111 protein-coding genes and 1 tRNA gene (2 of these 112 only partly in view) are annotated in these 112,992 nt (G+C 62.5%); 78 read left to right on the top strand and 34 right to left on the bottom strand.

Features of this window, described 5'->3' with window-relative positions; all coding sequences use genetic code 11:
• The 4 genes from MU848_RS10305 to MU848_RS10290 all read left to right on the top strand — a co-directional run.
• Positions 1–310 carry the 3' portion of a type III secretion system chaperone family protein gene (locus MU848_RS10305; protein WP_097092726.1) on the top strand. The gene continues 197 nt to the left of window position 1, outside the view, so the window shows 310 of its 507 coding nt (coding positions 198–507); the start codon falls outside the window, past its left edge; it ends in the stop codon at positions 308–310.
• 9 nt (positions 311–319) lie between these two features.
• A complete protein-coding gene (proC, locus tag MU848_RS10300; RefSeq protein ID WP_247231580.1) occupies positions 320–1,132 on the top strand; it encodes a pyrroline-5-carboxylate reductase in 813 nt (270 codons plus the stop codon).
• A 71-nt stretch (positions 1,133–1,203) separates the two neighbouring features.
• Positions 1,204–1,701: an asparaginase domain-containing protein gene (locus MU848_RS10295; RefSeq protein WP_097091259.1), complete on the top strand. Its 498-nt coding sequence runs from the start codon at positions 1,204–1,206 to the stop codon at positions 1,699–1,701.
• 206 nt (positions 1,702–1,907) lie between these two features.
• Positions 1,908–2,138 (top strand): hypothetical protein, encoded by a 231-nt coding sequence (locus MU848_RS10290; RefSeq protein ID WP_097091260.1) that lies wholly within the window; start codon positions 1,908–1,910, stop codon positions 2,136–2,138.
• A gap of 118 nt (positions 2,139–2,256) precedes the next feature.
• Here the strand turns inward: MU848_RS10290 and MU848_RS10285 are convergent, their stop codons facing one another.
• The 4 genes from MU848_RS10285 to MU848_RS10270 form a co-directional block, all read right to left on the bottom strand.
• Entirely contained in the window at positions 2,257–2,784 is a 528-nt protein-coding gene (locus MU848_RS10285) for a CarD family transcriptional regulator (RefSeq protein ID WP_097091261.1), read from the bottom strand.
• A gap of 323 nt (positions 2,785–3,107) precedes the next feature.
• A complete protein-coding gene (gene fdxA, locus MU848_RS10280) occupies positions 3,108–3,446 on the bottom strand; it encodes a ferredoxin FdxA (RefSeq protein WP_097091262.1) in 339 nt (112 codons plus the stop codon).
• Between the two features lie 85 nt (positions 3,447–3,531).
• Positions 3,532–3,828 carry an RNA-binding S4 domain-containing protein gene (locus tag MU848_RS10275; protein WP_247231578.1) on the bottom strand — a complete coding sequence of 99 codons (297 nt, stop codon included), beginning with the start codon at positions 3,826–3,828 and terminating at the stop codon, positions 3,532–3,534.
• Positions 3,821–6,424, bottom strand: coding sequence for a helicase-related protein (locus MU848_RS10270; RefSeq protein ID WP_247231576.1), 2,604 nt, complete (start codon positions 6,422–6,424; stop codon positions 3,821–3,823). The genes MU848_RS10275 and MU848_RS10270 overlap by 8 nt, the downstream gene beginning before the upstream one ends.
• 228 nt (positions 6,425–6,652) lie before the next feature.
• Between MU848_RS10270 and MU848_RS10265 the strand changes: the two genes are divergently transcribed.
• From MU848_RS10265 to lpdA, 10 genes are all read left to right on the top strand, one after another.
• On the top strand, positions 6,653–8,185 hold the full coding sequence (locus tag MU848_RS10265) for a M23 family metallopeptidase (protein ID WP_247231574.1): 1,533 nt from the start codon (positions 6,653–6,655) through the stop codon (positions 8,183–8,185).
• Positions 8,186–8,233: 48 nt separating this feature from the next.
• Entirely contained in the window at positions 8,234–9,016 is a 783-nt protein-coding gene (locus MU848_RS10260; RefSeq protein ID WP_247231572.1) for a nucleotidyltransferase family protein, read from the top strand.
• A gap of 233 nt (positions 9,017–9,249) precedes the next feature.
• Positions 9,250–10,038, top strand: coding sequence for a succinate dehydrogenase iron-sulfur subunit (locus tag MU848_RS10255; RefSeq protein WP_097091267.1), 789 nt, complete (start codon positions 9,250–9,252; stop codon positions 10,036–10,038).
• A gap of 4 nt (positions 10,039–10,042) precedes the next feature.
• A complete protein-coding gene (locus tag MU848_RS10250; protein WP_247231570.1) occupies positions 10,043–10,504 on the top strand; it encodes a PaaI family thioesterase in 462 nt (153 codons plus the stop codon).
• Positions 10,501–11,613, top strand: coding sequence for a cell division protein ZapE (gene zapE, locus MU848_RS10245; protein WP_247231568.1), 1,113 nt, complete (start codon positions 10,501–10,503; stop codon positions 11,611–11,613). The genes MU848_RS10250 and zapE overlap by 4 nt, the downstream gene beginning before the upstream one ends.
• Positions 11,614–11,887: 274 nt before the next feature.
• Positions 11,888–12,850, top strand: coding sequence for a malate dehydrogenase (gene mdh, locus MU848_RS10240; protein WP_247231566.1), 963 nt, complete (start codon positions 11,888–11,890; stop codon positions 12,848–12,850).
• A 99-nt stretch (positions 12,851–12,949) separates the two neighbouring features.
• Positions 12,950–13,834, top strand: coding sequence for a succinate--CoA ligase subunit alpha (gene sucD / locus MU848_RS10235; protein WP_097091271.1), 885 nt, complete (start codon positions 12,950–12,952; stop codon positions 13,832–13,834).
• A gap of 90 nt (positions 13,835–13,924) precedes the next feature.
• Positions 13,925–16,720 (top strand): 2-oxoglutarate dehydrogenase E1 component, encoded by a 2,796-nt coding sequence (locus MU848_RS10230; protein ID WP_201513514.1) that lies wholly within the window; start codon positions 13,925–13,927, stop codon positions 16,718–16,720.
• Between the two features lie 8 nt (positions 16,721–16,728).
• Complete coding sequence (odhB, locus tag MU848_RS10225; protein ID WP_247231564.1) at positions 16,729–17,976, top strand: 2-oxoglutarate dehydrogenase complex dihydrolipoyllysine-residue succinyltransferase; 1,248 nt, start codon at positions 16,729–16,731, stop codon at positions 17,974–17,976.
• A 107-nt stretch (positions 17,977–18,083) separates the two neighbouring features.
• On the top strand, positions 18,084–19,484 hold the full coding sequence (lpdA, locus tag MU848_RS10220; RefSeq protein ID WP_247231562.1) for a dihydrolipoyl dehydrogenase: 1,401 nt from the start codon (positions 18,084–18,086) through the stop codon (positions 19,482–19,484).
• A 57-nt stretch (positions 19,485–19,541) separates the two neighbouring features.
• Here the strand turns inward: lpdA and MU848_RS10215 are convergent, their stop codons facing one another.
• On the bottom strand, positions 19,542–20,714 hold the full coding sequence (locus MU848_RS10215; RefSeq protein ID WP_247231560.1) for a GGDEF domain-containing protein: 1,173 nt from the start codon (positions 20,712–20,714) through the stop codon (positions 19,542–19,544).
• A gap of 136 nt (positions 20,715–20,850) precedes the next feature.
• On the bottom strand, positions 20,851–21,519 hold the full coding sequence (locus tag MU848_RS10210) for an HAD family hydrolase (protein ID WP_247231558.1): 669 nt from the start codon (positions 21,517–21,519) through the stop codon (positions 20,851–20,853).
• A gap of 154 nt (positions 21,520–21,673) precedes the next feature.
• On the opposite strand from MU848_RS10210, the gene glmU reads away from it, so the two are divergent.
• The 3 genes from glmU to glmS all read left to right on the top strand — a co-directional run bounded on the left by glmU (position 21,674) and on the right by glmS (position 25,738).
• Positions 21,674–22,966, top strand: a complete 1,293-nt coding sequence (glmU, locus tag MU848_RS10205) for a bifunctional UDP-N-acetylglucosamine diphosphorylase/glucosamine-1-phosphate N-acetyltransferase GlmU (RefSeq protein WP_281494410.1) — start codon at positions 21,674–21,676, stop codon at positions 22,964–22,966.
• A 26-nt stretch (positions 22,967–22,992) separates the two neighbouring features.
• Entirely contained in the window at positions 22,993–23,820 is an 828-nt protein-coding gene (locus tag MU848_RS10200) for a metallophosphoesterase (RefSeq protein WP_247231761.1), read from the top strand.
• Between the two features lie 94 nt (positions 23,821–23,914).
• Positions 23,915–25,738: a glutamine--fructose-6-phosphate transaminase (isomerizing) gene (gene glmS, locus MU848_RS10195; RefSeq protein WP_201513520.1), complete on the top strand. Its 1,824-nt coding sequence runs from the start codon at positions 23,915–23,917 to the stop codon at positions 25,736–25,738.
• A 21-nt stretch (positions 25,739–25,759) separates the two neighbouring features.
• Here the strand turns inward: glmS and MU848_RS10190 are convergent, their stop codons facing one another.
• From MU848_RS10190 to MU848_RS10175, 4 genes are all read right to left on the bottom strand, one after another.
• Positions 25,760–25,981 carry a KTSC domain-containing protein gene (locus MU848_RS10190; RefSeq protein WP_247231554.1) on the bottom strand — a complete coding sequence of 74 codons (222 nt, stop codon included), beginning with the start codon at positions 25,979–25,981 and terminating at the stop codon, positions 25,760–25,762.
• 160 nt (positions 25,982–26,141) lie between these two features.
• Complete coding sequence (locus MU848_RS10185; RefSeq protein ID WP_247231552.1) at positions 26,142–27,515, bottom strand: alginate export family protein; 1,374 nt, start codon at positions 27,513–27,515, stop codon at positions 26,142–26,144.
• 175 nt (positions 27,516–27,690) lie between these two features.
• Positions 27,691–29,304, bottom strand: coding sequence for a carbon-nitrogen hydrolase family protein (locus MU848_RS10180; RefSeq protein WP_247231550.1), 1,614 nt, complete (start codon positions 29,302–29,304; stop codon positions 27,691–27,693).
• Positions 29,305–29,403: 99 nt separating this feature from the next.
• Positions 29,404–30,624, bottom strand: coding sequence for an NADP-dependent isocitrate dehydrogenase (locus tag MU848_RS10175; protein WP_247231548.1), 1,221 nt, complete (start codon positions 30,622–30,624; stop codon positions 29,404–29,406).
• A gap of 165 nt (positions 30,625–30,789) precedes the next feature.
• Here MU848_RS10175 and MU848_RS10170 point away from each other — a divergent pair, with 165 nt between their 5' ends.
• Together MU848_RS10170 and MU848_RS10165 are read left to right on the top strand one after the other, a co-directional pair.
• Positions 30,790–31,524, top strand: a complete 735-nt coding sequence (locus MU848_RS10170; protein ID WP_247231546.1) for a phosphatidylserine decarboxylase — start codon at positions 30,790–30,792, stop codon at positions 31,522–31,524.
• Positions 31,521–32,297 (top strand): CDP-alcohol phosphatidyltransferase family protein, encoded by a 777-nt coding sequence (locus MU848_RS10165; protein WP_201513525.1) that lies wholly within the window; start codon positions 31,521–31,523, stop codon positions 32,295–32,297. Before MU848_RS10170 ends, MU848_RS10165 begins: the two co-directional genes overlap by 4 nt.
• Positions 32,298–32,302: 5 nt before the next feature.
• On the opposite strand, the gene MU848_RS10160 is transcribed toward MU848_RS10165, so the two are convergent.
• Positions 32,303–32,542, bottom strand: a complete 240-nt coding sequence (locus MU848_RS10160) for a hypothetical protein (RefSeq protein ID WP_380800618.1) — start codon at positions 32,540–32,542, stop codon at positions 32,303–32,305.
• A gap of 235 nt (positions 32,543–32,777) precedes the next feature.
• Here MU848_RS10160 and rpsB point away from each other — a divergent pair, with 235 nt between their 5' ends.
• From rpsB to MU848_RS10095, 13 genes are all read left to right on the top strand, one after another.
• Positions 32,778–33,536 (top strand): 30S ribosomal protein S2, encoded by a 759-nt coding sequence (rpsB, locus tag MU848_RS10155; protein WP_097091282.1) that lies wholly within the window; start codon positions 32,778–32,780, stop codon positions 33,534–33,536.
• Between the two features lie 99 nt (positions 33,537–33,635).
• A complete protein-coding gene (tsf, locus tag MU848_RS10150; RefSeq protein WP_097091283.1) occupies positions 33,636–34,562 on the top strand; it encodes a translation elongation factor Ts in 927 nt (308 codons plus the stop codon).
• Positions 34,563–34,723: 161 nt separating this feature from the next.
• The gene (gene pyrH, locus MU848_RS10145) at positions 34,724–35,449 is read left to right on the top strand and encodes a UMP kinase (protein ID WP_247231544.1); all 726 of its coding nucleotides are present in this window, start codon (positions 34,724–34,726) and stop codon (positions 35,447–35,449) included.
• A 6-nt stretch (positions 35,450–35,455) separates the two neighbouring features.
• Entirely contained in the window at positions 35,456–36,013 is a 558-nt protein-coding gene (gene frr / locus MU848_RS10140) for a ribosome recycling factor (protein WP_097091285.1), read from the top strand.
• 42 nt (positions 36,014–36,055) lie between these two features.
• The gene (gene uppS, locus MU848_RS10135) at positions 36,056–36,799 is read left to right on the top strand and encodes a polyprenyl diphosphate synthase (protein ID WP_247231542.1); all 744 of its coding nucleotides are present in this window, start codon (positions 36,056–36,058) and stop codon (positions 36,797–36,799) included.
• Positions 36,800–36,802: 3 nt separating this feature from the next.
• On the top strand, positions 36,803–37,573 hold the full coding sequence (locus MU848_RS10130) for a phosphatidate cytidylyltransferase (RefSeq protein WP_097091287.1): 771 nt from the start codon (positions 36,803–36,805) through the stop codon (positions 37,571–37,573).
• Positions 37,570–38,730, top strand: a complete 1,161-nt coding sequence (locus tag MU848_RS10125; RefSeq protein WP_247231540.1) for a 1-deoxy-D-xylulose-5-phosphate reductoisomerase — start codon at positions 37,570–37,572, stop codon at positions 38,728–38,730. The genes MU848_RS10130 and MU848_RS10125 overlap by 4 nt, the downstream gene beginning before the upstream one ends.
• Positions 38,727–39,860, top strand: a complete 1,134-nt coding sequence (rseP, locus tag MU848_RS10120; RefSeq protein ID WP_247231538.1) for an RIP metalloprotease RseP — start codon at positions 38,727–38,729, stop codon at positions 39,858–39,860. Before MU848_RS10125 ends, rseP begins: the two co-directional genes overlap by 4 nt.
• Positions 39,861–39,952: 92 nt before the next feature.
• The gene (gene bamA, locus MU848_RS10115; RefSeq protein WP_247231756.1) at positions 39,953–42,604 is read left to right on the top strand and encodes an outer membrane protein assembly factor BamA; all 2,652 of its coding nucleotides are present in this window, start codon (positions 39,953–39,955) and stop codon (positions 42,602–42,604) included.
• Positions 42,604–43,266, top strand: coding sequence for an OmpH family outer membrane protein (locus tag MU848_RS10110; RefSeq protein WP_201513530.1), 663 nt, complete (start codon positions 42,604–42,606; stop codon positions 43,264–43,266). The genes bamA and MU848_RS10110 overlap by 1 nt, the downstream gene beginning before the upstream one ends.
• Before the next feature lie 9 nt (positions 43,267–43,275).
• Positions 43,276–43,758 (top strand): 3-hydroxyacyl-ACP dehydratase FabZ, encoded by a 483-nt coding sequence (fabZ, locus tag MU848_RS10105; RefSeq protein WP_201513531.1) that lies wholly within the window; start codon positions 43,276–43,278, stop codon positions 43,756–43,758.
• Positions 43,759–43,865: 107 nt separating this feature from the next.
• On the top strand, positions 43,866–44,090 hold the full coding sequence (rpmE, locus tag MU848_RS10100) for a 50S ribosomal protein L31 (RefSeq protein WP_097091292.1): 225 nt from the start codon (positions 43,866–43,868) through the stop codon (positions 44,088–44,090).
• A 181-nt stretch (positions 44,091–44,271) separates the two neighbouring features.
• A complete protein-coding gene (locus tag MU848_RS10095; RefSeq protein ID WP_247231536.1) occupies positions 44,272–44,814 on the top strand; it encodes an RES family NAD+ phosphorylase in 543 nt (180 codons plus the stop codon).
• A gap of 100 nt (positions 44,815–44,914) precedes the next feature.
• Here the strand turns inward: MU848_RS10095 and aroB are convergent, their stop codons facing one another.
• Together aroB and MU848_RS10085 are read right to left on the bottom strand one after the other, a co-directional pair.
• Entirely contained in the window at positions 44,915–46,027 is a 1,113-nt protein-coding gene (gene aroB / locus MU848_RS10090; protein WP_247231534.1) for a 3-dehydroquinate synthase, read from the bottom strand.
• On the bottom strand, positions 46,018–46,566 hold the full coding sequence (locus MU848_RS10085; RefSeq protein ID WP_201513534.1) for a shikimate kinase: 549 nt from the start codon (positions 46,564–46,566) through the stop codon (positions 46,018–46,020). The genes aroB and MU848_RS10085 overlap by 10 nt, the downstream gene beginning before the upstream one ends.
• A gap of 82 nt (positions 46,567–46,648) precedes the next feature.
• Between MU848_RS10085 and MU848_RS10080 the strand changes: the two genes are divergently transcribed.
• The 5 genes from MU848_RS10080 (at position 46,649) to MU848_RS10060 (ending at position 52,083) form a co-directional block, all read left to right on the top strand.
• Complete coding sequence (locus MU848_RS10080) at positions 46,649–46,837, top strand: hypothetical protein (RefSeq protein ID WP_097091295.1); 189 nt, start codon at positions 46,649–46,651, stop codon at positions 46,835–46,837.
• Between the two features lie 4 nt (positions 46,838–46,841).
• Positions 46,842–48,653, top strand: coding sequence for a hypothetical protein (locus MU848_RS10075; protein ID WP_247231532.1), 1,812 nt, complete (start codon positions 46,842–46,844; stop codon positions 48,651–48,653).
• Positions 48,654–48,657: 4 nt separating this feature from the next.
• Complete coding sequence (locus tag MU848_RS10070; protein WP_247231530.1) at positions 48,658–49,575, top strand: tyrosine recombinase; 918 nt, start codon at positions 48,658–48,660, stop codon at positions 49,573–49,575.
• Between the two features lie 11 nt (positions 49,576–49,586).
• Positions 49,587–50,531, top strand: a complete 945-nt coding sequence (locus tag MU848_RS10065; RefSeq protein WP_247231528.1) for an acetyl-CoA carboxylase carboxyltransferase subunit alpha — start codon at positions 49,587–49,589, stop codon at positions 50,529–50,531.
• Between the two features lie 76 nt (positions 50,532–50,607).
• Entirely contained in the window at positions 50,608–52,083 is a 1,476-nt protein-coding gene (locus tag MU848_RS10060) for a M48 family metalloprotease (RefSeq protein ID WP_380800610.1), read from the top strand.
• 88 nt (positions 52,084–52,171) lie between these two features.
• On the opposite strand, the gene MU848_RS10055 is transcribed toward MU848_RS10060, so the two are convergent.
• Together MU848_RS10055 and MU848_RS10050 are read right to left on the bottom strand one after the other, a co-directional pair.
• A complete protein-coding gene (locus tag MU848_RS10055; protein WP_201513538.1) occupies positions 52,172–52,336 on the bottom strand; it encodes a Flp family type IVb pilin in 165 nt (54 codons plus the stop codon).
• Between the two features lie 131 nt (positions 52,337–52,467).
• Complete coding sequence (locus tag MU848_RS10050) at positions 52,468–52,653, bottom strand: Flp family type IVb pilin (protein WP_201513539.1); 186 nt, start codon at positions 52,651–52,653, stop codon at positions 52,468–52,470.
• 81 nt (positions 52,654–52,734) lie between these two features.
• On the opposite strand from MU848_RS10050, the gene MU848_RS10045 reads away from it, so the two are divergent.
• Entirely contained in the window at positions 52,735–53,142 is a 408-nt protein-coding gene (locus MU848_RS10045; protein WP_247231526.1) for a (deoxy)nucleoside triphosphate pyrophosphohydrolase, read from the top strand.
• A 40-nt stretch (positions 53,143–53,182) separates the two neighbouring features.
• On the opposite strand, the gene bfr is transcribed toward MU848_RS10045, so the two are convergent.
• The 3 genes from bfr to MU848_RS10030 all read right to left on the bottom strand — a co-directional run bounded on the left by bfr (position 53,183) and on the right by MU848_RS10030 (position 55,293).
• Complete coding sequence (gene bfr / locus MU848_RS10040) at positions 53,183–53,662, bottom strand: bacterioferritin (protein ID WP_097091301.1); 480 nt, start codon at positions 53,660–53,662, stop codon at positions 53,183–53,185.
• A 160-nt stretch (positions 53,663–53,822) separates the two neighbouring features.
• Positions 53,823–53,993, bottom strand: a complete 171-nt coding sequence (locus MU848_RS10035) for a (2Fe-2S)-binding protein (protein ID WP_247231524.1) — start codon at positions 53,991–53,993, stop codon at positions 53,823–53,825.
• Positions 53,994–54,048: 55 nt separating this feature from the next.
• On the bottom strand, positions 54,049–55,293 hold the full coding sequence (locus MU848_RS10030) for a DUF418 domain-containing protein (RefSeq protein WP_247231522.1): 1,245 nt from the start codon (positions 55,291–55,293) through the stop codon (positions 54,049–54,051).
• Positions 55,294–55,352: 59 nt separating this feature from the next.
• Here MU848_RS10030 and MU848_RS10025 point away from each other — a divergent pair, with 59 nt between their 5' ends.
• Positions 55,353–56,120 (top strand): methyltransferase domain-containing protein, encoded by a 768-nt coding sequence (locus MU848_RS10025; protein WP_247231520.1) that lies wholly within the window; start codon positions 55,353–55,355, stop codon positions 56,118–56,120.
• Positions 56,121–56,153: 33 nt separating this feature from the next.
• Here MU848_RS10025 and purL read toward each other — a convergent pair whose 3' ends face one another.
• On the bottom strand, positions 56,154–58,331 hold the full coding sequence (gene purL, locus MU848_RS10020) for a phosphoribosylformylglycinamidine synthase subunit PurL (RefSeq protein ID WP_247231518.1): 2,178 nt from the start codon (positions 58,329–58,331) through the stop codon (positions 56,154–56,156).
• Between the two features lie 103 nt (positions 58,332–58,434).
• Here purL and MU848_RS10015 point away from each other — a divergent pair, with 103 nt between their 5' ends.
• Positions 58,435–58,878 (top strand): DUF805 domain-containing protein, encoded by a 444-nt coding sequence (locus MU848_RS10015; RefSeq protein ID WP_247231516.1) that lies wholly within the window; start codon positions 58,435–58,437, stop codon positions 58,876–58,878.
• A 50-nt stretch (positions 58,879–58,928) separates the two neighbouring features.
• Here the strand turns inward: MU848_RS10015 and MU848_RS10010 are convergent, their stop codons facing one another.
• Positions 58,929–59,312 (bottom strand): hypothetical protein, encoded by a 384-nt coding sequence (locus MU848_RS10010; RefSeq protein WP_097091307.1) that lies wholly within the window; start codon positions 59,310–59,312, stop codon positions 58,929–58,931.
• Positions 59,313–59,482: 170 nt separating this feature from the next.
• On the opposite strand from MU848_RS10010, the gene MU848_RS10005 reads away from it, so the two are divergent.
• The 5 genes from MU848_RS10005 (at position 59,483) to queA (ending at position 63,128) form a co-directional block, all read left to right on the top strand.
• Positions 59,483–59,743, top strand: a complete 261-nt coding sequence (locus MU848_RS10005; protein ID WP_097091308.1) for an exodeoxyribonuclease VII small subunit — start codon at positions 59,483–59,485, stop codon at positions 59,741–59,743.
• Between the two features lie 11 nt (positions 59,744–59,754).
• Complete coding sequence (locus MU848_RS10000; RefSeq protein ID WP_097092734.1) at positions 59,755–60,663, top strand: polyprenyl synthetase family protein; 909 nt, start codon at positions 59,755–59,757, stop codon at positions 60,661–60,663.
• 3 nt (positions 60,664–60,666) lie between these two features.
• Complete coding sequence (gene coaD, locus MU848_RS09995) at positions 60,667–61,179, top strand: pantetheine-phosphate adenylyltransferase (RefSeq protein WP_201513544.1); 513 nt, start codon at positions 60,667–60,669, stop codon at positions 61,177–61,179.
• 93 nt (positions 61,180–61,272) lie between these two features.
• Positions 61,273–62,031, top strand: coding sequence for a peptidylprolyl isomerase (locus MU848_RS09990; protein ID WP_201513545.1), 759 nt, complete (start codon positions 61,273–61,275; stop codon positions 62,029–62,031).
• A 68-nt stretch (positions 62,032–62,099) separates the two neighbouring features.
• Positions 62,100–63,128: a tRNA preQ1(34) S-adenosylmethionine ribosyltransferase-isomerase QueA gene (gene queA / locus MU848_RS09985; protein WP_247231513.1), complete on the top strand. Its 1,029-nt coding sequence runs from the start codon at positions 62,100–62,102 to the stop codon at positions 63,126–63,128.
• 17 nt (positions 63,129–63,145) lie between these two features.
• Here queA and MU848_RS09980 read toward each other — a convergent pair whose 3' ends face one another.
• Together MU848_RS09980 and MU848_RS09975 are read right to left on the bottom strand one after the other, a co-directional pair.
• Positions 63,146–63,484: a DMT family protein gene (locus tag MU848_RS09980; protein ID WP_247231511.1), complete on the bottom strand. Its 339-nt coding sequence runs from the start codon at positions 63,482–63,484 to the stop codon at positions 63,146–63,148.
• A gap of 156 nt (positions 63,485–63,640) precedes the next feature.
• Complete coding sequence (locus MU848_RS09975) at positions 63,641–64,564, bottom strand: DUF2171 domain-containing protein (protein ID WP_097091313.1); 924 nt, start codon at positions 64,562–64,564, stop codon at positions 63,641–63,643.
• A gap of 196 nt (positions 64,565–64,760) precedes the next feature.
• Here MU848_RS09975 and MU848_RS09970 point away from each other — a divergent pair.
• The 4 genes from MU848_RS09970 to MU848_RS09955 all read left to right on the top strand — a co-directional run bounded on the left by MU848_RS09970 (position 64,761) and on the right by MU848_RS09955 (position 66,847).
• A tRNA-Ala gene (locus MU848_RS09970) sits at positions 64,761–64,836 on the top strand.
• A 70-nt stretch (positions 64,837–64,906) separates the two neighbouring features.
• Entirely contained in the window at positions 64,907–65,677 is a 771-nt protein-coding gene (locus MU848_RS09965) for an NUDIX hydrolase (RefSeq protein WP_097092735.1), read from the top strand.
• 3 nt (positions 65,678–65,680) lie between these two features.
• Entirely contained in the window at positions 65,681–66,406 is a 726-nt protein-coding gene (locus MU848_RS09960; protein WP_097091314.1) for an extensin-like domain-containing protein, read from the top strand.
• A 168-nt stretch (positions 66,407–66,574) separates the two neighbouring features.
• Positions 66,575–66,847, top strand: a complete 273-nt coding sequence (locus MU848_RS09955) for a DUF4242 domain-containing protein (protein WP_097092736.1) — start codon at positions 66,575–66,577, stop codon at positions 66,845–66,847.
• On the opposite strand, the gene trpE is transcribed toward MU848_RS09955, so the two are convergent.
• Entirely contained in the window at positions 66,848–68,368 is a 1,521-nt protein-coding gene (gene trpE / locus MU848_RS09950) for an anthranilate synthase component I (protein WP_247231753.1), read from the bottom strand.
• Positions 68,369–68,372: 4 nt separating this feature from the next.
• Positions 68,373–70,325, bottom strand: a complete 1,953-nt coding sequence (locus tag MU848_RS09945) for a peptidylprolyl isomerase (RefSeq protein WP_247231509.1) — start codon at positions 70,323–70,325, stop codon at positions 68,373–68,375.
• A gap of 174 nt (positions 70,326–70,499) precedes the next feature.
• Here MU848_RS09945 and tpiA point away from each other — a divergent pair, with 174 nt between their 5' ends.
• The 3 genes from tpiA (at position 70,500) to MU848_RS09930 (ending at position 73,477) form a co-directional block, all read left to right on the top strand.
• Complete coding sequence (tpiA, locus tag MU848_RS09940; protein ID WP_247231507.1) at positions 70,500–71,243, top strand: triose-phosphate isomerase; 744 nt, start codon at positions 70,500–70,502, stop codon at positions 71,241–71,243.
• A 130-nt stretch (positions 71,244–71,373) separates the two neighbouring features.
• Positions 71,374–71,754 (top strand): preprotein translocase subunit SecG, encoded by a 381-nt coding sequence (secG, locus tag MU848_RS09935; RefSeq protein ID WP_097091317.1) that lies wholly within the window; start codon positions 71,374–71,376, stop codon positions 71,752–71,754.
• Positions 71,755–71,845: 91 nt separating this feature from the next.
• Positions 71,846–73,477 carry a CTP synthase gene (locus MU848_RS09930; protein ID WP_097091318.1) on the top strand — a complete coding sequence of 544 codons (1,632 nt, stop codon included), beginning with the start codon at positions 71,846–71,848 and terminating at the stop codon, positions 73,475–73,477.
• A gap of 138 nt (positions 73,478–73,615) precedes the next feature.
• On the opposite strand, the gene MU848_RS09925 is transcribed toward MU848_RS09930, so the two are convergent.
• Entirely contained in the window at positions 73,616–74,887 is a 1,272-nt protein-coding gene (locus MU848_RS09925; RefSeq protein ID WP_247231505.1) for a serine hydrolase domain-containing protein, read from the bottom strand.
• Between the two features lie 94 nt (positions 74,888–74,981).
• A complete protein-coding gene (locus MU848_RS09920; RefSeq protein WP_247231503.1) occupies positions 74,982–76,118 on the bottom strand; it encodes a PQQ-dependent sugar dehydrogenase in 1,137 nt (378 codons plus the stop codon).
• Between the two features lie 248 nt (positions 76,119–76,366).
• Here MU848_RS09920 and rimP point away from each other — a divergent pair, with 248 nt between their 5' ends.
• The 13 genes from rimP (at position 76,367) to ligA (ending at position 92,611) form a co-directional block, all read left to right on the top strand.
• Positions 76,367–76,891 (top strand): ribosome maturation protein RimP, encoded by a 525-nt coding sequence (gene rimP / locus MU848_RS09915; protein WP_247231501.1) that lies wholly within the window; start codon positions 76,367–76,369, stop codon positions 76,889–76,891.
• A 12-nt stretch (positions 76,892–76,903) separates the two neighbouring features.
• The gene (gene nusA, locus MU848_RS09910) at positions 76,904–78,475 is read left to right on the top strand and encodes a transcription termination factor NusA (RefSeq protein ID WP_097091322.1); all 1,572 of its coding nucleotides are present in this window, start codon (positions 76,904–76,906) and stop codon (positions 78,473–78,475) included.
• A 6-nt stretch (positions 78,476–78,481) separates the two neighbouring features.
• A complete protein-coding gene (locus MU848_RS09905; protein WP_247231499.1) occupies positions 78,482–78,718 on the top strand; it encodes a tautomerase family protein in 237 nt (78 codons plus the stop codon).
• 150 nt (positions 78,719–78,868) lie between these two features.
• Complete coding sequence (locus tag MU848_RS09900; RefSeq protein ID WP_247231497.1) at positions 78,869–79,525, top strand: DUF448 domain-containing protein; 657 nt, start codon at positions 78,869–78,871, stop codon at positions 79,523–79,525.
• A gap of 69 nt (positions 79,526–79,594) precedes the next feature.
• A complete protein-coding gene (gene infB, locus MU848_RS09895) occupies positions 79,595–82,186 on the top strand; it encodes a translation initiation factor IF-2 (RefSeq protein WP_247231495.1) in 2,592 nt (863 codons plus the stop codon).
• A gap of 122 nt (positions 82,187–82,308) precedes the next feature.
• Entirely contained in the window at positions 82,309–82,707 is a 399-nt protein-coding gene (gene rbfA, locus MU848_RS09890) for a 30S ribosome-binding factor RbfA (RefSeq protein ID WP_247231493.1), read from the top strand.
• 17 nt (positions 82,708–82,724) lie between these two features.
• The gene (gene truB, locus MU848_RS09885; protein WP_247231491.1) at positions 82,725–83,747 is read left to right on the top strand and encodes a tRNA pseudouridine(55) synthase TruB; all 1,023 of its coding nucleotides are present in this window, start codon (positions 82,725–82,727) and stop codon (positions 83,745–83,747) included.
• Between the two features lie 19 nt (positions 83,748–83,766).
• Positions 83,767–84,036 carry a 30S ribosomal protein S15 gene (gene rpsO, locus MU848_RS09880; RefSeq protein ID WP_021237747.1) on the top strand — a complete coding sequence of 90 codons (270 nt, stop codon included), beginning with the start codon at positions 83,767–83,769 and terminating at the stop codon, positions 84,034–84,036.
• A gap of 176 nt (positions 84,037–84,212) precedes the next feature.
• Positions 84,213–86,561, top strand: a complete 2,349-nt coding sequence (pnp, locus tag MU848_RS09875; RefSeq protein ID WP_201513561.1) for a polyribonucleotide nucleotidyltransferase — start codon at positions 84,213–84,215, stop codon at positions 86,559–86,561.
• Between the two features lie 206 nt (positions 86,562–86,767).
• On the top strand, positions 86,768–87,784 hold the full coding sequence (locus tag MU848_RS09870; protein ID WP_201513562.1) for a sensor histidine kinase: 1,017 nt from the start codon (positions 86,768–86,770) through the stop codon (positions 87,782–87,784).
• A 68-nt stretch (positions 87,785–87,852) separates the two neighbouring features.
• Positions 87,853–88,638: an outer membrane protein assembly factor BamD gene (locus tag MU848_RS09865; RefSeq protein WP_097092738.1), complete on the top strand. Its 786-nt coding sequence runs from the start codon at positions 87,853–87,855 to the stop codon at positions 88,636–88,638.
• A gap of 110 nt (positions 88,639–88,748) precedes the next feature.
• Entirely contained in the window at positions 88,749–90,410 is a 1,662-nt protein-coding gene (gene recN / locus MU848_RS09860) for a DNA repair protein RecN (protein WP_247231489.1), read from the top strand.
• 56 nt (positions 90,411–90,466) lie between these two features.
• Positions 90,467–92,611, top strand: a complete 2,145-nt coding sequence (gene ligA / locus MU848_RS09855; protein WP_247231487.1) for an NAD-dependent DNA ligase LigA — start codon at positions 90,467–90,469, stop codon at positions 92,609–92,611.
• 116 nt (positions 92,612–92,727) lie between these two features.
• Here the strand turns inward: ligA and yghU are convergent, their stop codons facing one another.
• On the bottom strand, positions 92,728–93,600 hold the full coding sequence (yghU, locus tag MU848_RS09850; protein WP_247231485.1) for a glutathione-dependent disulfide-bond oxidoreductase: 873 nt from the start codon (positions 93,598–93,600) through the stop codon (positions 92,728–92,730).
• Positions 93,601–93,694: 94 nt separating this feature from the next.
• Positions 93,695–94,120, bottom strand: a complete 426-nt coding sequence (locus MU848_RS09845) for a universal stress protein (protein ID WP_097091332.1) — start codon at positions 94,118–94,120, stop codon at positions 93,695–93,697.
• A 391-nt stretch (positions 94,121–94,511) separates the two neighbouring features.
• Here MU848_RS09845 and groES point away from each other — a divergent pair, with 391 nt between their 5' ends.
• From groES to MU848_RS09830, 3 genes are all read left to right on the top strand, one after another.
• Positions 94,512–94,799, top strand: a complete 288-nt coding sequence (gene groES, locus MU848_RS09840; RefSeq protein WP_022681207.1) for a co-chaperone GroES — start codon at positions 94,512–94,514, stop codon at positions 94,797–94,799.
• A gap of 130 nt (positions 94,800–94,929) precedes the next feature.
• Positions 94,930–96,576, top strand: a complete 1,647-nt coding sequence (gene groL / locus MU848_RS09835; RefSeq protein ID WP_097091333.1) for a chaperonin GroEL — start codon at positions 94,930–94,932, stop codon at positions 96,574–96,576.
• Between the two features lie 308 nt (positions 96,577–96,884).
• Positions 96,885–98,876 carry a putative bifunctional diguanylate cyclase/phosphodiesterase gene (locus tag MU848_RS09830; RefSeq protein WP_247231483.1) on the top strand — a complete coding sequence of 664 codons (1,992 nt, stop codon included), beginning with the start codon at positions 96,885–96,887 and terminating at the stop codon, positions 98,874–98,876.
• Positions 98,877–98,880: 4 nt separating this feature from the next.
• Here MU848_RS09830 and MU848_RS09825 read toward each other — a convergent pair whose 3' ends face one another.
• Positions 98,881–99,837 (bottom strand): crotonase/enoyl-CoA hydratase family protein, encoded by a 957-nt coding sequence (locus tag MU848_RS09825; protein WP_247231482.1) that lies wholly within the window; start codon positions 99,835–99,837, stop codon positions 98,881–98,883.
• 237 nt (positions 99,838–100,074) lie between these two features.
• Here MU848_RS09825 and MU848_RS09820 point away from each other — a divergent pair, with 237 nt between their 5' ends.
• Together MU848_RS09820 and tgt are read left to right on the top strand one after the other, a co-directional pair.
• Positions 100,075–100,254, top strand: coding sequence for a hypothetical protein (locus MU848_RS09820; protein ID WP_097091336.1), 180 nt, complete (start codon positions 100,075–100,077; stop codon positions 100,252–100,254).
• 64 nt (positions 100,255–100,318) lie between these two features.
• Entirely contained in the window at positions 100,319–101,449 is a 1,131-nt protein-coding gene (gene tgt / locus MU848_RS09815; protein ID WP_247231480.1) for a tRNA guanosine(34) transglycosylase Tgt, read from the top strand.
• A 3-nt stretch (positions 101,450–101,452) separates the two neighbouring features.
• Here tgt and MU848_RS09810 read toward each other — a convergent pair whose 3' ends face one another.
• Together MU848_RS09810 and MU848_RS09805 are read right to left on the bottom strand one after the other, a co-directional pair.
• A complete protein-coding gene (locus MU848_RS09810) occupies positions 101,453–103,003 on the bottom strand; it encodes a sensor histidine kinase (RefSeq protein WP_247231478.1) in 1,551 nt (516 codons plus the stop codon).
• 195 nt (positions 103,004–103,198) lie between these two features.
• On the bottom strand, positions 103,199–103,423 hold the full coding sequence (locus tag MU848_RS09805) for a NepR family anti-sigma factor (RefSeq protein ID WP_141397809.1): 225 nt from the start codon (positions 103,421–103,423) through the stop codon (positions 103,199–103,201).
• A 24-nt stretch (positions 103,424–103,447) separates the two neighbouring features.
• On the opposite strand from MU848_RS09805, the gene MU848_RS09800 reads away from it, so the two are divergent.
• The 5 genes from MU848_RS09800 to MU848_RS09780 all read left to right on the top strand — a co-directional run bounded on the left by MU848_RS09800 (position 103,448) and on the right by MU848_RS09780 (position 107,420).
• Complete coding sequence (locus tag MU848_RS09800) at positions 103,448–103,621, top strand: hypothetical protein (RefSeq protein WP_236574914.1); 174 nt, start codon at positions 103,448–103,450, stop codon at positions 103,619–103,621.
• Positions 103,622–103,722: 101 nt separating this feature from the next.
• Complete coding sequence (locus tag MU848_RS09795; RefSeq protein WP_097091340.1) at positions 103,723–104,517, top strand: response regulator; 795 nt, start codon at positions 103,723–103,725, stop codon at positions 104,515–104,517.
• A 342-nt stretch (positions 104,518–104,859) separates the two neighbouring features.
• Positions 104,860–105,528 (top strand): sigma-70 family RNA polymerase sigma factor, encoded by a 669-nt coding sequence (locus MU848_RS09790; protein WP_247231476.1) that lies wholly within the window; start codon positions 104,860–104,862, stop codon positions 105,526–105,528.
• A 51-nt stretch (positions 105,529–105,579) separates the two neighbouring features.
• Positions 105,580–105,852: a hypothetical protein gene (locus MU848_RS09785; protein WP_315862453.1), complete on the top strand. Its 273-nt coding sequence runs from the start codon at positions 105,580–105,582 to the stop codon at positions 105,850–105,852.
• A gap of 179 nt (positions 105,853–106,031) precedes the next feature.
• Positions 106,032–107,420 carry a TIGR03013 family XrtA/PEP-CTERM system glycosyltransferase gene (locus MU848_RS09780; RefSeq protein WP_247231474.1) on the top strand — a complete coding sequence of 463 codons (1,389 nt, stop codon included), beginning with the start codon at positions 106,032–106,034 and terminating at the stop codon, positions 107,418–107,420.
• Between the two features lie 31 nt (positions 107,421–107,451).
• Here the strand turns inward: MU848_RS09780 and MU848_RS09775 are convergent, their stop codons facing one another.
• Positions 107,452–107,796, bottom strand: coding sequence for a GntR family transcriptional regulator (locus tag MU848_RS09775; RefSeq protein WP_097091344.1), 345 nt, complete (start codon positions 107,794–107,796; stop codon positions 107,452–107,454).
• A gap of 72 nt (positions 107,797–107,868) precedes the next feature.
• The gene (locus MU848_RS09770) at positions 107,869–108,447 is read right to left on the bottom strand and encodes a nitroreductase family protein (RefSeq protein WP_247231472.1); all 579 of its coding nucleotides are present in this window, start codon (positions 108,445–108,447) and stop codon (positions 107,869–107,871) included.
• Positions 108,448–108,554: 107 nt separating this feature from the next.
• Here MU848_RS09770 and MU848_RS09765 point away from each other — a divergent pair, with 107 nt between their 5' ends.
• Entirely contained in the window at positions 108,555–110,135 is a 1,581-nt protein-coding gene (locus tag MU848_RS09765; protein ID WP_247231470.1) for a peptide MFS transporter, read from the top strand.
• A gap of 4 nt (positions 110,136–110,139) precedes the next feature.
• On the opposite strand, the gene MU848_RS09760 is transcribed toward MU848_RS09765, so the two are convergent.
• A complete protein-coding gene (locus MU848_RS09760; RefSeq protein WP_247231468.1) occupies positions 110,140–110,610 on the bottom strand; it encodes an SH3 domain-containing protein in 471 nt (156 codons plus the stop codon).
• Between the two features lie 125 nt (positions 110,611–110,735).
• Between MU848_RS09760 and MU848_RS09755 the strand changes: the two genes are divergently transcribed.
• Both MU848_RS09755 and MU848_RS09750 read left to right on the top strand, forming a co-directional pair.
• Positions 110,736–111,734, top strand: coding sequence for a 2-hydroxyacid dehydrogenase (locus tag MU848_RS09755; protein WP_247231466.1), 999 nt, complete (start codon positions 110,736–110,738; stop codon positions 111,732–111,734).
• 17 nt (positions 111,735–111,751) lie between these two features.
• Positions 111,752–112,992 carry the 5' portion of a copper resistance system multicopper oxidase gene (locus MU848_RS09750; RefSeq protein WP_247231464.1) on the top strand. 502 nt of this gene lie beyond the right edge of the window, so only the first 1,241 of its 1,743 coding nucleotides appear in the window; the start codon lies at positions 111,752–111,754; its stop codon lies beyond the right edge, outside the window.

Here is a 112,992-nt window from a genome sequence, read left to right as displayed (position 1 = left end):
GGCGCTGCCCGACATCCGGGTAACGGATGAAAAGCGCGCGTCGATCTACGAAACCCTTGGCCTCATCAACGAACAGCTCTGGCTTGGCCATTTCGAGCTTTGGTCGTCGAGCGGCATCATATTGTTCCGCCACGGTGCCTTGCTGGGCGCGGGGGGCGTGCTGACGCTCGACCAGGCGCAGCTGCTGGTCGAAACGGCCATCGACGAATGCGAACGCTTCTATCCCGTGTTCCAGTTCGTCCTGTGGGGCGGCAAGAGCCCGACCGAGGCGATCTCCGCCAGCCTGATCGAGACGCGCGGCGAAGCCTGAGGATTGTCCATGACGCAAGCTTGGCCCGCGCACCTGTTCATGGTCGGCTGCGGCAATATGGCGGGGCAAATGCTGGCCCGGTGGCTGGCATGCGGCCTTGATCCAGCCCGCGCCACCGTGTTGCGCCCCAGCGGCCGTGCGGTCGCGGATGGGGTGCAAGTGGTGACCGATTACCCCGCCTCGCTCCCGGCACAGGCGATGGTCATGCTGGGTATGAAGCCCTATCAGCTGGATGATGTGGCGGTGTCGCTGGCACCGCTCTGCACGGCGGATACGCGCATCGTTTCTATTCTGGCCGGGACGCCGGTTGCCGACCTGAGGCAGCGTTTCCCGGCCGTCCGGGACGTTATCCGGGCAATGCCGAACCTGCCGGTCGCCTTGGGACAGGGCGTCACCGGACTATATGCCGACCGCGATGTTTCGCCATCGGCGCGATCCGCCGTGGACGCGATCATAAAGCCCTTGGGTGCGGCTGAGTGGATCGAAGACGAAGGGCAGTTCAACGCGCTGACCGCCCTGTCGGGCTGTGGCCCTGCCTTCTTGTTCCGTTTCATCGACGCCTTCTCGCGCGCAGGAGAAGCCATCGGACTTTCGCGCGATCAGGCCGCGCGGATGGCGCTCGCCACCGTCCAGGGCTCTGCCAACCTCGCTGCCCAGGCGGACGAAAGCCCAGCGACATTGGCTGACCGCGTTGCGAGCCCTGGCGGCATGACACGCGAGGGGTTGAACATCCTCGACGCAGACAACCGGCTGCTCAACCTTCTCAGTGATACGCTGGCGGCGGCACGGGACCGGGGCGAGGAAATCGCCCGCGCGCGCTGATCCGCGCTCCCGATGCGAGTTTAAGGCGCCCGGCGTGACTGTCCGGGCATCTGTAAATATTGGAGTTTGTCATGCTGCCTGCCGATACGCCGATCCTGCTCCTGACCACCGGCGGGACGATCGACAAAATCTATTTCGATGCCTTGTCGGACTATAAGGTCGGCGAAAGCGTGGTCGCCAAACTGCTGCAGATCGGCGGCGTCAAGCGCCCCTTCCGCATAGAAGAGGTGACGCGCAAGGACAGCCTGGAACTGGACGACGCCGACCGGGCGCAGATCCGCGAACGGATTCTCTCCGCGCCGGAAAGCCACATCGTCATCACCCATGGCACGGATACCATGACGGACACGGCCAGGACGCTTGAGGACATAGCAGGCAAGACGATCGTGCTTGTCGGCGCGCTCGCCCCGGCGCGCTTCGGTGAAAGCGACGCGAGTTTCAACCTGGGCATGGCCTTCGCGACGGCCCAGATTGCCGGGCCCGGCGTCTACATCAGCATGAGCGGATCGGTGTTCCGCGCAGATCAGGTCGTAAAGGACCGGGCAAAAGGCGCCTTCGTCCCGCGATAAGGTGCCCATCCGCGTCAGCGCCATCTCCACATCGACAGGCTCAGCCGAACGGGTTGAATGGTTCCGATCAACACTCTGCCCGAAGATCATTTCTCGCATCTCCGCGTGAAACATCTATCCCGCGACCGTCCCCATATCTGACGCAGGAACCGCCTCCGCCATCGCGCATTATTCGTGCGGGTGGCGTAACGATGAGGAGGAAATTCATGGCCGATTATCAGGAGCGTCCAACGACGACGACTACGGTGATTGAGAAGCGCAGCGGCGGCACGGCGATTGCTGTCCTGCTCCTCGTGGTAGTAGTGGCGATCGCCGCCTTTTTCCTGATCAGCAGCCAGACCCGCAAGGACAGCGCGGTCGAGAGCGCTGCCACGCAAGTCGGTCAAGCCGCGAGTGATGTTGGAAGCGCAGCAAAGGACGCAGCGAACGGCGAATAGGCGGGAACAGCTTGGCCGCGCCGTGCCTAAACTCAGCACCACAAAAAAAAGGGCGCCCCTGTTTGGAGCGCCCTTTCTACATTGCTTCACCTGCCGTCATCGGCTCGGTTAAGGAAATTCAGCCTTCCACCTTGGCATATTTGGGGGCGGCTTCGTTCAGGATGCGCAGGATCTTCTTGAGGGCGCTCGGCTCGTCCGTCTCTTCCATCGCGGCCAATTCGCGCGCGAGGCGGCTGGACGCAGCTTCGAAGATCTGGCGTTCGGAATAGCTCTGCTCGGGCTGATCGTCAGCACGGAACAGGTCGCGCGTCACTTCGGCGATGGAAACCAGATCGCCGGAGTTGATCTTCGCTTCATATTCCTGCGCGCGGCGCGACCACATGGTGCGCTTCACCTTCGGCTTGCCCTTCAGCGTTTCGATCGCTTCTTCCAGGGTCTTGTTCGACGAAAGCTTGCGCATGCCCACGCCTTCGGCCTTGTTCGTCGGCACGCGGAGCGTCATGCGCTCCTTTTCGAACCGGAGCACATACAGCTCCAGCTCCATGCCCGCGATCTGCTCCTTCTGAAGCTCCACCACACGGCCAACGCCATGCTTGGGGTAAACGACATAATCACCAACGTCAAAGGACAGCGCCTTGGCAGCCATTTGAAACCTTTCTAATTCTACCGGAGACGAGCAACCGCCGGGTCACAGAAGCGCGGATGAGGCGCAACCGGGGAATCCACGGCGTCACCGTCAGGACATGAGCAAATACTCCAGGACGGATGCGACCATTTCCGCCTCTTGTCCTTCATTTAGCAGATTCGTAACAAAATTGCCACCCCCAGACGCAAAATCCGGGAGTAGGTGCGAGGGTGAGACGCTAGGGCTAGTAAGTTGCTCTTGCCCAGCCGCCGAATTTTCCGGCCGAAGGGCAGGGCGCTCCCTGCCATGAGCGCGTCGATGATTTTATCGACGCCACCCTATGATCAGCTGCCGGAACCGGGCTCGGGAGAGAAGAACTTCTCCAGCTTGTTTTCAATGCCCTTCATTTCATCAGCGTCGGCGGGCGCGTCGCCCTTGACGGTGATGTTGGGCCATTCAGCGGAGAATTTGGTGTTCAGTTCCAGCCACTTTTCCAGGCCATTTTCCGTGTCGGGCAAAATGGCTTCGGCCGGGCATTCCGGTTCGCACACGCCGCAATCGATGCACTCGTTCGGATTGATGACCAGCATGTTTTCGCCCTCGTAGAAGCAATCGACGGGGCAGACCTCGACGCAATCCATATATTTGCAGCGGATGCAGTTGTCGGTCACGACATAGGTCATGGATCAGCACTCTAAAGGGGTTTCGACAGCGGCGGCCCTGCTATGCCGCGCGCGCGCGAAGGTCAATGAGGATATTGTTGCGGCCCTAATCGCCTAACTTCAGTTCCTCATAGCAGCTTTGCGCTTCGGGGGCAGGGCCACGGCGGCCGGGGAGCTGGACGACGCGCACCACGCGCACGCCATGATGATGGGGAAAGGTGATGAGGTCGCCCGTCCGCACCGGCGCATGGGCCCGCTCGATGCGGCGGCCGTTCAGCCGGATATGCCCATCCTCTGCCATTTTCTGCGCCATCGACCGACTTTTCGCGAGCCGCACGAACCACAGGAATTTGTCGATGCGCAGGCTCGGCCCATGATTGCCGACAGGGGCGCTCTCAGCCATTGCGGCCCAGCAACTCCGCCAGGCCCGCAAAGGCATGGTTGCCATTCGTCGGCGTGGCGCTTGCGGCGGCGGGGCGGGGCGATCCACCGCGGGCAGGCGCGGCGCGGCGATTCGGCCCACGCCCCTGCTGCTGGTCGGGTCGAGCCTTTTGCCGTCCGCGGAACGTCCAGTTCGCGCCGCCTTCAGCCGCTGGTTCGATCGGCCGGAACCCGGCAAGGCGCATCAATTGGAGGAAGGACGCTTCGTTGAGGCCGAGGGACACGATCTGCGGGCTGAGGGCTGTGAAGGCTTCGCCCTTCGCAATCGCTTCATGCGCCGCCCGCGCCATGCGCTCCGCCATGTCGATCCGCAGCATCTGGGCGTCAAAGCCCCTGAAGCCCGCGATACGCGCGCCCATCTGCTCCGCCCTTTCACCTGCCGGGATCAGCGTCAGGCCGGGAAGGGGAAGCGGCAGGCAAGGCTTGGCGATCCGCGCCGCCAGCAATGCCGACCGCCACCGCGCGGCACCCGGCTTCAAGAGCCCGGGATGATAGATGTCGAGCACGCCGATATCGATGCCCGCGCGGCGCAGCAGGTGGCGCTGGTCCTTGTCGAGATGATTGAGGGCGGCGTCCAGATCCGTCCGCGCCATCACCCCGCCAGCGTCCGCCAATTGGGCGAAGACCGCGCGCACCACAGCAGGCACGGCCGGATCGGCGGCACTGGCGGCCATTTTGACGAGGGGCAGCAGATGCTTTTCCTTCTGCGCCTCCACCCAGGCGGCAAGGCGCGCAAGAACCTGCTTCTGCACATCCTGCCCAAGCGCCAGGAGCCCGCGATCCAACCGGATTTCCGGCGCAAGCAGCGAGGACCCAGCAAGCAGCGCTGCGACCGCATTACCCTGCCAGCCGATGCCCGGCGCCTGTCCCGGCTCGTCCATCAGCACGAAATCAGTGTCGGGCGCGCCCAGCAATTCGTCAGCCTTCACTCGCAATATCCTTCCAAGACGGCGTTCCGCCGCCGCCAGCAGCATCTTTCTATCCTGATGCCGCGTAGCCGGATCGACCGAGAAACGAAATCCGTCAAGTCGCCCGATCATCTCGCCATCGACGCAGACCGTCCCGTCCTGCTCCACATCGACCGGAAGATTGCTCGCATCCTGCCCCATGTCGCGCAGCAGGACAGAGGTGCGACGATCCACGAAACGCTGGGTTAACGCTGTATGCAGGGCATCGGAAAGCCGCTCTTCCAGAGCGCGCGTCCGTTCTGCCATCTCGGCGGGATGCGCCAGCCAGTCGGGGCGATGGGCGATGTAGGACCATGTCCGCGCCGCCGCGATCCGCGCCGACAAGGTATCGATATCGCCCTGAACCGAATCGAGTCGCGCCAGTTGCTGGGCGAACCAGTCGCGTGGAATGTGGCCGCTGCCCTCCGACAGAAAGCGCCAGATCCGGTTCACCGTGCGCGCATGATGGTCCGCGCCCAGCTTCTGGAAGTCGGGAAGGCCACAAGCCGCCCATAGCCGTTCGACCGCTTTCTTGCCCTGAACCCTTTCGATGACAAGCGGATCGTCCGACAGCCGCCGCAGCACGGCAAGGTCGACCGCTTCGGGTGCGGCACGCAGTTCATCCCGGTCAGGCCGCGTCTCCAGTTCCATGATCAGCCGGTTGACGCTGTCCATGCGCGGCTTCCCCTCTCGCCAGAACAGCTGTTCGACAGGCGGGAAATGATGATCTTCGATCGCTTCGATCTCTTCGGGCGTGAACGCCGCGTCGCCATCTTCATGGCCCAGGCTGCCGAAAGTGCCATCCTTGTGATGCCGTCCTGCACGCCCCGCGATCTGCGCCATTTCCGCTATGGTGAGCCGCCGCGTCCGCCGCCCGTCGAACTTGCGCAGCGAAGCGAAGGCGACATGGGCGACGTCGAGGTTCAGCCCCATGCCGATCGCATCGGTGGCGACCAGATAATCGACCTCCCCGTTCAGGAACATCTGCACCTGCGCGTTGCGCGTGCGCGGGGAGAGCGCGCCCATCACAACGGCTGCGCCCCCGCGAAAGCGGCGCAGCATTTCCGCGACGGCATAGACTTCCTCTGCCGAGAAGGCGACGACCGCCGACCGCTTGGGCAGGCGCGACAATTTCTTCGCCCCGCCATAGGATAATGTCGAAAAGCGCGGACGGCTGATGATCTCCACGTCCGGCACCAGCGCCTTCACGACGCGGCCGATGCTGGCAGAGCCCAGGATCATGGTCTCTTCCCGCCCGCGCGCGCGCAGCAGCCGGTCGGTGAACACATGCCCGCGCTCCGGGTCCGATCCGAGTTGCGCCTCATCCAGCGCCACGAAAGCGAAATCCCCATCGACCGGCATCGATTCAGCGGTGCACAGATAATAGAGCGCGCCGGGCGGGAGTATCTTCTCCTCCCCGGTGATCAGCGCGACCTGATGCGCGCCCTTGATCGCGACCACCCGGTCATAGACTTCGCGCGCCAGCAAACGGAGCGGAAAGCCCATCATGCCGCTGGAATGACCGCACATGCGCTCGACGGCCAGATGCGTCTTGCCGGTATTGGTGGGACCCAGCACGGCTGTGACGGGCGATCGGGCAAATTGAGCCATGATCCTCTCTATGTCGGGGATGAGCGCTGCAAGGGCAAGGGGAAGGCAATGATTCTCCTCGGAGCGGTGGAGCTTGTGTCACTCAACGGCCGAAGGCCACGTTTCGTCGCGTGAAAAGAGTTAAAAAATCCGTCTTTATTTGACTTTAACCCTATGCGTTCACAACAATGCCCACGAACGCGCGGCGGGGGCCGGGCGAAATTGCAGCCCGTGGGGGGCTTTTCCAAAGTGTTTCACGGCAGTCAATTCAGCCCTCAGCAGGGGGGCGCATCCGCATCCCTCTGGGTGACTGACGCGATCGGCGGGCGTCCCTTCGCGGCTGCCGATAGCCGAGACTGGCGCACCCGCCTGCGCGAATGGGCGGACGATGTCGAGCTGGTTCCCGATCTTGGCCAAAATGTCGGCAGCCGCACCTGGTTCCGCGGCCTTGCCACCTGTTTCGGCCTCTGTGCGTCAGCGCTCTACCTCTCGCCGGGCTTCCAGCCGCTGCCGGGCGCACCGCAACCGCTGCTCGACGCTCCGCAGTTCGAGGAAGTGCGCAGCCAGATGATCACGCCGCTTGCCATGGGCGCGGACAGCGGGCGGCGCATGGGGCCCACCGATGCCGTCCAGCCCCTGCGTGAGACGCCGGAGCGCCCGCAGATCGAATTGCGCGCCCAGATCGGGGGGAGTGACTCGCTCGGCCGCGCCTTGTCGCGCGCTGGCGTCAGCAATGCCGACGCCGCGCAGGTGATGGCTCTTGCCAGCGGCGACATTGCCAAGGGCCTGAAGCCGGGTACGCCGCTCGACATCATTCTTGGCCGCCGCGCCAGCCGCGACATGCCCCGCCCGCTGGATCATCTCGCTTTCCGCGCCCGGCTCGACCTCGCGCTCGAAATCAACCGGGTAGGTGGGATGCTTCAGGTAAAGCGCACGCCTATCCATGTCGACAATACGCCGCTGCGCATCCAGGGTGTGATCGGCGACAGCATCTATCAGTCCGCGCGCGCGGCCGGTGCGCCGCCCAAGGCGATCCAGAGCTTCCTGCGCGTTATTGCGCAGCAGGTCGATCTGAGATCGATCCACAGCGGCGACCGCTACGACATCATCACCGAATATCGCCGTGCGGAAACCGGAGACGTCGAAGTAGGCGACTTGTTGTTCGCGGGCCTGCACCGCGCCAGCGGACGTGGCATCGACATGCTGAAATGGACGAGCGACGGCCGCAGCCAGTGGTTCGAAGCGTCGGGCGTCGGCGAACGTCGCGGCGTGCTGTCCGCGCCGGTGCGAGGGCGCATGTCATCCGGCTTCGGCATGCGCCGCCATCCCATCCTTGGCTACACGCGCATGCATGCGGGCATCGACTTCGCCGCCGCCTATGGCTCGCCCATCTATGCGGCCACCGATGGCGTCGTGTCCTATTCGGGCCGGCATGGCGGCCATGGCAATTATGTCCGGCTGGAACATGGCAATGGCCTCGCCACCGGCTATGCGCATATGAGCCGCATCGCCGCACGCTACGGCCAGCGTGTCCGCCAGGGTCAGGTGATCGGCTATGTCGGCTCCAGCGGCCTTTCGACCGGCCCGCACCTTCATTATGAGCTGTATCGCAGCGGCCGCACGGTGAACCCGCTGTCGGTCAAGTTCACCACCACCGCGCAGCTTGCCGGGCGTGAACTGTCCGCGTTCCGCGAGCGGCTGAGGCAGCTCAAGAGCCTGCGGACGGGATTGCCGGTCACGGTCGCGCAGAACAAGCCGCAGGCTGCTGCGCCTGCCACATAGAGCAATTAGCCGCTTCCCGTCCCCGGACCGCTTCGCTAACCCGCCTCCATGACCAAGATCACCGCCCTGCTGCTCGCCGGATCGCGTCCCGGTTCCGATCCTCTGGCGCAGGCGGCCGGGGTCGCGGTCAAGCCTCTCGTTCCGGTCAGGGGCGAACCTATGATCAACTATCCCGCCCGCGCGCTGCTCGCGCATCCGTCGGTCGGACAGCTAGTCATTCTCACCCAAACGCCGGAGCTTTACCGCGCTGATCCCGCCACCGCCTGGCTGGACGAGGACCCGCGCGTCCGCTTCGAACAGAGCGGCAGCGGCATAGCATCCACATTGCTCGAACTCCTGGACCGGCCCGATCTCCCCTTTCCGCTGCTCGTTACCACGGCCGACCATGTTCTGCTCGACGGCGACATGCTCGACCAGTTCGTTGCGGAGGCGGACGGGGCCGACATCGCGGTGGCGATGGTCGAACGCGCAACGCTGCTTGCCCGCTATCCGTCGTCCCGGCGCACCTGGCTCAAGTTCCGCGACGGCTGGTGGTCCGGCGCCAACCTCTTCTGGTTCGGCAGCGCCAAGGCCCGCGCGATCATCTCCCTCTGGCAGGAGGTGGAGCAGGACCGCAAAAAGGGGTGGAAGATCCTCGCCGCATTCGGCCCGATCGCCTTGCTCGGCGCCGTGCTGCGCGTCTCCACATTGCGCGGGGGCATAGCGCGCGTCGGCCGCCGCTTTGATCTCCTCGCCAGACTGGTGCCCATGCGCAAAGCGGAAGCCTGCATCGATGCCGACAAGGTCGAGGACGTCGCCCTCATCGAACAGATATTGGACGGAAGCGCCTAGAGCTTGGGGCTATTAAATGGCACGCCGCCCGATACCGTTCGCCCTGAGCCTGTCGAAGGGCTCAGCCTGAACGGGCGGGGTGATTCAGATTGATCGCTCCCAAATCCAAACGCCAACAGCCGCTTCAAGCTTTTGCCACTTTGATGGGTAGCAAATGGCTGAACGAGGCGCTAAGGGCCTCATGCGCGCGCCCCCATAATGATTATCGGCGCGGACGGAGGACATCTTAAACCATGGCCGAATTCACCCTGCCCAAGAACAGCAAGATTTCCGGTAAGGGCGTGACCCACAAGGCTCCCGACGGCGCGAGCAACGTCAAGAGCTTCAAGGTCTATCGCTACGATCCCGACTCGGGTCAGAATCCGCGCTATGACACCTTTGAGATCGACCTCGACAATTGCGGTCCGATGGTCCTCGACGCGCTGCTGAAGATCAAGAATGAATATGATCCGACGCTGACGTTCCGCCGTTCCTGCCGCGAAGGCATTTGCGGTTCCTGTTCGATGAATATGAACGGCAAGAATGGACTCGCCTGCACCACCGCGATCGAGGATTGCGCGGGCAAGGAAGTGCGCGTTACGCCGCTGCCGCACATGGACGTGATCAAGGATCTCGTCCCCGATTTCACGCATTTCTATGCGCAATACAGCTCGATCAAGCCGTGGCTGCAAACCGTCACCCCGTCGCCGAGCGGCAAGGAGCGGCTCCAGTCGCCCGCCGACCGTGAAAAGCTCGACGGCCTGTACGAATGCATCCTGTGCGCCTGCTGCTCGACCAGCTGCCCCAGCTATTGGTGGAACTCCGACAAGTTCCTCGGCCCGGCCATTCTGCTCCAGGCCTATCGCTGGCTGGCCGACAGCCGTGACGAGTATACCGGCGAGCGTCTGGACGAACTGGAAGATCCCTTCCGCCTCTATCGCTGCCACACCATCATGAACTGCGCGAATGTCTGCCCGAAGGGTCTCAGCCCCGCCAAGGCGATCGCCGAAACCAAGAAGATGATGGTCGAACGGCAGCTTTGATGCAGTGAGTGACGATACTGGCCCTGTAAGCCTGGTGCTGGAAGGTCCTTGGGCTGACTGGCTGCGCTGGAGCGATCCGGTTTCGGAGACGTTTCTCAGCACATCCGTGGGGCCCAGCTATTCGCAAGGTGCCGGTGATCGCCGCGCCACGGTGATGCTGGAAACCCGCCAGTCGCACGCCAATCGGAACGGCGCGCTGCATGGCGGTTTCCTCGCCGCCTTTGCCGATCATGCCTATTTTGCCGCGCTGGCGGCCATGGGGCGTCCTGAACAGGCCGCTGCCGTCACCGTCGACCTTTCCATGCAATATTGCGGCTCCGGAAAAGTGGGGCATCCGCTGCGCGCGGATGTGGAGGTCTTGCAGGAAACCGGGCGCTTGTTCTTCATGCGTCTGACGCTTCATCAGGAAGACGCGCTGGTCGCGTCCTCCACCGCCACGGTGCGAAAGGTGCCGGTCCCCAAATGAGCAGCGTGATCGAGCGTTATCACGCGCTCGTCGCGGCCGGGGAATTGCGCCCCGATCCAGATCAGCAGGCCGCCGCAGCGCGGCTGAACATCCTTCAGCAGGAACTGGAAGCGGCTCCTCCGCGTGGTTCGACCTTGTGGAAACTGCTGCGGAAAGCGCCCGAACCGCCGCGCGGCCTCTATATGTGGGGCGGCGTCGGCCGGGGCAAGTCGATGTTGATGGACCTGTTCTTCGACACCGTGCAGGTCCGGAACAAGAAACGCGCTCATTTCCACGAATTCATGCTCGACGTCCATGCGCGGCTTGCGGAGGTGCGCAAGGCGGAGAAGGGCGATCCCATCCCGCCGGTCGTGGACTCGCTCGCCGAAGAGGCGCGGCTGCTCTGCTTTGACGAGATGGTCGTGAACAACATGGCCGACGCCGCCATCATGTCGCGCCTGTTCACCGGGCTGCTCGACAAGCGCGTGACGGTCGTCACCACCTCCAACCGCGCGCCCGACGAACTCTACAAGGACGGCCTCAATCGGCAGCTTTTCCTGCCGTTCATCGACCTCATCAAGGATCGGCTGGACGTTCTGACGCTCGACGGCCCGACCGACTACCGGCTGGATCGTCTGGGCGACGCGCAACTCTGGCATTCGCCCAATGGCCCGGAGGCGACCAGGGCGCTCTCCGACGCCTTCTTCCGCCTGACCGACTATCCGGTGGAAAATCGGGCGAAGGTGCCTGCGGAGGATATTGAAGTGCAGGGCGGGCGCACCCTGCATGTGCCAAAAAGCCTGAAGGGCGTGGCGGTCTTCTCCTTCAAACGCCTATGCGCCGAAGCGCGCGGCGCGCCTGATTATCTGGCGATCGCCCGGCGGTTCCACACCGTCATTATTGTCGGCATCCCGGTACTGGGTCCGGAGAACCGCAACGAAGCCGCCCGCTTCGTCACGCTGATCGACGCCTTGTACGAATATAAGGTCAAACTGCTCGCATCGGCTGATGCGGAACCTGCACAGCTTTATCCCCGTGGCGACGGCGCGTTCGAGTTCGAACGCACGGTTTCGCGGCTGATGGAGATGCAGTCGGACGATTATCTCGCGCTCGGACACGGGCCGAAATAACGCTCTTCGGCGCAGCGGCGCCCTCATCCATCGCATTGAAAATGGCCCGGACGCTTCCTTATGAGAGGAAGCGCCCGGCAGGTGGCCGCTGCGGGACAAGTCAGCGCCAGGGTAGGAGCGCGTAACAAACAGGGGCGGAAATGCTCTTAATGAAACTGCGAATGAATTGCAAAGATAAATCTCCCAGAGGCCTTTTAGTTGGTTGAATCATTAATGAGATCGGCCTAAGCGGGCGGGCAATCCCGTGTTTTCCATGCTTGGAGGATGATTGCATATGGCCCGTAAGAAGATCGCGCTCATCGGCGCTGGCAATATCGGCGGTACGCTCGCGCATCTCGCAGCCTTGAAGGGTCTGGGCGACGTCGTCCTCTTCGACGTGGTCGAAGGCGTGCCCCAGGGCAAGGCGCTCGATCTGTCGCAGTGCGGCCCGGTTGAAGGCTTCGATGCCAAGATCACCGGCACCAACGACTATGCCGACATCAAGGACGCCGACGTCATCATCGTCACCGCCGGTGTCGCTCGCAAGCCCGGCATGAGCCGCGACGATCTTCTGGGCATCAACCTCAAGGTCATGAAGGCCGTGGGCGAGGGCATCAAGAACAACGCCCCCAACGCTTTCGTCATCTGCATCACCAACCCGCTCGACGCGATGGTGTGGGCGCTGCGCGAGTTCTCCGGCCTGCCGCACAACAAGGTCGTCGGCATGGCGGGCGTCCTCGACTCTGCGCGCTTCAGCCACTTCCTGGCCGAAGAGTTCCAGGTGTCGGTCAAGGAAGTGAACAGCTTCGTCCTCGGCGGCCATGGCGACACCATGGTGCCGGTCGTGCAATATTCGACCGTCGCCGGTATCCCGATCCCCGACCTCATCAAGCAGGGCCGCTCCACCAAGGAGCGCATCGACGCCATCGTGCAGCGCACCCGTTCGGGCGGCGGCGAGATCGTCGGCCTGCTCAAGACCGGTTCGGCCTTCTATGCGCCCGCCACCAGCGGCATCGCCATGGCTGAAGCCTATCTGTTCGACCAGAAGCGCCTGCTGCCCTGCGCCGCGAACCTGACCGGTCAATATGGCGTCGACAATCTCTATGTCGGCGTGCCCGTGATCATCGGCAAGGACGGCGTTGAGCAGGTCATCGAGATCGAACTGGACGACGAAGCCAAGGCGAACCTTCAGGTATCGGTCGATGCCGTCAAGGAATTGCTCGAAGCCTGCAAGGGCATCGATCCCTCGCTCGCCTGAGCCAAAGAGCTGCACCAGTGCGTCCCAGGTGAGTGAGCAGCCTGGGACATGCTGCCTTCCACCTGAAGTGCCACGTCCACAGAATGCAAAGGGACTGACATGTCCATTCTGGTGAACAAGAACACCAAGGTCATCACGCAGGGTATGACCGGCGCCACCGGCACCTTCCACACCGAACAGGCGCTGGCCTATGGCACGCAGATGGTTGCGGGCGTCACCCCGGGCAAGGGCGGCACGAGCCATATCGGCCTGCCCATGTACGACACGGTTGCCGAAGCCAAGTCGAAGACCGGCGCCGACGCTTCGGTCATCTATGTTCCGCCGCCGTTCGCGGCCGACTCGATCCTGGAAGCTATCGATGCGGAAATCCCGCTGATCGTCTGCATCACCGAAGGTATTCCGGTGCTCGACATGGTGCGCGTCAAGCGCGCCCTGTCCGGCAGCAAGTCGCGCCTGATCGGCCCGAACTGCCCCGGCGTCCTGACGCCTAACGAATGCAAGATCGGCATCATGCCGGGTTCGATCTTCTCCAAGGGTTCGGTCGGCGTCGTCTCGCGCTCCGGCACGCTGACCTATGAAGCGGTGTTCCAGACCACCAATGCTGGCCTGGGCCAGACCACCGCTGTCGGCATCGGCGGTGACCCGGTCAACGGCACCAACTTCATCGACGTGCTGGAATTGTTCCTGGCCGACGACGCAACAGAATCGATCATCATGATCGGTGAAATTGGCGGCGACGCAGAAGAGCAGGCTGCCCAGTTCCTGATCGACGAAGCCAAGCGTGGACGCAAGAAGCCAATGGCTGGCTTCATCGCCGGCCGCACGGCGCCTCCGGGCCGTCGCATGGGCCATGCCGGCGCGATCGTGTCGGGCGGTAAGGGCGACGCGGAAAGCAAGATCGCGGCGATGGAAGCAGCCGGGATCAAGGTCGCGGCCAGCCCGTCCGAACTGGGCTCGACGCTTGTCGAAGTCCTGAAGGGCTAAGGCAGAACGGACAAGGCGGCCGGGCTGCACCTCGGCCGCTTTACATACCCCGCTCCGCGACTGCACGCGGCAGGCATGGGACTTGAAAGCATGGGTTACGAGAACCAGGACTTTGAAACGGAACGCGGGCCGAGCTGGGCGCGTCCCAATTGGCCGCTGACGGACACGGATGACCTGACCGGTGCGCTCGACCCGACGCAGATGCAGGTGGCGGTGAAGGCCGCAGCCAAGTCTGCGGGCAAGCCCGTTTCGGATGCCGACGCGGTCAGCGCCGCTGACGACGCGATCCGGGCGCAGCTGCTGATCCGCACCTATCGCGTGCGCGGTCATCTTGCGGCCAATCTCGACCCGCTGGGTCTCGTCCAACGTGATCTGCCTGCCGACCTGACCCCGGAATATCACGGCCTCACCGATCCTGAGAAGAAGATCTACCTCGGCGGTACGCTGGGCCTGCAATATGCCACGGTGCGCGAGATCGTTGCGATCCTGCGCGCCAATTACTGCGGCAATGTCGGCCTTGAATATATGCACATCGCCGATGTGGAGGAGCGCCGTTTCCTGCAGGACCGCATGGAAGGCAAGGACAAGGAAATCCACTTCACGCCGGAAGGCAAGAAGGCGATCCTGGCCAAGGTGATCCACGCCGAACAATATGAGAAGTTCCTGGGCCGCAAATATGTCGGCACCAAGCGCTTCGGCCTAGACGGCGGCGAGTCCATGATCCCCGCGCTTGAAGCCATCATCAAGCATGGCGGCGCGAGCGGTATCCGCGAAATCGTCTATGGCATGGCCCATCGCGGCCGCCTGAACGTGCTCGCCAATGTGATGGCGAAGGGCTTCCGCGTCATTTTCCACGAATTTTCCGGCGGTACGGCCAACCCGGAAGATGTCGGGGGATCAGGCGACGTCAAATATCATCTTGGCACCTCGACCGACCGTGAGTTCGACGGCGTCAAGGTCCATATGTCGCTGGTGCCCAACCCGTCGCACCTTGAGACAGTCGATCCCGTGGTGCTGGGCAAGGTGCGCGCGCAGCAGACCTTCCGCGACGATCTGGAAAAGCATGAGCAGGTCCTGCCGGTGCTGATCCACGGCGACGCCGCCTTTGCGGGGCAGGGCATCGTGTGGGAATGCTTCGGCTTTTCCGGCGTGTCGGGCTACAATACCGGCGGGTGCATCCACTTCATCGTGAACAACCAGATCGGCTTCACGACCAGCCCGCAATTCTCGCGCGGCTCCCCTTATCCTAGCGACGTCGCCAAGGGCGTTCAGGCGCCCATCCTGCACGTCAATGGCGACGATCCGGAGGCGGTCACCTTCGCCTGCAAGCTGGCGATCGAATATCGTCAGACCTTCCATCGCGACATCGTCATCGACATGTGGTGCTATCGCCGCTTCGGCCATAATGAAGGCGACGAGCCAAGCTTCACCCAGCCGCAGATGTACGCGAAGATCCGCCAGCACGCGCCGGTCAGCGACGTCTATTCGGCACGGCTGAAGGCTGAAGGCGTCGTGGATGATGATTTCGTCAGCAAGGTCACGGGCGACTTCGTCAATCATCTCGAAGAAGAGTTCGAGGCTTCCAAGAGCTACAAGGCCAACAAGGCGGACTGGTTCGCAGGCCGCTGGTCCGGGCTTCACAAGCCCGCCGATGCCGAAACGGCGCGACAGAATGTCGAGAGCGCGATCAGCCAGAAGCTGTTCGACAGCCTTGGCAAGACGCTGACTACCGTCCCTGAAGGGCTCAACGTTCATAAGACCCTGAAGCGAGTGATCGAGGCCAAGGCCGAGATGTTCAAGAACGGTGTGAACTTCGACTGGGCGACCGGCGAAGCACTGGCCTTCGGATCGCTCCTCTCGGAGGGCTATGGCGTCCGCCTGTCGGGTCAGGACTCGGGACGCGGCACGTTCAGCCAGCGTCACGCCGTCTGGGTCGATCAGGATAGCGAGAACAAATATATCCCGCTTTCGACCGTCCCGCACGGCCGGTTTGAAGTGCTGGATTCGCCGCTGTCCGAATATGGCGTTCTCGGCTTCGAATATGGCTATGCGCTGGCGGACCCCAAGAGCCTGGTGCTCTGGGAAGCCCAGTTCGGGGACTTCGCCAACGGCGCGCAGATCGTGTTCGACCAGTATATCGCTTCATCGGAAACGAAGTGGCTGCGTTCCAACGGTCTCGTTTGCCTGCTGCCGCACGGCTATGAAGGGCAGGGACCGGAACATAGCTCGGCGCGCCTAGAACGCTTCCTGCAGCTTTGCGCAGAAGGAAACATCCAGGTCGCGAACATCACGACGCCCGCGAACTATTTCCATGTTCTGCGGCGGCAGATGCTGCGCCCCTTCCGCAAGCCGCTCATCATCATGACGCCCAAGTCGCTGCTGCGGCACAAGCTGGCGGTGAGCAAGGCAGAGGACTTTGTTGGCGAGACGCACTTCAAGCGGATCCTGTCCGACCCCAACGGCGCTGCGGATGCCGAGACGAAGCGGCTCGTCCTATGCTCGGGCAAGGTATTCTACGACCTTATGGAAGCGCGCGACGCAGCCGGGGATACGAACGTGCAGATCCTGCGTATCGAGCAAATCTATCCCTTCGCCACCGAGGCGCTCGCCACGCGCATCAAGCGCATGACGAACCTTGAAGAGGTCGTCTGGTGCCAGGAAGAGCCCCGCAATAATGGCGCCTGGTTCTTCGTGGAGCCTTACGTCGAAGAAGCTTTGGCCCAGGCGGGCAAGGCGCCAATGCGTGCTCGCTATGCCGGGCGCAAAGCGGCCGCGTCGCCTGCCACCGGCCTTGCCAAGCGCCATGTCGCCGAACAGGGCGCGCTCGTCGCCGATGCGCTGGGTCACAGCGTCCGTGAAGAAATCCGCCGCCAGAAGAAAGGCTGACACAGCTCATGGCAACTGAAGTCAAAGTCCCCACGCTGGGCGAATCTGTTACCGAAGCGACCGTTGGCCAGTGGCTGAAAAAGCCTGGCGACGCTGTGAAGGCTGACGAGCCGATCGTCAGCCTGGAAACCGACAAGGTCGCAGTCGATGTGCCTGCGCCGGTCGGCGGCACCTTGGGCGACATCATCGCCAAGGAAGGAGACACGGTGAATGTCGGCGCATTGCTGGCGATGATCAACGAAGGCGCAGCGGCCGCGGCAGCTCCCGCAGCGCCGACCGCTCCTGCGCCCGCCGCGAAGGCAGAGGCTGCTACCCCCGCGCCTGCCGCATCGGCGCCAGCGGATGAGGAAGAGGGCGGCAACCTTACGCTGTCTCCCGCCGTTCGGCGCCTGGTGCTGGAGCATGGGCTTGACCCGAGCAAGATCAAGGGCACTGGCAAGGACGGGCGCCTGACCAAGGACGATGTCATGGCTGCCGTGGCCGCTGGCACTGCGAAGGCGACGGCATCAGCTCCGGCCGCTGCGCCTGCGGTTGATGCCCCTGCGTCAGGCCCCAGCCGCAAGCAGGAACGGGTCAAGATGACGCGTCTGCGTCAGACGGTCGCCAAGCGCCTGAAGGAAGCGCAGAACACCGCCGCGCTGCTCACGACCTATAATGACGTGGACATGACCAACGTCATCGAAGCGCGCGCCAAATATAAGGACCTGTTCGAAAAGAAGCACGGCGTCCGTCTGGGCTTCATGGGCTTCTTCACCAAGGCCGTGTGCATGGCGCTGCGGGATATCCCCGGCGTCAACGCGCAGATCGAAGGCGACGAGATCGTCTATAACGATTTCGCTGACATTTCGGTCGCCGTGTCGGCTCCGAATGGCTTGGTGGTGCCGGTCATTCGCAACGCCGAGTCCTTGAGCGTCGCGGACATCGAGAAGACGATTGGCGGCTTTGGCAAGAAGGCCAAGGAAGGCACGCTGACCATGGACGATATGAAGGGCGGCACCTTCACCATCTCCAATGGCGGCGTTTTCGGTTCGCTGCTGTCCAGTCCGATCATCAACCCGCCGCAGTCGGCGGTGCTTGGCCTGCATCGCATCGAAGACCGTCCGGTCGTTCGCGATGGGCAGATCGTCATTCGTCCGATGATGTATCTGGCGCTGAGCTACGACCATCGTCTGATCGACGGTCGTGAAGCGGTCACCTTCCTCGTTGCGGTGAAGAACGCGATCGAGGATCCGACCCGTCTGCTGATCGACCTGTAACTACACCACTTATCGTCACCCCAGCGCAAGCTGGGGTCTCTCTTGTTCTTCTGAAGGAAAAGAGAGATGCCGGTTTCCGCTGGCATGACGGGAAAAGGGAATATCCCATGTCTGAATTCGATTATGACGTCCTGGTGATCGGCGCTGGTCCGGGCGGCTATGTCGCTGCGATCCGGGCAGCGCAGCTTGGCCTCAAGACCGCTTGTGCCGAGAGCCGGGAGACGCTGGGCGGCACGTGTCTCAACGTCGGCTGCATCCCGTCAAAGGCGCTGCTGCATGCGTCGGAGCTTTACGAAGAAGCCGCTGGCGGGGCGCTCGCGAAGCTGGGCGTCAAGATCGACAAGATGAGCCTCGACCTCGACACCATGCAGGGCCAGCGCAAGGATGCCGTAAAGGGCCTGACCGGTGGGATCGAGTTCCTGTTCAAGAAGAACAAGGTTGACTGGCTGAAGGGCCGGGCGAGCTTTACCGGTGCGAACACGGTCGAGGTTGGTGGTCAGACCGTTACTGCCAGGAACATTGTCATTGCAACAGGATCGTCCGTAACTCCGCTGCCGGGCGTGGAGGTCGACAATGACAAGGGGCTGATCGTCGACTCCACGGGCGCTCTGGAACTGGACAAGGTGCCGGATCATATGGTCGTCATCGGCGGCGGGGTGATTGGGCTGGAGCTTGGCTCGGTGTGGCGCCGTCTGGGTTCCAAGGTGACCGTAGTCGAGTTTCTCGACCAGATCCTCCCCGGCATGGATGGTGAAGTCCGCAAGGAAGCGAACAAGATCTTCAAGAAGCAGGGCTTCGAATATAAGCTCGGCACCAAAGTCACCGGTGCCGAAGCGCACAAGAAGGGCGTTCGCCTGACTGTGGAACCTGCCGCCGGTGGTGCTTCGGAGACGATCGAGGCTGATGTCGTGCTCGTATCCATCGGCCGTCGCCCGAACACTGACGGGCTGGGTCTCGACAAGATCGGACTTGAACTGAACGCGCGCGGGCAGATCGAAGCCGATCATGACTTCGCGACCAAGGTGCCGGGCATATGGGCCATTGGTGACGTGATCCCGGGTCCTATGCTGGCGCATAAGGCCGAGGATGAAGGGATTGCAGTCGCTGAGAATATCGCCGGGCTGACCGGCATCGTGAACCATGCAGTCATACCTTCGGTCGTCTATACAAAGCCCGAGATTGCGGGCGTCGGCCTGACCGAGGAAGCTGCCAAGGAGCGCGGTGCTGTCAAGGTCGGCAAGTTCCCGATGCTGGCGAACAGCCGCGCCAAGACCAATCATGAGCCCGACGGCTTTGTGAAGGTGATCGCCGATGCCGAGACCGATCGCGTCCTTGGCGTGTGGATCATCGCGACCGTGGCCGGAACGATGATCGCGCAGGCTGCGCAGGCGATGGAATTTGGCGCGTCTAGCGAGGATATTGCCTATACCTGCCACGCGCACCCGACGCATAGCGAAGCGATCAAGGAAGCCGCGATGGCGGTCACCGGTAAGCCGATCCATATGTGAGCAGCGCCGCTTCTGAAAAGTTCGGAAAGGGCCGCGACCGCGCGGCCCTTTCTTTGTTCAGGCGCTGACGACGCGGGGCATGGACATCCTCTGCTGCTGGGGCGAGGATAAAGCGCGCCGGACGCAGACACGATTTCGTCCCCGCGCCTTCGCCTCGTAAAGGGCCTCATCGGCGCGAGCGATAGTGTCGTGGATGGATCTGTCACCCGATTGCATAGTCGAGAGCCCGAAACTCGCGGTCAGTTGCCGGTCCTGCCCTAATTGCTGTGCGGCGGATTGGGCGAAAGCTTCGCGCAGCATGTTCGCGATTTCCGCTGCACGCGCCGCATTGGTTTCGGGCAGGAACAGGACGAACTCCTCTCCTCCGAAACGAGCGGCAATCGCGCCCGGAGGTGCTATTTGGGTCAGCAGATTGGCAAGCGCCTTGATCACCTGATCGCCTAGCGCATGTCCATATTCGTCGTTGACGGCCTTGAAGTGATCAATGTCGCAGACAAGGAGGCTGCCTTCCGGCAACCCGTCCGCCCGGCTTCCGGCAATGGCGCTATCGAATCCGCGACGGTTGAACAGGCCCGATAGCGGATCGACCATGGCCTCCCTCTGATAACGGGCCAATATGTCCATGACTTGCGTCGCGAGAGCGGAGAGGGCCAGGAACATGCCGAATATGCAAGCAAGCGCCTGCATCAGGAAAGCATATTCGCTCGTCAGGAAATCGCCATTGTTCGGCAAGGTGAAGGGTACGCTATAGCCCCTAACAAAGTTGTCCAAGGCGACGAGCGCCGCCGCCGCGAACAGCGTCCGATCGGCGGGATTATGAAGATGGCTTCTTGCTGCGACGAGTGGAATGCTGATCAGCAGGAAGCAGCCGAAATCCGAAGCCACCAGTTCAAGCGGCAGATCACCCCGAACGGAAGCCAGGGCGGAAAGCGATATTGAGCCGCCCCATATCGCCAATCGCAGGGGCAGCATCCAGGAAGGGCGCCAGCGCTCCAGCAGCGCTTGGCTGAACAGCAGAAATCCGGTTGCGAACAGGAAATCGGCCAGGATGCTCCACCACGGTCCAGGCATCGCGGCAGCACCGACCGGGACAGAAAATCCCGCAGCGACAGAGAAGAAGGCGGCGCTCCACCACGCAGCAGCGCGCACATGCCAGTTGCAGATGATCAAAAAGGCGATCCCGAAACTCGCCATCATGACCGGAAGGAAGAAAGCGAAATTTTCGCCCATGCTGACTTCCTTTATCTGCTGTTGCCGGGACATGGGCAGGGACAAGGCTGCCGCTCGGGCGGCGTATAAGCCTTTGTTTAACAAATACTTCCAGATCCGATGAAATGTTCATCCAATATGGATTGAACGCTGGTGATCAGCCCGGCCAATTTTGAAGGAGCGGCAGAAGCTCATCGAAATGATCGATGACCGCATCCGCGCCAAGCGTTTCGACGGCTCCATCCAGGAAACCGAAGCTGACCGCAACACTCGGTATGCCGGCGTTGCGAGCGCCCGCAATGTCGTTGATCGTGTCGCCGAGGAAGATCGTCCGACCGCCGCCTGCGCGCTTGACCATTTCGTGAATGGGCGCGGGGTCGGGCTTTGCAACGCCGAGCGTGTCGCCGCCGACGACGCTGGCAAACCTCTCGAACAGGCCAATCTGGTGGAGCAGGGGAATGGTGAAGCGTTCTGCCTTGTTCGTGCAGATCGCCAGTTTTACGCCCGCTTTCTCCAGCCCCTCGATCGCGGCCATGAGTCCTGGATATGGCACGGAATGGATGGCCAAATTCTGTTCGTAGTAATCGAGCAATATCGGCAGCATGCGCGCCAGCAGCGCCTCATCATAACCGCCCGATGCTGACAAAGCCCGTTCCAGCATGACCTTCGCGCCCTTTCCAACGAAGGGCCGGATCGCATCGACGGCAAATGGCGGACGGCCGTCGGTCGCGATCGCGTAATTGACCGCCGCAGCCAGGTCACCACTCGTATCGAGCAAGGTGCCGTCAAGATCGAAGCCCACGATATCGAAAGGAATGCTGGTCATCGGCGGCTCATGCGGCCTCTGCGGTGGCAAAGGCAAGGCAAACGTGGCAGAGAGCGATGAGATTCATACCTTTCCATAAAAGAGGACGCGTTCCGCCGTGACCGCCACCCGCCCACTCGCCGTCATCATCCTCGCCGCTGGGCAGGGTACGCGCATGAAGTCAGCAAAGCACAAGGTGCTGCATCCGGTCGCGGGTCGGCCGATGCTGCTGCATCTGCTGGCAAGCGTTGCTGAGCTCCGGCCGGAGCGGCAAGTCGTGGTTGTCGGCGCTGGGCGCGAACAGGTCGAGGCGGCTGTCGCCGGGACGGGCGCAGTAATCGCGGTGCAGGAACAGCAGCAGGGGACGGGTCACGCCGTCGCTCAAGCGCATGACGCGCTTGCCGGTTTCGCTGGCGACATATTGATCCTCTATGGCGACGTGCCGTTGGTGCGGACGGAAACCATGCGGGCCATGCTCGACCGGTTGAACATGGGTGACGAATTGCGCGCGGTGGTGCTGGGGTTCAGGCCTGAAGACGCCGGTGCCTATGGCCGGATCATCACCAATGGTCAGGGCATCATCGGCAAGATGGTCGAATATAAGGATGCCGATGCCGCTGAGCGCGCGGTGACGCTGTGCAATTCTGGCCTCATGGCTATGCGGTCGACCGATCTTTTCGTCCTGTTGGACCAGATCGGCAATCATAATGCCGCTGGGGAATATTATCTGCCCGATATTGTCATGCTGCCCGGCGCGCAGAGTGCGGTGATCGAAACCGAGGCCTGGGAAGTCGCTGGGGTCAACAGCCGTCAGGAACAGGCGATGATCGAAGCCGCCTGGCAGGACCGGCGCCGCAGCGAGGTTATGCGTGATGGCGTGACGCTGATTGCGCCGGAAACAGTTTTTTTCGCTTATGACACACAGCTGGGGCGCGATGTCTTGGTGGAGCCGAATGTCGTCTTCGGACCTGGCGTGAAGGTGGCCGATAACGCCGTCATCCGCGCCTTCTCCCATCTTGAAGGCACGGATGTCGGGCAAGGCGCCGAGATCGGCCCCTATGCGCGCCTGCGCCCCGGAGCGAACATCGGCGCCGAGGCGAAGGTCGGCAACTTCGTCGAGATCAAGAAGGCCGAACTGAATGAGGGCGCGAAGGTCAATCACCTTTCTTATATCGGCGACGCCACCATCGGAGCAGGCGCGAACATCGGCGCTGGCACGATCACCTGTAACTATGACGGCTTCTTCAAATATCGGACGGAGATCGGCGCAGGCGCCTTCATAGGATCGAACAGCGCGCTGGTCGCGCCGGTGAAGATCGGCGCGGGCGCGATCGTGGGTGCGGGAAGTGTGGTCACCAGGGACGTGGAGGCCGAATCACTTTGCCTCGTTCGTCCCGCGCAGGAGGGCAAGCCGGGCTGGGCAGCGCGGTTCCGCGCAGGGATGCAGGCGCGTAAAGCGGCCAAGTGAAATCCCTGTCGCGCCGTCGAGGGCGTCTGAGGGCGCTCTTGCTGCTTTTCCTGATCGTCGTGGGCGCGTGCCTGTGGTTGTTCGGCAATGCGCGGGCCATGCCGGTCGTGCGCCGGATGGAGATTGCGCTTCCCTTCCCCAAAGATGCGCCTCGAAAGCCGGTGACTATCGCCCTGATGACCGACACGCATCTGTCCGGGCCGGATAATAGTCCGGAAAGAATGGCCCGCATCGTACAGCAAGTGAACAGCCTGAAGCCCGACCTCATTCTTTTGGGTGGCGACTATATCGGGGATGACAAGGGCGGAGCCGTCTACGGACCGCAGGCGAGCATCGCATCCTTTGCGGCGCTGCGCGCGCCGATGGGGGTGCTGGCGGTTCTGGGCAATCATGACTCGCGGCGGCATGCATTGATTGGTCACAAAGAGTGGCGCGCGCTCTTCCGGCGGATTGGCGTCACGCTCCTCACCGATCAGGCTGTGCGGCGGGGTCCGCTGGCGATCGGCGGGCTGCGCGATATCTATACCGACCATCCGGATGTCGGAGGTTTAGCACGGAAAATGGCCGATCTGGGCGGAACTCCGATCATTCTTTCGCATGGGCCGGATGTGTTTCCCGCTTTGCCGGACCGGCCGCTGCTGACGCTGGTGGGGCACACGCATTGCGGCCAGGTGGCGTTGCCCTTTGCCGGGATCGTCTATGTGCCTTCCCGTTTCGGCACCCGCTATGCTTGCGGAGCTTTTCGAGAGGGCGAGAAGTCCATGATCGTGTCGGCAGGGGTGGGGACAAGTGGCCTGCCGATCAGACTGCTCTCCCCGCCGGATGTCTGGCTGATTACAATTCGTCCGGAATGACTCTCTAGCCCTGTCGCCACCTTGCCGATCATGGCATAGGTAAAGGCTAGGCGGGACTAGCCATTTCTTCGCATAGCTTTGGGGCTCAGGATTCATGTGCGGTATCATTGGTATCATCGGTAAGGACGATGTGGCGGAGCGGCTGGTAGAGGGGCTGAGGCGCCTGGAATATCGCGGCTATGACAGCGCCGGTGTGGCGGCCGTTTACGAGGGCGCGATCGAGCGGCGGCGGGCCGAGGGGAAGCTTGCCAATCTGGTGAAGGAATTAGCGAATAATCCGCTGCCGGGAACGACCGGGATCGCGCATACCCGCTGGGCGACGCATGGGGCGCCGACGACGAGCAATGCGCATCCGCATGCCACCAGGGAGGTGGCGCTGGTGCACAATGGGATCATAGAGAATTTCAAGCCGCTTCGGGAGGAACTGACCAGCCGGGGACGTCGTTTCGATAGCGAAACGGACACTGAAGTAGTCGCGCATCTGGTGAGCGAGCTGGTGGAGCAGGGCGCTTCGCCGAAGGACGCGGTGGCCCAAGTGCTGCCCCGCCTGCATGGCGCCTTTGCGCTGGCGATCTTGTTCCGCAGCCATCCCGGCATGCTGATCGGCGCGCGGCTTGGGTCCCCGCTGGTCGTCGGCTATGGCGAAGGTGAGACCTATCTGGGGTCCGACGCATTGGCGCTGGCCCCGCTCACCCAGCGCATTGCCTATCTGGAGGAGGGCGATTGGGTCGTCATCACCGCCGAGGGCGCGGAGATTTTCGACAAGGACAATAATCCCGTCGAGCGGCCGATTACCATTTCCGGCGTGACCGGAGAGCTGATCTCCAAGGGCAATCACCGCCATTATATGCTCAAGGAGATTTACGAACAGCCGGTCGTGGTCGCACAGACGCTGAAGTCCTACCTTCAGCGGATGGAGGACCGGGTTTCCCTTCCTATCCCCGACTTTGACCTCGGCGCGATCCGCCGCGTCACCATCGTCGCGTGCGGCACCAGCTATTATGCCGGGATGGTCGCCAAATATTGGGTGGAGCAATTCGCCCGCGTACCCGTCGACATCGATGTGGCGAGCGAGTTCCGCTACCGCGCGCCGGTGATGGAGGATGGCGGGCTGATGATCGTCATCAGCCAGTCTGGCGAGACCGCCGATACGCTGGCGGCGCTGCGCCATGCGCGGAGCGAAGGGCAGAAGATCGCGGCGGTAGTCAACGTGCCCACCAGCACCATGGCGCGCGAGGCTGACCTGCTGCTGCCGACCCATGCAGGCCCGGAAATCGGCGTCGCTTCAACGAAGGCCTTCACCTGCCAGTTGGCAGTTCTGGCGGCGTTTGCTGCAAATCTGGCGCGGGCAAAAGGGCGACTTGATGAAAAGGCGGAGAAGGAACTCGTCCGCCACCTCGCCGAAGCGCCCGCCGCTCTCAACGGCGCGCTTGCCTATGATGAGTCGATCGAGGGCATGGCGCACCTGATCGCGGGCGCGCGGGATGTACTCTATCTTGGCCGTGGCCCGGATTATCCGCTGGCGCTGGAAGGGGCGCTGAAGCTCAAGGAAATCAGCTATATTCACGCCGAAGGCTATGCCGCTGGCGAGATGAAGCATGGGCCGATCGCGCTGATCGACGACAAGGTGCCGGTGATCGTGCTGGCGCCCAGCGGGCCGCTGTTCGAAAAGACCGTCAGCAACATGCAGGAAGTGCAGGCGCGCGGCGGCAAGGTGGTGCTGGTGTCCGACTATGACGGCGTCGCCGCGGCGGGCGAGGGGTGTATCGCGACGATCACCATGCCCAAGGTGCATCCGCTGATCGCGCCGATGGTCTATGCAGTGCCCGTGCAGCTGCTCGCCTATCATGTGGCTGTTGCGAAGGGCACGGATGTGGACCAGCCGAGGAATTTGGCCAAGTCCGTGACGGTGGAGTGAAGGCTGCGCTCCGTTGGAGAGCTAGTTCAGTTTCGTAAAGCGATAGCGGTCGCGGATCTGGCGATTGAAGAAGCTGCCCTTTGACGTTGCATTCCGCATGCCGAGAGCCAGCTTTTCCGGCACATCATGATAGCTGTAGCGCTTGCCGCTGACGAATTGCACGTCGAGCCGATGCTTGGCCGCGTCATATTCGAAGTGACGGATGACCGTGGAGGGCATGGCTGGATAATGATCGGCCGCCATGTTGTTTCCCGGCGACCGATTTACACGTGGCTTTGCTCAGCTTGAACCGGCGTCGATCTAGAGCGCGCTGCGTTCAATCGGACGCAGGTCGCGCGCTCTAGTTTTTTGTTATCGCATCGTTTTAGGCGCAAAACCGGTTCCCACTTTTGCGCACGATGCTCTAGAAAGTCGCCGTCAGCGCCGTCGCGAGATAGTGCGTATTGCCTGTCGCAGGAGCATTGGGCGTCCTTTCGAGGAATCGCCCCTTGGCCAGCCACAGAGCGTTCACCTCGCCGCGCAGGAATTTGGGAATCAGCCAATAGCGTACCCGCGCCTCGATCTGATGCCCGGCGAAACTGCCGCTTCTGCCCGCGGCATCCCTGACGCCCGTGGTGGAGAAGGCGTCTGTACGGCTGGCAAGCCACATCGCCCGGTAAACGGCAAAGGCGTCAAACTTCTTGCCCGGTGCGATTTCAACCCGCAGGCCCGGCGTGCGAATGTTGGCGCGACCGATCGCATTGTAGATGCCCGCAGGCGCAAGGTCGGCCCTGCGCATGCCGAACAGCGTGTCGAAGCGGGTGAATTTGCGTGCCGGGCCATCCCCGCTCGCCTGATCATATTCCAACGAGAGCCGCAGCTTCGCAGGGCCTGGAAAGCTGTAGCCCGTGTCGATGTGGAAGAACCAGGCGCCGACGGGCAGTTGCGCCGCCGATGGCGCAACGCTCGCCCGGATATTTCCGAACTGGTAGAAGCCCTCCGCCTCAAAATCCCAGCGGCCTGGTTGGGGATCGCGGATAAGGCGGCCGCCGACCGTGTGCAGATTGCGGTTACGGGTAGGGCGATCCGGGCTGTCACGCTCCTGAAGCCTGAAATAGCTGAGTTCCGCCGTTGCGCCCGCAATCATATCGGGCCGCGCCATCAGCCCGCCCCACAGTTTCAGGTCGAAGCTTTCGCGATCCCAGCGCACTTTCTCCCGCTGGATCGAAGGAAGATCGTCGGGCAGCCTGATCTGGGGCAATGTGTAGATCAGCGTTGCCGATCCCCCCTTAAGCTTGATGTCGGCGCGCACGCCTGTGTAGCCGTTGGTGGTGTTGCGGTAATCATCCGCCGCCACCAGCCGCCTTGACCCCAGGTTGAGCATCATGCGCCCGAGTTGCAGCCCTAGCGCGCTATTCGGCCCGAACGGGTTTTTCCAGTCCGCGGCGACGTAGGCCTGCACTAGTTCGAAGGTGTTGACCTCGTTCGCGCTGATGGCGCTGCCCGGCCTGTCCAGATAGGCGCGGCTGTCGAACAGCTCTCCTCCGATCCGGAACGCTCCCGTCCGATATTCGGCGGCCAAGGTGCTGCGGAGAGCAAGCTGCTCATCCTCGCTTCTGAGGCCAACCCTGGGCTGGCCATCCAGCAATTCATGGCGCACCCGCACGCTGCCAGCGAGCTTGAAATCGGACGGATTGCCAATGGCGGCCTGAAGCGTTGGAACGTCGGCCATCGCTTGGCGTGGCAGGAGGAAGGAGGCGGTAGCGGTGAAAAGCGTAGCGCCCAGACGCCAAACCATAAGACATGCTCCTTCGATCGGCGAAGGCCGATAGAGAAGCAACGCTTGAGCACGCGCTGTGCTTGACCGGGAGGTTGCACTGCCCCGGTGCGGTGCCGATATCATCGGGAAACCTGTTTGCCAAGTTCGGCAATGAGTTGGCGATGTTAGTTACTCGGAGAGGCTGCGTGCCAGGCTAGCCGCCGCCGGGCGCATTATGGCCACCCGCAGGCACCGGACCACCGCTGGGCGCATGGGCATGGTCGGGGCTGCTGTCCCAATCGATATGGTAGAGGTCGAACCGGCGGTCGCGCAGGTTGCGCACCGTGCCCTCGGCGCGGGCCCAACTGAGGTCGGCGAGGTTGACGTCCGCCATGGTCAGCGTTTCGACATTTTCCGTGGACTCCGCCGCTATGCCGTCGCGGGCAAAGGGCAGGTCGCAGGGCGTCAGGATGGCGCTCTGCGCATATTGGATGTCCATATTGTCGACATTGGGCAGATTGCCGACATTGCCGGACATGACCACATAGCATTGGTTTTCGATCGCCCGGGCCTGCGCACAATAGCGCACGCGCATATAGCCAAGGCGCGAGTCGGTGCAGAAGGGCACGAAGATGATACGCGCGCCCTGATCCACCAGGCGGCGGGCGAGTTCGGGAAATTCGCTGTCATAACAGATAAGGACGCCGATCGGGCCGCAGTCAGTCTGAATCACATCGAGCGAATCGCCGCCCTTGATGTTCCACCAGAAGGCTTCGTTGGGCGTTGGGTGAATCTTTTCCTGCGTATGCACCGATCCGTCGCGGAGGGCGACATAGGCGATATTCTGGATGTCGCCATCATCCGCGCGCGTGGGATGGGAGCCGCCGATGATGTTGATATTATATTCCAGCGCCATCCGCGTCAGTTCCTTTGTCAGGCGCGGGGTGTAGGCGGTCAGCTTGTCTATCGCTTCGAGCGGCGAGAGCTTCTTCGTTTCGAAGGACAGCAGCGGCAGCGTGAACAGTTCCGGGAAGATGATGAAGTCGGACCGATAATCCGCTGCAACATCAACGAAATATTCGATGTTGCGGATAAATTCATCGAAGTCCGCGACCGCGCGCGCCTGAAGCTGGCAGGTGGCGAGGCGGACGCTTTCGACGCCGCGCGGCACCCGCATTTCGGGTGCCTCGTCGGGATCGACATAGGGGTTACGCCAGACGAGATGGGCGGCGTGGCCGTCCGACTGCTTGTCCTCGGGCAGATAATTTTCAAGGACGCCGAGTGGTTCGAACTGGTTCTTGAGCTGGAAGCTGATGACCTGGTCACGCAACCTGCCTTGGACGACCTTGTCGAGATAATCCGCAGGGCCATCGACCCGGCGTTTCGCGCGCATGTAACCTGGCATGCGGCCCGCGATGACGATGCCGTGCAGGTCCAGCTGTTCGGCCAGTTCCTTGCGCTCGTCGTAGAGGCGCTGGCCGATGCGCAGGCCGCGCAGCTTGGGATCGACCGCCATCTCATAGCCGTAGAGCCATTCGCCGGCCGCGCTGTGCCGGGTGCCGAAACCGTTGGCGGTGATTTCCTCCCAATCGTGGAAGGAGAATGCCATCGACCGGCTGACCCGCATCGTCGCGCAATAGCCGACGACCTTGTTGTCGTAGAGCGCGACGAAGCAGCCATCGGGGAAATTGTTGATCTGGCCGCGAAGGGTGGCGAGCGAGTAATTGGCCATGCCGGGATAGACGCGCGCGATCAGCCGCTGAATGCCGCGCACGTCGGAAGGAACCGCGGTGCGGACCTCCAATCGCTTGCGTGTTGCTGTCGTCATCGCCGATCTCCCGCCATGGAAAAGGCGGCGCCGTGGTGCGGCACCGCCTTATTCCGTTTCCGTACTGAATGCCTGGAAGACTGGATCAGTTCCGAGAAATCAGTTCCACTTGCCCATGGCGGTTTCGAGGTTCGCGCGGATCGCCTCGAAGAACTGCTCGGTGGTCATCCATGCCTGATCCGGACCGATCAGCAGTGCAAGATCCTTGGTCATCGCGCCGCTTTCGACGGTTTCAATGCAGACCTTTTCCAGCGTCTCGGCGAACTTGGTGACGTCCGGCGTGTCGTCGAATTTGCCGCGATAGGCCAGGCCCTGCGTCCAGGCGAAGATCGACGCGATCGGGTTGGTCGACGTCTGCTTGCCTTGCTGGTGCTGGCGATAGTGGCGGGTGACGGTGCCGTGCGCGGCTTCCGCCTCGACCGTCTTGCCATCGGGCGAGAGCAGGACGGAGGTCATGAGGCCGAGCGAGCCGAAGCCCTGCGCCACGGTGTCGGACTGCACGTCGCCGTCATAATTCTTGCACGCCCAGACGAAGTTGCCGTTCCACTTGAGAGCGGAGGCGACCATGTCGTCGATCAGGCGGTGTTCGTAGACGATGCCGGCAGCCTTGAACTTGTCGGCGAATTCGGCCTCGAACACTTCCTGGAACAGATCCTTGAAGCGGCCGTCATAGGCCTTGAGGATCGTGTTCTTGGTGGACAGATACACAGGCCAGCCACGCAGCAGGCCATAGTTGAAGCTGGCCTTGGCGAAGTCGCGGATCGATTCGTCGAGATTGTACATGCCCATGGCGACGCCCGCGTCGGGGAATTCGAACACATCGAATTCCAGCTGGTCGCCATTGGTGCCGACCCACTTCATGGTCAGCTTGCCCGGGCCGGGAACGCGGAAGTCGGTGGCGCGGTACTGGTCACCGAAGGCGTGACGGCCGATGACGATCGGGTCGGTCCAGCCGGGGACCAGGCGGGGCACGTTCTGGATCACGATCGGCTCGCGGAAGACGACGCCGCCCAGGATGTTGCGGATCGTGCCGTTGGGCGACTTCCACATCTTCTTGAGCTTGAATTCCTCGACGCGGGCTTCGTCCGGCGTGATGGTGGCGCACTTCACGCCGACGCCATATTGCTTGATCGCATTGGCGCAATCGACGGTGACCTGATCTTCCGTCGCGTCGCGATTCTCGACCGACAGATCATAATATTTGAGGTCGATGTCGAGATAGGGGAGGATGAGGCGCTCACGGATCCACTGCCAGATGATCCGCGTCATTTCGTCGCCGTCGATCTCCACGACAGGGTTTTTGACCTTGATCTTCGCCATGCGCCTCTTCGCCTTCTTCGTTTGGATGGAATTGCGACACGCCCTAGGGAAAGCGGCGGCAATGTTCAACAGCGCAATGGCGGCTGATGGGGCATCGCACTTGCCATGCCCCGGTGCAGGATCGGGCGTTGTCACTGCAAGTGACTGTCCCTAAAGACAGGTGCCATGGAAAATGACGAAATCACCGTCGCCTTGGGCGGCAATGTGAAGTGGCGCTTCCCTACGGTCCATCCGGAGGGGATGAAATTCGGCCTGATCGCCGCCGCGATCACGGCAGTGCTGTTCCTGGTGGGGTGGACGATACCCGGCTGGCTGATGGTGATGGTGACGATCTGGGTGTTCGCCTTCTTCCGCGATCCGGTGCGCGCCGTGCCGCAGGATGAAAGAGCGATCGTCGCACCCGCCGATGGCCTGGTGACGCTGATCCAGCGCGTGCCGCCCCCGCGCGAGATGGCCGGAGCCGACGGCCTTGGCGACCAGCCGATGATCCGCGTGTCGATCTTCATGAGCGTGTTCGACGTCCACATCAATCGCACCCCTATAGGCGGGACGGTGAAGTCGGTGGTCTATATCTCGGGCAAGTTCCTGAACGCAGACCTCGACAAGGCGAGCGAGGATAATGAGCGCCAGCACATATTGGTGGAACGCCATGACGGCTTGCGCGTCGGCTTCACCCAGATTGCGGGGCTCGTGGCCCGGCGGATCGTGCCGTTCGTGAAGCCCGGCGACATGATCGCGGCGGGGCAGCGCATCGGGCTCATTCGCTTCGGCAGCCGCGTCGACGTCTATCTGCCAGCCGGAACGGCGCCGCGCGTCGCGCTGGGGCAAAGGACCGTTGCAGGCGAGACCATCCTCGGCCAGATTGGCGACATGCGGGTCATTTCGGGTATCCAGCAATGAGGCAGCGGCGCGCTATCCCCCGTGGGCTTCGCCGGGGCATCACGCTGCGGATGGTCGCGCCCAATGCCGTCACGGCGATGGCGCTATGCTTCGGCCTGACCGGGGTACGCTATGGCATTTCCGGCGAGTGGGAGAGGGCGGTCCTCTCCATCCTGATTGCAGGCGTGCTGGACGGGCTCGATGGCCGCATCGCCCGGCTGCTGCGTGGAGAAAGCCGATTCGGCGCTGAACTCGACTCCTTGTCGGACTCCATTGCCTTCGGTGTCGCGCCAGCATTGATCCTGTACCTCTGGTCGCTGCAAGCGATGCCGAAATTCGGCTGGATCTTCGCGCTGGCGCATGCACTGTCCTGCGCGCTCCGCCTGGCGCGCTTCAACGCCAATATCGACGCGGACATACAGCCGCATAAGTCGGCGGGTTTCCTGACCGGGGTCCCCGCGCCTGCGGGCGCAGGGCTGGCGTTCGTGCCGCTCTATCTGTGGCTGGTGACGGGCGAAGAACTATTCAGGGCCTGGTATGTGGTGGCGCCCTGGACAGCCTTTACCGCTTTCCTGATGATTTCGAGCATTGCCACCTACAGCTGGTCGGCGCTGCGGCTGCGCAAGCGGATCAGGCTGGAGGCTATTGCGGTCGCCGGACTGCTGGCGGCGCTGCTGCTCACCGATCCCTGGCTCACCTTGCTGGCGATATGTGCGGTTTATCTGGCGACCATCCCGTTCGGGATCATGTCCTATGCTCGCGTCCGGCGGCAGAGGCTGGCAGCCGCGTCCTGACCAGATCAGGTGGCGAAGACGCCCGACGGTGCCACTGCAGGAACAGTGCGCCGGTCCGGGTTCACGCGGCGGCGGCTGATCCGCAGATGATAGACTGGCGGCTGTTGGGTAATGGGTTCGAACAGCAGGGCGGCCGCCATCTTCTCATGATAGAGCGCGAACATGCCGACGATGACGCCTGCGGCCAGAAGGAAGGCCGCGAAAAATACCGTAGCTGCAACAATGGTGAACATGAGACCGCTCACTCTTCCTGTCCTAAGAACCATGGGTTCTGATTGAAGGAGCAAACCGGCCAAGGCTTCGTTTTGTTCCCATGTTCACTATATGTTCTAGTTTCCGGTGCCCGTCAAGTCTTGCGTTGCTGCTCGCCACCCGTTAAGGGCCGCGCCATTCCACATGGGAATCGCACATATCCGGTGCTGATGGCGTGATGCTGCCAGTTCCTGGTTCCCAGAGGTCAAACCGGAAGGAGATAAGATTATGGCGGCACCTGTCGTCACCATGCACCAATTGATCGAGGCTGGCGCCCACTTCGGCCACCAGACCCACCGCTGGAATCCGCGCATGAAGCCGTACATCTTCGGCGAGCGCAACGGCATCCACATCCTCGACCTGTCGCAGACCGTGCCGCTGTTCGGCCGTGCGCTCGACTTCGTGTCGGCGACTGTCGCTGCTGGCGGCAAGGTGCTGTTCGTCGGCACCAAGCGCCAGGCGCAGGACCCGATCGCTGAAGCTGCCCGCAAGTCGGGCCAGCACTTCGTCAACCACCGCTGGCTGGGCGGCATGCTCACCAACTGGAAGACGATTTCGGGTTCGATCAAGCGTCTGAAGACCCTTGAAGAGAAGCTGTCGGGTGACACCCACGGCTTCACCAAGAAGGAAGTCCTTCAGATGACCCGCGAGCGCGAGAAGCTCGAACTGTCGCTGGGCGGCATCCGTGACATGAATGGCATCCCCGATGTCATGTTCGTGATCGACGCCAACAAGGAAGAACTGGCGATCAAGGAAGCCAACACGCTCGGCATCCCGGTCGTCGCGATCCTCGATTCGAACGTCTCGCCCGACGGCATCGCTTTCCCGGTTCCGGCGAATGACGACGCCAGCCGCGCGATCCGCCTCTATTGCGACGCCATCGCCGCCGCCGCCACCAAGGGCAACCGTGGTGCGCAGCAGGCTTCGGGCGTTGACATCGGCGCGCTGGACGAGCCGGAAGCCGAAGAGGTCGCCGTCCAGGCCTGATCCCGCGGTCTTTGAACTGCAAGATTGACAGGCTAGGGCGCGCTCCACCGGACCGCGCCCTAGTCCATATTTGAACCATTAAACTTTAGGAGCCGAAACATGGCCGAGATTACCGCCGCCGCCGTCAAGGAACTGCGCGACCGTTCGGGCGCGGGCATGATGGACTGCAAGAAGGCGCTCGCCGAAGCCAATGGCGACATGGAAGCCGCCGTCGACTGGCTGCGCGCCAAGGGTCTTGCCGCTGCGCAGAAGAAGTCGAGCCGCACCGCTGCTGAAGGTCTGGTCGGCGTTGCCGTCGCGGGCACCAAGGGCGTTGCCGTCGAAGTGAACAGCGAAACCGACTTCGTCGCCAAGAACGACCAGTTCCAGGATTTCGTCCGCACCGTGGCCCAAGTTGCTCTGCAGAGCGGCGCGACCGATGCCGAGACGCTCTCGTCGCAGGCTCACCCGGCCGGTGGCACGATTTCCGAAAAGCTGGTGTCGAACATCGCCACCATCGGTGAGAACCAGACCCTGCGCCGCGTCGGTCAGCTGGAAGTGAGCCAGGGCGTCGTTGTGCCCTACGTTCACAACGCAGCTGCTCCTGGCCTCGGCAAGATCGGCGTGCTGGTCGCGCTGGAAGGCGATGCGCCTGCCGACGTTCTGGAGCCGCTGGGCAAGCAGATCGCGATGCACATCGCGGCTGCCTTCCCGCTGGCCCTGTCGGCTGCCGACATCGATCCGGCCCTGCTGGAGCGTGAGCGCGCGATTGCCGCTGAGAAGGCTGCCGAATCGGGCAAGCCTGCCGAGATTGTCGCCAAGATGGTCGACGGTTCGGTCGCGAAGTACGCCAAGGAAAATGCGCTGCTCAGCCAGCTGTTCGTGATGGACAACAAGACGCCGATCGCCGACGTCGTTGCCAAGGCAGCGAAGGACGCAGGCAAGTCGATCACGCTGAAGAATTATGTCCGCTTCCAGCTCGGTGAAGGCATCGAGAAGGAAACGAGCGACTTCGCGGCTGAAGTTGCTGCGGCTGCGGGCGTCTGATCCCGGCCTGACCTGACAGAGCGTTCGGTTCGGGCGGCGCGTGGGAAGCAACGCTTCTCGACAAGCGGCTCGAACACGCTAAGGACTTCACAGAATGGCGCGCGCTGCCTAAGGTGCGCGCCATTCCTTTGTCTGCTCGAATAGATGGAATTTTACCCCGCATGACTCGTCCGCCGTTCAAGCGCATATTGCTGAAACTCTCGGGCGAAGTGCTGATGGGGCAGGGGCAGTTCGGCATCGAGCCGGAGACGGTGAACCGCGTCGCGACGGAGATCGCGGCGGCCAAGGACGCAGGCTTTGAAATTTGCGTCGTGGTTGGCGGGGGTAATATCTTCCGGGGCCTGGCAGGCGCAGCCAAGGGCTTCGACCGCACCAGCGCCGATTATATGGGCATGCTCGCGACCGTGATGAACGCATTGGCGGTGCAGAACGCCCTGGAAAAGATCGGCTATGACACGCGTGTGCAGTCGGCGATCCCGATGGCGTCGGTGTGCGAGCCCTATATCCGGCGCAAGGCCGTGCGGCACATGGAAAAGGGCCGGATCGTCATCTTCGCGGCGGGTACGGGCAGCCCCTTCTTCACCACGGATACCACGGCGGCGCTGCGGGCGGCCGAGATGAACTGCGACGCGCTGTTCAAGGGCACCAGCGTCGATGGCATCTATGATGCGGACCCAAAACAGGTTCCGGACGCGGCGCGCTATGATCAGATCAGCTTCGACAAGGTGCTGAACGACAATCTCAAGGTGATGGATGCGAGCGCCATTGCCCTGTGCCGCGAAAACAATATCCCCATCGTCGTTTTCAACATCCGCGAAACCGGCAATCTTGCAAAGGTGCTGGCCGGTGACGGGGTTGCGACGATCGTACAAAATCAGGAGCGCTGAAAGACCATGGCTCAATATGACAAGGCCGACCTCGAACGCCGCATGCACGGCGCTGTCGAATCGCTGAAGGGCGATCTCTCCGGCCTGCGCACCGGCCGGGCCAATATCCAGCTGCTCGATCCTGTGACGGTCGAGGTCTATGGCGCCCACATGCCGCTCAACCAGGTGGCGACCGTCTCTGCGCCTGAACCGCGCATGCTGTCGGTGCAGGTCTGGGACAAGAGCAATGTCGGTCCCTGCGACAAGGCGATCCGCTCGGCGGGGCTTGGCCTCAATCCGATCGTCGACGGGCAGACGCTGCGCCTGCCGATCCCGGACCTCACCGAGGAACGGCGCAAGGAACTGGCCAAGCTTGCCAGCAAATATGCTGAAGGCGCGCGCGTCGCCGTGCGCAACGTGCGCCGCGACGGTATGGACAGCCTGAAGACGGACGAGAAGAAGGGCGAGATCAGCGAAGACGAGCGCAAGCGACTGGAAACCGAGGTGCAGAAGCTGACCGATAGCACCATCGCCGACATCGACGCTGCGGCGGCGGCCAAGGAGAAGGAAATTCTCGGTCACTGAGCCGGGGTCCTTGTCCGTGTCCACCACGCTCCGACACTTCTGATGGCCACCCAAGCCAAATCCGACTTCGCTCATGACGGTGCGCCCGGCCATGGTGCGCGGCACGTCGCCATCATCATGGACGGCAATGGCCGCTGGGCAAAGAAACGGTTCATGCCGCGTATCGCCGGTCACAGGGCGGGGGTGGAGGCCGTGCGCAAGGTAGCGCGGGCGGCGCGTGAGCTTGGGCTGGAGTGCCTGACGCTCTACGCCTTCTCGTCGGAAAACTGGAAGCGCCCCGCGGGCGAGGTTGCGGACCTGATGAGCCTGCTGCGGCGCTTCATTGAATCCGACCTCGACGAATTTCATGCCAATGGCGTGCGCTTGCGGGTGATCGGCAACTACCGAGCGCTTGACGCTTCATTGGTCGACATGATCGACGGGGCGGTTGCGCGGACGGCGGGGAACAGCGGCCCGATCGTGGCGATTGCCCTCAACTATGGCGCCCAGGACGAACTTGTCCGGGCGGCACAGGCTATTGCGCTGCGGGTGCGCGCAGGCGAGATCGATCCGGCCGCGATCAGCTTGGAAGATGTGGCGGCAGGGCTCGACACGGCCGATCTGCCACCCCTGGACTTGCTGATCCGCACTTCGGGTGAGCAGCGGCTGAGCAATTTCATGTTGTGGCAGGCCGCCTATGCCGAGCTTTATTTCACCGATACGCTCTGGCCCGATTTCGACGCGCGGGCACTTGCCAAGGCGCTGGATGCCTTTCGCCTGAGGGACCGCCGTTTCGGCGGGCTTTGACCCATGTCGAATGAGCTTCGCATCCGCGCGGTCGTTGGCCTGCTGCTTATCCTTCTTGCCTCCGCCGCGCTCTATTTCGGGGGCTTCTTCTTCTGGCTGTTGCTCGTTGTGGCTGGCGTGCTGATGCAGGGCGAGTGGGGCGATTTGGCCCGTGCATCGCCCGAGCATCGTCGGCTTTCGATGTTCGCGGTCTCCGTGCCGCTGGCGCTACTTTGCCCCTTGGCGGCGGGGCTGTCGTGGACGGCCTTCACCCTTGCGGTGGCGGCCTTTTTCTTCGTTATCCTCGTCACGCGATCAGGCAGGCTGGCGCTCGGCGTGCTTTACGTCTTCGTGCCGGTCGCGGCGCTGATTTTCCTTCGTGAGCAGCAGCCGGGCGGCTTGCTGCTTGCCTTCTGGGCATTATCGCTGGTGTGGGCGACGGACATCGGCGCCTATTTCGCGGGGCGCGCGATCGGCGGACCCAAGCTCGCGCCTCGGGTCAGCCCCTCCAAGACTTGGGCAGGGCTCGGCGGCGGTGTGTTGGCTGCTCTGGTCCTCGGTTTCGTCCTCCACCGCTTCGCCGGATTGCCGATCCAGCTTGCCGCCGCGAGCGGGCTGCTGGCGGTCGCCGCGCAGCTTGGCGATCTGCTGGAAAGCGCGATGAAACGCCGGGCGGGCGTCAAGGACAGCGGCAATCTGCTGCCCGGCCATGGCGGCGTGATGGACCGGCTGGACGGCGTAGTGGCCGCCGCGCCGATTGCCGCTCTCTTCTATCTTTTTCTGGTGTTTCCATGACGCGCAAAGTTTCCATCTTCGGCGCGACGGGCTCCGTCGGCATGTCGACGCTCGACCTCATCCAGCGCGATGCGCAAGCCTTTCAGGTGGTTGCCCTCACCGCCCATAGCGATGTCGATGGTCTCGCCAAGCTGGCACGCGCATGCAGTGCCCAGATGGCGGTGATCGGCGACCCGGCGCGCTATGATGCGTTGAAGTCCGCCTTGGCGGGATCCGGCGTCGAGGCTGCCGCGGGCGAGGCCGCTCTGGTCGAGGCAGCGCAAGCAGGCGCGGACTGGAGCATGGCCGCGATCGTTGGATGCGCAGGGTTGCGGCCGACAATGGCTGCGTTGCAGGCAGGCGGAACGGTCGCGCTCGCCAACAAGGAATCGCTTGTCTCGGCGGGCGCTCTGATGATGGACGCGGCGGTCCAGTCGGGGGCAACCCTGCTGCCCGTCGACAGCGAGCATAATGCCATTTTCCAGTGCCTTGCCGGTAGCCGCCTGCATGACGTGGCAAGGATCATCCTGACCGCGAGCGGCGGCCCCTTCCGCACGCGCAGTCGGGAGGAAATGCGCGACATCACGCCAGCCCAGGCCGTGGCGCATCCCAATTGGTCGATGGGCGCGAAGATCAGCGTCGACAGCGCGACGATGATGAACAAGGGCCTGGAACTGATCGAGGCCGCGCATTTATTCCCGGTTGGTCTGGATCGCATCGAGATATTGGTCCATCCCCAATCGATCATCCACTCTATGGTCGAATATCGCGATCGTTCGACTCTGGCGCAGCTGGGATCGCCGGACATGCGCATTCCGATCGCCAGCGCCCTTGCCTGGCCCGGCCGGATGGAGACACCCTGCCGACCGCTCAACCTCGCGCAGGCAGGGCGCCTCGATTTCGAGGCTCCGGACGAAGTTCGCTTTCCCGCGCTCCGCTTGGCGCGGCAGGCGGCGGAGCAGGGCGGGCTCGCGCCTGCGATCCTGAATGCGGCCAATGAAGTGGCGGTGGCGGCCTTTCTTAAAGAGGCCATCGGCTTCCTTGATATCGCCATGATTGTGGAGGACGTTCTGAACCGCTATAGCGCCCCAGAGCCAAGCGGTATCGACGATGTGCTGGAAGCGGATGCACAGGCGCGACGCATGGCGGGCCAAGTGATGGAAAGATTGACTGCTTGATCCAAAATCCCGGGTTCCTGCTGACGGTCCTCGCCTTTGTAGCGGTCATCGGGCCGCTGGTGTTCGTGCACGAACTCGGCCATTACCTTGTCGGCCGCTGGTTCGGCGTCAAGGCGGAGGCTTTTTCGATCGGCTTCGGCCCGGAACTGGCGGCATGGGTTGATAAGCGCGGCACACGCTGGCGCATCGGTGCACTTCCCCTTGGTGGCTATGTCCGCTTCAAGGGCGACATGAACGCCGCTAGCCAGACGGACCCCGCCTGGCTTCAGCTACCGCCAAGCGAGCGCGCCGAAAGCTTCCCGGCCAAGCCCTTGTGGCAGAAGGCGGCGATCGTCGCGGCGGGGCCGTTCATCAATTTCCTCTTCGCCATTCTCATCCTGTCCACATTCGCGTTCGTTTACGGTGAGAGCCGGACACCCGCCGTCGCGGGGAAGGTGCAGGCCGGTAGCGCGGCCGCTGCGGCGGGCATACAGGCTGGCGATCGCATCCTGTCGCTGAACGGCCGGGAGATGACGACCTTCGACGACCTTCGCCTTTATGCGCAGATCCGTCCGGCAGAGCCGGTGACGATCCTTGTCGAACGATCGGGACGGACGGTCGAAAAGCAGGGCCGGGTCGGTGCAGTTCAGGAGCAGGATGGCTTTGGCAACAGGTTCAAGGTCGGGCGGCTCGGCATTGCTCCCGCGCAGCCGGTGATCGAGCCGGTCGAACTTTGGCGCGCGCCTGCCGTTGCGCTCAAGCAGACCGGGCAGATCATTCGCACGATGGTCGAAACGCTAGGGCAGATATTGGGCGGCGGCCGGTCGGTGAAGGAACTGGGCGGCCCGCTCAAGATCGCAGAGGTTTCGGGCCAGGCGGCAACATTGGGGGTGGAGAGCTTCGTGTTCTTCATGGCTCTCATCTCGATTAACTTGGGGTTCATCAACCTGTTGCCAATCCCCATGCTGGATGGCGGACATCTGCTGTTTTACGGGGTGGAGGCGATACAGCGCAGGCCCGTCAGTGCGCGGGTGCAGGAATGGGCGTACCGATCGGGTCTGGCGGTCCTTTTGGCCATGATGATGCTGGTGACTTTCAACGATTTATCTTCTTTCGGGCTCTGGGAACGCCTGTCCGGCTTGATCGGCTAAGCTGTATCGGGCAGGGAGGCGCGATTTAGCGCCGTGTTTCCCGGCGTGAACGAACATATGCTTTTTGTAAAAGGGTAGAGCGGGTGACAGCGATGATGAGCAGCAAGAGACAGCGCCCGGTTGTCGCGGCCCTTCTGGCAACGACGATGATGGGCGGCCTGTCCGCGGTTCCCGCTCTGGCACAGGACGCGGCGCAGCCTGCCGCTCCCGTTCCGGCCGTCGCGCCCGCAGCCGGCACGATCCGCAGCATCAATGTGGTGGGTCAGCAGCGCCTTGAGCCCGATACGGTGCTATCCTACACCAAGCTTCGCATCGGGCAGCCCTTTACCCAGGAATCGCTCGATCAGGCGCTGCGCGATCTTTACGAAACCGAACTGTTCGCAGACGTTCAGATCCGCAACGACAATGGCGCGCTCACCATTGAAGTGAAGGAAAATCCGGTCATCAACCGCATCGTGCTGGAAGGCAACAAGCGGTTGAAGGAAGACAAGATCCGTCCGGAGATCAAGCTCGCCCCGCGCCAGATCTATACCCGGTCCAAGGTCCGCGCCGATGTCGCCCGCATTATCGAACTTTACCGCCGCCAGGGCCGCTTCGCCGCGACCGTCGAGCCCAAGATGGTGCAGCTCGACCAGAACCGCGTCGATATCGTCTTCGAAATTTCGGAGGGGCCCAAGTCCAAGGTCCGCCAGATCAACATCATCGGCAATGACAAATTCAACGATGGTGAACTGCGCAGCCAGATGGTGACGAAGCAGTCCCGCTGGTTCCGCGTCTTCTCCTCCGGCACCAGCTACGATCCCGATCGCCTGGCCTATGACCAGCAGAAGCTGCGGCAATTCTACCTGACCGAAGGCTATGCGGATTTCCGCGTGATTTCGGCCGTCGCCGAGCTGACGCCCGATAAGCAGGACTTCATCATCACCTATGTGGTTGAAGAAGGTCAGCGCTACAAGTTCGGCGACGTTAAGGTCGAATCCGACATTCGTGACCTGTCGGGCGCGTCGCTCACCAAGACGCTGCCGATGAAGAAGGGCGATTGGTACAACGCCAAGCAGGTCGAGGACACAGTCGATACGCTCAGCCAGACGGCGGGCCTGTTCGGCTATGCCTTTGCCGACGTGCAGCCGGACTTTAACCGCGACAAGGACAGCCTGACGATGGGGATCAATTTCCGCATCGCCAACGCGCCGCGCGTCTATGTCGAACGGGTTGACATCAACGGCAACACGCTGACCCAAGACAAGGTGGTCCGCCGCGAATTCCGACTGGCGGAAGGCGACGCGTTCAACAGCTTCCTCGTCAAGCGCTCGAAGGACCGCATCAACTCGCTTGGCTTCTTCCAGGAAAAGCTGGACATCGAACAGAAGCCGGGCTCGGCGCCCGACCGCATCGTGCTGGAAACCAACGTCCAGGAAAAATCGACCGGCGAGCTGTCGCTGTCGGCAGGCTTCTCCTCGCTGGAGCGCTTCATCGTCGCGGCGTCGATCACGCAGCGCAACTTCCGCGGCAAGGGCCAGGAACTGCGCACCAGCGTCAATTATTCGAGCTATTCCAAGTCGGTCGAAGTGGGCTTTACCGAGCCCTATTTCATGGACAAGAATATCGCGCTGGGCGGCGATATCTATCGGCGTGATTTGAACAGCTTCCGTTATCTCAACAACAATGATCGCGACACAACATACAAGCAGACCACGACCGGGTTCCAGATCCGCGCTGGTGTGCCGATCACCGAATATATGTCGCTGGCGCTGCGCTACAGCCTCAACCTGGATGATGTGAGCCTTGATGAGGACACATATTACACCAACGGGGCTTGCGATCCGATCCTGGCGGGCCGCTATCTCTGCGACGCGATCGGCAAGCGGACGACGTCATCGCTTGGCTATTCGCTGATCTACGACAATCGCGACAACCGCATTCGTCCTACGCGCGGCCATAATGTTGTATTGAGCCAGGATTTCGCGGGCCTGGGCGGCAGCGTCAAATATATCCGCTCGCGTTTCAATGGGTCGAAGTTCTGGCCATTGGGCGGCGGGTTTATCTTCTCGCTTTCGGCTGAGGGTGGATATATTCATTCGCTTGAAGGGGAGCGCCGCGATGCTTCCGGAGCGTTGGTCGACAAGGTGCGCCTGACCGACCGCTTCTTCCTTGGTAATCCGCAAATTCGCGGGTTCGACATTCGTGGGATCGGGCCGCGCATCAAGCGTTACTCTCTGATCCAAGACCCGGATAATCCGGGTGCGTTTATCCGCAACAACGACAATAACAATACCCGGGACGACGCACTCGGCGGCAAGATCTACTATCTTGCGCGTGCGGAAGTGGAAATTCCGCTTGGTTCTGGCGCGCGCGAAATGGGGCTTCGTCCCTCAATTTTCGTGGACGCAGGTGCTGTTGCTGGATTGCGTGATCCTCAAGAGACTAGATTCGGCGGGTTCTGTTCACTCACGCCTCTGCCAAATACCAACAATCCAGCTTTGGCTCCTGTGCGTACGACGAATAATGAACTCGGTAATTGTACCGGGGTTGCCCCTTCGGGATACCAGGCGGCCTATCTCGACGGCACCGGATTTGAAGAAGTTTATCTCGGCGACACGCTCAAGCCGCGCGTGTCCGTGGGCTTTGGCGTCAACTGGAACTCGCCGTTTGGGCCGTTCCGCATCGACATCGCCAAGGCCCTGCTCAAGGAACCAGGGGACGATACTCAGCTCATCAGCTTCAACGTAGGGACTCAATTCTAATGAATAAGATGCTCAAGGCCGCGGCGCTTGCTCTTGCGCCCATGACTGCCATCGCGCTTTCCAGCGTGCCTGCCGCAGCTCAGTCTAAGACCGGGATCGCCGTTGCAGACCTGCAGCGGGCAGTCGCCACCAGCTCGGCTTATACCACCGCGCGCTCGCAGATTCAGACGACCTACAAGGCGCAGATCGACAGCTTCACAGCGCGCAAGAATGCGATCGACGCTGATTTGAAGTCGAAGGGCAGTGCGCTCGAAGCGGCCATGAAGGCTGCGGGCAACAAGCCAACGCCCGCCATCCAGACCCAGTATGAGGCCTATCAGAAGGCGGGTCAGAACGGCCAGGCCGAACTGCAGCGCCTGGGCCAGCCTATCGCGCTCGCCAACGCTTATGTCGAAGAGCAGATTTCGGCCAAGCTGTCGGATGCGCTGAAGTCCGCGATGACGAAGGCGAAGGTGGACCTGATCCTCGCGCCCGACGCGACCGTCTCCTATCAGCCGAGCGTGGATATCACGCAGCAGGTGGTGACGGAGCTCAACGCGCTGGTGCCGAGCGTGGGCATCACGCCGCCTGCGGGCTGGCAGCCCGGCGGCGCGCGCGGTCAGGCGCCGACGCCTGCCGCCGCGGCTCCCGCCAACCCGTCGCAGCAGCCGACCTCGCGCTGATATCGGCCGATGACGGGGGAAGTTGAAGCGGCACCAGCCGCCGTGGGCGCCATCGATATTCGTGGCATCATGGCAGCGCTGCCGCACCGCTATCCGATGCTGCTCGTCGACCGCGTGGCCAATCTCGTGCGCAACGAGAAGATCCACGCGGTCAAGGCCGTCTCGATCAACGAATCATTCTTCCAGGGACATTTTCCTGGCCGCCCGATCATGCCGGGCGTGTTGATCGTCGAAGCGATGGCGCAGGCAGCAGGCGTGCTGACGGTCGAAACGCTTGATCTGCGCGGCTCGGGCAAGCTGGTCTATTTCATGAGCATCGACGGAGCCAAGTTCCGCAACCCGGTGGAGCCGGGCTGCTTGCTCGACCTGCATGTCGAACTGCTCCAGATCCGGGGCCGGGTCTGCAAATTCGTCGGCAAGGCATCGGTGGACGGCAAGCTGTGCGCCGAGGCGAACTTTGTCGCGATGATCGCCGACCCGCCGGAAGACTAAAGGCCGCGCGGGGCTTGCGTTCGTGGGAAATCCCATGTAACCGCGCGCCTTCGCAAGATTTCGCATCCATGGCCGGTCGGAAACCGGCCCATTGACGGAGCAGACCCATGAAGGCCGATACCCACCCCGATTACCACTTCATCACCGTCCAGATGACTGACGGCAGCACCTTCCGCACCCGTTCGACCTGGGGCAAGGAAGGGGACACGATGGCGCTCGACATCGATCCCAAGTCGCACCCGGCTTGGACCGGCGGCCAGCGCCAGCTGGAGCAGGGCGGCCAGGTGGCGCGCTTCAACAAGCGCTTTGGCGGCCTGACGCTGAAGAAGTAATCGCTCGGTCACATGAGCAAATGAAAAGGGCGCCCGACGAGGCGCCCTTTTTTGTGTCTGTAACGAAGACGGCTGCCGGGAAGCTTGATCGCTTTCGACCGCGATCGCCATAGTGCTCAGCCAGTCATCTACCCCAAAGCCGGTCGTTGTTTCCCCGTCGACCGACAAGTAGGCTGGCCCAATGACAAACGATATCAGCCCAAGCTTGCGAATGGTCAGCGGCAGATTTTTCCGGTCTGTTCTCGCAGATCGGGTAGATGACGTCCTTAAGTCACCTAGTCCGGATAGTGCGGGTCGCCATCATCGTCCGGGCCAAGCCGTGCTCTACATGAGTCCGCAACTGGAATGGGCCATGATAGCAGTTTCGGGCTACATCCGAGAAGATGGCCGGCCCCGCGTCGTAGTTCCACTGATCGTAGGCGAAGCACATGTACTTGATCAACGCGATGAACATGCCTGCAGCCTTCTCGGCATCGACCGCGATTTGTCTAATGCGCAGTGGCGACAAGCCTTAATGGCCGGACGGGAGCCTCCATCCTGGCGCAACGCGGATGTGGCGCGTTCGGCGGGCGCGGATGGAATCATCGATCGTTCGCGCATGATTCCAGGCGGATGGCACGTAAATCTATTTCGGTGGAATGAGCTTGGCGGCCCATCTGTATTAGTTGCTGGAAAACCGGTTTTAATTCAGCTTTCAAGCGACGGCCCAAAGTGGGGCTTGTAGTCATCGCTGGACATAACTGTTCTTGGGACTTGGTCTCCCATAAATCACCATCGCGCACATCACCCGTCATCCCATAGGTGATGATGTCGGCATACCGTCCTTAAGCGTGAGCCGCGCGGTCCTCGTCCAGAAACGCTGCCACATCATCCAACACGACGTCCTTCGACAGGAACGTCTTCCCGATGCCTCGCGCCAGCAGGAAGGGTAGAGTGCCTGCCGCCATCTTCTTGTCGTGCAGCATATGGGCCACCAAAGCAGCGCCGTCCGCTTTCACATGGGCGCTGGCAAGATCATGCGGCAGGCCCACCGACTTCAGATGCGCCGTCACCCGATCCGCATCCTCAGGCGCGCACAGCCCCAGCCGCGCGGAATAGCGGAAGGCGAGCGCCATGCCCGCCGCCACGCCCTCGCCATGCAGCAGCAGATCGGAAAAGCCCGTATCCGCCTCCAGCGCATGTCCGAACGTATGGCCAAGGTTCAGCAGCGCGCGACGGCCGGATGTTTCGCGCTCATCATCGGCGACGATAGTCGCCTTCGCACGGACGCTGCGTTCAATCGCGAACTCGCGGGCGTCGCGATCGCCCGTCAGCAGCCGATGCCCCTCAGCCTCACACCATGCGAAAAACTCGGGATCGTCGATCAGGCCATATTTCACGACCTCGGCATAGCCCGCACGCGTTTCACGATGCGGCAGGCTGTCGAGGGTCGACGGATCGATGAGGACGAGGCTCGGCTGATAGAAGCTGCCGATCAGATTCTTGCCCGCGCTCGCGTTGATCGCGGTCTTTCCGCCAACCGAACTGTCGACCTGGGCCAGCAGCGTCGTCGGGACCTGGATGAAGTGGCAACCGCGCTTCAGGATGGACGCGGCAAAGCCCACGAGATCGCCGATCACGCCGCCGCCCAGCGCCACGACATGATCGCCCCGCTCTACTTCCAAATCCAATAGCTGATCGAGCAATTGCTCAAGGTGGCGCCAGCTCTTCGTCTGCTCGCCAGCAGGCAGGATGATGGGCTGAACCGTGACACCAGTGCTGCGCAGGCTGTTTTCCAGCCGGGGCAACTGTGCCTTCGCGACATTGGCGTCGGCCACGACCACCATCCTGCCGCCCCTGGCATAGGAGCCAAGATGACCGGCCGCGCGATCCAGCGCGCCTTGTTCGATCACGATGTCATAGCTGCGCGCATCCAGCGCGACGCGGACTATTGCCATGCCGCCAATTTCTCCAAAATGCTCTCGACCGCCACTTCATGCGGCGCGGCAATGCTCTTCACGTGGATGGGGGCCAACGAGTAGACCGGGTTCCGAACTGCCGCCAATTCGGTCAGCACGACGCGGGGGTCCTTACCTTTCAACAAGGGGCGGCCTTCCCGCCGCGATACCCGATCGACCAGCGTGTCGATGTCGGCGTCCAGCCATATCGCGGTCGCCTGGTCAAGGATCAGGGCGCGCGTATCTTCCTGCATGAATGCGCCGCCGCCGGTGGCGATCACCTTGGGCTCATCGTCCAGCAACCGGGCGATCACCCGTCGTTCGCCATCACGGAAATAGCCCTCGCCATAGCGTTCGAACATTTCCGTGATGGTCATGCCCGCGGCCTTTTCGATCTCTTCGTCAGCATCCACGAAGGCAAGGCCGAGGCGCGCTGCCAGCCTGCGTCCGACCGTCGATTTGCCGACGCCCATCATCCCTATCAGGACGATGGAACCGCGCTTTGACTGCGGAGGCACGGATTTGCTGTTTCGCTGCATTGCGGAGGGGGCTATACATCCCCCCGTCGCGGAGGCAAATCGCAACTTTCCTCAACTAGACGGCTAGGCCGCACAAGGATCCATGAGAAGCAATCGTTCCTTCAGCACCTTCGAAAGCAGCTCACGCCGTCGCGGTACGCGCCTGCCACTCATTCCCATTGTTCTGATCGTCCTGCTTGCGGGTCTCGTTGCGCTGCTTTGGTCGCGTGGCGGCGAACAGCCGCAGCAGCGGGTGGAAAAGACCATTCCCGCCGAAAAGCTGGGCAAATAAGTTCATGCGTCAAAGCCGGGTGAATGCGAAATGGGCGCTGGGGACGCTGGCGTTCGCTCTCGCGCTGCCGGTGATTGCGCAGGAGTCGCCGGAATCTCTCCTGCCCCCGGGCTTCGGAGAGGCGCCTCCGGCACCGCCGGCTTCCGCGCCTCAGCCCGCGCGTCCGGCAACCCCCGGCGCGCCTGTGCCGATGGTTCAGCCTTTGCCGCCCAGCAGCGAAGTACCGTCTGCGGACAACGCCTTGGCGGGCGAGGCAGTGGATGAGCTGTCCGAGGAAGAGCTGGCGGCGCAGAAGCAGAAATATGATCTGCCCCCCGGCGCGCAGCGGTCGCTGGACCGTGTCGGGCCGCTCACGCCCGCGCGGCTCGGCCTGGAACCCGATGCATTTGGCGGCCAATCCGGCCTGTTTCTCGCGACATTGATGAAGGAAACGCGCGCGCCGGTCACGTCGCGCTGGGCGTCCATCCTGCTGCGCCGCGCGCTGCTTTCGGCAACGGACACGCCGCGCGATATCAATGGCGCAGACTGGGTTGCCGAACGGGCGTGGCTGCTGCTGCGGATGGGCGAAGCGGACAGCGCGCGGCTGCTGGTGCAGAGCGTCGATTCCGACAAGTTCACACCGCGCCTCTATGCCGTGGCGATGCAGACCTACTTGGCGGCCGCGGACCCGGCCGGTTTATGTCCGCTTTCGACCGGTGCGCTGCGCTATAGCAAGGAACCCGGATGGGACATGACGCGGGCGATCTGCCCGGCGCTGTCGGGGGATCAGGGGTCTGCCAGTGCGGCGCTCAACCAGGCGCAGCGCCGGGGCGTCGTGCGCGGCGTCGATTATCGCCTGGCAGAGAAGGTCGTCGGCACCGGCTTTAATGCGCGCCGGTCGGTGAAGATCGAATGGGACGGCGTAGATGGGCTGACGGCGTGGCGTTTCGGCCTTGCCACCGCCCTCAATGTTGAAATCCCCGACGCGCTTTACGCCACGGCGGGGCGCCATGTGCGGGCATGGGAAGCGCGCGCGCCTGCATTGAGCGCAGTTCGCCGCCTGCCCGGTTCGGAAGCAGCCGCGCGACTGGGCGTTTTCTCCAGTCAGGCGCTGGTCGGCTTCTATAGCCAGTTGGCCGCCGATGGCGATGCGACCCCCGAAATTGCCGACAAGGTCGATGCGCTGCGCAACGCCTATCGCGCAGGCTCGCCAGGAGAGCGCGTTCAGGGGATGCGGACGCTGTGGCGCGACAATGGCAAGCCTGACTATGTCGGCCTGATCGCGACGGCGAAGGCGGCGGCCGCCTTGCCCGTCACCACGATCGACGCGCGGGAGGCCGCCAATCTGGTCGCGTCCATGCTGACGGCAGGCTATGACCGTAGCGCCGCGCGCTGGAGCGGCATCGCACGGCAGGCGGAGGGCGACGGCGCGGGCGACCTTTGGGCTTTGCTAGCGGTGGGAGCGCCGAGCGCGGTGGTCGACATCAGCGAAGGGCGTGTATCCTCCTTCGCCGATGAGGCTGGCGCGGCAAAAGGCCAGATGTTGATTGCGGCTCTGGCGGGACTTGCCCGGCTGGGTCCGCAGGACAGTGCCTCCCTGGCGCAGGATAATGGCCTGAACCTTGCGGTGAACAGCCGTTGGGCGCGGGCGATCCACCAAGCCGCAGGGCGGGGAGAGAAAGCGACTGTCGCGTTGCTCGCCGCCGTGGGCATGCAGGCGGCGGAGTGGAATCGCCTGCCTGCCGCTCACCTCTATCACATCGTTGCGGCTCTGCATCAGGTCGGGCTCGACCCCGAAGCGCGGATGATCGCGGCGGAGGCGATAACGCGGATTTGAGTCCATGGGAGAGGATGGGGCGCTGATCGGCCGTTTTCTGGAGATGATGGCAGCGGAACGCGGTGCCTCGCGCAATACCTTGCTCGCCTATCGCGCTGATCTGGAAGGTGCGGCCAGGATTTTGGGTGGCCTTTCCGCCGCAAGCAAGGACGCCATTGCGGGGCTTGCCGCCGCCTGGGCGGAACTTTCCGCTTCTTCGGTGGCGCGAAAGGCTTCGGCACTGCGCGCTTTTTACGGCTTTCTGGAAGAAGAAGGGCTGCGCGGCGACAATCCCTCCGCTGCATTGCCGCGTCCGGTCACCCGGCGCCCCCTGCCCAAGATTTTGTCGGCGCAGGAGGTGGAATCTCTCTTCGACCTCATAGAGGAAAAGCTCGCCGTCGCGCATCCGTCGCCGCTCGATCTTCGTCTCTCGGCGTTGATCGAATTGCTTTACGGCTCGGGCCTGCGCGCGACCGAGCTGGTCTCCTTGCCGCGCAGGGCGCTGGCCACCGACCGGCCGTTCCTGATCCTGAAGGGCAAGGGCGCGCGGGAGCGGCTGGTGCCGATATCGGACCGGGCGCGGGCAGCCGTCTCCGCTTGGCTGCCGCATGTGCCCGGGGGCAGCCCTTGGCTCTTTCCCTCAGGCAAGAGCCATTTAAGCCGCATCCGTCTCTATCAACTGGTGAAGCAGCTTGCCGCAGCCGCGGGCATCGCGCCGCAACGGGTGAGCCCCCATGTGTTGCGCCATGCCTTCGCCACGCATCTGCTGGAAGGCGGGGCGGACCTGCGTGCGCTCCAGTCGATGCTTGGCCATGCCGACATCGGCACGACCCAAATCTATACGCATGTCGATAGCCGCCGGCTGGTCGAATTGGTGAACAGCCGCCATCCACTGGCGACGATGCGCCATCGTTTCGTTGACGAAGAAGCGTCTGCGCCCTAACGCCGTCGGCCATGGTTAGCTTTCTGGAATTTGAAAAGCCTATCGCCGAGCTTGAAGCGCGCGTCATTGAGTTGCGAGCGACTGCAAGCGCTGGTGATATCGACATCAGCGGCGAGATCGAGAAGCTGGAGCAGCGCGCCGCCAAGATGCTGGTGGACACCTATGCCAAGCTGACGCCCTGGCAGAAGACACAGGTTGCCCGGCATCCCGATCGCCCGCACTTCAAGGATTATGTCGCGGGCATGTTCGACAATTTCATGCCGCTCGCCGGGGACCGGGCCTTTTCGGATGATCAGGCGATCATCGGCGGCCTGGCGATGCTGGGCGATCGCCGGGTGATGGTGATCGGTCATGAAAAGGGTGACGACACCGCCAGCCGCGTCCGCCACAATTTCGGCATGGCGAAGCCGGAAGGCTATCGCAAGGCGATCCGCCTGATGCAGTTGGCTGACCGGTTCGGCCTGCCGGTCGTGACGCTGGTCGATACGTCGGGCGCTTTCCCAGGCGTTCAGGCGGAGGAGCGCGGCCAGGCTGAGGCTATCGCCCGTTCGACGGAGCAGTGCCTGGCGCTGGGCGTTCCTATGATCGCTGCGGTGGTGGGTGAGGGCGGCTCTGGCGGCGCGGTGGCGCTGGCCGCTGCCAACCGGGTGCTGATGTTCGAACATGCGGTCTATTCGGTCATCTCGCCCGAAGGTTGCGCCTCCATTCTGTGGCGGACCGCGGAAAAGGCGAGCGATGCCGCTACGGCCATGCAGGTGACGGCGCAGCATCTCAAGGGTTTGGGCGTAATTGACCGCATCGTTACGGAGCCGATCGGCGGCGCGCACCGCGAACCTGTGCAGGCGATCGCCAGCCTTGGCGCAGCTATTGGCGAAGAACTGGACTCGCTCGCAGGCCTCGGGCCCCAGGAACTTCGCACCGACCGCGCGGACAAATTTCTAGCCATCGGCGCTTGATCTCGCTCTTCCTGAAGGAACATGCATCCCGGAACCTCGTTTCGTCCGGGTAACAGGTTCAGCATGTGGAGGAGCCGTGAAAAAGGCATTGGCATGGACAAGCGGGGCGATTGCTATCGCGGCCGCCATCGCAGCACCGTCAGTTCTGGGGCAGCAACGCGCGATCCGCACAGTGACGTCGATCAGCCCGCAGGAAAAAGCAAGCGGCGCGAAGCAGCACCCGCAGCTGCTTAATGAATTTGGCGGCGCCTATACTGGCCCTCAGGCGAAATATGCGGAGACGGTGGGCCGTCGCATCGCCGTTCAATCCGGATTGTCCAACGCTCAAGGCGATTTCACCGTAACGCTGCTGAATTCGCCGGTTAACAACGCTTTCGCCATTCCCGGCGGCTATGTCTATGTGACCCGTCAGTTGATGGCGCTGGCCAATGACGAAGCAGAGCTTGCAGGCGTACTCGGCCATGAAATCGGGCATGTCGCGGCTCAGCATGGCCAGCGGCGTCAGCAGGCGGCGCAGCGCAATGCCATCGGCGGAACATTGCTGCAGGTGCTGACGGGGGCTCTGCTAGGCGATTCTGCCTTTGCCGGGTTGCTGCAGAAAGGCATCGGCACCGGCAGCCAGTTGCTGACGCTCAAATTCTCACGCACTCAGGAATATGAGGCGGACGACCTCGGCATCCGTTACCTTGCTTCGGCGGGCTATGATCCTCGGGCGCTATCGTCCATGCTGGCATCCTTGGGTGCTCAGAGCAGCCTGGATGCGCGCGTGATGGGCAATGCCCGGTCTGTTCCCGAATGGGCAAGCACGCACCCCGATCCCGCCTCCCGTGTCGGGCGCGCGGCGCGCAACGCCTCGGCGCAGAAAGCGTCTGCTGGGGCACGCAATCAAGATCAGTTCTTGAAAGCCTTGGACGGCGTTCTTTACGGTGACGATCCGCGGCAGGGTGTGATCGAAGGCAGCCGTTTCCGGCATCCAGACCTGCGCCTGGCGTTCACCGCACCTTCCGGCTTTGGCATGGAAAATAGCGCGAGCGCGGTCTCGATTTCCGGCTCCGGCGGGCAGGCGCAATTTGGTGGCGGCGCTTATTCAGGCGATCTTGGCGCTTATATCGACTCGGTCTTCGCGAAGTTGGGCGGCAGTAGTAGCCGCGTGCCGGAAGGAGATGTGCGCCGCACCACGGTGAATGGCATTCCCGCTGCGTGGCGCAGCATTCGGGCAAATGCCAACTCTACCCAAGTGGATGCTACTGTATTCGCCTATGATTTTGGCGGCGGCAAAGCATATCATTTCCTGCTCCTGACGCCTGCCGGGCAGGGGATAGGGCCATTCGCTCCCCTGGTGCAGTCGGTTACGCGACTCACGTCTCAGGAAGCAGCAGCCATAAAGCCGCGCCGCGTGAATGTGGTTACGGTAAAGGCAGGAGATACCGTGCAGTCGCTCAGCCGGCGAATGGCTTATCCGGATTATCAACTGGAAAGATTTCTCACGATCAATGCGCTCAAGGCTCAGGCAGTGCTTCGTCCTGGTCAGCGGGTGAAGATCATTATTTGAGATCTGGGCCGATCGTGCTGAGCGTGCGAGACAAAAAAAGGCGGCGGGATCGCTCCTGCCGCCCTTTTCTAAAAGATCAGGTCGAAACTTACGTTCCCATGTTGCCCGAAACTTTGTTGAACGTGTTGGTCAGTTTGCCACCGAGGCTGGTCATCGCGCCGATAGCGGCGACAGCGATCAGCGCAGCGATCAGGCCGTATTCGATGGCCGTAGCACCCTTTTCATTCTTCAGCATCTTGCGAACGAACTTCATGTGAAGTCTCCTTGACTTGAATTCCCGTTTAACTACCCAGCCGCCCCGCTAGAAATAGGTCAGCAATGGACGGTTTATGAGGGTTAGGTTGACAAAGCTTTAATATCGTCGAGCAGGTCTGAGATTAATGGTTAATGCGCGAGAACTTCAGTTGCGACGTTGTTCCACATGCCCACGGTCTTGTTTGCGACGTTCGATACTGCAGCGATCATCGCGAGAAAAACGAGGGCCAAGATTAACCCATACTCAACAGCTGTTGCCCCCCGCTGACACTGCAACAATCCCGATCGGGACAGGCGTTTGATCACCCCACGCATTGTACCACCCGTTTATTGCAGACAGTCCCGCTTACCCCTGTAAAAGGGCGACAGTTAACAAACCCCTTTTGCTGGACCGATATGACGACAAATTTCCCGCTTCTGGTCGTTGCTGCAGCGTTGGTCGACGCGGACGGCCGGGTGCTGCTTCAGCAACGGCCCCCAGGCAAAGCGATGGCGGGCCTGTGGGAATTTCCTGGCGGAAAGGTGGAAATGGGGGAGACGCCAGAAGCAGCCTTGATTCGCGAACTGGAGGAAGAATTGGGCATCCGCACCCATGCAAGCTGTCTCGCGCCAGCCGCTTTCGCCAGCGAGGCGCTTGGCGACAGGCACCTGCTGCTCCTGCTCTATGTTTGCCGAAAATGGGAAGGCTTGCCCGAAGCGCGGCACGCTACCGATCTGAAATGGGTGAGGCCCAATCAAATGTATGCGTTGGAAATGCCTCCAGCCGACTTGCCGCTGATCGGCTTGCTCGATTCGCTGATTTGAGAAAGGGGGCAGGCGAACAAGCGCCCACCCACCTTATGAATCAATCTTCCGCAGCTTTGCTCTGAAGCTGGATATAATTCTGGATACCCATGCGTTCGATCATTTCGAACTGGGTTTCCAATGTGTCGACATGCTCTTCCTCGCTTTCGAGGATCGACTGGAACAGGTCGCGGCTGACATAATCGCGTACGGTCTCACAATAGGCGATCGCGTCCTTCAGGACGGGAAGCGCTTCATATTCCAGTGCGAGGTCGGCCTTCAGTACCTCTTCGACCGTTTCGCCAATCTTCAAACGGCCGAGCAGCTGGAAATTGGGCAGCCCGTCGAGAAACAGGATGCGTTCCGCGACCTTGTCCGCATGCTTCATCTCATCGATCGACTCTTCATATTCGAACTTGGCGAGCTTCTCGATGCCCCAATGATCAAGCATCCGGTAATGCAGGAAATATTGATTGATCGCGGTCAACTCGTTCTTGAGGACCTCGTTGAGATAGTCGATGACCTTGGAGTCACCCTTCATGGCGCTGTCCTCCGGCTATTGGAATGAAAGCGTAACTATAGGGTGCGTGATCCGGTTTGTTAACCCGAAAGCCCAGGAAAACAGCCATTTTTCTCTAGCGCTATTGCGTCGAGTTCTCGGCGATGGAAGCGGGTTAACTGCGGATGATTTGCAATGCTGATCAGGCGCTGGCACGCTCGGCAGCGATCAGCGTGCGGGCGAAGGGGACGCACTGCCCGCATTTGGGACGGCGGCCAAGACGGGCATAAGCGCTAGAGGGGGTATCCGCGCCACTGCGCACGGCTTCCTTAAGATCCTTTTCGCGAATAGCATTGCAGACACAGACGACCATGAGGCTCTCCCTGAATCGGGAAATATCTCAGATGATAATGGGTCGCAATAGAATATTAGATGCTGTTGCGAATCTTTTGCGTTTTTCCTCGCGCGAGGGTGCGCCAAAGCCATTCCGAAGGTCCGATGGCGAATCGGGCAAGCCATGCCGTCGACCACACCAGCATGAAAAGCCAGGCGCAAAGCACCAGCAGCGGCAGTTGCGAAGGCCGCAGCAGGGCAAATAGCCCGAGACCCCATCCATAAAATAGGGCGCACATGAAAAAGCTGCTGCCCAGATAGTTGCTGAGCGCCAACCGACCCGTGCGCGCAACCGCCATCACGATTCGTCGCTCACCATGGCCGACGAACACCCATAGGATCAGCGCTGCCCAGCCCACCGCGAGCGGGATGCGGAAGGGAAAGGACCAGGCAAGCGACGTGGCCAGGGATGGCAAGGCAGGGAAATCCCGCAGGATCAGCCAGGCCGCGAGGCCCGCCATCGGAGGCAGCCCGATCAGGAAACAATGCCTTGCCGTGCGCCAATATTGCTCCGCTTGCCACCGTCCGGTCAGAAACCCGCCCTTCAGCATGGCCATGCCCATCAGCATGAAACCGAGCGTGTCGAACGCGCTCAGGAAAAAGGACCACCACCAATTGCTGACATAGAGCTCCAGATGATGCGCCACTATGGTTGCAAAGCCGCTCCGGTAGGTGGCGATTTCTTCCCGGACCGCGGGATCGTCCGGATTGCTCAATGCGCCGATATAGCGGGCAAAGCTGTCCTTTAGGGTTGTGGCGGCGTCGGGCGCGGCGGCCGCCTCCGCCCATCCATGGAGGCTAAGGACAAATGCCGTGCAGATCAGGAAATGAGCGAGGAAGAACAGGAACGCCCATTTGAGGAGCGACAGCGGCTCCTTACCGATGAACATCATAGCGACGAGCCCGATCAGGGCGTAGTTCATCAATATGTCGCCGGACCATAGCAGCATATAATGCGCGAGGCCGAAGACGAAGAGCCAGGCTGCCCGGATGATCTGCGCGCGCTGCCCGTAGCGCCCCGCCATTTCCTCGCGATCGATCAAAAGCAGCATCGACGCGCCGAATAGCATGGAGAAGAGGGCCCGCATCTTGCCGTCGAACAGCAGGAAGCTGGTCAACCAGAACAGCTTATCGCCAACCGAAAGCGGCCCCGCGACGCTCGGATTGAAATAAGCGGTCTGCGGCAGGGCGAAGCTGCTGATGTTCATCCACAATATGCCCATCACCGCGCAGCCGCGCAGCACGTCCATGGCGGCGATCCGGGATGATGGGGCGATCATGTGGCAAGGTTCCTTAAAGACGCTGGCAAAGGCGGCGTTGCTCTGCCATGCGACTAGCCATGAACAGCGGCCGCAAGCAACGGATAAGCGAGGCGTTCGGCGCGGCGGCGGATCATTATGAGGATCATGCCGGTCCGCAGCGCGCGGCAGCGGCCTTGGTCGCCGACCTTGCTCAACGGCAGAAATCTTCAGGGGTGGAGCGCATTCTGGAAATCGGCTGCGGAACGGGGCTGTTGACCCGTGACATCCAGCAGCGATGGCCCGCGGCCGAACTGTTCGTTACCGACCTCTCGCCAGAAATGCTCGCGCGCACCGCGACCGGAGCCTTCGTCGCGGGCACTTTCATCGCAATGGATGGAGAAGCGCCTGCGTTCGAAGGCGAGTGGTTCGACCTGATCCTTTCCAGCTTGGCCTTCCAATGGTTCGACGATCTGGAAGAAGCGATCGCTCGCTTGGTCAGCCTGTTGAAGCCGGGCGGAAGCATCATTTTTTCGACGATGGGGCGGGGGAGCTTTGCGAAATGGCGGGCAGCTCATGAAGCCTGCGGCCTGATACCCGGCGTCCCTGACTACCCGTCGACTCGCGAACTATCTTCCATGCTGGCGCGGTATGACGACGCGTTCGTTTTCGAGGAAGACTATGCTCTCCACTGCGGCGGCGCGCGGGGCTTGCTCTCGCATCTGAAAGGGATCGGCGCGGTGGTGTCCAGCGAGGGGCGCCAACCCCTTTCCCCCAAGGACCTCAGAAAGGTGATGGCCGTATTCGATGCGGAGGGGGGCGAGGATGTCTATCAACTGCTGTTCGGGCGGGTGACGAGGTCTGCCTGACCCAGCCCGCCCATCAGCTCGCCAAATCCGCCCTTACAGTTCGGCGTCCATCAAATTGGGGAAGAAGCCCTCATGTGCTGAGCGGAGATCGGCAAGGCTGACGCCCGCAACCTGATCGCCGCCAACGGTCCCGATCTTCACCGCGCCCGGAATGTCCACGCCCGCCGCTGCTGTCACGACATAGCGGCCCTGATCCTCGCCAAAGGCTGCTGCGGTGGTCAATTCGGCGCTGAGCTCTGCGCCCTTGCCGCTCGCGAGCGCCATTTCAGCGACGGCGACGAGCAGGCCGCCATCAGAAATATCATGAACCGCGCTGACCTTTCCGTCGGCGATGAGCGCGCGGACCGTTTCCGCATGAGCGCGCTCGGCGGCGAGGTCGACCTTCGGCGCTTCCCCGGCTTCGCGGCCTGCGATTTCACGCAGCCAGATCGACTGGCCAAGATGCGTGCCTTGGCCACCGATCAGCCAGATGGCGTCGCCCTCATTCTTGAAGGCAACGGTCGCCATCACATCGATATCCTTGAGCAGGCCGATGCCGCCGATCGCAGGCGTGGGCAGGATGGCCGAACCGCCACCCGTCGCCTTCGACTCATTGTAAAGCGACACATTGCCCGACACGATCGGGAAGTCGAACGCGCGGCAGGCGTCACCCATGCCGTCGAGGCAGCCGGTCAGCTGCGCCATGATCTCAGGCCGCTGCGGATTGGCGAAGTTCAGGCAGTTGGTGACGGCCAGCGGCGTCGCGCCGACTGCGCTGATGTTGCGATAGCATTCCGCAATGGCCTGCTTGCCGCCTTCATAGGGGTCGGCATAGCAGTAGCGCGGGGTGCAGTCGGTGCTGATCGCGATGCCCTTTTGCGTGCCATGGACGCGGACCACCGCGGCATCGCCGCCAGGACGCTGCACCGTGTCGGCGCCGACCATATGGTCATATTGTTCCCAGATCCAACGGCGGCTGGCGATGTCGGGCGAACCCATGAGCTTTACGAGATCTGCGCCAATGTCGCTGCTTTCCGCGATCTCGCCCAGCGGCTCGACCTTGGTCCAGGCCTTATACTCATCCTTCGGCATCGATGGGCGGTCATAGAGCGGCGCATCATCGGCCAACGGAGCAAGCGGAATGTCGCAGACGGTCTCGCCCTTGTGCACCAGCACCATGCGGCCGGTGTCCGTCACATGGCCGATAACCGCGAAGTCCAGTTCCCACTTGCGGAAGATCGCTTCGGCGAAAGCTTCCTTCCCCGGCTGGAGCACCATCAGCATGCGCTCCTGGCTTTCCGACAGCATCATTTCATAAGCCGTCATGCCGGTTTCGCGCTGCGGCACGTTATCCATGTTGAGCTGAATACCGACGCCGCCCTTCGAAGCCATTTCGACGGAGGAGGAGGTAAGGCCGGCCGCGCCCATGTCCTGAATCGCGACGATCGCATCGGACGCCATCAGCTCGAGACAAGCCTCGATCAGCAGCTTTTCGGTAAAGGGGTCACCAACCTGAACCGTTGGGCGCTTGGCGTCCGCGTCGTCGCCGAAATCGGCGGAGGCCATGGTGGCGCCATGGATACCGTCGCGGCCCGTCTTGGAGCCAACATAGACGATCGGATTGCCAATACCCGAGGCGGCCGAATAGAAGATCTTGTCCGTCTCCGCGACGCCCACCGTCATCGCGTTGACCAGGATGTTGCCGTCATAGGCCGGGTGGAAATTCACTTCGCCGCCCACCGTCGGCACGCCCACGCAGTTGCCGTAGCCACCGATGCCATGCACCACGCCGCTGATGAGATGCTTCATCTTCGGATGATCGGGGCGGCCGAAGCGCAGCGCGTTCATGTTCGCGACCGGCCGGGCGCCCATGGTGAACACGTCGCGCAGGATGCCGCCCACGCCCGTCGCCGCGCCTTGATAGGGTTCGATGTAGGACGGGTGGTTGTGGCTCTCCATCTTGAAGATCGCCGCCTGGCCATCGCCGATATCGACGACGCCCGCATTCTCGCCAGGGCCGCAAATGACCTGCGGGCCTTCGGTCGGCAGCTTCTTCAGGTGGATGCGGCTCGACTTGTAGGAGCAATGCTCCGACCACATGACCGAGAATATGCCCAATTCGGTAAGGTTGGGCTCGCGTCCGAGGGCGTTCAATACGCGGTCATATTCTTCCGGCGAAAGGCCATGTTCGGCGACGATTTCCGGGGTGATCTGAGTGGCTGCGGTCGACATGAGCGCGCCTTTAGCCGGGGAGGGGCGGATAGACAATCCTTGGCCAGCCCAACTCGGGAAAACATGCTATTAATATGCGTTGGATCATGGTGGGAGGACGGAAATGGAATGGATGTTGTTGCCGCTGCGTCGCTACGCCCGTTTTTCCGGGCGGGCGCGGCCGAAGGAATATTGGATGTTCATCCTCTTCCTCCTGATCTGCTTCATCGCGATCAGCCTCATAGAGGGGCTGCTGGGGCTCAGCACGACGGAGCATTGGGTGCGGCGTGGGCCATGGTGGTTCGACACCGGTTATCAAACCCGTGGCGGCCCACTCACGGGCCTGTTCGGCCTCGCCATGCTGATCCCATGGCTGGCGGTAGCCGTGCGCCGTTTGCATGACACCGACCGGAGCGGCTTCTGGCTGTTGATCATCTTCTTTCCGTTGATCGGCAGCCTTATTCTGTTGGTGTTCTTCATCATGAGCGGGACGCGCGGGGCCAACCGCTTCGGTCCCGATCCCATTGAAGTGGGCGAGCCTGAACTGGTGTCCCCGTCGCGCAAATGAAAAAGGCCGGGCGGTGAGGCCCGGCCTGTGAAAGACATGGGAGGCGGTGATCAGGCCTTGCAGCTGATGCCGCTCTTGCCCGGAAGAGTTGCGATGATCTGCTTGCCGCTGCCTTCGACCGAATAGCCGCCTTCTGCCGTAAAGGGCTTGCCCGGCTCTGCCGCGACGAGCTTCGTCGGCGCGCCAGTCTTTTCGGTGCGGAGGTTCGCGGTCTTATCATCGCTCAGGAAGTCGACGAAGATCAGGCTGTTGTCCTTGCAACGATACTGATGGCTCACCTTCACGGAAGGGGGGAGTTCGACAGGCGCTGCATTGGCGAGTTGCGCAGCCATCGGATCGGCGGGGCCGCCGACGACTTCGGGTTCATCATTTTTGTTGCAAGCGGAAAGGAGGCTGAGAGCAACGACGGAAATTAGGGGGAGATAATATTTCATAGCGGTCCTTCTATGTGCACTTGCTGACGCAAGCGTCAACGCAAAACTGCCAAAATCCCGCCATTCTTGTGGCTTCTTTCATGACGCTTTCGTGACGAAGTGGTCGGGAATCAGGGCTCCGGCACGGTGCGGACTTGACCGCGCCTCCAGCGCCCGCCAATGCAGAGATCATGGCCGAAGACAGCAAGACAGAGCCGGGCGACTTGTCCCAATTGTCGTTTGAAGATGCGCTGCGCGCACTCGAGTCCATTGTCCGGCGGCTGGAGAGCGGCGATGTGCCGCTTGATGAGTCGATCTCGCTCTACGCCCAGGGTGAAGAGCTGCGCAAACGCTGTCTGGAGCGTTTGCAGGCCGCCGAAGCCCGTATCCAGAAACTGACCCTCGACCAAAGCGGCGCCGTCACGGGTGCCCAGCCGTTCGGCGCGGATTGAGCGCCGCGATGATGGAGGGAAGGGCCTCCGGATCAGCATTGTTGGCGGATCGGGCATCTGCCGTCGCTGCCGCCATAGATCGCGCGTTCGATCTGTTGCTCGCCGTCCCGCAAGACCCGCGCGCGCGGCTTTATGAAGCGATGCGGCACGCCGCCATCGGCGGGGGCAAGCGATTGCGGCCACTGCTGGTGCAGGCCGCTGGCGAGTTGTTCAACATCTCGGCGGAATCGCTGCTGCGCGTCGGCCTCGCGATCGAGTGCATCCATGTCTATTCGCTGGTGCATGACGATTTGCCCGCGATGGATGACGACGACATGCGCCGGGGCAAGCCGACGATCCACAAGGCCTTTGATGAAGCGACCGCGATCCTTGCGGGTGACTGCCTCCACGACCTTGCTTTTGAAGTGCTGGCGGATGAGGAAACCCATCCTGATCCGTTCGTTCGGGTGGAGCTGGTAAAGGCGCTCGCGCTGTCCAGCGGACCGGCTGGCATGGCGGGCGGGCAGATGATGGATCTGGAGGCGGACGGCACCAGCTTCGACCTCGCCACCGTCACGCGGCTGCAACAGTTGAAGACCGGCGCGCTCATCGGCTTTTGCGTGGATGCGGCCGCCATCATGGCGCGGATTCCGGCGGAGTCCCGGACCAGCCTGCACGGCTATGCGCGCGACATCGGCCTTGCCTTTCAGATCGCCGACGATCTGCTGGACGTCGAAGGGGACGCCGACCTTGCGGGCAAGGCCGTGGGGAAGGATGCGGCGGCTGGCAAGGAAACCTTCGTCTCCCTGCTCGGGATAGAGCGTGCGCGGGAACAGGCGCGTCTGCTGGTCGATCAGGCCAAGGCGCATCTGCACGGCTTCGGGGCAGAAGCGGACCTGCTGCGCGCGATCGCGGATTATATCGTGGAAAGGGACCGGTAAGGCATGAGCAGTCAGCGGGTAGGGGTCTATCCCGGCACGTTCGACCCGATCACTTTGGGTCACATGGATATCATCCGCCGGGGCGCCAAGCTGGTCGACAAGCTGGTCATCGGCGTCACCACCAATATCGCAAAATCGCCCATGTTCACGGATGAAGAACGGCTGGAGATGGTGCAGCGCGAATGCGCCGGTATCGACGCGGAGATCGTCGTTACCGGCTTCAATTCGCTGCTGATGGATTTCGCCGAATCGCAGGGCGCCAGCGTCATCATCCGCGGCATTCGGGGCGTCACCGATTTCGAATATGAATATCAGCTCACCGGCATGAACCGCCAGATCAACCACCGGATCGAAACCGCGTTCCTGATGGCCGATGTATCGCTCCAGCCGATCGCTTCGCGCCTGGTGAAGGAAATCGCGCTGTATGGCGGGCCGATCGACAAGTTTGTCAGCGCCCGCGTGCGGGATGATGTAGTCGCTCGGGTGGCGATGCTCGGGCAGAAGGGCGGCCAATAACAGGCTGCTCAGCCTTCGTTCAGTTGCCAATCGCGAAGAGCGCGCTATCAGGGCAGCTTCGCCTTCAAGGTCCAAATCAGGGAAAGCTTATCCATGCGGTTCAGTTCGGCGTTCAAGACCGTGGCGATCACTGTCGCTCTCTATGCGTCGGGCGGCGTGGCGCTGGCCCAGGGTGGCGCTCCTGGCGGCAATGGCGAAGAGATGAAGCGGGCGGAAGCCGCCGCGCGCGCTGAACAGAACGCGAAGTCAATGGGTCAGGACGCAGAAGTGAAGCTGCCGCCCGCGACCGTGCCGGTGGACCCGGAAAATGTGTGGGATCTCGACCTGTCGAGCGGCGGGCGAGTGCGCATCCAGCTGCGCCCTGACATCGCCCCGCAGCATGTCGAACGCATCAAGCAGTTGACGCGTCAGGGCTTCTACAATGGCCTGAAATTCCACCGCGTCATCCCCGGTTTCATGGCGCAGGGCGGCGATCCCAAGGGTGACGGCACCGGCGGTTCCTCGCTCCCTGACCTTCAGGCAGAATTCAACCCGATGCCCCACTTGCGCGGCACCGTGTCGATGGCGCGCGCAGCGGATGAGAATAGCGCCAACAGCCAGTTCTTCATCCTCTTCCTGCCGCGCATGCAGCTCGACAAGAAATATACCGTCTTCGGCCGCGTGATCGAAGGCATGCAATATGTCGATGCCATCGCTCCGGGCGAGCCGCCCGCTAATCCGTCGACCATTCTCCAGGCGTCGATCGAAAGCGATGGAAAGGCGCCGGTAGCAGCGCTGCCCACACCTCCAGCGCCCTCCATTGTCGCGCCCGCACCGGCCGCGGCAAAGAAGGCTGCACCAAAGAAGCGCTAAGGCTGAAGAAAGGCGGATCATGCCGGGGCACTCCGGCATGATGATCCTGCTTAGAGGATAGCGCCCGCATGCGCGTAGATCTGTTCGACTTCGAATTGCCTGCTGAGAGCATTGCTCTCCGGCCAGCATCACCGCGCGACGCTGCCCGCCTGCTGCTGGTTGATGGCGACAGGCCGTTTGAGGATCGCATCGTGCGCGACCTGCCGAGCCTTTTGCGGCCCGGTGACGTGCTGGTCTTCAACGATACGAAGGTCATCCCCGCCCAACTGGAAGGGCTTCGTGGCCAGGCCCGGATCGGGGCAACGCTCCACAAGCGGCTCGGCCTCCGCCAATGGCAGGCTTTCCTCCGCAACGCCAAGCGGGTTCGCGATGGTGACCAGATCGATTTCGGCGCGGGCGTCACGGCTCTTGCCGGGCCGCGCGACGACGATGGCGGCGTCACCCTGACGTTCGAAGGCGATGAGCCCGTGGAGGTTCTGCTGGAGCGGGCAGGGCGCATGCCGTTGCCGCCCTACATCGCCAGCAAGCGGCCAACCGACGCGCGCGACCGCAGCGACTATCAGACGATGTTCGCGCGCGAGGATGGGGCGGTCGCAGCCCCCACGGCGGCGCTGCACTTTACCCCAGATCTGATGGCAGCGCTGGCGAATGCGGGCGTACTGTCGGAAACGCTGACGCTGCACGTGGGCGCTGGCACATTCCTGCCCGTGAAGGCTGAGGATACCGACGACCACCGCATGCATGCGGAATGGGGCCGGATCGAACAGGCCACCGCCGATCGGCTGAACGCCGCCCGCCAGGCGGGCGGCCGCCTCATCGCCGTCGGCACGACCAGCCTGCGCCTGCTCGAAAGCGCCTGTGGCGAGGATGGCATCATCCGCCCCTTCGCCGACGAGACGCGCATCTTCATCACGCCCGGCTATCGCTTCCGCGCGATCGATGGCCTGATGACCAACTTCCATCTGCCACGATCGACATTGTTCATGCTGGTAAGTGCGCTCATGGGGCGAGAGCGCATGCAGGCGGCCTATGCCCATGCGATCGAGAGCGGATACCGCTTCTACAGCTATGGGGACTCGTCGCTGCTGTTGCCGTAAGCCGTGGCCCAGCCGGGCTAGGACCGGCCCACGAACGGAAAACCCACCGCCGCCATGATGCACAGAAATGCCGCCGCGTGCCGCCAGTGCAGCGGTTCGCCCAGAACCGTCACCATGAACCCGCCGAACACGATCAGCGCTATCGCTTCCTGAGCGATCTTGAGCTGCCCCGCGCTCCACCCGCTGGCGAAGCCGACGCGGTTCGCAGGCACGGCAAAGCAATATTCGATCAGCGCGATGCCCCAGCTGATCAGGATGACGATCAGGATCGGCTTTTCCATCCCGCCTTTCAGATGCCAATACCAGGCGACTGTCATGAAGATGTTTGAAACGACCAGCAGCAGGATGGTTGGCATGAACGGCCTCGACAGATGAGGGATCGGCCTGTGCCATCGCCGGTAGGCAGAGCGCAAGAGGGATGGCGGGCCTTATCGGCCGACGTCGGATAGCCTCTTCGGCGCACAAGAAAAAGGGCCCGGCATCGCCGGGCCCCTTCCGTCGCTCATTGGCAATCAGCGATACCGGTACGTGTCGCGCGAACTGCTCGAACCACTGCTGCTCCAGCTATTCTGGTCGCGTCCTTCCCCGAACATCGCATTCTGCTCCCGTTCGGTGCGCCAGGCCTTGTGCGCTTCATCGGCGGTCTTTTCCAGCGTCACCCGCTGTTCGTCCACCGATCTGATCCAGGACGACGGGACGGAATGGTGGACGCCGCCTGCATCCTGATCGGTCTTGGTCAGGATGATGCGATCGCCGCTCAGCTTGTCGACGGTGCCGATATGTTCGCCGTCGCTGCCCACGACTTCCATATGTTCGCGAACCTGCTGCACCGCCTGCCGCTGTTCCGTGCGGCGCGTGCGCCAACTGCCGAACTCATTGTTGAAGCGGTCGCGATGCTCGCGTTGATATTCCGCATAGTCGCGATCCAGTTCGTCGATCCGTTGCTGGCGCCAGGCATGATAGTTGGCGTCGTGATGCTCGCCATAATCATGCGTCGGTCCATAGGAGCGCACGCGGTTGCCATGGTCTTCACTGCCGAACCCGCTGCGTTCGCCAGTGAAGGGCGCGTAGCCCCGGTTCGGCAGATATTGGCTGCTGCGCGATGCTGACGCGAAGCCGATGCGGCTGCTTTCGTCGCGCGGGTCGCCATAGGGGCGATTATAATATTCGTCATATTCGCGACGGCGTTCGGCTTCTTCATCGCCGAACCAGCTGCGAATCTCGTCACCTGCCCGATCGAAGAAGCCGCGCTCTTCAGGATCATACTGCTCCGGTGCCCGTCGGCTATCAGGACCGCTGAACTGGCCACGCGTCCCATAACGATAGCTGCGGTCATCACGCCAGTCGCGCTGGCCTCGATAGCGGTCCGAGCCGCGATCCCAATCGCCGCGAGTCCTGTCATCGCCTCCATAGCGGCGTCCGCCTTGATAGCCCATGATACTTCTCCTTGGCTACTGTTGCTACGGCCTGAAGCCGTTGTTTCACCAATGAGTGGAAAGGCGCATCGTTCCGGCCGTTACGTGGAGGTAACATCCGCCTTTGGAACCGAGCGGTCGGTCGGGCTGGCACGGGCAGATATGAGAAAAAGCCCGTTGCAAGGCAAAAGCGGCTCGCTTATAGGCAGCGCTCCTTGGGGCCGTAGCTCAGCTGGGAGAGCGCGTCGTTCGCAATGACGAGGTCAGGGGTTCGATCCCCCTCGGCTCCACCATCCTTTCGGAAAGAAGGGGTGCTCCTGAAGGACTTTACCGCCAGCCTGATGCGCGCCTATGGCGGATTTCATGACATCATCCAGCATTGAAGGCCGCTCGGCTGCGACTGCGATCATCGTCCGTGACATGCCCGATGGTCCTCCGCACATCCTGATGATGGAGCGGGCAGGGACGATGGCTTTTGCGGCGGGAGCATTGGTATTTCCCGGCGGCGCTGTGGACGACGCAGACCGCGAACTCGCGCGCGCCTTGGGAGGCTCGGCGGATGTGGAAGAGACCGCTGCGCGCCTTGCCGCGATCCGGGAGACGCTGGAGGAAAGCGGCTTGGGCATCGGTTTTGCGGCCTCGGCGGGCCCGGTGCAATTGGCCGAGATGCGTCGAGCTTTGGCAGGAGGCGCGACCCTTTCCGCCATCCTCCAGACGCATCGGCTTGAGCTCGCGCTGGATCATTTGACGCCGTTCAGCCGCTGGCACCCGGCGGACGCTGAAATGGCCGCGCGGATTTATGATACGCGCTTCTATCTGGCGCGCGCGCCGGAGGGCCAGGTTGCGACGGCTGACACCACTGAAAATGTCCGGCTGTTCTGGATGAGCGCAGGCGACACAATCGCCCTGTGCGACGCTGGTGGTGGCCGCATCATCTTCCCCACGCGCCGCAATCTTGAGCGGCTGGCGCTGTTCGGCAGTTTTGCCGAGATGGCCGCCCATGCCGCGTCCTTCCCCGTGGAAAAGGTCAGCCCGTGGCTGGAGGAAAGGGACGGCGTGCGCCACCTCTGCATCCCCGATCATCTCGGTTATCCCGTCACTTCGGAACCGATGGAGCAGGTGCAGCGTGGTTAGCGCATGCGCCAGCTTCACATCATCCTGCGCAGGCTTCTGCTGCTTGGCGCACTCTGCGCCCTGGCGCTGATCGGCTATGCCTATCTGCGTCATCGGCCGCAGGACCTGCCCTGGACCGACCTGGACCTCGCCCAGCCTGTCGGGATGTTCACGGGCCGCAAGCTCGCCGCTCTGACCGGCGACGCCAACGGATGCCGCGCGCTGCTCGACCGGGCTGGCGTCAGCTATGTCGCGATGAAGCCTAAGGGAAGCGGGCAGTGCCGCCACAGCGATGCTGTCCGCTTGCGGCAGGAAGATGGCGTGGTGAGCCTGTCCCCGGCCTCTGTCGCTCCATCCTGCCCGGTCGCCGCCGCGCTCAAGCTTTGGGAATGGCAGGTGGTGCAACCCGCCGCAGAGCAGATTCTGGGGAAGCCGGTGGAGACGATCCAGCATCTCGGATCCTACAGCTGCCGCCGCATCTACGGCCGCGCTCAAGGCAGTTTCAGCGAGCACGCCACTGCCGACGCGATCGACATCAGCGGCTTTATCCTGGAAGGCGGAAAACGCATCAGCGTTGCGCGCGATTGGCGGGGTGAGGGGAAGGAAGCCATCTTCCTGCGCGCTGTCCGGGACGGTGCTTGCCGGCTTTTCTCGACCACTCTGTCGCCCGACTATAACGCCGCGCATCATGACCATCTGCACCTGGATCAGGCTGAGCGGGGCAAGCTCGGCGGACGCCTGTGCCGTTAGAGCATCGTGCGCAAAAGTGGGAACCGGTTCTGCGCTTGAAACGATGCGACAACAAAAAAACCAGAGCGCGCGATCTGCGTCCGAATAAGCGCTGCGCGCTCCAGCCTTTCTGTGGACTTGCGCAACCTGGAGGCATAGATTCGTCCCTCTTCACGTATGGAGGTGGTCATGCCGCAGTTCGTGATAGAAAGGGAAATGCCCGGCGCAGGAAGGCTTCGGGGCGATGAACTCAGAAGCGCATCGCAAGGGTCATGCAATGTGCTGCGCGAGCTTGGACCCGACATACAATGGGTCCACAGCTATGTGACGGACGACAAGATCTATTGTCTCTATCGCGCGCCCAGTGAAGAGCTGATCCGGCAGCATGCCGAGCTTGCGGGGCTTCCGGCCAACAGCATCGCGAGGGTTCGATCGACGATCGATCCCACGACCGCGGAATAGCTACTGGCCGAAGCCCGCCTGCCGGGCGAGATCGACGGCCTCCCGCGCTGCCGCGAGGAGCGCGCCGCTCTTCGCTTCGCACTCGCGCTGCTCATATTCCGGCGTCGAGTCGGCCACGATGCCCGCCCCCGCCTGAACATGCATGACGCCATCCTTGAGCACGGCGGTGCGCAGGACGATGCAGCTGTCCATGTTACCGTCTGGCCCGAAATAGCCGACACCGCCGGCATAGGCGCCTCGCGTCTCGGGCTCCAGCTCCGCGATGATCTCGCAAGCGCGGACCTTGGGTGCGCCTGACACGGTGCCTGCCGGAAACCCGGCGAAGAGCGCGTCCAGTGCGTCCTTCTCCGGTGAAAGGCGGCCGACCACGTTCGACACGATATGCATGACGTGGCTGTAGAATTCGACCGTGTAGCTGTCGGTCACCGTCACCGACCCGGCAGTGGCGACCCGGCCGACATCATTGCGCCCGAGGTCGAGCAGCATCAGATGTTCGGCCCGCTCCTTGGGATCGGCGAGGAGGCTTTCCCGGTTGGCGGCATCCTCGACAGCATTTTTGCCGCGAGGCCGGGTTCCGGCGATCGGCCGGATCGTGACTTCGCCATCGCGCGCCCGCACCAGGATTTCAGGGCTGGACCCGATCAGCGCAAATCCGGGCAGATCGAGATAATAGAGGAAGGGCGACGGGTTGATCCGCCGCAAAGCCCGATAAAGCGAGATCGGCGGCAAGGTGAACGGACTGGTGAATCGCTGGGCGAGCACCACCTGGAATATGTCTCCCGCGACGATATAGTCCTTCGCGCGCTCGACCATCGCCTTGTAGCGGCCCGGCTCCAGAGCGGGCGTCACCTCGACATCGGCAATGTCCTGCGGGGCCGGGGTCTGCGGCAGGGGCGCGGCAAGACGCGCCGCCGTCGCATCTATCCGCTCCAGAGCTTGCGCAATCGCCGCGTCGGCATCGCTGAAACTGCCCTTCCACACAGGCGCGACGAAATACAGCGCATCGGCCAGCCGGTCGAAGACAAGGATGATGGTCGGCCGCACGAACAGCATGTCGGGCAGCTCAAGCGGATTGGGCGCTGGCCGGGGCAGCTTTTCGACGAGGCCAACCGTCTCATAGCCGAAATAGCCGACCAGGCAGGCGAGGGCTGGGGGCAGCGCCGGGTCAAGCTCCGCACGGCATTCCGCCACCAGCGCCCGCAAAGCATCCAGCGCGCCCGCAGTCTCCGGAACGAAGGCTTGGCGGTCGGCCGCCCACTGGCGATTGATCTCCGCCGTCCGGCCCTCCGCGCGGAAGACAAGATCAGGGGCGAGGCCGATCAGGCTGTAGCGGCCCCGCACTGCGCCGCCTTCGACGGATTCCAGCAGAAAGTCACCGCGATCGGGCTCGAACAGCTTGAGCGCGGCGGAAATCGGCGTGTCCGTGTCCGCGATCTGCCGACGCCACACCAGCGCCGAATTACCAGCCGCCAGCGCGGCGCGAGCAGCCGCTATCCCGTCATTGCCTGCGCTGCTTGGCATCATCTTATTGAGCGCCGCCATTGGTGCTGGCGAGCGCCCGCTGCACGGTGGCGACAGCGGACGGGTTCCGGGTCACGCCAAGCTGTTTCTCGACCGCCCGTTCGAACTGCTGGCCATATTCCTGGCCCGCCACGTCGCTCAACTGGCTGCGGACCTGGTTGAGCAGGGCGGTCTGGCCGCCCGCGTCACCGGGCTTGATGCCGTTCAGCTGCACGACGAAATATCCGCGATCCTGACCCACCGGCAGCGTCTTCACGCTGTTCGTCGCCATGGAAAAGAGGATCGCGACTTCGGCGGGCGGACGCTGGCCTTCCCGCATGATGTCGGCGCGGCGGCCCCCCACCGTCTGGGGCGCGGGAAGGCGTACGCCAGCCTGCGCCACGGCATCGGCGAGCTTCATGCCCTTGGCGACCTTCGCCCGGATCTGCTCGGCCACAGCCTTCGCCTTGGCGTTGCCCTGCGCGAGCTTATATTGCGCCAGAACCAGCGGCTTCACCTTTGCAAGCGGCGGCGGCGCGGCGGCGCGAATCTCGGCAGGCGCGGCAAGGGCATAGCGCTGGTCAGGCGTGATCGGCACGAGTTGCGCATCATCGTCCTGGCTCATCTGGAATACGGGCGCCAGCAGCGGCTGGACATCGGCCGAAACCTGATAGGCCTGATCCTCGACCTGCTTGCCATTGGCAACCAGGAAGGGCGTCGTTTCCAGCTTCAGGCCGTTATCCTTGACCACTTCCTCGAAGCTGCCACCATCGGCGATCTGATCTTCGACCTTGCCGGTGAACTCGCTCAGCAGGCGCTTCTGCTTCTGCGAGCGAAGCGTCGCCGCTATCTCGTCGCGCACGGCTGACAAGGGGCGGGCGGCAACGGTCTTGACGTTCGACACGCGCAGCAGAACCCAGCCGAGCGATCCACGAAGCGGGCCGACCAGCTCGCCCTGCTTGGCCGCAAAGGCCGCGTTGGCGACGGTGGCGGAGGAAGAAGCGGTAAGGCTTTCGCGGCTCTGATCGGTAAGCGTCGATGCCTCCAGTCCAGCGGCCTGCGCGGCTGCGGCGAGCGACTTGCCCCCCTTCACCTGCGCTGCGATCGTCTTGGCGGCGGCTTCGCCCGGCACGATCAGCTGTTCGAAGCTGCGGCTTTCCTTGGCGGCATAGCTCGCCTTGTTCTGATTATAGGCTGCGGCGATTTCGGCGTCAGTCGGCTGCGCGGCCTGGGCGAAGCGCTCCCCATCGATCACGGCGTAGCGAATGCGCCGCTGTTCGGGAATCGTGAAGCGCGCGGCATTCTGCTGATAATAGGTCGCGAGTTGCGCATCGCTTGGGTCCTTGATGTCGGCGAAGGCGGCGGCGGGAACAGCGGCGATGGTGCCCTGGCGCGCCTCCAGCAGCAGCGAGGCATAGGGCAGGATGACGCTGTCGGGCAGCTTCACGCCCAGGCCGAGAGGCGCGAGCATCTGCCGTTCCAATATCTCGCGGGTGATGTCTTCGCGCAGCGCCTGCTCCGTGATCCGTTCGCGCACCAGCAGCTGGCGGAAATTATCCTGGCTGAAATTGCCTGCCGCGTCCTGAAACGCCGGAATCTGGGCAATCTGCGCATCGACAAGGCGCTTGGAGATATGGACGCCCTGATCCTTCGCATATTCCTTCAGAGTCATCGCGGCGACGAGCTGGTCGTAAATCTGAGCGACGGCGCCCTGCGCCAGGAAATCGCCGATCTGGAGACCCGGAGTCGCCCGTCGCGCATTCTCGAAGACCCGCTGGACCCGCTCCTGCACTTCCGTAACGCTCAGCCGCGTCCCGCCAGCCTTCGCCGCCGTCTCGCCACGGCCGCCCAGAGACGAGCCGAACTGGCCGCTGGACAAATCGCCCAAGATGAAGGCCGCCGCGATGATGCCGAGGAAAAGAAGCGCGAACAGGGCGCCGAATTTCGAATGGATGAAGCGCCGAAAGACTGAAAGCATGGAGAGAAGTCCAACAAGGAAAGACTTTTACAGGCGGCCCGCTTTAGGGGCGGATCGTCGCGGCGGCAAGTGCGGCTTGGCTGGACAAATGCCGTCCCTTTGTCCATCGGCCTGCGGAAGGGCTGGTCTGTCAGGCTGGCGAATGGACGGATGACTTGAAAGGGGTACGGATCGATGGGCAGGCGCAAGCTGGTGGTCGGCAACTGGAAGATGAATGGCCTTCGCGCACAGCTGCCGGAAGTGGAAGCGATCGGGGCGCTCGCGGCCGAACGTCCGGTGGTCGAGGTGGGGCTTTGCCTGCCCGCGACACTGATCATGGCGGCCAGCCAAGTGAAGGGCGGCGCCTTCGTCGGCGCGCAGGACTGCCACATGAAGGACAATGGCGCGCACACCGGCTGCCTGTCGGCGGCAATGCTGGCGGAAGCAGGCGCGAGCTGGACGATCGTCGGCCATAGCGAGCGGCGTCAGGATCAAGGCGAAACGGACGCCGATATCGCGGCCAAGGCGCTCGCGGCCAGGGCGGCGGGCCTCAAGGTGATCCTGTGCGTTGGCGAAAGCCTGGACGTGCGCGACGCCGGCGGTGCCGAGGACGTCGTGTCGGCGCAGCTGCTTGCCTCCTTGCCCGAAGGCGCGGCGGCCGATTGGCTGGCGATCGCCTATGAACCCATCTGGGCGATCGGCACCGGTCGCATCCCGACCATGGAAGCGGTCGAAGCCATGCACAAGGCGCTGCGTGCGGCGCTCGCCAGCCGGATCGGCGCGGGTGAGGCGAACGCCATGCGCATCCTCTATGGTGGCTCGATGAATGGCGAGAATGCCGCTGAACTGATGGCAATCGAAGATGTCGACGGCGGCCTCGTTGGCGGCGCAAGCCTCACGGCAACGAAATTCGCGCCGGTGATCGCTGCCGCTGGTTGAGGCGGGAGGGGGCGGCCTTTCCGCTCTGCCCGGGATCTGATCAGCACGAGGAAGCCCAGCGCCGGTTGCCCCCGCCGCCTATCGCCGCTATGGGCTCTCCAACGCACCCCATTCGGACAGATATTCTCGCATGTTCACCTTCATCCTCGTCGTGCAGGCCATCGTTGCGGCTTTGCTGGTCACCGTCATCCTGATGCAGAAGTCGGAAGGCGGCGGCCTGGGTGTGGGTGGCAGCCCGGCAGGGTTGATGTCCGCGCGGGGTGCGGCGGACTTCCTGACGCGCTCGACGACCGTCCTTGCGTCGATCTTCGTGCTGCTGTCGATCGTCCTTGCGGTGATCGCGTCGGTTCAGCACGCGCCAAGCGATATCGATACGTCGCTGGTGAAGCAGGCTCCCTCTGCCCCTGCGGGTCAGGCTCCGGCGACCGGCAATGCCGATCCGCTGGCCGGTGCGGCGGGCGCCGCGAGCAACGGCCAGGCGGCGAATGGCGCGGTTCCGCTCGCCAACTGATCCTTTCGATCTCATTTCCGATCTTTTTTTGCTCGCGCGTGGATTCGCGCGCTTGCCCAACTTGTTTGTAAAAGGCTAAGCCTCCACTCCCATGGCGCGGTATATTTTCATCACCGGCGGCGTGGTCTCCTCGCTTGGTAAAGGCCTTATGGCCGCATCGCTCGCAGCGCTGCTGCAGGCGCGAGGTTTCCGTGTGCGTATCCGGAAGTTCGACCCTTATCTCAATGTCGATCCGGGCACGATGAGCCCGTATCAGCATGGCGAAGTCTATGTGACCGATGACGGGGCGGAAACCGACCTCGACCTTGGCCATTATGAGCGCTTCACCGGCGTTTCGGCGCGCCAGTCGGACAATGTGACGCAGGGCCGCGTCTACCAGACGATCATTCAGCGCGAACGGCGCGGCGATTATCTCGGCGCGACGGTGCAGGTGATCCCGCACGTCACCGACGAGATCAAGGCGTTCGCCACTGCCGACACCGATGACCTCGACTTCGTGCTGTGCGAAATCGGCGGCACGGTAGGCGACATCGAATCGCTTCCTTTCATGGAAGCGATCCGCCAGCTGCATAACGACCTGGATCGCGGCCAGTCGATTTTCGTCCATGTGACGCTGGTGCCCTACATCGCGGCGGCCGGCGAGCTGAAGACCAAGCCGACCCAGCACAGCGTCCGCGAACTGACCTCGCTCGGCATTCAGCCGGACATCCTGCTTTGCCGCTGCGAACATCCGCTGCCGGAAAGCGAGCGCAAGAAGATCGCGCTATTCTGCAACGTGCGTCCCGAGGCCGTCATCCCCGCGCTCGACGCCAGCAGCATCTACGCCGTCCCCGCGCAATATCATGCGGAAGGGCTGGACGAGGAAGTGCTGCGCGCATTCGGCATTCAAGGCGCGCCCAAGCCGTCGCTCGACCGCTGGCTCGACATCATGGATCGCCAGCAGAACCCGGAAGGCGAAGTGACGATCGGCGTCGTGGGCAAATATGTCGGCCTGCCCGACGCCTACAAGTCGCTCTACGAAGCGCTGACCCATGGTGGTTTCGCCAACCGGGTGAAGGTCAACATCAAGTGGATCGACGCGGAACTCTTCGAAAAGGGCGATGACGTCGCCGCCAGCCTTGAACCGATGCACGGCATTCTCGTCCCCGGCGGCTTCGGCGTGCGCGGTTCCGAAGGCAAGATCGCCTCGGTCAAGTTCGCCCGTGAACGCAATGTGCCCTTTTTCGGCATCTGCCTCGGCATGCAGATGGCCTGCATCGAAGGGGCGCGGAACACGGCCGGAATCCCGGACGCTTCGACCACCGAATTTGGCGAGACTTCAGAGCCGGTCGTCGGCCTCATCACCGAATGGATGAGCAGTGAAGGCCTGCAAAAGCGCACCGCCGAAACCGATCTTGGCGGCACGATGCGCCTGGGAGCCTATCCCGCCAAGCTCACCGGCAACAGCGTCGTTGCGGGCATCTACGGCACCGGCGACATCAGCGAACGGCACCGCCACCGCTACGAAGTCAACGCCGGCTATCGCGACAGCCTCGAAAAGGGCGGCCTGATCTTTTCAGGCATGTCCCCCGACGGCACGCTCCCGGAAATCGTCGAGCGTCCCGATCACCCCTGGTTCGTGGGGGTGCAATTCCACCCGGAACTCAAGTCCAAGCCTTTCGACCCGCATCCGCTGTTCGCCAGCTTCATCGAAGCGGCGGTGAAGCAGAGCCGGCTGGTTTGATCGCCTGACTTTCCAAGAGAGGCGGCGGTATAAGCTGGCTCCGCCGCCTTCACCCCCGGACTTCTATCCGGGGTGCCGCTTCGATCCGCCGAACTGGGGGAGGGGCGGCTGGCATCAGGCCGCTCCCCGCGCCGAGATTCATGATGTCCGGGCTGAACCCAGATCGTCATGAACCGCTTTCGGCAAGTTCATTGCGAAATCGAAGACAGACATATTGTTGATCAAGCCGGTCACCCGAAGCCGCTGTGCGGGCACAATAAAGCCGATCGTCCCCGCGGCGCCCAGCCAGCCGAACAGGCCTTTGAACCCGCCATGATCGGCAATGCAGCCGCCCGCGCCAAAGCCCACCACTCCCGGAATGCCGAGATAATCGCGCATGCTCACGCCTTGCGGCAGGAGGTTCGCGGTTCCAGCGGCCACGGCGTCCGGCGGCATGACCTCCGTCCGGCCCAGGCGTCCGTTATTCGCCAGCATGGCCAGGAAGCGATCATAATCATGGGCCGTTGAGATGAGCCCGCCGCCGCCCGAAGGAAATGCGGGCTTGTTGAGGAATATCGAAGCCGGGCCCGCATCGACCTCCGTCAGCTTGGCGCTCCTGCCTGTATAGCTGGTGACGAGACGCGCCTTCTTGCTCTCTGGCACAGAGAAGAAGGTGTTGCTCATGCCCAAAGGCGCGAAGAACCGCCGCTCCAGAAACTGCTCGAACGGCATGCCTGCCACGATCTCGATAATATGGCCGAGCAAATCCAGCCCCACCGAATAGCTCCACGCCGTTCCCGGGTCTGAAAGCAGGGGAGCCGCCGCCAGCCGATCGGCGAAATCCTTCAGGCTCGAAGGCGGGGCTTGCTCCAGCCGTTCCGCATGGCTGATCAGGTTCTGCCTCAGCCCCAGCTTTTCATATATCCCCTTGAGCGGCCCTTTGACCGCAGGCCCGCCACCAAGACCGGCGGTGTGAGTCAACAGGTGGCGGATCGTCATTGCGGAAGTGGCAGGACGAGTTTCGACGCCTCGGCCAGGATTGGCCAGCACGCGCATTTTGGCAAATCCGGGGATGAAATCGGCTACCGGCTGATCGATCTTCATCCGGCCTTCTGCGATCAGCAGCATTGCCGCCATGCCGGTGATCGGTTTCGTCATCGAATAGACGCGAAACAGAGTGTGCTCATCCACTTGGACCGCGCTATCAAGCGCGATCGTGCCGCTGCTGATATAATCTGGCCGGTTTGCTCTTTCGCCGATCGCGACGATAGCGCCCGGAACAGCCTTTTCCCCAATGACACCAGCCACCATCGCGCGGACGGCAGGAAAGCGTTTTGCGCCTGCGCGCGCATATCCGGGTGCAGCGCCCATCATCCCCAGGCAAATTGCGCCCTTCAGCAGATCGCGTCGCACGAATTCCGCATGTGGCATGGCCGTCCTCCCCCTCATTATCGATCACTATCGTGTCGATTGTCATGATGCGGGTCAACGGCTGATACGGTACGTTCCTGTCAGCAGGATCGTCCTAATTAGCAGGCGTCAGCTTCAATAACCGCCCCTGCGAGCCCTGGCCGCCATCCTCCAGCAACCACAGCGCCCCGTCCGGACCTTGCTCGACCTCGCGGATGCGAGCGCCCATGTCCCACTGATCCGCTTTCGCCGCATTCTCCCCATCCAGCTTCACGCGCACCAGCGCCTTGCTCGACAGCCCGCCGATAAAGAGGGAATTCTTCCACTGCGGGAACAGATCGCCCGAATAATAGAGCAGCCCCGCAGGAGAGATTACCGGGTTCCACCAGACCTTCGGCGCTTCATAGCCATCATGCGCGCTATGGTCGGGGATCGGCTTTCCGTCATAATGGTCGCCATTGGACACCTTGGGATAGCCATAATTGAGCGCTGGCTTGATGAGGTTCACCTCATCCCCGCCTTTGGGGCCCATCTCCTGCTCCCACAGCCGCCCATCCTTGTCGAACGCGATGCCGAGCAGGTTGCGGTGGCCATAGGACCAGACGGCAGGGTGGAAACCTTTCGCCGCCAGCGGATTGCCAGCAGCCGGCGTGCCGTCCAGGTTCAGCCGCAGTACCTTGCCCAGCGTTGCCTTCGGGTCCTGCGCCGGATCGAACTTCTGCCGCTCGCCATTAGTGAAGAACAGATATTTGCCATCAGGCGAGAAGGCGATCCGGCCGGAATAATGCCCATTACCCTCGATATAGGGCGTCGCGCGGAAGATCGTCTTGACGCCGTCCAGCTTCGTTGTCCCGTCGCTCGCCTGGTTGAAGATGCCCGTCGCCAGCGCCACGCCCTTGCCGCCGGGGCCGCTTTCCGAAAAGCTGAAATAAACCTTCCGATCCTGCCCGAACGTCGGCGAGAGGACGATATCCATCAACGCGCCCTGGCCCGCACTATCAACCTTGGGCATGCCGGCGACCGGTATCTTCGTCCCGTTCTTCGGATCGAACAGGATCATCTCGCCCGCCTTTTCCGTGATCAGCGCCCGCCCGTCCGGAAGGAACGTCATCGCCCAGGGCGAATCAAAGTCAGCAATCACCGACGTCTTGAACGGCTTTTCCGCAGCCGCGGCGCTGTTCTGACCCGTCGCATTCTCGGAAGAACAGGCGAGGAGGACAAGGGGCAGGGCGGTGATCAAAACCCGATTCATATCAACCTCCGTTCGCCCCGAGCCTGTCAAAGGGCTTCTCTTTTCATGAGAGAATGGAGGGGCTTCGACAAGCTCGGCCCGAACGGATCGGTCGCCCCCTGCCTGTAAAAGTCCCGTGCACGAATAATGTTGCAGCATTATCGCATCGCGCCTATATCGCCCTTGCTTCCTAACATCGTCAAACATGTCGGGGTCGCAAGCGGAAGGGCTTGCGGCGGCGGGAACGCACATATTCTGTTGGAGACTGCATGGCGGACATCGCCGAACTGACCGCGCTGATCGAACCGGAGGTGAAGGCCTTGGGCTTTGACCTCGTGCGCGTGAAGCTGTTCGGGTCGGGTGACGAATATACGCTGCAGATCATGGCGGAAAATCCCGCGACCAAGCAACTCGTGATCGAAGATTGCGCCACCATCTCGCGCCGCCTGTCCGATGTGCTGGACGAAGCTGATCCGATCGAGGAAGCCTATCGGCTGGAAGTCAGCTCACCTGGCATCGATCGCCCGCTTACCCGCCTCCACGATTTTCTGGAATGGGCAGGGCATGAGGCGAAGATCGCCACGGCCGAAACTGTGGCGGGGCGCAAGAGCTTTCGCGGCATCCTGAAGGGTGTCGAGGGCGAGGAAATCCAGTTCCAGGATAACAAGGCCGGGGATGTCGCCATCCCCTTCGCGCTGGTCGGCGATGCCAAGCTGATACTGACCGACGCGCTTATTTCTGCTAGCATGCCGCTCTCCTCCGATGGGGCGGACGAGTTCGAAACCGAAGAGTAAGGGTTCACGACCATGGCCAACGCCATTTCCGCCAACAAGGCCGAGTTGCTCGCCATCGCGAACAGCGTCGCCAGCGAGAAGATGATCGACAAGGCGATCGTCATCGAGGCGATGGAAGACGCGATCCAGCGCGCCGCCCGCGCGCGCTATGGTGCCGAAAACGACATCCGTGCCAAGCTTGATCCGGACAGCGGCGACCTGCGCCTGTGGCGCGTCGTCGAAGTGGTCGAGGCGGTTGACGACTATTTCAAGCAGGTTGACCTCAAGCAGGCGCAGAAGCTGAAGAAGGATGCCGTAATCGGCGACTTCATCGTCGATCCGCTGCCCCCGATCGACCTCGGCCGTATCGATGCCCAGTCCGCCAAGCAGGTGATCTTCCAGAAGGTCCGCGACGCCGAGCGTGAGCGCCAGCACGAAGAATTCAAGGACCGCGTGGGTGAGATCATCACCGGCGTCGTCAAGTCGGTCGAGTTCGGCCATGTCGTGGTGAACCTGGGTCGCGCCGAGGGCGTCATCCGCCGTGATCAGCAGATCCCCCGCGAAGTCGTCCGCGTCGGCGACCGCATCCGCTCGGTGATCCTGAACGTGCGCCGCGAAAATCGCGGGCCCCAGATCTTCCTCAGCCGCGCGCATCCTGAGTTCATGAAGAAGCTGTTCGCGCAGGAAGTGCCCGAAATCTATGACGGCGTGATCGAGATTAAGGCCGCTGCCCGCGATCCGGGCTCGCGCGCCAAGATCGGTGTCATCAGCCGCGATTCGAGCATCGACCCGGTCGGCGCCTGCGTCGGCATGAAGGGCAGCCGCGTGCAGGCCGTCGTGCAGGAAATGCAGGGCGAAAAGATCGACATCATTCCCTGGTCGGAAGATACCGCGACCTTCGTCGTCAACGCGCTCCAGCCCGCTCAGGTCGCCCGCGTGGTCATTGACGAAGAAGAAGAGCGCATCGAAGTCGTCGTGCCTGACGATCAGCTGTCGCTCGCCATTGGCCGCCGTGGCCAGAACGTCCGCCTCGCCAGCCAGCTGACCGGCAAGGCGATCGACATCATGACCGAGGCTGACGCGTCCGAGAAGCGTCAGAAGGAATTCGTCGCGCGTTCCGAATTGTTCCAGAACGAGCTCGACGTGGACGAAACCCTTTCCCAGCTGCTGGTGGCCGAAGGCTTTGGCGAGCTGGAAGAAGTCGCCTATGTGGGCGTCGAGGAACTGGCCGCGATCGAAGGCTTCGACGAAGACCTCGCTGCCGAGCTTCAGAGCCGCGCGCAGGAAGCATTAGAGCGTCGCGAAGCAGCCGCCCGTGAGGAACGTCAGGCGCTTGGCGTCGAGGATGCGCTGGCCGACATTCCGCACCTTACCGAAGCGATGCTGGTGACGCTGGGCAAGGCGGGCGTGAAGACGCTCGATGACCTCGCCGACCTTGCGACCGACGAACTGATCGCGAAGAAGCGTGTCGATCAGCGCCGCCGCCGCAACGAAGGTGCCGAGGACAAGGGCGGCATCCTTGCCGAATATGGCCTCAGTGAAGAGCAGGGCAATGAGATCATCATGGCCGCCCGCGCGCACTGGTTCGAGGGCGAGGAAGCCTAAGCCCCGATGCCTTTCGTAGACATCCGTCTGGCCGGAAACGCCACCCGTGAGCAGAAAGCGGCTATCGTCGCCGACGTCACCCAGTCGCTTGTCGAGCGGCTGGGGAAGGCGCCCTCTGCCGTGCAGGTGGTGATTTCGGAAATCGCGACGGAAAATTACGGGTCGGGCGGCATGTTGATTGCCGACCGCGCCGCCGAGCCCAAGCCAGGGGAGGACGCAAATGCTGCGGTCACTTCCCGATGAGAGGCTAAGGCTCCACTATTGTGAAAATCCTCCCCGGGAAGGGGAGGGGGACCGGCGAAGCCGGTGGAGGGGTGGTGCGCTGACGATAGGGGAAAACCCCTCCGTCAGCCCTTCGGGCTGCCACCTCCCCTTGAAGGGGAGGATTTCGGTATGACCGAACGCAAATGCATCCTCTCGGGCGATCGCGCCGATCCCGAAACGCTGATCCGCCTCGCCATCGGCCCGGAAGGTCAGGTCCTGCCCGACATCCGCGCCAAGGCGCCGGGGCGAGGCGCGTGGATCGGCGTCCCCCGCGCGGAACTGGAACAGGCCCTCGCCAAGGGCAAGCTCAAGGGCGCGCTCTCCCGCTCGTTCAAGACCGGCGATCTGCAAATCCCGGACACTCTGCCGGACCTGATCGAGGACGGGCTGCGCAAGGCACTGCTCGACCGCCTCGGCCTGGAAGCACGCGCGTCGATGGTCCTCACCGGATCGGAAAAGATCGACGTCGCCTGCCGCCAGGGCAAGGTCCAGCTGCTGCTCCACGCCAGCGATGCGGCGGCTGACGGCAACCGCAAGCTCGATCAGGCGCTGCGCGTCGGACAGGAAGCAGAAGGCACGGAATTGGCAGGCATCGTCTTGCCTGTGGACCGGAACGCCCTATCTATGGCAATGGGGCGTGATAACGTCGTCCATATCGCAGTGACCGACTCGCGCGCCGCGTCGCGTCTGCGTGCGGCTATTGGCCGCTTGGAAAGCTATCTGGGTTGCGCTACCGGGGCGCCCGTGCATGGGGAGCATGACTCCGCCGATGCGCAGGGCGTCTAGGCTGCATGGAATGAAGGCGCCGACGGGCCTTGCCGGTCGGATGGTAAGTGAAGGGTACAGTTCAGTCGTATGAGTGACAGCAAGGAAGACAAGCCGGTTCTGGGCCGCAAGCCGCTGGGCATCAAGCGGACCGTTGAATCCGGCCAGGTGCAGCAGCAGTTCAGCCATGGCCGCAAGAATACGGTCGTGGTCGAGGTGAAGCGGCGCCGCATCCTGGGCAAGCCCGGCGAAGCCGGTGCGCCTGCGGCTGCGCCCCAGGCTGATCCGACCCCGGCACCTGCCGCCGCTGCGCCTCCGCCGCAGCAGCCGCAGGCGCGCGCGCCGCAGCCCGCTGCCCCCGCGCGCCCTGCGCCGCCGCAGAGCCTGATGTCGCGTCAGGAATTGCAGGCCAAGCTGCTGCGCGAGGCTGAAGAAGCCCGCATGAACGCGCTGGAAGAGGCGCGCCGCCGTGAGGATGCGCAACGCCTCGCCGCGACCGAGGACGAAAAGCGCCGCGTCGAGGAAAACCGCCAGGCGGCTGAAGCTGCCGAGGCCGAAGCCGCGCGCCGTGCCGAGGAAGAGGCGAAGGCCGCTGCTGCGCCGCCTGTTGCCGAGCCTGCGCCCGCTCCGGTCGAGGAGCAGCCTGCCCAGCAAGCGCCCGAACAGCGCTCTGCCGCAGCCCCTGCGGCCGCCGCGCCGCCGCCGCGCCGCTTCACGCCCGTCACGCCGATCAAGCGTCCCGAACCGGCCAAGCCTGACCGCACCAAGCGTGCGGGCGAGGATAATCGCCGCCAATCGGGCAAGCTGACCGTCACACGCGCGCTTGCCGACGACGACAGCGCCCGCGCCCGTTCGCTCGCCGCCTTGAAGCGCGCGCGCGAAAAGGAGCGCCGCGCCCATTATGCCGGTGGCGCGCAACAGCGTGAAAAGCAGGTCCGCGATGTCGTGGTGCCTGAAAGCATCACCGTGCAGGAACTCGCCAACCGCATGGCCGAAAAGGGCGCGGACTTGGTGAAGGCCCTGTTCAAGATGGGCACCGCCGTCACGCTCAACCAGCCGATCGATCAGGATACCGCGGAATTGCTGGTCGAGGAATTCGGCCACCGGATCCAGCGCGTTTCTGAAGCTGACGTCGAAATCGGGATGGAAGGCGAAGTGGATGCGCCCGAAACCCTGAAGCCGCGCGCCCCGGTCGTGACCATCATGGGCCATGTCGATCACGGCAAGACCTCGCTGCTCGACGCCTTGCGGGGAACAGATGTGGTCGCTGGCGAAAGCGGCGGCATCACCCAGCATATCGGTGCCTATCAGGTGACGACGAAGAAGGGCGATGTCATCACCTTCCTTGATACGCCGGGCCACGAGGCATTTTCAGAAATGCGCGCTCGCGGGGCCAACGTCACCGACATCGTCATCCTGGTGGTGGCGGCCGATGACGGCCTGATGCCGCAAACCATCGAAGCCATCAACCACACCAAGGCTGCTGGCGTCCCGATGATCGTCGCGATCAACAAGTGCGACAAGCCCGAAGCCAATCCGCAGAAGGTGCGCGAGCGCCTGCTGAGCGAGGAGATCGTGGTCGAGGATATGGGCGGTGACGTCCAGGACGTAGAGGTTTCCGCGCTGAAGAAGACGGGTCTGGACGAGCTGATCGACAAGATCCTGCTCCAGGCCGAAGTCATGGAACTGACCGCCAACCCCGACCGCCAGGCCGAAGGCAATGTCATCGAAGCGCAGCTCGACAAGGGCCGCGGCGCGGTCGCGACCGTGCTGGTGCGCAAGGGGACGCTGAAGGTCGGCGACACCTTCGTCATCGGTGCCGAAAGCGGCAAGGTGAGGGCGCTCGTCAATGACAAGGGCCAGAATGTGAAGGTCGCAGGGCCATCGACCCCGGTCGAGGTGCTTGGGCTCTCCGGTGTGCCTCTGGCAGGTGATCAGCTGACTGTCGTCGAGAATGAAGCCCGCGCCCGCGAAGTCGCCGCCTACCGTCAGGAACAGGCGACGAAGAAGCGGACCACGACGGCACCGACCAGCTTCGAGCACATGTTCTCGGCGCTCAACACCAAGGTCATCGAATATCCGGTGGTCGTGAAGGGCGACGTGCAGGGCTCGGTGGAAGCGATCGTATCGTCCTTGAACCGCATCTCGACCGACGAGATCAAGGTCCGCATCCTGCATTCGGGCGTCGGCGCGATCACCGAAAGCGACGTCACGCTGGCCGCTGCCAGCCGCGCGCCGCTGATCGGCTTCAACGTCCGTCCCAATGCCAAGGCGCGTCAGCTGGCGGAACGCGAGAAGATCTCGCTGCGCTATTATGACGTGATCTACGATCTGCTCGAGGAAGTACGCGGCGAAATGGCGGGCCAGCTGGCTCCCGAGCGCATCGAAACCATCGTCGGCCGGGCCGAGGTGCTTCAGGTGTTCCCGGCGGGCAAGAAGGACAAGGCGGCCGGTCTGCTCGTCCTGGACGGCATCATCCGCAAGGGCCTCAACGCGCGCCTTACCCGCGACGATGTCATCGTGTCGCGCACCAACATCGCGTCGCTGCGCCGCTTCAAGGACGATGTCGCCGAAGTCCGCGCGGGCATGGAATGCGGTGCCGTGCTTCAGGACACGAACGACATCAAGCCTGGCGATACGCTGGAGCTGTTCGAGGTCGAAGAGCGCGCCCGGACGCTGTGATCCATGTTCCCCCTCCCGCAGGCGGGAGGGGGTTAGGGGGTGGGCTCGCCCTCTCCTGAATTGCATTGGCCGTTGGGGAGAGCCCACCCCCGGCCCCTCCTGTTCACGGGAGGGGAGGATCTATGTCCAATCAACCCGAAGGCCCCTCCGTCCGCCTCCTCCGCGTGGGCGAGCAGGTGCGTCACGTCCTGTCCGACATCCTCCAGCGCGGCGACGTGCATGACGATGTGCTGGCGAAACATGTCGTCAGCGTTACCGAAGTGCGCATGTCCCCCGACCTGCGCCACGCCACTGTCTTCGTGAAGTCGCTGCTTGGTCAGGACGAGGAAGCGGTGCTGAAGGCGCTGCGCACCAACACCGCCTATCTCCAGCGCGAGGTCGCGCACCGCATCCGCCTCAAATATGCGGCGAAGCTCAAATTCCTTGCGGACGAGAGCTTTGACGAAGGCAGCCACATCGACAAGCTTCTGAGGGACCCAAAGGTTGCACGCGATCTTGATCAGGCGGACGATCAGGACTGACGCCCCTGTTCACCCCGATGCACGGCTGGATCATCCTCGACAAACCCCACGGGGTCGGCTCCACCCAGGCGGTCAGCGCCGTCAAGCGCGCCCTTCGCCAAAGCGGGGCTGGCAAGTGGAAAGTCGGCCATGGCGGCACGCTCGATCCGCTGGCGACTGGCGTGCTGCCGATCGCGATAGGGGAGGCGACGAAGCTCGCCGGGCGCATGCTCGACAGCGACAAGATTTACGACTTCACCGTCACGTTTGGCACCCAGACCGACACGCTGGACCTCGAAGGGAAGGTTATTGCGGAAAGCGATCACCGCCCGACGCTCGGCGAGGTAGAAGCGATATTGCCTCGCTTCACAGGCCCGATCGAACAAGCGCCGCCTGCTTATTCTGCCATCCTGATAGACGGCCAGCGGGCTTATGACCTTGCCCGGGCTGGGCAGGATGTCGAGATGAAGCTGCGCAGCGTGATGATTTACGAACTGCAGATTTCCTCTCTCCCGAAAGGGGGAGAGGATAGCGTAGCTTGTCCGCATGGCGGGCTAGCGGAGCTTGGAGAGGGGCAGGGCGCGTCATCCCCCTCTCCAACTCCGGCTAGGCAGCAAGCTGCCAAGCCTCCTTATCCTCTCCCCGCGAGCGGAGAGAGGATTCAGCAAATCACCCTCCGCGCCCATGTTTCCAAGGGCACCTATATCCGATCCCTCGCCCGCGACATCGCGATCGCCCTCGGCACCGTTGGCCATGTCACCATGCTCCGCCGCGTGAAGGCAGGCCCGTTCACCCTGGAATCTGCTATTTCACTGGACAAATTGGACGAAGCTGCTAGGGGGCACGGCATCGCGCAGCTCATGCTGCCGTTGACCGCAGGGCTGGACGACATCCCGGCTCTTGCAGTCTCTCCCCACGACGCGCTGGCTCTCCGACAGGGGAAGGTGCTTGTGGGGAAACCGCATACCGGTCTCATGCTGGCGATGGAGGGCGATACGCCCGTCGCGCTGGTCGAGGCCAGTGGCCCTGAGATCAGGGTGGTGCGCGGCTTCAATCTCTAGATGTTATGAAAGGAAGCCGATGTCGATTACTGCTGAGCGCAAGGAAGCGCTGATCAAGGAACATGCCCGCGCCGAAGGCGACACCGGTTCGCCGGAAGTTCAGGTCGCGATCCTCTCGGAGCGCATTTCGAACCTGACCGAGCATTTCAAGGGTCACCACAAGGATAACCACAGCCGTCGCGGCCTGCTCATGCTGGTCAACAAGCGTCGTTCGCTGCTGGACTATCTGAAGAAAAAGGATGCGGGTCGCTATAACGACCTCATCGCAAAGCTGGGCCTGCGCAAGTAAGCCTGCTATAGAAGGGACGGCCCCCCAGCGGGGCCGTTTCCGATTCCGGGACTCCTGCAATTCGGCAGGATGTTCCGACCAAGGGGCCAGACGATGCTCCGAAACCGCAGCGGGCCGGCTAGCCCGCAACACAGGCCCCGCCCGGCAATAGGGCCAGGCGGGCGAAGGAAAACATTATGTTCGATGTAAAGAAGGTATCAATCGAGCTGGGCGGAAAGACCCTCACGCTCGAAACCGGCCGTATTGCGCGTCAGGCTGACGCCGCCGTGCTGGCGACCTATGGCGAAACCGTGGTGCTGTGCGCCGTGACCGCCGCCAAGTCGGTGAAGGAAGGACAGGACTTCTTCCCGCTGACCGTCCATTATCAGGAAAAATACTCCGCAGCCGGTCGTATTCCCGGCGGCTTCTTCAAGCGTGAGCGCGGCGCGACCGAAAAGGAAACGCTGACCAGCCGCCTGATCGACCGCCCGATCCGCCCGCTGTTCCCCGAAGGCTTCTACAACGAAATCAACGTCATCGCCCAGGTGCTGTCGTTCGATGGCGAGAGCGAGCCCGATATCGTCGCGATGATCGCCGCTTCGGCTGCGCTGACCCTGTCGGGCGTGCCCTTCATGGGCCCGATCGGCGCTGCCCGCGTCGGTTACAAGGATGGCGAATATCAGCTGAACCCGTCGATGGACGAGGTGAAGACCGGCGAACTCGACCTGGTCGTCGCCGCCACCCAGAACGCGGTGATGATGGTCGAATCCGAAGCCAAGGAGCTTTCGGAAGACGTCATGCTCGGCGCCGTCCTGTTCGCTCATGAAGCGAGCAAGAAGGTCGTGGACGCGATCATCCAGCTTGCTGAAAAGGCCGCCAAGGACCCGTGGGAAGTCGCCAAGGGCGACGACTTGGATGACCTGAAGAAGAAGCTGAAGAAGCTGATCGGTAAGGACATCACCGCCGCCTACAAGCTGACCAACAAGTCGGCTCGCTCGGACGCGATCAACGCCGCCCGCGACAAGGCGAAGGCTTTCTTCGCTGAGGAAGGCCTCGACGCCCAGACCGTCATGGCTGGCATCAAGCTGACCAAGAAGCTGGAATCGGAAATCGTGCGCGGCGCCATCATCAAGGATGGCAAGCGCATCGACGGCCGCACCACCACGCAGATCCGCCCGATCGAGGCGATGGTCGGCTTCCTGCCGCGCACCCATGGTTCGGCGCTGTTCACCCGCGGTGAAACGCAGGCAATCTGCACCACCACGCTCGGCACCAAGGATGCTGAGCAGATGATCGACGGCCTGACCGGCGTTCATTATGAAAACTTCATGCTGCACTATAACTTCCCGCCCTATTCGGTCGGCGAAGTCGGCCGCTTCGGCGCGCCGGGCCGTCGCGAAGTCGGCCATGGCAAGCTGGCATGGCGTGCGCTGCACCCCGTGCTGCCCAGCAAGGAAGACTTCCCCTACACCATCCGCGTTCTGTCCGACATCACCGAGTCCAACGGCTCGTCCTCGATGGCGACGGTCTGCGGCGGTTCGCTGTCCATGATGGACGCGGGCGTTCCGCTGAAGCGGCCGGTGTCGGGCATCGCCATGGGCCTGATCCTCGACGGCAAGGATTTCGCTGTTCTCAGCGACATTCTCGGCGACGAAGATCATCTTGGCGACATGGACTTCAAGGTGGCGGGCACGGAAGCGGGCATCACCACCATGCAGATGGACATCAAGGTTGCCGGAATCACGCAGGAAATCTTCGAAGTCGCTCTGCGCCAGGCGAAGGAAGGCCGCGCCCACATCCTGGGTGAAATGAACAAGGCCCTGTCCTCGACCCGCACAGAACTGTCGGCGCATGCCCCGCGCATCGAAACGATCCAGATCGACAAGTCGAAGATCCGCGACGTCATCGGCACCGGCGGCAAGGTCATCCGCGAAATCGTCGCGGAGACCGGCGCGAAGGTCGACATCGACGACGAAGGCATCATCAAGATCAGCTCGTCCGACATCGACCAGATCGAAGCCGCCAAGAAGTGGATCCTCGGCATCGTCGAGGAAGCGGAAGTCGGCAAGATCTACACCGGCAAAGTCGTCAACATCGTCGATTTCGGTGCGTTCGTGAACTTCATGGGTGGCAAGGACGGTCTCGTCCACGTGTCCGAAATGAAGAATGAGCGCGTCGAAAAGCCGACCGACGTCGTGTCGGAAGGCCAGGAAGTAAAGGTCAAGGTCCTCGAGATCGATCCGCGCGGCAAGGTTCGCCTGTCGATGCGCGTCGTTGACCAGGAAACCGGCGAAGAGCTGGAAGACACCCGTCCTGCCCGCGAACCGCGCGGCGACCGTGAAGGCGGCCGTGGTGGCGACCGTGGCCGTGGTCCCCGTCGTGACGGCGGCGACCGTGGCGGTCGTGGTGGTGACCGGGGCGGTGATCGCGGCCCGCGCCGTGATCGCGGGGATCGTGGCCCGCGCGGTGAAGGCCGTGGCGGCAACGGCGGCGGGGACGATGACGGCTCCAACGCCGGTCTGCCCGATTTCCTGACTCAGGACTGATGCTGGCCGGTTATCCGGCTATGCTGAGCATCGTGCGCAAAAGTGGGAACCGGTTTTGCGCTTAAAACGATGCGACAACAAAAAACGACATGAGAAGGGCGCTCCTGACCGGGCGCCCTTTTTCATTGGGCTAGGCATTCTTGATTTCGATCAATTGGAGATGCAAAAACTTCTGTTACTGTGCCCTGCGATTTCGGGGGGATAAGATGCAGCGTGCCAATGAGAGGTTCGTCGAGCGCCTTCCTCTCGTCCTCAAACGCCCTGTTTACGCCTACGCCATTTCGGCGGCGTTTTGCGGCATCGCTCTGATCCTCAGGCTAGCTGCGCAGAGCTTCCTCCCCATCGGCTACCCGTTCGTATCCTTTTTCCCGGCGGTCATCCTTTCGACTTTCCTGTTCGGGCTGCGTCCCGGGATATTCACCGGGATATTGTGCGGTTTCCTATCCTGGTATTTCTTCATTCCCTCAGGACCGGGCGGCAGCTTTGGCGGGGGTGTGATCCTCGCCCTCATTTTCTACACGGCCGTGATCGGGATCGACATAGCGCTCATCCACTGGATGCAGCGGGCCAATTTCAATCTTGCCGTCGAACGGGAACGCAGCCGGGCGCTGGCGGAAAATCGCGAACTGCTGTTCCACGAATTGCAGCACCGCGTTTCCAACAATCTGCAAGTTGTCGCCGCGATGCTGTCGTTGCAAAGGCGGCACATCGATGATCAGGTGGCGGCACGAGCGATGGACGATGCCGCCAGCCGTCTTGCCCTGATCGGCAGGATCAGCCGGGCGCTTTACGATCCAGCGGAAGAGGGACAAGACCTGCATGCCTTCCTGACGCGGCTGACCGCAGACGTCCTTGAAGCGAGCGGGCGGAGGGATATTCAAGTCACCGTCAGCGCCCCGCCGGGCCTGACGCTCGACTCCCACGTTGCCGTGCCGCTCGCGCTTATCGTGGCGGAGGCGGTGAGCAACGCCATCGAACATGGATTGCCCCATCGCGGCGGAACCATCGAGGTGTCGCTGGAGGATTCGAGCGGGGCCTTGTCCCTCAGGATCGCCGACGATGGCGATGGCCTTGCCCCCGATTTTCGGATCGAGAAGGGCAATTCCCTCGGGCTGCGCATCGCAAGCGCGCTGGCGAGCCAGCTTAGCGCCCAGTTCGGCCTGCATCCCCGGCCGGAAGGCGGCGCGATCGTGCGGCTGGACCTCCCTGCGCAGGCGCGTTGATGGGCGGCAAGCGTTCACCCGCTATTCTGCCGCTTGGCGAGTGCCATTCGCTCCGCTATGACCCGGCCATGCTGACGAAAACCATGACGCGCATCGGCGCGGCTACCGCTCCGCTTCTGCTTGCCGCTCTGCTCGCCGGCTGCGCCACGTCGAAGAACAAGGCCGACACCCAATATGTCGCCCGTGACGTGTCCACGCTCTACAATGCGGGCAAATACCGGCTCGATCGCGGCCAGTATAAGATGGCCGCCGCTCTGTTTGACGAGGTGGAACGCCAGCATCCCTATTCGCCATGGGCGCGCCGGGCGCAGCTCATGTCCGCGTTCAGCTATTATATGAACAAGGACTATAGTGAATCGATCGCCGCGTCTCAGCGCTTCCTGGCGATCCACACCGGCAACAAGGACGCGCCCTACGCCTATTATCTGATCGCGCTCTGCTATTATGAGCAGATCGCGGACGTCACCCGTGACCAGAAGATCACGCAGCAGTCGCTGGATTCGCTGGGCGAACTCATCCGCCGCTATCCCGACACCCGCTACGCCGCCGATGCCCGGCTGAAGCTCGATCTGGTCAATGATCACCTTGCGGGCAAGGAGATGGAAGTAGGCCGTTTCTACCAGCGCCGTGGGCAGTGGCTGGCGGCAACGCTGCGGTTCCGCACTGTCATTGACAAATATCAGACGACCACCCACACGCCCGAAGCGCTGGAGCGCCTGGTCGAAAGCTATCTGTCGCTCGGCATCCCCGCAGAAGCGCAAAAGGCTGCGGCGGTCCTGGGCCGCAACTATCCCGGCTCCAAATGGTATGAGCGCAGCTACAAGCTCATGCGGGAACATGGCGGCAAGGCGTAACTGCCGATTTACCGTCACCCCAGCGAAAGCTGGGGTCTCAGGCCATTGGGCACGGCCCGGCGGCACGAGATCCCAGCGTCCGCTGGGATGACGTTTGGAGATCGGCCGCATTGCTGACCAATCTTTCCATCCGCAACGTCGTCCTGATCGAGGCACTGGACCTGGAGTTCGGCACGGGCCTTGGCGTGCTGACTGGCGAAACCGGCGCGGGCAAGTCCATCCTCCTCGATTCGCTAGGGCTTGCGCTCGGCGCAAGGGCGGACAGCGGCCTCGTCCGCAGCGGAGAGGCGCAGGCGAGCGTCACCGCCACCTTCGACATTCCGCGTGCCGACCACAGGGCTGCCGAGCTGCTCGCCAGCAACGGCATCGAACTGGACGCAGGCGAACCGCTCATCATCCGCCGCACGCTTAAGGCTGACGGGGGCAGCCGCGCCTTCGTCAATGATCAGGCCTGCTCAGCCGCCTTGCTCCGCGACCTTGGCGGCACGCTCGTCGAAATCCACGGGCAGCATGATGATCGCGGGCTGCTCAACCCGCGCGGGCATCGCCAGCTGCTGGACGCCTATGGCCGCTGCGACAGCGCGTCAGTCGCCAGGACATACGCCGCCTGGCGCGAGGCAGCCGACCGGCTCGCTGAAAGCCGCGCGGCGGTAGAGGTGGCGGCGCGCGACCGCGACTATCTGACGCACGCGGTTGAAGAGTTGTCGCGTTTCGGCCCTGAACCCGGCGAAGAAGCGGCGCTGGCCGAGGAACGCGCCACCATGCAGAAGGGCGCGCGTCTCGCCGATGATCTGTCGGCCGTGACCGAATGCCTCACCGGCTCCGACGGCGGGCTGGCGCAACTGCGGCAGGCGGCGCGGCGGCTCGATCGGATGGTCAGCGAATATGAGCCTCTCGCCGAAGTGCTCGCCGCCCTCGACCGCGCCGTGATCGAAGCGGGCGAGGCGGAGGATCGGCTGGCGAGCGCCGCCGATGCGCTCAGCTTCGATCCCGCGCGCCTCGACGCCATCGAAACGCGCCTGTTCGACCTGCGCGGGCTGGCGCGCAAGCATCAGGTCGCCGCCGATGACCTCGCCGCCCTGCGCGACGACATGGGGGCAAAGCTGGCCGCCATCGAGGGTGGGGAGGAGCATATAGCCGCGCTGGAAGCCGATGTCGCCGCCACCGCCGCTGCCTATCGCGACGCCGCCCAGACGCTCTCCGCTCAGCGCAAGGACGCCGCCGCGCGGCTCGACGCGGCTGTGGCAGCGGAACTTGCGCCCCTCAAGCTCGACGCCGCACGCTTCCGCACCACCGTCGCCACGCTCGATGAAGGGCAATGGAGCGCGCAGGGCATGGACCGGGTGGAGTTCGAGATTTCCACCAATCCCGGCGCGCCCTTCGCGCCCCTTGTGAAGATCGCTAGCGGAGGCGAATTGTCGCGCTTCATCCTTGCGCTGAAGGTCGCGCTGGCGGAGCGGGGCGGGGCGGACACGCTGATCTTCGACGAGATCGACCGGGGCGTCGGCGGCGCGGTGGCATCGGCCATCGGCGACCGTCTCGCGCGCTTGGCGCAGAGCAACCAGATCCTCGTCGTTACCCACAGTCCGCAAGTGGCGGCGCGCGGCGCTGGCCATATGCTGATCGCCAAGGCCAGCGACGGCACGGTCACCCGCACCGGCGTCCATGCGCTCAGCGATGGCGAACGGCGTGAAGAGATTGCCCGCATGCTCTCCGGCGCGGAGATCACCGCAGAGGCAAGGGCGCAGGCGGATCGGCTGCTCGAAGTCTGACGCTGCCATCGAGCAAGCGTCTCGACAAGCCCGCCCTGAACGGGGATGGAGCAGTTATGAGTGACTCGATCGACCCGACCCAGATGACCGAAGCGGAAGCCGCCAATCGCCTGATGCGGCTCGCCAGGGAAATTGCCCGGCACAATCGGCTCTACCATGATCAGGACCAGCCCGAGATCACTGACGCCGCCTATGACGCGCTGATCCGCGAAAATAACGCGCTGGAGGCTGGGTTTCCGCAGCTTGTCAGGGCGGATTCCCCCAATGCTCAGGTCGGCGCAGCACCCACTTCGGGATTGAAGAAGGTCCAGCATGCGGTCCGCATGATGAGCCTCGACAACGGCTTTTCGGACGAGGACATTGCCGAGTTCATTGCCCGCGTCCGCCGCTTTCTCGCGCTGCCGGACGGGGAGCCCGTCGCCCTGACCGCCGAACCGAAGATCGACGGCCTGTCCTGTTCGCTCCGCTACGAAAAGGGGGAACTGCGCCTCGCCGCGACCCGTGGCGACGGCACGACCGGGGAGGATGTCACCGCCAATGTCCGCACCATCAGCGACATTCCCGATCGCCTGACCGGGGGAAATCTGCCCGACCTGTTCGAGATACGGGGCGAAGTCTACATGGCGAAGGCCGACTTCGTCGCGCTCAACCAGCGGCTGCTCGCAGAGGCGGACGACCCCGAAAAGGCGCGGCAGTTCGCCAATCCGCGCAACGCCGCTGCCGGATCGCTGCGGCAAAAGGACCCATCCGTCACCGCCAGCCGCCCGCTGCGCTTCCTTGCCCATGGCTGGGGCGAAGCGAGCAGCCTTCCGGCAGAGACGCAGCTTGGCGTCATGCAGGCGATCGCCAACTGGGGCCTGCCGGTCTCTGACATGCTCACCTGCGTCGACACGCTCGACGCATTGATCGCTCATTATCGCGGGATAGAGGCGGCGCGCGCCGACCTTCCATTCGACATAGACGGCGTCGTCTACAAGGTCGATCGGCTCGACTGGCAGCAACGCCTTGGTTTCGTGGCTAAGGCGCCGCGTTGGGCGATCGCGCACAAATTCCCTGCCGAACGCGCGCAAACCACCCTCGAAGCAATCGATATCCAGGTCGGCCGCACGGGCAAGCTGACCCCCGTCGGACGGCTGACCCCCGTCACGGTGGGCGGCGTCGTCGTCTCCAACGTGACGCTGCACAATGCCGACGAGATCGAGCGCCTGGGCGTCCGTCCGGGCGACCGCATCGTGGTGCAGCGCGCGGGCGACGTCATCCCGCAGGTGGTCGACAACCTCACCCGCAACGAAGAGCGCGCGCCCTTCATCTTCCCCAATCATTGCCCCGTCTGCGGATCGGAAGCCGTGCGCGAAGAAGGCGAGGTCGATATCCGCTGCACCGGTGGCCTCATCTGCGGCGCACAGCGCTTCGAACGGCTCCGCCATTTCGTCAGCCGTGGCGCTCTCGATATCGAAGGGCTGGGCGAGAAGACGATCCAGGAATTTCTCGACCTTGGCTGGATCACCGAACCGGCCGACATCTTCCGTCTCAAACAGCATCGCGCCGCGCTGCTGGGAAAAGAGGGATGGAAGGAAAAGTCCATCGACAACCTGCTCACCGCGATCGAGGCGAAGCGCCAGCCGGACGCCGCGCGCCTTCTCTTTGGCTTAGGCATCCGCCATATCGGCGCCGTCACCGCCCGCGACCTGCTGAGACGCTATACCAGCCTGCCCGGCATCAGGGCGCTGGCGCAGGACATCATAGCCCTGCGCGATAGCAGCACCGCCGCTGAAGGCGAGGAGGAAACACGCTTCCGCAACCGGCTGGACAAGGCGATCGCGGAGATGATCGGCGTTGAAAATGTGGGCTCCGCCGTTGGTCATGCGCTCGCCGATTTCTTCCACGAACCCCATAATCGAGAGGTTTGGGACGACCTGCTGTCCGAAGTGTCGCCCCCCGATTATGTGGTCGAAACCACCGCCAGCGAAGTGACCGGCAAGACGGTCGTCTTCACCGGCAAGCTCGAAACGATGAGCCGCGATGAGGCGAAAGCGCAGGCGGAGCGGCTGGGCGCGAAGGCGGCAGGATCGGTCAGCGCCAAGACGGATCTTGTGGTGGCCGGTCCCGGCGCGGGATCGAAGCTGAAACAGGCTGCGGCCCTGGGAATCCCGGTGATCGATGAAGCGGCCTGGGCGGAAATCGTGAAGGCAGCGGGGTAGGGGGCGACGTTGACCAGATCCGTCATCCCAGCGAATGCTGGGATCTCAGGAGGGTAGGGCGCAGGACGAAGGAGACCCCAGCTTTCGCTGGGGTGACAGAATGGATGCTGTCGGAGTCAACCCGCCGCCTGAACCTTGTCCTGCGTCTTGGTATCGAAATCGCTCGCATCATGCCGCTCATGCAGCTGCTCTTCCAGCGGCCCATTCGCGCGATTGACGATCCGGCCACGCTTCACCGCAGGCCGGGCATCCACCTGCTTCGCCCAGCGCTGAACATTGGCATAGCTCTGCACGTCCAGAAATTCGCCAGCGCCAACATAGGTGCGGTCCAGCGCCACCCCACCGTACCATGGCCAAATCGCCATATCGGCGATCGTGAACTCATCCCCGGCGACATATTCATTCTTGCCAAGCTGCCGGTCCAGCACGTCGAACTGCCGCTTCACCTCCATCGTGTAGCGGTTGATGGCATATTCGATCTTTTCAGGCGCATAGGCGAAGAAATGGCCAAAGCCGCCGCCCAGCAACGGCGCACTGCCCATCTGCCAGAACAGCCATGACAAGGTCGCGGTGCGCTTGGCCGGTTCGGTAGGCAGGAACGCCCCGAACTTCTCGGCCAGATAGACCAGGATCGCGCCCGACTCGAACACCCGCTGGGGCGGCGAAACGCTGTGGTCCATCAGCGCCGGGATCTTGCTGTTCGGATTGACGGAGACAAAGCCGCTGCCGAACTGGTCGCCTTCGCCGATGTTGATCAGCCAGGCGTCATATTCCGCGCCATGATGACCCGCCGCCAGCAGCTCCTCCAGCATGATCGTCACTTTCTGCCCGTTGGGCGTGCCCAGCGAGTAGAGCTGCAATGGATGCTTGCCGACCGGCAACGCCTTGTCGTGGGTAGCGCCTGCGACCGGCCGATTGATGTTGGCGAAGGCGCCACCATTATCCTTGTCCCATGTCCAGACCCGGGGCGGAGTATAGCTGTCGGTCATTAGGCGATTTCTCCCACGGTGCGATGTCGCCTCGCAGGTAGGAAGTTGAACGGCGTGCCGCAACCGCTCGTCCTGGCCGTTTTACCGATCCGGTCTATGCCCGCACGACCAGCACGCTGACAGGCGACTGGTGGACGATGGCCGACGCGTTCGATCCCAGCAGCTTTGAGGATAGCGATGGTTGATGCGATCCGATGACGATCAGGTCGGCGCCTTGCCGTTCGGCCTCTGCCAGCACTTCGTCGCGAACACGGCCCCGCCGCGTCGCTATTTCCACCTGATCATCGCCGATGCCAAGATCGCCGCACCATTGTCGCATGGCCGCCAAAGCGTCCTCCTGTTCCCGCGCGTCAAAATCGCCGGCCAAAAGGTCTGAATAGCGGGAGGGCAGGTGATAGCGGACATAGAGCAGCCGCAGCCGTCCCTGCGGTCCTGCAATCGCGCTGGCCCGCGCCAACGCCGCCCGGCCATTGTCGGGATCGCTGACGTCTATCGCAACGATGATCGTGGAAAACTGCATCCTTCGCTCCTGTTTTTGCGGTCTGCTAGCCAAGGCAACGCTGGCAGGTGGGTGGGGATGCGGCCGACATGAAAGAACGCGCACCGGCAACGGCAAGGCGATAGTCGCAACAATCCCGCAAGCTGGCGCTCCGCGCGTGACAAAGCCGTCGATCAGGCGCAACAACGCCGCCGGGCTCTGAAGGGGCCTTTCAGCCCTAAAAAAATATGCCTCCTTGTCTTGACGGTTATTTTCACCGCTCCATATTCCGCAGCGCTGGCACTCTCTAACCAGGAGTGCTAACAGCAACTGGTTCATACGGGAGAAGGAACGGCATCAGGCAGATTCGCTGGGGGGATTTTCCCGCGATCGCCCGCCCGACCAATCCCAAAAAGAGGGAAAGGTACTCAACATGGCATTTCGTCCGTTGCATGACCGCGTTCTCGTCCGTCGCGTAGAGGCGGAAGAGAAGACGGCCGGTGGCATCATCATCCCCGACACCGCCAAGGAAAAGCCGCAGGAAGGCGAAATCGTCGCTGTCGGCACCGGCTCGAAGGCTGAAGATGGCAAGGTGACGCCGCTGGACGTCAAGGCTGGTGACCGCATCCTGTTCGGCAAGTGGTCGGGCACGGAAGTGAAGGTCGACGGCGAAGACCTGCTGATCATGAAGGAATCGGACATCCTGGGCGTTGTCGCCTAAAGGCGACGGGCTCGGGTTCGTTGCGTAAAGCTGCGAACCGGACCGCTATTCCAATTTCCCGCGGATTTCAGCCACTCAGAACGGTGTGAACTTCGCAAGATTTGCAATTCTCAAAGAGAGGTAAAAGATCATGGCAGCGAAGGACGTAAAGTTTTCGCGTGACGCTCGTGAGCGCATCCTGCGCGGCGTCGACATCCTGGCCGACGCGGTCAAGGTGACCCTGGGTCCCAAGGGCCGCAACGTCGTCATCGACAAGAGCTTCGGCGCGCCCCGCATCACCAAGGACGGCGTCAGCGTCGCCAAGGAAATCGAACTGAAGGACAAGTTCGAGAATATGGGCGCCCAGATGGTCCGCGAAGTCGCTTCGAAGACCAACGACATCGCCGGTGACGGCACCACCACCGCGACCGTTCTGGCTCAGGCCATCGTTCGCGAAGGCATGAAGTCGGTTGCTGCCGGCATCAACCCGATGGACCTGAAGCGCGGCATCGACCTCGCCGTCTCCAAGGTGATCGAGGACGTCAAGGCCCGTTCGAAGCCGGTCGCCGGTTCGAACGAAGTCGCTCAGGTCGGCATCATCTCGGCCAATGGCGACGTCGAAGTCGGCCAGAAGATTGCCGAAGCCATGGACCGCGTCGGCAAGGAAGGCGTGATCACCGTGGAAGAAGCCAAGGGTCTCGACTTCGAACTGGACGTTGTGGAAGGCATGCAGTTCGACCGTGGTTACCTGTCGCCCTACTTCGTCACCAACCCGGAAAAGATGCAGGTCGAACTCGCTGACCCCTACATCCTGATCCACGAAAAGAAGCTGTCGAACCTGCAGTCGATCCTGCCGATCCTCGAAGCAGTTGTGCAGTCGGGCCGTCCGCTCCTCATCATCGCGGAAGACATCGAAGGCGAAGCGCTGGCGACCCTGGTCGTCAACAAGCTGCGCGGTGGCCTGAAGGTCGCTGCGGTCAAGGCGCCTGGCTTCGGCGACCGCCGCAAGGCCATGCTGGAAGACATCGCCGTCCTCACCAAGGGCGAAGTCATCTCCGAAGACCTCGGCATCAAGCTTGAGAACGTCACGCTCGGCATGCTCGGCACCGCCAAGCGCGTCACCATCGACAAGGACAACACCACCATCGTCGATGGCGCCGGTGATGCCGAATCGATCAAGGGCCGCACCGAGCAGATCCGCGCTCAGATCGAGACGACCACGTCCGACTACGACCGCGAAAAGCTGCAGGAGCGTCTGGCCAAGCTGGCTGGCGGCGTTGCCGTCATCAAGGTTGGTGGTGCTTCGGAAGTCGAAGTCAAGGAGCGCAAGGACCGCGTCGATGACGCGCTGCACGCAACCCGCGCAGCCGTTGAAGAAGGCATCGTCCCCGGTGGTGGTACGGCTCTCCTCTACGCGACCAAGGCTCTGGAAGGCCTGAAGGGCGCCAACGACGACCAGACCCGTGGTATCGACATCATCCGCAAGGCAATCGAAGCGCCGCTGCGCCAGATCGCCCAGAATGCGGGCGTTGATGGCGCCGTTGTCGCTGGCAACCTGCTGCGCGAAAATGACGAGACCAAGGGCTTCAACGCCGCGACCGACACCTATGAGAACCTTGTCGCCGCTGGCGTCATCGATCCCACCAAGGTCGTTCGCGCTGCTCTGCAGGACGCGGCTTCGGTCGCTGGCCTGCTGATCACCACCGAAGCGACGATCGCTGAACTGCCCGCCGACGACAAGGCGCCGATGGGCATGCCCGGCGGTGGCATGGGTGGCATGGGCGGCATGGACTTCTAAAGCGATCGTAGCAGTCGGGCTTCGGCCCGGCTGTGGTTCGATCGCGATGGCGAAGTCCACGCTCAAGCGGACAGGGAAGGGCCGGGGAGCAATCCACCGGCCCTTTCATTGTCGGCTGGAGAAATTTTCAGCCTCTGATCGCTCGCCGCCTCTGTCATGCCAGCGGAAGTCGGCATCTCAAGCGCAAAGCTCAGCCCAAACCTGAACTATCGCCCCCATCGGGCGGCCACCCGATAGCTCCATTTTGGGCATCTTCCCCTTCCAAATTTACCAAATGGAAATCATGTTTAGCCAAAGGTGGCGGAGACGTGTCGTGCCTCTTCCATCATTGGAGCGCAAAACTGCGCGCGCATCTTGCGCCCGATACTCAGCAAAGCGCTGAGGTGCAGGACAGCCTTGTCAAATCGCTCTACGCGTCACCTGCATCGCTGATGATCGGCGCCTTGGCTGGCGGAGCGCTCAGCTTCGTCGTCGCCTACCATGCTGGCCGCGCCGAAATCACAACGATCGCGACCTTGATTTTCCTGGTCGCGGTCAGCCGATCCATCTCTGCCGTCTACTTTCTGCGGCAACTGGCTCATCATGAGGGGCCAACGCAGCAAGCCTGGGGACTGGCCTATGAACTGGGTGCGTGGGGCTATGCCGCATTGCTCGGTCTGCTCGCTTTCTCGACGCTCATCTTAACCGGAGACGCGTCGCTGCATATTTTAAGCGTCTGCCTTGTCGCGGCCTATTCAGGCGGCATCGCCGGACGCAATGCGGGGCGCGTGCATATCGCGGTTGGCCAGACCTGCTTTGCGCTGCTTCCGACCTCGCTCGGCCTCTGCATCGCGGGTGGGTTGGGCTATTGGGTGCTGGCGACGATGTTGTTCCTGATGATTTTCGCCATGGCGGAAATCACCCGCACGACCCACCGGATCGTCGTCGAAGCGTTGCAGGGCAATTACGAAAAATCGCAGCTGGCCACCAAGTTCGAGAGGCTGGCGCGGTTCGACAGTTTGACCGGCGTGGAAAATCGCATGGCGATGCAGATGCGGTTGCGCGAACTGTTCGACAAACGCCGGTCCGATCAGGATTCGATGGCCGTCTTCTGGATGGATCTTGATCGCTTCAAGGAAATAAATGATTCGCTGGGGCACATCATCGGCGATCAACTGCTCTGCACCGTTGCAGCGCGTCTTTCGCACGCGCTGGACGGTCGCGGCCATGTCGCTCGCTTCGGCGGAGATGAGTTCATCCTGATATGCCCCGGCGCCGATCGCGCCGTGGCCGGGGAGATTGCGCACGATGTGATGGCTGAGTTCGGCCATGACTTCGATGTCAGCGGCTATCATCTGACGGTCACGGCATCGATGGGCATCGCTGTCGCGCCCGAGGATGGGTGCGACAGCGAAGAGTTGCTGCAACATGCCGATATGGCGCTGTATCAGGCAAAGCGTGCGGGACGGAACCGCCATGCCCATTTCGACTGGGCCATGAAAGAGCGGCAAAATCGTACCTATGAGTTGGAGATGGGCCTTCGCAGCGCCATGGCAAATGGCGAGCTTTTGCTGCACTACCAGCCGATATTCGACACGGTCACTGGCAAGATCGCCATCTGCGAAGCGCTGATGCGGTGGGATCATCCCACCATGGGCCGCATTTCGCCGGCGGAGTTCATTCCGGTGGCGGAAAGCTGCTCTCTCATCGAACCGATAACCGCCTGGGCGCTGGAACAAGCGTGCCGGGACGCAATGCAGTGGGAGGAACATGTCCGCGTCGCCGTCAATATCTCGCCCGCGCTCATCAAGAGCGACGGGCTTCCGCGCGCGGTCATCGCTGCGCTCATGGGATCGGGCTTGAAAGCCAAGCGGCTTGAACTTGAAGTGACCGAATCAATCTTCCTGGAAGATAGCGGCCGCACCAGCCTGATCCTGTCAGAGCTGCAGCGCATTGGACTACGCCTTGCCCTCGACGATTTCGGAACAGGCTATTCCTCGCTCGGCTATCTGCGTGATTATGCGTTCGATACGCTCAAGGTCGATCAAAGCTTCATGCGAAGCGTCGGCGAAGAAGGGCGCGACCGCGCCATCGCCCAATCCGTCGCATATCTGGCGCACTCACTTGACGTGGAAACGGTGGCGGAGGGCATCGAGACGGAAGAACAGCTACGCTATGCGCGCGAGCTGGGCTTCAGCAATGTGCAAGGCTTTGTTCTGAGCCGCCCCATGCCTGCCGAAGATCTGCTCACGATGATGGCCGACATGAAACGTGAGAAAAGCAACGTCGTCACGTTGATGCAGAACCGCCGCCGCGCCTGACCGCTTACTTGGTCAGCCGTGTCTGCGCCGAGGCAAGGCGCCGCATCATCCGCAAATCCTTCGGATCGAGCTTGAGCGCCGTCGCTGCCCAATTTTCAACGATGTCCTTCAGCTCGGCATAATCGAGCGGATCGACGCGGCGTCCGGCTTCGAAGACGCCGACATGGCCGGCATGGTGGGGACGGTTGCCGGTGATATAGTCACGCACGGCCTGCTCGCCTTCGCCATCCTCGGCAAGGATGGTGACGACGCCCATGTCGTACATTTCTTCGGCCGTATAGACCTTGCCGGACAGGATCATGCGCTCTGCCATCCGGCGTCCAAGCTTCCGCGCCAGGATGGAATAGGCCCCCATTCCCGGGAAGAGGCCGAAGAGCATTTCGGGAAGGCCGAAACGAGCGCTTCGCTCCGCTACGACGACATCGAAACAAAGAAGAGCCTCAAACCCGCCCCCCAGCGCATCGCCCTGCGCCAAGGCGATGGAAATGAGCGGCATGTCGGCATTGCGCCATGCGCGATGAACCACATCGATGCACGCATGACCATATTTAACCAGGCCGGGCAGGTCGCCGCGCTCGATGCACGCCGCGAATAGCTCGAGGTCTCCACCCAGGTTGAAGACGCCGGGAAAGCGGGAACCAAGCACCATATATTTGAGCGGCAATATACCCTCGTCGAACAGCCGCTTGGCCTCTGTCTGCCAAAGCCGGATGTCGCGCAGCATCGGCAGATTATAGTTCGGCCGATTCGCCGGGGTCATGAAAGCCCAAAGGGTGTCGATCGGTTCATCGAAAGCGACATCGACCTGTCCCAGGTCGAACAGCATCGAATGTCCGCTTTCGCGTGCCTGGAGCGCTGCTTCCGTAGCGGCAACGGCATGAATGTTTTCGACAGGCAGGTGCATTGGCGAAGCGTCCTCCACCTCATCGCGTGCCGGATTAAACCGTCCGGAATCAATCATCTGTGCCCCCGCATTTCGATCCATGCTGAGGAAAACAACATTGTTCCTTCGATGCAACCGTCAGTGGATCAATCGGCGCCTCGTTAACCCTTTTTATTGCGTACTGTTGCTGCTAAGTCGCCAAAAAGACGCGCCTATCATGGTTAACGTTGCATTAATGCAACAAAGGCCTTAAGTAAGTTTCAGGTGATTTTGTTGTCAGGTCTTTGTTAACCTTTATTAATTATGACATGGTGCATGGACAGACATCGCACCGATCCCCAGATTGTGACGCTCCTGCTTCATGATGAAGAGGGGAAAAGCTGGCGCCTCAACATCGCTGCCGATTGCCTTTGCTTCATCGGCAATTACCGCCGGGTGAAGGGCTTTGACATCGACGCGGTGGTTGCCTTCGACGGTTTGCGCAAGGCGGGCTGATCCGGGCGCCGGATCGATAAAAAGCGGTTCCCTCTTGTCCGCGCGATGTTCTAGAGCGCGCAACGTGACTCAATCCCGCTTTTCCTTCACGATCGCCGCAACCGACGGCAAGGCCCGCACGGGCGCGATTCAGATGCGCCGCGGCGAAATCCGGACGCCCGCGTTCATGCCGGTTGGCACCGCCGCCACGGTCAAGGCCATGCGCCCGGCCGAGGTCCGCGCCACTGGCGCTGATATCATCCTCGGCAACACCTATCATCTGATGCTTCGTCCGGGCGCGGAGCGGGTCGCTCGGCTGGGAGGCTTGCACGGATTCATGGGTTGGGACCGGCCGATCCTGACCGACAGCGGCGGCTATCAGGTCATGAGCCTGTCCGCGCTCACCAGAATGAGCGAGGATGGCGTCGCCTTCGCCAGCCATATCGACGGTTCCCGTCACATGCTGACGCCCGAACGTTCGATGGAGATCCAGCGTCTGCTCGACAGCGACATTGTCATGGCCTTCGACGAGTGCACGAAAAACGGCTGCACCCATGATGAGGCGGCGCACAGCATGGAGCGATCCATGCGCTGGGCAAAGCGATCCCGTGACGGATTCGATGCCGGTAGTGAACATGCCGAACGAGCGGCGCTTTTCGGCATTCAGCAGGGATCGCTCGACGAAAATCTGAGGCGCATCTCTGCGCAGAAGCTGACCGAGATCGGTTTTGACGGATATGCCGTAGGCGGGTTGGCGGTAGGGGAGGGGCAGGAGGCCATGTTCGCATGCCTCGATTACGCACCCGGCATGCTGCCGAGCGAAAAGCCGCGTTATCTGATGGGCGTGGGCAAGCCCGACGATATCGTCGGGGCTGTCGAACGCGGCATCGACATGTTCGATTGTGTCCTGCCGACCCGCAGCGGCCGCAATGGTCAGGCCTTCACCTGGGCAGGCCCGCTCAACATCCGCAACGCGCGTTTTGCCGAGGACCTTTCGCCGCTCGATCCCCGCTGCACCTGTCCGGTCTGCGGGACGTGGAGCCGCGCCTATCTGCATCATCTGGTGAAATCCGGCGAAATGCTCGGCGCCATGTTGATGACGCAGCACAATATCCACTTCTATCAGGCGCTGATGCAGACGATACGGGACAGCATCGCGCAAGCCCGGTTCGCAGCCTTCGCATCGGACTTCCGCCGCGATTATCAGCGGGTCTGAGGATCAGGGAATGACATTGATCGCGATCGCATAATCGCCAGCGACCGGATCATGGTTGAGCGGCGCGCGCAGCTGACGGGAAAGGCCCGTCAGTACGCGCCCATATCGTTCTTCGATCCGCGCGCTCATCAGCTCCGATCCGCGCAACGCGGGGGAACTCAGATGCAGCACGGCCCGGTCGTCACGTCCCGGTTCCAGCTGCACGGATATGCGCATGCCCGTCCGGGGATCGGACAGCATCGCCAACTCCACCAATTCCGTCAGCAGGAATGCGATCGGCACGGCCACATCCTGGCTGATATGAAGATTGTCACTGTCGATCTGAATCCCGAAGCGCCGTGCTTCCGCGGGAGCCGTGCCCCGCAGACTGGCGGAAAGTTCACTGACGAGGGAACGCACGCCGACACCGCGATGCTCCTCCAGCTCCGCATAATGATTGCGGTGCACGACTGAGAGGGCATCGACGCGGCGCTGGATTGATGCATAGGCCTCGACCGCTTCGGGTTCATGTGCCGCACGGGCATGCAGGCTGATCAGGCTGGCGATGATCTGGAGGTTGTTCTTGACGCGGTGATGAACTTCGCGCGTCAGTTTGCGCTGAGTATCCAGCCCCTCCGCCATCTCGGCCTCATGGGTCGCCACATCCTCGCTGATTTCGCGGAAGGTTTCGCCGAGTGCCACGATCTCCTGCGCCGGGGTGCGAATGCGGCGCATGGGTTCCAGCACTTCGCCCGGATGATAGGCGGCCACGGTACGCCTCAGCACGACGAGCGGGCGGATCAGCAGCCGGTTGACCACAAACCATCCGATCGCCGCCGCTGCGAACCACATGACGAGAGGCAGGAATAGCGAAAGCATGCGCGCGAGCGTCACCGGCGGGTCACGTAGCGTCATGGTGAGCAGGATATCCGGCGGATCGAGCCGGGCCGATAGACTGGTGCTTTTGCCGTGCAAGTCGTTGGACGGCTGGCTGACCACCAAGATGTGATCGCCCTGCTGAAGGCTCAGCTGCCGGTTTTGCAGGGCTGTCGTCGGGCTGGCTATCGTTTCCAGATACGTACGCGAATAATAGGCAAGCGCAACGACTTGCCTGTTGTCACTGATCACGCGGCTGACAAGATAGCCGGATGCCGGAAGCAGCATCGCTGGCGCGCCATGGAATCGAGCGGTTTTCGTGAGTCCTCGCGGTTCAGGCTGAGAAGACCCGCAAATACGCTCGCCTTCGCGATTGTAGATGTAGTAGCGGCCGCCTTCCCGATCGTGGGAGGTCAGGAAAATGGAAAGCCGCTGACACATTTCCGGCCCTTCGCTGCCGGTCGACAGCGCGTTGGCGGTCAGCATCAAAGCGGTTCGATCGGAAGCCAGATCTTCGGTTAGCTTGCGTGCGCTCTGTGTCACAGACACACGAAGCAGCGCTTCCTTCTCCAGATCGGAAGTGCGGATCGCCTGAAGCGAAGCTACAAGCGCAATAAGGCCCAGAGGTAAAAGGGCCAGCGTCAGGATGAGGAACATCTTGACGCCCGTGGACTGGATCAGGCTGTTTAAGTTGCGCATGAGCAATCAACTGGTTGGGACGCAGCCGCCCCGTTCATGCGATGATCAGATGTGCGTTGATCCGTTCGGGATCAGGAATTTCAGCGATCTCAGTCAAAGCCAAATCGCCTTGCTCCGCACCTGTGCCAGTATCGAAAAGCACCAATCTGCCCTCCGCCCGGGACACGCCAATTCGGCGACCCTCAAGGCCGATGCTTAATCCAGCTTTCTAAGAAGGTCGAGCATCTCGGCAGGAATGTCTTCGTCCACGGCGCGCTGGTATACAGAGCGCAGCACATTGGCGACGTTCCCATCCCCCTTGGCAGGGGCAGAGCGCCGCTTGCGGGAGGCGTTGCCAGTCACGCCCGAATCCGGGGTGTTGGCGCCGACATCTTTCCTGTCCCCTCCCTTCACATCCCGTTCCGTCGTTGAAGCAACCAAAATACGCCCCTCTGCAACGCTACCATGTCAACCGGCTTTTCTTTTGCGGCTTTCCCGCGTGACGTCAATCGACCGCCAGCGGAGCTTTACATCAAAATCCAGATTTCAGTTAAAAAACCGAACGGCAGTGAAACAAATCTTTTTCTCGTTGGTTCCACTCCCCGAAGCATTTTTTGCCACCGTCCGCAGGGCGGCTGAAAAGGGGGCGGGGGCTTGCCACATCGGCATTGGCAATCCATCCTTCCGCGCAGCGAATGTTTAGTAGCAATGCGCCCTATGGGCTGGGAGAAGATTTACAGATGTCGCTTGGACAGCAACTGCACCCCCATCTTCCTTTCTTGCGCCGCTATGCCCGCGCCCTGACGGGCAGCCAGGGGCATGGCGACGCCTATGTGCGGGCGACGCTGGAAGCGATCGTGGCCGCGCCTGAAGAATTCCCGTCTGACGTCGATCCTCGCCTTGGTCTTTACAAGACGTTCCATGCGATATGGTCGTCTTCCCATCTGGAAGATGGTCCGGTTCTGACGGGCAGCGATGGGCAGGAAGCGGTAGCGCAGGCGCGGCTTGCGCGATTGACGCCGCTGCCTCGCCAAGCCTTGTTGCTCACGGCATTGGAAGGTTTCACGGTCGACGACGTCGCCTACCTGATCGGTCTTGACGCCGCCGATGTCGAGGCGCTTGTGGAAGAGGCGCTCAGCGAGATCGAGGCTCAGACGCGGGCGAAGGTCTTGATCATCGAGGATGAACCCATCATCGCGATGGACATCGAAACCATCGTCCGTGACCTTGGTCATGAAGTGACTGCAATCGCCGTGACGCGCGAGGATGCGGTTCGTGAAGCGATGGCGGAGCGTCCCGGCCTGGTACTCGCCGACATTCAACTCGCGGACGATTCCAGCGGCATCGATGCGGTGAAGGATATTCTCGCGGAATTTTCCGTGCCCGTGATCTTCATCACCGCATTCCCAGAACGTCTGCTGACCGGTGAGCGTCCTGAACCGACCTTCCTCATCACGAAGCCCTTCCAACGTTCGACCGTCAAGGCGGCTATTTCGCAGGCCTTGTTCTTTGACGAAGCTACGGCTCCGGCCTGACGATCTGCACGGGTCCGCCGCAAAAGACTGAAGGAGCGGCGGAACCCGAGTCATGCCTCCGCGTTATTGATGCGTAACGATCGGGAGGTATTAAATGGCGGAACAGGAAAAGCACGTTGCTACCGAAGACGCCCGGTCAGGATCGACACCACATATAGTCCGGTATGTTCTAGGCATATCGCTGCCTCTGGTCATCATTGGCATGCTGATCGTGCTGTGGAGCTATTACGGGTAAACATCATTGGTTCCGTTGAACAATGAGTATAGGATGCGGACGCAAATATGGCTTTGACGGCTTCGGTTCATGAGGCGAGGGCGACAGCCAGTAAGAGGGTTGTTCCCATGAGCGAAGGGCTTGGCCAAGAGGCGGAGCACCAGGAAGTAGAGCGGCAGTCGCTCTCCGATTCGGATTTCAAGCGTGAGCTGGCTGCGGTGATCCCGCATCTGCGCGCTTTCGGCCGATCGCTTTCCGGTAATCGCGATGTGGCGGACGATCTCGTCCAGGAAACGCTGTTGAAGGCATGGGCGGCGCGCGGCCGTTTCCAGGCCGGGACCAACATGCGTGCGTGGACTTTCATCATTCTGCGCAACCATTATCTTTCGCAGATGCGGCGCTCCCGCTTCCGTGGCGATTGGGATGATCTGACCGCGGATCGCCTGCTCGCGGCTCCGGCAGGGCAGGACAAGCATGTCGAACTTTCCGACATGCAGCGCGCCCTGCTGCAATTGCCTCAGCCTCAGCGTGAAGCGCTGATCCTCGTCGGTGCTGGCGGTTTCGCTTATGAAGAGGCGGCGGAGATTTGCGGCGTAGCGGTCGGCACCATCAAGAGCCGCGTCGCGCGCGGCCGCGCGGCGCTGGAGCAGATACTTGACAGCGGCGACCTTCCGTCACGGCGGACGCAGGAAACGACTGACACGGCTGTGCTGGACGAGATCATGGATGATGTCGACCGCCTCAGCCGGGGCCGCGAGACCAGGCAGGAATCCGATATGGATGCCAATGATGTTTAAGACCGGTTCCTGCGAACCTTCCCAGATGGGGAGGGCGATGGGAGAGGGAGGATGGTTGAGGTTGGAGGGAGAGGCGACCCTCCTCAGGACGAGGAGCGGCCGGACGATATGATCCAGGCGGAAAAATCACGCGGCAGCGGCGTGATTTTCGCGCTGGTAGCTATCGCCCTGATCTTGGCCATCGGTTTCTTCTACCTCACCAAGGAGCGCGAGGACAAGGAAAGCCGCGTCATAACGGAAGCCGCTGAATCGGCGGACAGCGCCGCGCGGGTCATCGAAAACGCCGCGCAGGATGCGGCGAGCAGCTTGCGGCGGCAAAATTGAAACTCGTAGTCCCGCTCTCCTGACGGCGCTTTTGCTTTTGCGCCGAGCCATCTTCAGAGAATCTTTGGGAATTTCCTTCACAGTCCGTGCACGATCGGGTTCTTCGCAGCCGCGGTGAGCTGATCCGACGCCACCAAAGGTTACCAATTCAAGGGTAGCAGCGAGAATACGCGCGACTGATGATCAGGCTCTTCAAACATTATGTGCCGCACGCCGTGCTGCTGCTGGGCCTGCTTGATCTCGTCCTGCTTTTAGGTGCGGCCGAAGCAGGATGGATATTGAGAGCGCGCCAGATCGGCATGGATGTCGATGAGATCACGACCCGCGCTGCCCCGCTGCTAAGCTTCGCGCTGGCGATTCAAACGGCGATGATCGCGGTGGGCGTCTATGGCACTGAGGCGCTTCAGTCGATCCGCTTTGCCTTGGCACGCCTGCTCGTCGCCATTTCGCTGGGCGTCATATTCCTTTCCGTCATGCATTTTGTGCTGCCGGACCTCACGCTTTGGCGGTCCAATTCCCTTTATGCGATGGGCCTGGCGGTGACGTTGCTGCTTGCGGTCAGGCTGCTGCTGGGTTCGATGCTGGGTGGGGAAGCGTTCAAGCGGCGCCTCGTCGTCCTGGGCGCAGGCAATCGCGCTAACCGCATCAGAGAAATCGAGCAGCGCAAGGGGTCCGGCTTTCTCGTGGTCGGCTACATCGCGATGAATGATGGCGCGCAGGTGATCCCTGAGGCGATCAACCGCAGCGCCATCTATAATCTCGCCGATTTCGTGGTCCGGTTGGGTGCGAGCGAGGTCGTTCTGGCGCTTGAGGAAAGGCGCAACGCATTGCCCTTGTCCGACCTGCTGCGCATCAAGACGACCGGCGTGCATGTGAACGAAATTTCGACGTTCCTCGAACGCGAAACGGGACGCGTTGACCTTGATAGCGTGAACCCAAGCTGGCTGATCTTCTCCGATGGTTTTTCCGCTGGCCGCCGTCTGTCCAGCATTGCCAAGCGCTTGTTCGACATCATCGCCAGTTCGATCCTGCTGCTGCTGACCGGCCCCATCATCCTGATCGCTGCGATCCTGGTGAAGCTCGACAGCAAAGGTCCGGCCTTCTACCGCCAACAACGCGTGGGCCTTTTCGGCGAGGAATTCTGGATCGTGAAGCTGCGCACGATGCGGCAGGATGCTGAAATCAGCGGGCAGGCGGTTTGGGCGGAAAAGGACGACCCGCGCATCACGCGCCTGGGCTACTGGCTCCGCAAGCTGCGCATCGACGAACTGCCGCAGACATGGACTGTGCTGAAGGGCGAGATGAGCTTCGTCGGCCCTCGCCCCGAACGGCGCCAGTTCGTCGAGGATCTTGAGCAGCACCTGCGCTACTATGCCGAACGCCATATGGTGAAGCCCGGCATCACGGGTTGGGCTCAGATCAACTATCCCTATGGCGCGTCTATCGAGGACAGCCGCAACAAATTGGAATATGATCTTTATTATGCGAAGAACTATACGCCCTTCCTGGACCTGCTGATCCTGATCCAGACCTTGCGCGTCATTCTTTGGCCGGAAGGCGCGCGCTAGGATGATGCGACCGGCCAGTCGTGCGCCGGAGTTAGGCTAGCCGAAGGCCCAGTTCATCGGCCGAAATTCCAAGCCGCCTGATCTGGTCGGCGACAAGAGGCCAGCATTCTTCCAGGAAGCGACGCCGTTCCGCTTCACGCAGGCGGCGGGTGGCTCCTTCGGCCACAAACATCCCGACGCCCCGCTTGACCAGCACCAGCCCATCGTCCTGGAAACATTGGTAAGCTTTTGCGACGGTCAGCGGATTTGCGCCTTCCTGGGCAGCAAGAGCACGGACGGAAGGGAGCATGTCGCCGTCGCGATAATCGCCATCGAGTATGGAGGCCGCGATGGTATCGCGAAGCCGGAGATAAACGGGCTTTGACTCATCGGCCATGAGTGCATCAGTGCCATAACACAGCGATGCGGACAAGGTGACCGACCGATGGACGCAGTCGTTCCGACCTATCTACTTGTCCCAAATGGAAACTATCTGCTCATAGGCGGGGCGCGGCCGTTCTTCCTGTGGACGCCCAGGCGTACCGATGAAAATGAAGCCAGCCAGCCGTTCTGCGCCCACGGCGAAAGCCTGCCGGACATCTTCGTTATATGCCGGCCATCCGGTCAGCCACCCTGCCGCAAAGCCTAGGGCATGGCTGGCATGCAGTAGATTCATGATCGCCGCGCCAGCCGACAATTGCTGCTCCCACGCCGGGATCTTGCTCCCCTCTACCGGCGCGGAGAGAGCAACGACCAAGGCGGGGGCCTGAAGCGCGAATTGCCGAATGGATTCCAGTTCAAGCCGTCCCGCGTCCGGCTTCTCACGCCGGTAGGCGCTTTCGAGCAGGGCGGCGAAGGCTTCGCGCTTCTCATCCGGAACGACCACGAACCGCCAGGGAGCCAGCTTCCCATGGTCAGGCGTACGAAGGGCGATCTCCAGGATCTCGCGCAACTGTCCAGCATCGGGGCCAGGAGCGATCAGGTCGCGGGGCTTGCCGGAACGGCGCGTGCGCAGGAGCGAGAGAGGCGTGGTGGCGTCATTGAACATGGCGCATCAAATGGCGCGGCTGGGCGCGGGGCGCAAGTGCGGCCTGCTTTGACACAGGCGGGATTTCCGATCTAGGCTCGGCAGCATCCAAGCCCGATGGGAAACAGATGGCGACCGCATCTCCTACGACACTCCCATCGGGAAAGACATGGCTGGGCCACCCGCGCGGTCTTTTCCTTTTGTTCTTCGTGGAGATGTGGGAGCGCTTCTCCTTCTACGGAATGCGCGCGCTGCTGATCTTTTATCTCACGCAACATTTCTTGTTTTCGGATCGCGACGCCGCCCATTCCTATGGCGCCTACATGTCGCTGATCTACATCTCTCCGTTGATGGGAGGCTATCTGGCCGACCGCTATCTGGGGCAGCGCAAGGCGGTATTGTTCGGCGGGATAGTGATCGCCGCCGGGCACATCATTCTTGGGCTGGAAGCGGACGGTTCAGCTGATGCGATGGGCCTTGGCCTGTTCTGGTCGGGACTGGCGACGGTCATCGTCGGCACGGGATTTTTGAAAGCCAGCGTGTCGGCCATGGTGGGACAGCTTTATCCCCGCGACGATATGCGCCGCGACCCGGCTTATACGATCTTCTACATGGGCATCAACGTCGGCGCGACGATCGGGCCGCTGATCTGCGGCTATCTGGGCCAGCGCTGGGGTTGGCATTGGGGCTTCGGTGCTGCGTCCGTCGGGATGATCGCAGGCGTTATCGGCTTCCTGCTGTGCAAGCCGTTGTTGCAGGGCAAGGGAGAACCGCCCGATCCAGCGCGGCTTGCGGAGCGGGTCGGCGGTGTGATCAGCCGCGAATGGCTCGTCTACCTGTCGAGCCTCCTGGCCATCCTGCTTTGCTGGCTGTTGATCCAGCAGCATGCGGTAGTGGGATGGATGCTCGCGGGCGCGAGCGTCCTAATGGTGCTTTATATATTGTGGGAAGCGTTCGGGCGCATGGAGCGGATCGGGCGGGACCGTATGCTGGCTGCCCTGTTCCTGCTCTTCATAAACCCGCTTTTCTGGGGCCTGTATGAACAGACCGGATCGTCGCTCAGCCTCTTTACGGCGCGCTATACCGACAGGAACATCCTTGGCTTCGATGTGCCTGCATCGATGTTCCAGTCGGTGAATGCGGCTTACATCCTGATCTTCGGTCCTATCTTCGCGGCGCTGTGGATCGCTTTGGCGAAGCGGGGGCGGGAGCCGTCTACCCCGGCCAAGTTCGGGCTGGCGCTCATATTGGTCGGCGCGGGCTTCCTGATACTCGTCGCAGGCACAGGCGCACCGGGGACACTGACGCCCATCCTGTTCATCTTCCTTCTTTATCTCTGTCACACTTTGGGGGAGTTGTGCCTGTCCCCTGTAGGGCTGTCGGCCATGTCGAAACTGGCGCCCTCCCGGATGATCGGCCTGATCATGGGAATCTGGTTCCTCGCCATGGCGCTCGGCGAATATGTGGCCGGGATGATCGCTGGGGCAACCGGTGGCGCAGACGGCGCGGCGTCGCGCGACGCAGTGCTGAGTGTCTATGGCGATATCGGCTGGTGGTCGATCGGCATCGGGATTTTCGTCATTGCCGTTGCGCCATTCGTGAAGAGGCTGATGCACGCCGGGGAACTGAGCGGAGAAGAAGGCGCGGAAGCAGAAGCGCAGCGTGACAGCTTCGCCATTGCCGATCGGGTGGAAGACAAGCCCGCCTGAGCGCTCAGTTGGTCGCCCCCCAGATGTCAGCGGCGCGGACGAAACCGCGCTGGCCGCCCACATCGAAACCGCACCAGCCATCGCTGCACGATGACAGGCGGCCAACCACGCCCTTTTCCGCGCGGAAGACCGTGCGTGCGCCTTCGCTTGCAGCCTGCCGCATCGGGGCCACGGATGCCGTCACGATCGCGGTCGGGGTATCGCTGAGCAGCCGAACGTGCATCCATCCTTGCGTGCCGCTCGGATCCTCGACCTTGCGCCAGAGGCCCAGCACCTGCACCACCTTCACGGGCAGGTCGCGGCGCCGATAGACCCAGTTCGACGGATAATCTAGGCTGGGGCCGACCCGCATGCGTGCTTCGTCCTGGTTGATCGAAGCCCAATAAGGAACAGGCTTTGACGGAGCCGCCGATGTGCCGCCTGCGAAACATAGCGCGGCTGCGACAATCGCGCCATGAGGCAGATACCCCTTCATCCCTGTTCTTTTCCCCTTTGCGTGACGCACCGTTATAGCGTCCCGCCAACTCTGCCGACAACCATTGTCTTGGCCTGAAAGCATAAGCGCTTGACCACCGTCACGGCCCGGCATAGCGGCTGTGCATGGCCAAGAAACCGCGTCCTGCCAAGCCGCGCGTCGTCGTCACGCGCCGCCTGCCTCCCAATGTGGAAGCCCGCATGGCCGAATTGTTCGACGCGGTATTCAATGTCGGCGATGTGCCCATGGACCGCACGGCGCTGACCCGCGCGATGGCGCAATGCGATGTGCTGGTTCCTTCGGTGACGGATCAGATCGACGCGGCGCTGATCGACCTTGCCCCTGAACGCCTGCAACTCATCGCGAGCTTTGGCAGCGGGGTCGATCATATCGATCTTGGCGCAGCGCGGCGAAAGGGCATCATCGTCACCAATACGCCCGGCGTCCTGACTGAGGATACGGCCGACATGACGATGGCGCTCATCCTGTCGGTCCCCCGCAGGCTGGCGGAGGGTGAAAAGCTGGTCCGGTCCGGCACTTGGTCTGGCTGGAGCCCATCGGGCATGCTCGGCCACCGCATCGGCGGCAAGAAGCTTGGCATTATCGGCATGGGCCGCATCGGGCGGGCGGTGGCCAAGCGAGCCGCCGCGTTCGGCCTGTCGATCGCCTATCACAACCGTCATCGCCTGCCTTTCGAGGTCGAGCATGAACTGGAAGCAGCGTGGCACCCCGATGTCGACACGCTCCTGAGCGAATGCGACATCGTGTCCATAAACTGCCCGCTCAATGCCGACAGCCGGGGCATGATCGATGCGCGTCGTATCGCGATGATGCGGCCGGACGCCTATCTCATCAACACGTCGCGCGCTGAAATCACCGATGAACCGGCGCTGATCGCGGCATTGGCGGAAGGGCGGATCGCAGGCGCAGGGCTGGACGTCTATGCGCATGAGCCCGCCGTGGATTCGCGTCTGCTCGCGCTGTCGAACGTGGTTCTGCTGCCGCACATGGGTTCGGCGACGTTCGAGGGACGCGACGCGACCGGCGCGCGAGTCATCGCCAACATCCGCAGTTGGGTTGATGGCCACCGTCCACCCAACCAGGTGCTCGAAGGTTGGATCTAGTCTGAAGTGAGCGTGTCATGAGTGGTCTTCACCGGCGCGAGCTGCTGCATGGCCTCGGCATGGCGGGCGGCGCGTTCGCGCTGAGCCGCTTCGTTCCTGCCTGGGCGCAAAGCGGCACGTCCGGGCTGGTTTCATCACCAGAAGCACTGACTGGCGAAAATATCGCGCTCACCGTCAGTGAGGGGCATTTCTCAACAGGCGGGCGATCCGCCCATGCCGTGATGATCAATGGCACTCTGCCAGCCCCGCTGATCCGGCTGAAGGAAGGGCAGAATGTCTGCCTGCACGTCACGAACCGGCTGAAGGAAGATACCTCCATACACTGGCACGGGCTGATCGTGCCTTTCCAGATGGATGGTGTCCCCGGCATCAGCTTTCCCGGCATCCGGCCAGGCGAGACCTTCATCTACGATTTTCCGGTGCGGCAGTCGGGCACCTACTGGTATCATAGCCATTCGGGCATGCAGGAGGCGGTTGGCCACTATGGTCCTATCGTCATAGATCCTGCCGGTCTGGACCCGGTTCAGGCTGACCGCGAACATGTGATCGTCCTGTCCGACTGGAGCCCGCTCCATCCCCACGTCCTGCTCAAGCGGCTGAAGCAGATGAGCGGCTATTTCAATATGCAGAAGCAGACGCTGGCCGGTTTGCTGGCGGGCAAGGACCAGAGTGCAAGGGAGCGCCTGCAATGGGGCGCAATGCGCATGGATCCCACCGACATATCGGACGTGACGGGATCGACATACAGCTTCCTCGTCAACGGGCATGGGACGGCGGAAAACTGGACGGGCCTTTTCACGCCGGGTGAGAGGGTTCGCCTGCGGATCATCAATGCATCGGCGATGACGAACTTCAATGTCCGGCTGCCCGGCCTGCCGATGACCGTAGTGCAATGCGATGGGCAGCATGTGCAGCCAGTCGAAACGGACGAGTTCCAGATCGGCGTTGCAGAAACCTATGATGTCGTCATTCGCCCCAATGAGGCGCGGGCCTACGGCCTGATCGCGGAAGCGGTCGACCGGTCAGGCCTCGTGCGCGCGACATTGGCGCCGCGGACCGGCATGGTTGCGGAAGTGCCTGAACTGAGACAGCGCCCACTGCTGGGCATGAAGGATATGGGCATGGACATGTCCGGTATGGATATGGGCCATGGCGGCGCGAGCGGCCACAGCGACCCTGCCACTGAAGGCAGGGCTGGGCATTCCATGAAGATGCGGGACAAGTCCGTCGCGCCGCAGGTCCGCATGGGTCCTGGCGT

Source organism: Sphingobium agri (assembly GCF_023051225.1).
Lineage (GTDB): Bacteria > Pseudomonadota > Alphaproteobacteria > Sphingomonadales > Sphingomonadaceae > Sphingobium > Sphingobium agri.
Note: the sequence above shows the minus strand (reverse complement) of the source record. Positions and strands in the feature narration are given on the sequence as shown.

Coding starts and splice junctions, on each gene's coding strand:
- proC (WP_247231580.1), top strand. CDS start 320: ATGACGCAAGCTTGGCCCGCGCACCTGTTCATGGTCGGCTGCGGCAAT.
- MU848_RS10295 (WP_097091259.1), top strand. CDS start 1,204: ATGCTGCCTGCCGATACGCCGATCCTGCTCCTGACCACCGGCGGGACG.
- MU848_RS10290 (WP_097091260.1), top strand. CDS start 1,908: ATGGCCGATTATCAGGAGCGTCCAACGACGACGACTACGGTGATTGAG.
- MU848_RS10285 (WP_097091261.1), bottom strand. CDS start 2,784: ATGGCTGCCAAGGCGCTGTCCTTTGACGTTGGTGATTATGTCGTTTAC.
- fdxA (WP_097091262.1), bottom strand. CDS start 3,446: ATGACCTATGTCGTGACCGACAACTGCATCCGCTGCAAATATATGGAT.
- MU848_RS10275 (WP_247231578.1), bottom strand. CDS start 3,828: ATGGCTGAGAGCGCCCCTGTCGGCAATCATGGGCCGAGCCTGCGCATC.
- MU848_RS10270 (WP_247231576.1), bottom strand. CDS start 6,424: ATGGCTCAATTTGCCCGATCGCCCGTCACAGCCGTGCTGGGTCCCACC.
- MU848_RS10260 (WP_247231572.1), top strand. CDS start 8,234: ATGACCAAGATCACCGCCCTGCTGCTCGCCGGATCGCGTCCCGGTTCC.
- MU848_RS10255 (WP_097091267.1), top strand. CDS start 9,250: ATGGCCGAATTCACCCTGCCCAAGAACAGCAAGATTTCCGGTAAGGGC.
- zapE (WP_247231568.1), top strand. CDS start 10,501: ATGAGCAGCGTGATCGAGCGTTATCACGCGCTCGTCGCGGCCGGGGAA.
- mdh (WP_247231566.1), top strand. CDS start 11,888: ATGGCCCGTAAGAAGATCGCGCTCATCGGCGCTGGCAATATCGGCGGT.
- sucD (WP_097091271.1), top strand. CDS start 12,950: ATGTCCATTCTGGTGAACAAGAACACCAAGGTCATCACGCAGGGTATG.
- MU848_RS10230 (WP_201513514.1), top strand. CDS start 13,925: ATGGGTTACGAGAACCAGGACTTTGAAACGGAACGCGGGCCGAGCTGG.
- odhB (WP_247231564.1), top strand. CDS start 16,729: ATGGCAACTGAAGTCAAAGTCCCCACGCTGGGCGAATCTGTTACCGAA.
- lpdA (WP_247231562.1), top strand. CDS start 18,084: ATGTCTGAATTCGATTATGACGTCCTGGTGATCGGCGCTGGTCCGGGC.
- MU848_RS10215 (WP_247231560.1), bottom strand. CDS start 20,714: ATGGGCGAAAATTTCGCTTTCTTCCTTCCGGTCATGATGGCGAGTTTC.
- MU848_RS10210 (WP_247231558.1), bottom strand. CDS start 21,519: ATGACCAGCATTCCTTTCGATATCGTGGGCTTCGATCTTGACGGCACC.
- glmU (WP_281494410.1), top strand. CDS start 21,674: ATGAAGTCAGCAAAGCACAAGGTGCTGCATCCGGTCGCGGGTCGGCCG.
- glmS (WP_201513520.1), top strand. CDS start 23,915: ATGTGCGGTATCATTGGTATCATCGGTAAGGACGATGTGGCGGAGCGG.
- MU848_RS10190 (WP_247231554.1), bottom strand. CDS start 25,981: ATGGCGGCCGATCATTATCCAGCCATGCCCTCCACGGTCATCCGTCAC.
- MU848_RS10185 (WP_247231552.1), bottom strand. CDS start 27,515: ATGGTTTGGCGTCTGGGCGCTACGCTTTTCACCGCTACCGCCTCCTTC.
- MU848_RS10180 (WP_247231550.1), bottom strand. CDS start 29,304: ATGACGACAGCAACACGCAAGCGATTGGAGGTCCGCACCGCGGTTCCT.
- MU848_RS10175 (WP_247231548.1), bottom strand. CDS start 30,624: ATGGCGAAGATCAAGGTCAAAAACCCTGTCGTGGAGATCGACGGCGAC.
- MU848_RS10170 (WP_247231546.1), top strand. CDS start 30,790: ATGGAAAATGACGAAATCACCGTCGCCTTGGGCGGCAATGTGAAGTGG.
- MU848_RS10165 (WP_201513525.1), top strand. CDS start 31,521: ATGAGGCAGCGGCGCGCTATCCCCCGTGGGCTTCGCCGGGGCATCACG.
- rpsB (WP_097091282.1), top strand. CDS start 32,778: ATGGCGGCACCTGTCGTCACCATGCACCAATTGATCGAGGCTGGCGCC.
- tsf (WP_097091283.1), top strand. CDS start 33,636: ATGGCCGAGATTACCGCCGCCGCCGTCAAGGAACTGCGCGACCGTTCG.
- pyrH (WP_247231544.1), top strand. CDS start 34,724: ATGACTCGTCCGCCGTTCAAGCGCATATTGCTGAAACTCTCGGGCGAA.
- frr (WP_097091285.1), top strand. CDS start 35,456: ATGGCTCAATATGACAAGGCCGACCTCGAACGCCGCATGCACGGCGCT.
- uppS (WP_247231542.1), top strand. CDS start 36,056: ATGGCCACCCAAGCCAAATCCGACTTCGCTCATGACGGTGCGCCCGGC.
- MU848_RS10130 (WP_097091287.1), top strand. CDS start 36,803: ATGTCGAATGAGCTTCGCATCCGCGCGGTCGTTGGCCTGCTGCTTATC.
- MU848_RS10125 (WP_247231540.1), top strand. CDS start 37,570: ATGACGCGCAAAGTTTCCATCTTCGGCGCGACGGGCTCCGTCGGCATG.
- bamA (WP_247231756.1), top strand. CDS start 39,953: ATGATGAGCAGCAAGAGACAGCGCCCGGTTGTCGCGGCCCTTCTGGCA.
- MU848_RS10110 (WP_201513530.1), top strand. CDS start 42,604: ATGAATAAGATGCTCAAGGCCGCGGCGCTTGCTCTTGCGCCCATGACT.
- fabZ (WP_201513531.1), top strand. CDS start 43,276: ATGACGGGGGAAGTTGAAGCGGCACCAGCCGCCGTGGGCGCCATCGAT.
- rpmE (WP_097091292.1), top strand. CDS start 43,866: ATGAAGGCCGATACCCACCCCGATTACCACTTCATCACCGTCCAGATG.
- MU848_RS10095 (WP_247231536.1), top strand. CDS start 44,272: ATGACAAACGATATCAGCCCAAGCTTGCGAATGGTCAGCGGCAGATTT.
- aroB (WP_247231534.1), bottom strand. CDS start 46,027: ATGGCAATAGTCCGCGTCGCGCTGGATGCGCGCAGCTATGACATCGTG.
- MU848_RS10085 (WP_201513534.1), bottom strand. CDS start 46,566: ATGCAGCGAAACAGCAAATCCGTGCCTCCGCAGTCAAAGCGCGGTTCC.
- MU848_RS10080 (WP_097091295.1), top strand. CDS start 46,649: ATGAGAAGCAATCGTTCCTTCAGCACCTTCGAAAGCAGCTCACGCCGT.
- MU848_RS10075 (WP_247231532.1), top strand. CDS start 46,842: ATGCGTCAAAGCCGGGTGAATGCGAAATGGGCGCTGGGGACGCTGGCG.
- MU848_RS10070 (WP_247231530.1), top strand. CDS start 48,658: ATGGGAGAGGATGGGGCGCTGATCGGCCGTTTTCTGGAGATGATGGCA.
- MU848_RS10065 (WP_247231528.1), top strand. CDS start 49,587: ATGGTTAGCTTTCTGGAATTTGAAAAGCCTATCGCCGAGCTTGAAGCG.
- MU848_RS10055 (WP_201513538.1), bottom strand. CDS start 52,336: ATGAAGTTCGTTCGCAAGATGCTGAAGAATGAAAAGGGTGCTACGGCC.
- MU848_RS10050 (WP_201513539.1), bottom strand. CDS start 52,653: ATGCGTGGGGTGATCAAACGCCTGTCCCGATCGGGATTGTTGCAGTGT.
- MU848_RS10045 (WP_247231526.1), top strand. CDS start 52,735: ATGACGACAAATTTCCCGCTTCTGGTCGTTGCTGCAGCGTTGGTCGAC.
- bfr (WP_097091301.1), bottom strand. CDS start 53,662: ATGAAGGGTGACTCCAAGGTCATCGACTATCTCAACGAGGTCCTCAAG.
- MU848_RS10035 (WP_247231524.1), bottom strand. CDS start 53,993: ATGGTCGTCTGTGTCTGCAATGCTATTCGCGAAAAGGATCTTAAGGAA.
- MU848_RS10030 (WP_247231522.1), bottom strand. CDS start 55,293: ATGATCGCCCCATCATCCCGGATCGCCGCCATGGACGTGCTGCGCGGC.
- MU848_RS10025 (WP_247231520.1), top strand. CDS start 55,353: ATGAACAGCGGCCGCAAGCAACGGATAAGCGAGGCGTTCGGCGCGGCG.
- purL (WP_247231518.1), bottom strand. CDS start 58,331: ATGTCGACCGCAGCCACTCAGATCACCCCGGAAATCGTCGCCGAACAT.
- MU848_RS10015 (WP_247231516.1), top strand. CDS start 58,435: ATGGAATGGATGTTGTTGCCGCTGCGTCGCTACGCCCGTTTTTCCGGG.
- MU848_RS10010 (WP_097091307.1), bottom strand. CDS start 59,312: ATGAAATATTATCTCCCCCTAATTTCCGTCGTTGCTCTCAGCCTCCTT.
- MU848_RS10005 (WP_097091308.1), top strand. CDS start 59,483: ATGGCCGAAGACAGCAAGACAGAGCCGGGCGACTTGTCCCAATTGTCG.
- MU848_RS10000 (WP_097092734.1), top strand. CDS start 59,755: ATGGAGGGAAGGGCCTCCGGATCAGCATTGTTGGCGGATCGGGCATCT.
- coaD (WP_201513544.1), top strand. CDS start 60,667: ATGAGCAGTCAGCGGGTAGGGGTCTATCCCGGCACGTTCGACCCGATC.
- MU848_RS09990 (WP_201513545.1), top strand. CDS start 61,273: ATGCGGTTCAGTTCGGCGTTCAAGACCGTGGCGATCACTGTCGCTCTC.
- queA (WP_247231513.1), top strand. CDS start 62,100: ATGCGCGTAGATCTGTTCGACTTCGAATTGCCTGCTGAGAGCATTGCT.
- MU848_RS09980 (WP_247231511.1), bottom strand. CDS start 63,484: ATGCCAACCATCCTGCTGCTGGTCGTTTCAAACATCTTCATGACAGTC.
- MU848_RS09975 (WP_097091313.1), bottom strand. CDS start 64,564: ATGGGCTATCAAGGCGGACGCCGCTATGGAGGCGATGACAGGACTCGC.
- MU848_RS09965 (WP_097092735.1), top strand. CDS start 64,907: ATGACATCATCCAGCATTGAAGGCCGCTCGGCTGCGACTGCGATCATC.
- MU848_RS09960 (WP_097091314.1), top strand. CDS start 65,681: ATGCGCCAGCTTCACATCATCCTGCGCAGGCTTCTGCTGCTTGGCGCA.
- MU848_RS09955 (WP_097092736.1), top strand. CDS start 66,575: ATGCCGCAGTTCGTGATAGAAAGGGAAATGCCCGGCGCAGGAAGGCTT.
- trpE (WP_247231753.1), bottom strand. CDS start 68,368: ATGCCAAGCAGCGCAGGCAATGACGGGATAGCGGCTGCTCGCGCCGCG.
- MU848_RS09945 (WP_247231509.1), bottom strand. CDS start 70,325: ATGCTTTCAGTCTTTCGGCGCTTCATCCATTCGAAATTCGGCGCCCTG.
- tpiA (WP_247231507.1), top strand. CDS start 70,500: ATGGGCAGGCGCAAGCTGGTGGTCGGCAACTGGAAGATGAATGGCCTT.
- secG (WP_097091317.1), top strand. CDS start 71,374: ATGTTCACCTTCATCCTCGTCGTGCAGGCCATCGTTGCGGCTTTGCTG.
- MU848_RS09930 (WP_097091318.1), top strand. CDS start 71,846: ATGGCGCGGTATATTTTCATCACCGGCGGCGTGGTCTCCTCGCTTGGT.
- MU848_RS09925 (WP_247231505.1), bottom strand. CDS start 74,887: ATGCCACATGCGGAATTCGTGCGACGCGATCTGCTGAAGGGCGCAATT.
- MU848_RS09920 (WP_247231503.1), bottom strand. CDS start 76,118: ATGAATCGGGTTTTGATCACCGCCCTGCCCCTTGTCCTCCTCGCCTGT.
- rimP (WP_247231501.1), top strand. CDS start 76,367: ATGGCGGACATCGCCGAACTGACCGCGCTGATCGAACCGGAGGTGAAG.
- nusA (WP_097091322.1), top strand. CDS start 76,904: ATGGCCAACGCCATTTCCGCCAACAAGGCCGAGTTGCTCGCCATCGCG.
- MU848_RS09905 (WP_247231499.1), top strand. CDS start 78,482: ATGCCTTTCGTAGACATCCGTCTGGCCGGAAACGCCACCCGTGAGCAG.
- MU848_RS09900 (WP_247231497.1), top strand. CDS start 78,869: ATGACCGAACGCAAATGCATCCTCTCGGGCGATCGCGCCGATCCCGAA.
- infB (WP_247231495.1), top strand. CDS start 79,595: ATGAGTGACAGCAAGGAAGACAAGCCGGTTCTGGGCCGCAAGCCGCTG.
- rbfA (WP_247231493.1), top strand. CDS start 82,309: ATGTCCAATCAACCCGAAGGCCCCTCCGTCCGCCTCCTCCGCGTGGGC.
- truB (WP_247231491.1), top strand. CDS start 82,725: ATGCACGGCTGGATCATCCTCGACAAACCCCACGGGGTCGGCTCCACC.
- rpsO (WP_021237747.1), top strand. CDS start 83,767: ATGTCGATTACTGCTGAGCGCAAGGAAGCGCTGATCAAGGAACATGCC.
- pnp (WP_201513561.1), top strand. CDS start 84,213: ATGTTCGATGTAAAGAAGGTATCAATCGAGCTGGGCGGAAAGACCCTC.
- MU848_RS09870 (WP_201513562.1), top strand. CDS start 86,768: ATGCAGCGTGCCAATGAGAGGTTCGTCGAGCGCCTTCCTCTCGTCCTC.
- MU848_RS09865 (WP_097092738.1), top strand. CDS start 87,853: ATGCTGACGAAAACCATGACGCGCATCGGCGCGGCTACCGCTCCGCTT.
- ligA (WP_247231487.1), top strand. CDS start 90,467: ATGAGTGACTCGATCGACCCGACCCAGATGACCGAAGCGGAAGCCGCC.
- yghU (WP_247231485.1), bottom strand. CDS start 93,600: ATGACCGACAGCTATACTCCGCCCCGGGTCTGGACATGGGACAAGGAT.
- MU848_RS09845 (WP_097091332.1), bottom strand. CDS start 94,120: ATGCAGTTTTCCACGATCATCGTTGCGATAGACGTCAGCGATCCCGAC.
- groES (WP_022681207.1), top strand. CDS start 94,512: ATGGCATTTCGTCCGTTGCATGACCGCGTTCTCGTCCGTCGCGTAGAG.
- groL (WP_097091333.1), top strand. CDS start 94,930: ATGGCAGCGAAGGACGTAAAGTTTTCGCGTGACGCTCGTGAGCGCATC.
- MU848_RS09825 (WP_247231482.1), bottom strand. CDS start 99,837: ATGATTGATTCCGGACGGTTTAATCCGGCACGCGATGAGGTGGAGGAC.
- MU848_RS09820 (WP_097091336.1), top strand. CDS start 100,075: ATGGACAGACATCGCACCGATCCCCAGATTGTGACGCTCCTGCTTCAT.
- MU848_RS09810 (WP_247231478.1), bottom strand. CDS start 103,003: ATGCGCAACTTAAACAGCCTGATCCAGTCCACGGGCGTCAAGATGTTC.
- MU848_RS09800 (WP_236574914.1), top strand. CDS start 103,448: ATGTCAACCGGCTTTTCTTTTGCGGCTTTCCCGCGTGACGTCAATCGA.
- MU848_RS09795 (WP_097091340.1), top strand. CDS start 103,723: ATGTCGCTTGGACAGCAACTGCACCCCCATCTTCCTTTCTTGCGCCGC.
- MU848_RS09790 (WP_247231476.1), top strand. CDS start 104,860: ATGAGCGAAGGGCTTGGCCAAGAGGCGGAGCACCAGGAAGTAGAGCGG.
- MU848_RS09785 (WP_315862453.1), top strand. CDS start 105,580: ATGGTTGAGGTTGGAGGGAGAGGCGACCCTCCTCAGGACGAGGAGCGG.
- MU848_RS09780 (WP_247231474.1), top strand. CDS start 106,032: ATGATCAGGCTCTTCAAACATTATGTGCCGCACGCCGTGCTGCTGCTG.
- MU848_RS09775 (WP_097091344.1), bottom strand. CDS start 107,796: ATGGCCGATGAGTCAAAGCCCGTTTATCTCCGGCTTCGCGATACCATC.
- MU848_RS09770 (WP_247231472.1), bottom strand. CDS start 108,447: ATGTTCAATGACGCCACCACGCCTCTCTCGCTCCTGCGCACGCGCCGT.
- MU848_RS09765 (WP_247231470.1), top strand. CDS start 108,555: ATGGCGACCGCATCTCCTACGACACTCCCATCGGGAAAGACATGGCTG.
- MU848_RS09760 (WP_247231468.1), bottom strand. CDS start 110,610: ATGAAGGGGTATCTGCCTCATGGCGCGATTGTCGCAGCCGCGCTATGT.
- MU848_RS09755 (WP_247231466.1), top strand. CDS start 110,736: ATGGCCAAGAAACCGCGTCCTGCCAAGCCGCGCGTCGTCGTCACGCGC.